Source organism: Acinetobacter sp. WCHAc010052 (genome assembly GCF_002165295.2).
Taxonomy (GTDB): domain Bacteria; phylum Pseudomonadota; class Gammaproteobacteria; order Pseudomonadales; family Moraxellaceae; genus Acinetobacter; species Acinetobacter chinensis.
Window position 1 is genome coordinate 807,398 of sequence record NZ_CP032143.1, and the last position, 115,343, is coordinate 922,740.

Below are 115,343 nucleotides of genomic sequence, written 5' to 3' on the forward strand. Positions count from 1 at the left end.
ATTCAGGAATTACGTATCGCCAAAGAACTGGACGTCAGTCGTGGTTCTGTCCGTGAAGCGCTGTTACTTCTTGAAAGAACGCATCTGATTGAAATTTTTCCGCGCCGTGGCGCGATTGTTTCTGAAATGTCAGCTCAGCAGGTTCGGGCACTGTTTGATACCTGTGCATTGCTGCTGGGGCAGATGGTACAGCGGATTGCTGAAACCTGGCGGACACATGAAGCAGAGGAGTTGCAGCAGTTGCTTGAACAGCTGGCGGAGCAGTGCCGTCAGGGCAATACTGAAAAGTTTTTTGATCTGATTTTTCAGGGGCTGTCACGTCAGCAGGATATGGTCGCAAATCCTTATCTGATGAAGTTTTACAGGGAGTTGCTTCCTTCGGTCAGACGCAGTTATTTTCTGACCTTAAACACTTCACGCCGTGAGCTTCAGGAGTCGTTTGATCTGTTTAAACTGGTGACCGATGCAATTTTAATCCGAAAATCACAACAAGCTACTTTATTTATGGAAGATTTTTGTCGACACTTGCGTAACCTTGTGTTGGAATCTCTGACACGGATGAAACAAATCGAACTTGCGTGGGCAAGACGTTCGCGTCGTTAATCAGGACATTATGCGTTTAAGCAGCTTAAAACTTTCCGGCTTCAAATCTTTTGCCGACAGTACAACATTAAATTTCAGAGCAAACAGAACCGCTGTTGTGGGTCCGAATGGGTGTGGAAAATCAAATGTCATAGATGCCATTCGCTGGGTGATGGGGGAGTCAAGTGCCCGTCAGCTGCGTGGTGGCAGTATGCAGGACGTTATTTTCACAGGGACGGCAAAGCGTAAGGCTGTGGGTGTTGCCAGTGTGGAACTTCGGTTTGACAACACATATGGCAAACTCGGTGGGGCGTACAATGCTTATAATGAGCTGGCTGTACGCCGACAGGTGAACCGTGATGGCAAGTCTGAATATTTTTTAAATGGGACAAAGTGCCGTCGTCGGGATATTACCGATATTTTTCTGGGAACAGGTCTGGGGCCGCGCTCATACGCGATTATTGAACAGGGCATGATTAACCGCCTGGTGGATGCCAAGCCCGAAGAAATGCGGGTCTTTATTGAAGAAGCCGCAGGTGTATCCCGTTATCAGGCACGCCGCCGTGAAACGATGCAGCATCTTGAACATACCACTCAGAATCTGTCCCGACTGGATGATATTGCCTCAGAGCTGAAATCTCAGCTGAAAACCCTAAAAAGACAGTCCGAAACTGCCATTCAGTACCGTGAACTTGAAAAGCAGATCAGAACCATCAAAGTGGAAGTTCTGTCTTTTCAGTGCGAACAGAGCATGATGCTGCAACAGGAATATACTGTGCAGATGAATGAACTGGGCGAAACCTTTAAATTGGTCCGTTCCGAACTGAATACCCTTGAGCATGACCTGACAGCAACCAGTGAGCTGTTTCAGCGTCTGATTCAGCAGTCCACGCCTCTACAGAATGAATGGCAGCAGGCAGAAAAAAAACTGGCTGAACTGAAAGTCATGCTGGAACAGAAGCAGTCGCTTTTTCAGCAGAACACGACGACGCTTTCTCAGCTTGAAACACAGAAAACTCAGACCAAAGAGAAACTTCAGCTGCTTGAGCTGCAACTGGAAACGCTGCATGCCCAGAATGAAGAACTGACTGAACAGCTACAGGATCAGGAAAGTCAGAGTCAGCAGAAAGTACAGGGTTATTCTGATCTGAAAGCGCAGCAGGCGCAGGTGCAGCAGGAATTTGAACAGATCCGTGTGCAGGTGGAAAAACAGCAGCAGCAAAAACTGCAGATGCAGGCTCAGAGTGAACAGCTGGCAAAAAATATTGCACGGATTGAACAGCAGAAAGAGACCTTAAAACAGCAGGCTGTGCAGATTAAAAATCAGTTCCAGCAGGAAGAAACAGAACAGCTGGAACAGGATCGCTTACAGGCAGTACAACAGCTGGAACAGCTGGAGCAACGGATATTATCTGCTAAAGCTGAACTGGAGCAGTTACTGGAGACGCAGACAGCACAGAAAGCCTTGTGTGCAGAGCTGAAATCTGAAATTCAGGTACTCGAGTCTGAACAGAAAAATTTAAATCAGCTGATGATCAGGCATAGCCCTGCCACAACAGATCATGTGGAACTGATGCAGAAACTGCAGTTAAGCACAGATGCAAAAGCGCATGCTGAGCTGATTGAACGTCTGCTGTCTAAATGGCTTAAAGCACATATCGTTGAAGAACAAGCTGAATTTAAACCTGAAACAGCCAGACAGCTGAAAGAAACCGGTAACAGTTCAGTATTTTCACTCAATGGAATGAAAAGCCTTGCTGAGTGGATTGAAGAACCGAAGCATTCTTTATGGCAGCAGGTTACAGTTGCAGCAAGTCTTAAAGATGCTCTGGAATGTCAGTCGAAGTTACAGCCAGGACAGTCCATTCTGAGTCTGGATGGTTATCATGTCGGTTCTGACTGGGTGATTGGGCTGTTGTATGATGAAGACTCACAGGCAGGACAGGGGGCGCTCAGTCACCGTATCCGTCTGGAAGAAATTCAGGAAGTTTTGGCGCAGAAAGTGCCATCAGCTGAACTTGAAAACCAGAAACTGCCTGAAATACAGCTGAATATTACGGCTGTGCAGAAAGCCCTGCAGAGCAGTCAGGAACAGCAGAAACAGTTACAGAAATCAGTTCAGCATCTGGATGTTCAGCTTGCAAAAGCTCAGACAGTTGTTCAGGCATTTACCCTTCAGCAGCAGCAGCTTCAGAATCAGCTTCAACAGCTGGATGAACAGCTTGAAGAAGATGCAATGCAGAAAGATGATCTGGAAATTGATCTGCATTCACTGTCCTTAAAACTGGAACAGTTGCTGCCAGGCTACAAAACCATGCAGTTCCAGTCGGATGAACTCAGTGAACAGCTGGAAAGCTCTCATCAGCAGTCACAGCAGTCCGTACAGGAACTTGAGCTGATCCGCAGGCAGTCAGTACAGATTCGTCAGCAGATTGAACTGCTTGAAAAAGATGCCTCATTTCTGAAAGAACAGCAGCGCCAGACACAGGCTCAGATGGAGCAGGCTAAAAAGTTTGTAGATCCTGTTCAGCTGGAATTGCCAGCACTCGAAACACAGTTCACTGAACAGCTGACCCAGACTGAAAAACTGCAGAAAACCTGGGGCGAATGGCAGAATGAATTAAACAGTGTTCAGGAAAAACAGAAAACCCTGACAGAACAGCGTCATCTACAGCAACAGCGTGATGAAAAACTGCGGACTCAGCTGGAAGAAAAAAGATTATCCTGGCAGTCCGCAAAGTCTGATTTACAGCATTATTCAGATCAGCTCAAAGAAATGAATGCAGAAATGCAGACAGGGTTGAGTATTGAACTGACTTCACATCAGCAGAAACTCGAAAAATCACAGCAACAGTTTGAAAAACTGGGGGCTGTCAATCTGGCAGCATCAGAAGAATATGAAGATGTGTCCCGCCGTTTTGAAGAACTCAGCCATCAGATGGAAGATTTGCAGAAAACGGTTGATCAGTTGCAGGCAGCCATGAAGAGTATTGATCAGGAAACCCGCAAACTGTTCATGTCTACCTTTGATCAGGTCAATACTGAGTTGCAGGAACTGTTTCCAAAGGTATTTAATGGCGGTGAAGCCAGTTTAAGTCTTGAAGATGACTGGCAATCAGGTGTAAAACTGATGGCCAGACCACCGGGTAAGAAAAACAGTTCACTTGCTTTGCTTTCAGGTGGTGAAAAAGCCCTGACAGCACTGGCACTGGTCTTTGCAATATTCAGACTGAACCCGGCACCATTCTGTGTACTGGACGAAGTTGATGCACCACTTGATGATGCAAATGTAGGAAGATTTTGTAATTTGGTAAAAGAGCTGTCTGAACAGGTTCAATTCATTTACATTACACATAATAAGGTTGCAATGACCATGGCTACTGATCTGCTGGGGGTGACCATGCCTGAACCGGGAACTTCAAAACTGGTGGCAGTCAATCTGGAAGAAGCAAGAGAGTACAGTCTGGTCGCGGAGGCATAAATGGAAATTACTACGATTATTGGCATTGTTGTTGCCATTCTGATTATGTTCCTGGGGTTGCGGATGATACTGAAGAAGCCATCCGATGCAGCGCCTTCGCTTGACTCGGAACTTCATATCAATGAGGACTGTCAGAAACCGGTCATTCCAAGACATGTCCGTGATCAGTTACAGACAGATACAGCTGAAGCTGAACGGGTGGAACCTGTATTCAACACTGCTGATGTTCAGCTCAGTGAGGAAGATCAGAAACCTGAACCCAAGCCTGTAACATCTGAAACAGTTGCTGCAGTTGAAGATGCTTCAGTGTTAAAAGCAGAACTGAAAAACTCAGATGAATCTGATCTAACCTCACTTCAGAAAACCGAAGATGCAACAGTGCTATCTGAACCGGCATTGTCTGAAAATACAGCACCAAAAGAAGATTCAGCGGAGTCTGAAACTGAAACACAGGCTGTTGCATCACAGACAGAAACTGAACAGAGCATTTCTGAAACAGACCCGACAGTAACTGATACAGCTGAGAAAGAGTCTTCAGAATTCAGTCTGAATGAACATGTTGAAAAAGCTGAAATTACAGAATTTAATGATGAAAGCAGCATTCTGGATGCGCATCTTTATGAGCAGCGGATTGTGGATGAGGAAAGTGCCTTATCTACAGCAGAGGACTTCATTGCGCTGAATATGTATCCTGAAAGACGTGTACTGGCAGGGGACAAAGCGCTGAAAGTTCTGCTGAAATATGGTCTGCGTTTTGGTGAAATGGCGTGTTTTCACCGTTATAATGAAGACGGTACAAAATTACTGTTTTCTGTTCTGCAGATTACTGATGAAGGCGCGGCAGGTTTTGACCTGGAAAACCTGTCGACAGAGCAGGTTAAAGGACTGGCATTTTTCCTGGCATTGCCACATTCGGATGTTCAGAATGCATTTGATACCATGATCAGCATTTCAGGTCTGATTGCCCGTGAAATTGACGGTACGGTCTACGATCAGAACCATCTTGAATTTACGCCCCAGTTACGTGAACACTGGCGCCATCAGGCAATTGACTACCGCCATGGACAAAAAGACCGTTCAGGACAGAAAACAATTGCCTGAACAGGTTTGAAAGTAGAAGCAGCACTTTTATAATAGTATTCAGTAAAGATTTCAGGGGCGGAACTAACCGCCCTTTTTTAATGGTGAAATATATATGGAACAGAATCCTGTCATTCAACAGATGCGTCAGCTTATTCAGCTGCTGGCAAAGCATAATCATGCTTATTATGTGATGGATCAGCCTGAGATTGAAGACAGTGAATATGACCAGCTTTTTCATCAGTTAAAGGCACTGGAACAGCAGTATCCTGAACTGGTTCAGACTGACTCACCTGTCAGTCAGGTTGGGGGTAAACCTTTATCAAAATTTGAAAACATTACCCATACCGTACCGATGCTGTCACTTGGTAATGTATTCAATCAGGAAGAACTTTTTGCATTTGCCCGCCGTATTGAGGAACGCTTGCCTAACCAGAAGATTCAGTACGATGTCGAGCTGAAATTTGATGGACTGGCGATTTCGCTGTGGTATGAAAATGGTGTGCTGATTCGTGGTGTGACCCGTGGTGATGGTGAAACGGGTGAGGTTATTACTCAGAATGTGAAGACCATTCGTAATCTGCCTAAAGTCTTAAGCTCAGATCAAGTGGATGTACCACGCTTACTCGAAGTCCGCGGTGAAGTGCTGATGCCTAAGGCAGGTTTTGAGAAGCTGAATGCAGAAAATGAAGCCAAAGGTGAAAAGACCTTTGCCAATCCGCGAAATGCCGCAGCCGGCAGTCTGCGTCAGCTTGATCCGGCAGTTGCTGCGTCCCGTCCATTGGCATTTTATGCTTATGGTATTGCTCAGTGTGAACCGAATCATGGTTTGACATCCATGTCTGCCAGCCTGGAGTGGCTGACTCAGTTTGGTTTTGCTGTCGGAGAGCGTCATTTTGTCTGTGACTCCATCCAGGAGGTACAGGAAAAATATGAGCAGATCAACCGTGAACGCCCTGAGCTGCTGGTGGAAATTGATGGCATGGTCATCAAAGTGGATGACTTAAAGCAACAGCAACAGCTGGGTTTTTTAAGCAGGGAACCGCGCTGGGCAACGGCTTATAAATTCCCTGCAGTTGCAGCACTGACCACAGTGGAAAATATTGACTGGCAGGTAGGACGGACCGGAACAGTTACTCCTGTGGCACGTCTGAATCCGGTTGCAGTGGGGGGCGTTACAGTTTCCAATGTGACTTTGCATAACATTGGAGAAATTCATCGCCTGGATGTGCGTATTGGCGATACCGTCAGTGTCTATCGCAGTGGTGATGTGATTCCTAAAGTTGAAAAAGTCTGGCCTGAATTCCGTCCTGCAGATGCCGTCGAGGTTGAACTTCCTGCTCAGTGTCCTGTCTGCGCTTCGCCAGTCGTGATGCCTGAGGGAGAGGCACTGGCGCGCTGTTCGGGTGGACTGTACTGTGCTGCTCAACGGATTGAAGCGATTCGGCACTTTGTTTCCCGTAAAGCCATGGATATTGAAGGTCTGGGAGACCGCTGGGCTGAATCATTGCTGCACCTGGATTTACTTAAGGATGTTGCCGATATTTATCATCTGCATGAACATCGTGAACAACTGCTCAGCATTGAAAAAATGGGCGAAAAGTCAGTTCAGAACCTGATTGACTCCATTGAAGCGAGCAAAAAGACCACATTTGCTGCTTTTATTTATGCGCTGGGAATACGCGGTGTTGGTGAAACAACAGCACGTATGCTTGCCAATACCTTCCAGACGCTGGATGCCTTGCGCCATGCTGATCTGGAAGCTCTGAAAAAAACGCCGGATGTTGGAGATATTACAGCGGAGTGGATTATTGACTTTTTTCAGGCTGAACATAACCTGGAAGTTGTGGATCGTCTGATTGCTGCGGGCATTCACTGGGATGCACCGGTTGCGCCGACCCGTCAGCCTTTAAACGGTGAAAGCTGGGTGATTACAGGAACACTGGCAACAATGGGACGTGATGATGCGACTCAGATGTTGCAGGCTTTGGGGGCTCGGGTCAGTGGCAGTGTTTCAGCAAAAACGAAATGTGTTGTGGCTGGTGAAAAAGCCGGTTCAAAACTGGAAAAAGCTGAAAAACTCGGTATTCCTGTATTGAATGAACAGGAGTTTCTGGCATTGATGCAGGAATATGGACAGAACTGATTTTTTTTCAAATTTAAGTTTTATGGAAGCTCAGCAGGAATGCTGAGTTTTTTATTGGTATATTATTGAGAATAATAATCATTTGTAAAACAGATTAAACCTTAAAATAACATTAAAAAACACAATTATTAACAAAGATGATTATGTATACAATAATCATTCTCATTATTACTCGTAAATTATTCTGGTATGAAAGTATTCTCTAAAAAAATATTGGTGAGTTCTGTTGGGCTGATCATGATGGGTGGCTGTTTCAGTCAGATGATCTGGGCAGATGAGGGGCATGTACTGCCTGTAATTAAAACAAAAGCAGAGGCAGATCCGCAGGGTTTTGCAGATGGCAAACTGGCTGAGAAAACAAAACTGGGTATTCTTGGTGAGCGTAAAGTTGTCGATACACCTTATACAGTGACTGAATATACGAAAGAGCTGATTGAACAGCAGCAGGCGGCAACGGTTGGGCAGATCCTTAAAAATGATGCCAGTATCCGGATTACTTCCAATCAGGGACATTTAAACGAAAACTTTAAAATCCGTGGTTTTGATGTCAACCATGAAGACATGAATTACAACGGTTTTTATGGCATGGCACCTTATGGTCGTGTTCCGACGGAGTTTCTTGAAACAGTCACTGTCCTTAAAGGACCCAATGCCCTTGTAGCGGGTGTACCACCAACCGGCAGTGTAGGCGCGGTTGTGATTGCAAACTCTAAACGTGCAGACAAAGACCGTACCCAGGTTTCTGCCATGTATGAAGATGGTGGTTACTATAAATCGGGCTTTGACTTTTCACGTCGTTTTGGTGAAAGCAAAGAGTTCGGTGTCCGTGTAAATGGTGTCTATGGAGATGGTGAGCATATCATTGAGGGTATGGAAGACCGCCATGCTTCCGGTGCTCTTGCAGCGGATTACACCACAGATAAACTGAAAATCAATTTTGATTCCTACGCAATTCGTGAAGACCGTAAAGGTGGTTCACCGGCAATGATTGCAATGGGACCTGATGTAAAAAATAAGTATGGCAGTGTGGACCACATCCTGGCTGCACCAAAGGGTGGGTTGAACTATTTTCCTCATCTGAGCGGTAACACAGACAGTAAATTTGCAGGATTGTCAGGAGAGTATGCTTTTACACCTGACCTGAAAGCTTATGCAGGGGTGGGTTATGCAGAAAAAGAATATGCAGGACACCTGTTCGGAACGAGGATGATTGTTGGTAAGGAAGATGGTACAGCCACTTCACAGTATTACCGTGTCGGCGCAAATGAAAAAAATACGGCTGCCAATGCAGGGATTGAGTCTAAATTTAATACGGGGGTAGTCAAACATACGGTTGGACTGAGAACTGATTATTTAAAGCGCAAAGTAAACCAGCATGAAGGGCGTGGGGCTGCACAGGTTGATTTTGAGACCAATATCTACAACCCTTCAAGTCAGGGTAATATGCCGCTGACTAAACCAAATATTGTGCCGCTGGCGGACAATGAATATACCAGTTATAGCCTGACTGATCAGCTGTCTGTACTTGACGATAAACTTCAGCTGATTTTAGGTCTGCGTTATCAGGACATTGATACCCGCAACCTGGTCAATAAAACAAACTATAACGAAGATAAAGTATCACCAAGCCTGGGTATTGTTGTTAAACCATTTGGAGAAGACCTGTCCCTTTATGCCAGTTATGTTGAAGGTCTGACCGAAGGTTCAACAGTCAACAATGTCAATGATGTTAATGACAAGGTGACCTTTGCACCGTTTAAGACCAAGCAGTATGAGTTCGGTACGAAATATCAGAAAGGCAGCTGGTTAAATACTCTGGCTTTATATCAGATTGAAAAACCGGGTGTGATGACAGTCAGTATTCCTAAAGATGCCAATGGTAAAACACAGCAGACAACAGATGGTGTGGAAACCCGTTCACGTGGTGTCGAGTGGGCATTTTCAGGTAAAGTGCTGGAAGACCTCAGTCTGATGGGTGGTGTGGCGTATACCGACGCAGAGTACACCAAGGGTAAAGCGAAAATTTCAGGCAAGGATGAAGACGTTTCAGGTAAGAAAATTTATGGCGTACCTGAATGGACTGCGACACTGGGTCTGGATTATGCAGTTCCATTTGTGGATGGGCTGAGTGTAAATACCCGTGCCAGTTACGTGGGTGAACAGTACACAAATAACCGCAATACCCTGGAGCTGCCTGATTTCACCATCTGGGACTTAGGTGCCCGTTATAAGACAAAAGTGGGTGGGGTGAATACAACCTTCCTTGCCAATGTTGATAATGTCACCAATAAAAAATACTGGGAAGGTATTTTCAATCCTGACTACCTGGTTGTAGGTGGTGCACGTACCTATAAAGTCGGTGTTACTTTCGATTTCTGATGTTGATCAGCCCATTACCGTGTAATGGGCTTTTTCTGTTTTCAGCTGTATGTCTTGATGGAAAATCAACATGAAAATACTTGCTTTCCTGCTGGGTTTCACAGGGAGTCTGCTGATCTATCTCAGTCATCCCAATCAGCAGATATTCAGGCAGTTTCTGCCACGATCATACCGCTATACAGGTCTGATTTTTATTTTACTGGCGTTGCCAGTCTTTTTATTTGTACTGCCGAAACTTGTGGCAGTCTGCATGTGGCTCATGACTTTACTGGTGGCATGGTCATTTCTTCCCTTTATTCCTCTGTTCAAAAGGTATGTTCCTCATGAAAGCGCTGACTCAGCAAAAGATTCAACCTGACTGGTGGAGTAAAACCTTTGCAGGCGCATTACTGGGGCTGAGTTTTGCTTTTGCCTGTTCTGCTCTGATCACCATGTGGGGGCTGAACCATATTGAAAAGGGCTTTGCGCCTCAGCTTGGTATGTGGTCGATTCCCTGGATCTGGTTGCCTTTGTTTTTTGTGGCTTACTATATTCCACGTGGCTGGCAGGCGATTTTGATTTTTCTGCTGTTGAATGTGATTGCGTACAGCCTTGTGTTCTGGTTGAGGGGTTAAGTCTGTATGAAAGTCCGTACTGATATTCTTCGACTGTCCAAAGAGCTGCATACCTGGGTCGGCATCAGCGCAGGGATTCTTTTGTTTATCTGTTTTTTTGCAGGTGGGCTGAGCATGTTTCAGCATGACTTAAGTAAGTGGGCGACTCCTCCTCGGCAAAGCCTGAGCGCTGTACAGCAGAATCAGTACAATGAGCTGATTGAGCAGGTTCAGCAGAAGTATCCCGAAGCGAAGAAAAGTTTTCAGATTAATGTAAATTCCAGAGAGTTTTATAACGCACCAATCCAGTGGATTTCGGACAAAAAAGCTGAGAGGGATGATCATGATTTTGATCTGCATCAGAACAGTATGCTCGCGACACTGAATCCTGATGGTTCTTTACAGGTCAGGCAGGAGAATCTGTCCAAAGCTGGCTGGCTCATTGAGCAGTTGCATGAAACGGGTGGCGTACCTGGCATGCTCGGACACCACACCCTGGGTGTGTATGTCATGGGTGTGGTTGCTGTTCTGTATTTTCTTGCGATCATGACAGGGCTGATCGTGCTGTTGCCGACACTGGTGAAAGATTATTTTGCCATCCGTAAGGGTAAAAACAAGAAACGTTTCTGGCTGGATGCGCATAATGTTGTGGGAATCACCAGTTTACCTTTTCATATTCTGATCAGTGTTACGGTTATTGTTTTTGCATTTCATGACCTGTTTTATGATGGTATTGGACAACTGGTCAGTAAAGGTAAGCCGCTGTTTGAACGACCACCTGCGGCACAGATTGCAGAACCTGTCCCACAGCTGGATGTGGAAAAAATACTGGCAAAAATCCAGCAGCAGGCACCGGATTATGAGATTTCCTCCATTAGTTTTAATCACCTGGATCATCCTGAAAAAGCATCTGCAAGAGCCAGTCTGTACAGCCCTGATCAGATGTTAAGGGGTGACCGTTTTGATGTCATGATGTTCAATCCTTATCAGGAAAAGCCTTTCAGTACCCGTAACCTGAACACAGACAGTTCTGCTATGGATAAAGTCATCCGCTCCATGTTCAGTCTGCATTTTGGTAACTATGGTGGTGACATTACCCGATGGATGTATGTCATCCTGGGAATTGGTGGTGCATTTCTGTTTTATTCAGGCAATATTCTATGGATAGAGTCACGCATCAGAAGACAGAAAAATCCAAATCTACCTGTACCACAACAGCGCAAGGATGTCTGTTTTGTGGCGAGTCTGACCATCGGTGCCTGTCTGGGCTGTGTACTTGCAGTTTCTGTCAGTCTGTTGCTTGGACGCTGGGCTTATGTTTTTACGGCAAATCCTGGCAGTCTGAACCACTGGTTTATATACAGCTACTATGCGGTGTTTTTACTGGCTTTGTTTTACAGCTTCAGCATAGGTGCGGCACGTGCATTACCGCATTTACATCTGATGATTGCAGTGATCCTGCTACTGATTCCTTTAACATCGGTTGTGGCATTGATCATGCCTGATCTTGGGCTGTGGGCAACATCTTCTTTTCTGTGGTGGATTGATATTTTTGCCATTATTTTCGCAATGGCATTTATACGTTTTTATCAGCAGGCAAATACACGGATGAAACATGCAGAACCTGGTTCACTGTGGGCAGCAAAGCGTGATTAAGGCATTTTTAATTGAGCAAGGTGCGGTGAATAAGAAGCATTGTTAATAGTTACAAAAAGAATCAATCACAATTTTTGAGCCAGAATGCCTTTGCAGATTCAATCAGACTCTGCAAAGGTTTATTTTTTATATGGAAAATTGTTTATTAAAACTGCAAATGCGTATGTTTCTCATTTTAATTTTATAAAAATCATAAACTTACACATATTAAATTTTGCAAAACAGTCGAAAGTTGTCCATAATAATGCAAAAGGGTATGGAGTTTTTGAAATGCGTGGCAATCCAGAAGTCATAGACTATCTAAACATGTTGATCGGTGGCGAACTGGCTGCTCGTGATCAATACCTGATTCATTCCCGTATGTATGAAGACTGGGGTTTAGGCAAAATTTTCGAACGTATTGACCATGAAAGTCAGGAAGAAGCTTCTCATGCTGATGCGCTGATCCGCCGTGTACTGTTCCTTGAAGGTACGCCAAATATGGATCGTGATGATATCGAAGTCGGTACCGATGTTGTGACATGTCTGAAAGCTGACCTTGCACTTGAATATCATGTCCGTGACAAACTGGCAAAAGGTGTAAAACTTGCTGAAGAACATGGCGACTATGTGACCCGTGATATGCTTCGTCAGCAAATGTCGGATACTGAAGAAGATCATACATACTGGCTGGAAAAGCAGATGCGCTTGATTGAGTTGATTGGTCTACAGAACTATATTCAGTCTCAGATGTAAGATTCTTTCATCTGCTTATTTTCCTTGAGGAAAAAGTTAAGACGAGGTGAAAAAAGCCTTTAGGTGATCAATCTAAAGGCTTTTTTATGGATTATTATTTCGAAAACTTTTGAATATCTGCCAGAACCTGCCCTGCATGTGTCTGTGTATTTACACTGCTGTAGTGGTAGACAATTGTTCCCTGGGGATCAATCAGAAAAGTTTCTCTTTTTGCAATTTTAGCGATTCCTAAATTACGGATAATGCCAAACTGCTGTGCGAGTCGATGATTGTTATCTGCAAGGATTGGAAAATTCAGCCCTAATTTTTCAGAGAATTTTTGATGTGACTGGATATCATCCAGACTTACGCCTAAAACCACTGCATTATTTTTGATAAATTGTGGGTATAGACTTTTGAATTGATTGGCTTCCTGGGTGCAACCTGGTGAGTTATCTTTTGGGTAGAAATAGAGTACGACCCATTTGCCTTTGTACTGACTCAGTTCATGCCATTTTGCATTTTGATCCTGGAGTTTAAAGCCTGGTGCAGGTTTGCCCACCCATTGTTTCTGATCTGAATCTACTTTGGAAAAGACCGAGTTTTCAGCCTGGGCGAAATTGAACATGCCTAATGTAGAAATGGAAAGTAGACTCATACTTACGACTTTAACGAATTTCATCACAGGTTTTTCCTACATTTAAGCTGTTTTGATCTTAGCAAATTTTCTAATCTATTCGTGATGAAAAGAAACAAAAATCAATACCGAATGTAAAGTCTGCTAGAAGTATTAAATTTTAGGATAGTAAACATAATAATTAATTTAGTAACTGATGTTACGTATTTGAAAGAAGATGTCTTTTTAAAATTATTTTAAAGCTTGCTCGATGGAGTCTTACCTCAAACATTTAGATTTAAGGATTAGCCTTCCGCTGGACTTACTTTTCTTTCGGGAAAAGTAAGCAAAACCATTGTCATCCGTAAAACTCGTTAACATCCGTCAAATATTTCAACGCATCGCAGAAACATTAACTTGTTTATTTAGTCCTGCCTCAAACAGTTGCGGATGACGTTTTCGCATATCCATATTCTTCAGGGTTTAGAGTGTTGTTTTATATCACTGCGTAATGTCAATTAGTTATTTAAAATGCGTTGTCAGGTTTTATACTGTTTCTAATTTTAGAATATTTTCGAGTCTGCATTGAATCAAAAAATTTTACTCATTACAGGTTGGGGCGGTGGTACTAAACTACTCAGCGCCTTACAACAGGCTTTACAGAATCAGGGACATGAAGTTGAACTGATCAATATTTTCAATGCCTTGGACGATGCAGAATTACAACGCCAAACTGAAAAAGCTATAGCGTTTGATGTGATTATCGGATGGTCTTTGGGTGGGCAACTTGCCACTTTATTGGTTTATCAAATTTCCAAGCAATATCAGCAACAAAAAGTGTTGATCACATTAGCATCCAATCCTTGTTTTGTTGCCAATGATCAATGGCAAACGGCAATGCCACAAATGACATTCCAAAGTTTTAAACAATCCTTTGAAACTGATGCAATTGAGACCTTAAAGAAATTTGGCTATATGGTCTGCCAGGGTGTGGAAAGTACTAAAGCAGATTTTGTAAAGTTGCAAAGTTTGATTCAGGCGCAGAAAATAGAACTGTTACAGGATGGACTAAACCTGTTAGAGGGTTTAAATCTTGTTGATATTTTAAAAAGCTACGCAGGTCATCAGTACCATCTCTTTGGAAAGCAGGATTACTTAGTTAGTTACAAAGTCTTGGATAATCTTCAGAAATTAGATGCAAAGTTTTTGCAGGCTGAGCTAATCAGTGGCTCACATGGCTTACCTGTTTTCCAGGTTGACTTAGCAACTGACAAAATCTGCCAATATTTACAAAAAATAAAGCAAACATCCTGATAAGTGGTGCATCTCGCAATTTATTTATCATTCATGCAGGTTTAAGATTTAAAACGTTCAATTAAAACTTTCCATCTTTGCCGAATCCCTCTTTATTTTCCATGAGGGGAGAAAGAGATGTGAATGATGAAAAGTTTTAATCCTGTTGTGAGAGATAAAGGAAGTTAAGGATGACCGATTCAAATACTGAATCAAACCAAATGTTAGATGATTCGTTAAATGATCAACTCAGTGATCAGGCATTTGATCAACAACATATCTGGCATCCTTATACTTCTATGACTCATCCTTTGCCGACTTTTAAAGTAAAAAGGGCGCAAGGTGCAATCATCGAACTTGAAGATGGTCGTCAGTTGATTGATGGCATGTCGTCCTGGTGGTGCGCGATTCATGGCTATAATCATCCTGAACTGAATCAGGCAGTGACTGATCAACTGCAAAATATGTCGCATATCATGTTTGGTGGCTTTACCCATGATCCTGCGATTCAATTGGGTAAATTGTTACTTAAAATTACCCCACCAAGTTTGGATAAAATTTTCTATGCCGACTCAGGTTCTGTTGCTGTGGAAGTGGCACTGAAAATGGCAGTACAGTATTGGTCATCACTTGGAAAATTAGAAAAAACTAATTTTGTTACACCACGCTCGGGCTATCATGGCGATACATGGAATGCGATGTCGGTGTGTGATCCTGTTACAGGGATGCATCAGATTTTTGGTTCAAGTTTGCCGAATCGGATTTTTGTTCCTGCTCCGCAAACAGCTTTTGATGAAGAATGGAATCCATTAGACATTGCTGAACTTGAAAAAACTTTAGCAGAACAACACGAAAATATTGCCGCTTTAATCCTTGAACCAATTGTACAAGGTGCAGGGGGGATGCGTTTTTATCATCCTGAATATTTACGCCAAGCCAAATTGCTCTGTGAAAAATACAATATTCTGCTGATTTTCGATGAAATCGCCACAGGTTTTGGACGCACGGGCAAGCTTTTTGCATGGGAATGGGCAGGTGTAGAGCCTGACATTATGTGCATAGGCAAAGGTTTGACGGGCGGTTATATGACCTTATCTGCGACGCTGACCACAAAAAAAGTAGCGAAAACCATCAGTCAGGGCGAAGCTGGTGTGTTTATGCATGGTCCTACTTTTATGGCAAATCCCTTGGCATGTGCAGTGGCGGTACGAAGTACTGAACTGCTTATTTCACAGGATTGGCAAAGCAATATCCTGCGCATTGAACAGCAATTATCGAGTCATTTACAACCTTTGGCACAGCTCGAATTTGTCAATGATGTGCGTGTTTTGGGTGCAATAGGCGTGGTGGAATTGACCTTTAATGTCGATATGAAAACCCTGCAACAAGAGTTTGTGCGCCGTGGGATCTGGATTCGTCCATTTGGGAAACTGGTCTATGTGATGCCGCCTTATGTTATTTCCGAAAATGAATTAAAAATACTGTTGGAACAATTGGTTGAAGTCGTTAAAAATATGAAAAGTGATATGGAGAATGCATCGTGAGTCATTTACTGGAGCATTTTTCAGCACAACTGGATCAACTGAAACAGCAAGGTAATTTCCGTCAATTCACCACCAATATTCAGCATGATCGTTATATTCAAATCAATGATCGACGCATGTTGAATCTCGCATCGAATGACTATTTAGGTTTAAATTCTGATCTGCAATTGCGTGAACAGTTCTTTGATGAAACACCGAATGAGCAGCGCTGGATGAGTTCGACGTCTTCACGCTTACTCACAGGAAATTTTCCTGAATATGAACAGCTTGAGGCGAGTTTAAGTCAGGCTTTTTATGGTCGTGCTGCACTGTTATTTAACAGTGGTTATCACATGAATATTGGAATTTTACCTGCACTTGCGGACAGTAAAACTTTGATTCTTGCTGACAAACTGATTCACGCAAGTATGATTGATGGGATTCGTTTATCGACTGCAAAATATGTGCGTTATCGTCATAATGATTTGGCTCATCTGACGCAACTTTTACAGAAATATCATGATGATGAAGCCTTTGATCGCATCATTGTGGTGACTGAATCCATTTTCAGTATGGATGGTGATGAAACGGATTTAACTGAACTGGTTCGCATCAAAAAACAATTTTCCAAAGTCATGCTCTATGTCGATGAAGCACATGCGATTGGTGTACGTGGCGAGCAAGGTTTAGGCTGTGTAGAACAATATGGCGTGATCGATGAGATTGATCTTTTGGTTGGGACATTTGGTAAAGCCATTGCCTCAGTCGGTGGATATTTGATTTGTCATGCAATTATTCGGGATTATTTGATCAATGCCATGCGTCCATTGATCTTCAGTACAGCGCAACCACCGATCTGTATGGCATGGACACATTTTATTTTTCAGAAAGTGCTGAACTTAAATTCACAACGTCAGCATTTACAACAGCTCAGCACATACTTACAACAAGTTGTAATTAATCAGGGTTTTGACTGTCCTTCGAGTTCGCATATCGTCCCTGTGATTATCGGTGAATCTACCAAAACTGTGGTGAAAGCCAAAGCGTTGCAGGATGCAGGTTTTTACATCATGCCTGTGCGTCCACCGACAGTGCCACAAAACAGTTCACGATTACGCATTTCGCTCACTGCACAAATCAAGCAATCTGAGCTTGAGCAACTTGTGACATTGTTGTGAACTGATGATGAATATTGCAATGAAAAATCCACAAAGTATTGATAAAACGCAAGTGGCGTTACGCTTTGCACAAGCAGGGCAAAGCTATCCTGAACATGCAATTGTGCAACGCAAAATTGCACTGCAATTATTTGATTTAATAGCACAATATAGTCCTAAGCAGTTAAATCAGGTTTTTGAAATGGGGTGTGGTTCGGGTAATTTAAGTCATCTACTCATTGAAAATTTACAGATCAAGCATCTGATTTTGAATGATCTCTATTCAGAAGTTCAGCAACATTTTCATTCAGATCAGATCCAAGCGGTTCAAACTCAACAAAAGATGGAGTTCCTGATAGGTGATATTGAACAGTTGAACTTTCCTCAAAATAACGACCTGATTGCATCAAGTTCTGTTCTGCAATGGATGGGGGATTTGGAGGCTGTATTTGCCAAAGCACAACATAGTTTAAATCCTCAAGCCTTGTTATGTTTTTCAACTTTTGGTCAACAGAATTTACAGGAAATTAAGGCATTATCAGGGCAGGGTTTAGATTATTTAAGCCTTGAAAATATTCAGGAAAAATTGCAACAGAATGGTTTTGAAATTCTGCATATTTCCGAACAGATTGAAGCTTTAAATTTCGAACATCCAAAGCAAATCTTACAACATTTAAAAGCCACAGGTGTCACGGCAACGGCTTCCAACTTCCGTTGGACAAAGCAAAGTTTGCAGGATTTTTATTTGAATTATCAGCAGTTTTTAACACAGGATGAGTTAGGTGAAGCGTTCTATTCTTTGTCTTATCATCCGATTTATTGTATCGCGCGGAGAATGCCATGACAGGTTCAGTTTACTTTATCAGTGGAATCGACACAGGCATTGGCAAGACCTACACCACAGGCTATCTGGCAAAGTTATGGAATCAGCAAGGCAAAAAAACTATTACTCAAAAACTGATTCAAACGGGTAATGTAGATATTTCAGAAGACATTGAACAGCACCGTGAAATTATGGGTATGGGCTGGTTTCCTGAAGATGAAACGAAGCTGACCATGCCGGAGATTTTTAGCTATCCTGCATCACCACATCTGGCAACCAAAATTGATGGTCGTGAGATTGATTTTCAAAAAATAGAAAATGCGACTGCTCAACTTGCTGAAAAATATGAGGTTGTTTTACTTGAAGGTGCAGGTGGTTTGATGGTGCCGTTGACCACTGAACTACTTACAATTGATTATGTGGCAGAGAAAAAATTGCCCGTGATTCTCGTGACTTCAGGGCGTTTAGGCAGTATTAACCATACAATTTTGAGTCTGGAAGCACTGAAAAATCGTGGCTTAGAACTTTATGCATTGGCTTATAACTTAAAAGATCAATCTCAGGATGAACTGATTTCCAAAGATACTGCAGATTATTTAAAGACTTATCTGGCAAAACATTTTCCACACAGTTTATGGATGGATATTCCTGATATTTCTGTGTAACTTGGCTGTTAAAAGAACAGAAGTTAGCTGAAATGCCTAGAATTTATTATAAATCTGAACAGCTTGCAGGGCAGGCATTGGATCAGAAGATTTTGAGTTCATCTGAGTTTGATGAAATTTTCACTCAGGCTGAACATCGACTTTATGAGTTTTCCTCACCTGAATCAGGTTTTTTTCAGCGACTGTTTTGGAAAGACAATGCCTGCTTTCGCTATGTGCAACTTTCTAAGGATGGTATTCCCTATACCACACAGGAGGGCAGTTTTTTTCTACCTGTTTCACTGATTTTTTATAATGTGGATGATGCCAGTTTTCCTACACTATTTTATTTTATCGCGAAACTGGGTGATCAGCTTGAACTTCGCCAGTGTCGTGCAGGTCAAGGTGTGCAATGGTTTCAGATTCCTGATTTACATGAAGAAGTGACTGATCAGAAAATCATTCATAAAGTTAAAAACAGCCTGAGTGCTTTAAAGGAAAAAACCGCCATTGAGTTTGCAAATCGTCCTTTGCCTGCGCAGTCAGAGCTTGAGGCAGATTCTGATGAATGTTCTGAAGAATATCCTGAACTGGATGAATATCTGAAACAGGCGTATGCGCAACTGGCTGAGATCTGTCTGAAACAGCATCCCCGTAAAAGTGTTGCACTTGATTATATTCATCAGATGAAAAATACAGATGATGATTTTTTCAGCAGTATCGGGCAGTTGATGGATGATTTATGGCAGGAAAATATCCGTTTATTTGTGTCTATAGACTGGAAGCAGGAAGTGACAGATCTGGAGTGGCATTTGCAAAGTATGCTCAAGGATAACTGGCAACAGGAATTAACATTGCCTGATCTTGCACTATTGGGTGATGATGCCGTGGTTTCTGAGGATGGTGTTTTTGAACAATATCATGAAGTCTTGTTGAAACAGGGTTTAAAGCTGGGTTTTGTGGATATGGATTCTGACAGTTATGTATTTATGCTGCATCCTGTAGACGAAACAGAAGCAGTGAAAAAGGCTGTGGAAACGATAGGTTATCGTTATCTGTAGCTGAGCATTGTTTCAGTCAGTCGAACAGCTAGAGTGTTTAGTTAATAGATGTTTAATTGCACGGTGTTCAATTGTCAGTATTTGAGTCATTCTGCTGAACAGTGATGCTCATTTCAGCGCGGCTTTGTGTTTTAATTCTGAGAATAGTCAAGGTTTTGAACATATGGGTTCGATAGGTATTTTATGAATGATCAGAAATTTTTACAGCAGGCAGTTGAACTGGCACTGAGCAATGTTGAACAGGGCGGTCGTCCTTTTGGTGCAGTGATTGTGAAAAATGCTGAAGTGATCAGTACAGGTGTCAATCAGATACTTACCACAGGTGATCCAACCTCACATGCGGAACTTAATGCATTGCGTCAGGCAGCGCAAAATTTAAAAAACACTTCGCTGAAAGATTGTGTGGTCTATGCAAGTGGGCAGCCTTGTCCGATGTGTCTGGCGGCACTGCGTATGGCGGGTGTGGAAAAAATTGTCTATGCCTATTCCAATGCAGATGCTGAACCTTTTGGATTATCTACAGCGAAAATTGCAGAAAGTTTAAGAGCAGAGCCACATGATCAGACAGGTTTAAGTTTTATTCAGCTCCAGCCTGAGCAGGAAACTGCGCTGTATCCGCTCTGGAAAGCAAAACAGTCTTAGTGAAGTGGAATCAGTTCCATTATGGATACAAAAAAGCCACTGTTTTCAGTGGCTTTTTTTATTCAGGTTTTAATTAAAACTTTTTAAAACCTTTATGAATTACAACCGGTTTACGTTTTTCAGGCTGTTCGCCACGTTCCTGGTTGTCATAACCGCGGTTGTTGCGATCTGCATTGAAACGGTTTGCAGGACGCTCAGAGCGTTCGCTGTTAAAACGGTTGCCATTGCTGCGATCATTGCGTTCAAAACGGTTTCCGCCACGGGTATCACTTTGTTCCTGACGGGGAGCACGGTTGTTGAAGCGGTTATCGTTATTGCGGTTGTCAAAACGGTTGTTGTCACCCATTGCACGATAGTTACGCTGTTGTTGCTCTTCCGAGTGCTGTTCACCTTCGTCACGACGCTGCTGGCGCAGATAACCGCCACGACGTGCAGCCATTGGTTTTTCCTGCATGCGGTCATTACGGCGTTTAGCCATACCGAACAGACCTGTACCCTGACGTGGTTTTAACTCTACAGCTTTTGCCAGGTTGTCGATGTCATTTTTGTCCAGTTCCATCCAGCGACCTGTACGCAGCTCACGTGGCAGAATGACTGTACCATAGCGTGTACGTAACAGACGGCTGACTTTCAGACCCTGTGATTCAAAGATACGGCGTACTTCACGGTTACGACCTTCTTTAACCACAACCTGATACCAGCGGTTGATACCTTCACCGCCAATTTCAGTAAATGATTCAAATTTTGCAGGACCGTCATCCAGTACAACGCCATTGGTCATGTTGTTGCGTAACTGAGGTGTCACTTCACCCATGACACGAACAGCATATTCACGTTCGATTTCATTGGATGGGTGCATCAGACGGTTCGCCAGTTCGCCATCATTTGTGAACAGCAACAGACCTGTAGAGTTGATATCCAGGCGACCCACCATAACCCAGCGGTCATTGGCAATCGTTGGTAAATTATCAAATACAGTCGGGCGTGATTCAGGATCATTGCGTGAGCAGATTTCACCTTCAGGTTTATAGTAAATCAGTACGCGACGGCGGATTTCATCTTCAATCTGAAACTGAACTTTACGACCATCAATGCGAAGCTCATCTGTTGGCTCAATACGTTCACCTACCTGAGCAACCTGCCCATTAACACTGACACGACCAGCAGCAATGACTTCCTCCATATAACGGCGGGAGCCTAAGCCAACTCGTGCGAGTACTTTTTGCAATTTTTCACTCATGACAGCATAACCTTAGAAATTATCATCGACAGTTCACCTGTTCACGACTTTGATGCTAAAGCATCAAGCGCCATGAAAGCTTCCTTGGCATCCTGCAGGGGAGGCAACTGGCCTAAATCAGATAGACCAAATGCATTTAAAAAGTGGGGCGTTGTAACCAGTAACGCGGGTCTTCCAGGGAGCTCCCTGAAGCCGGATTCCTTAATCCAGTTCCAGTCAAACAATGTGCGTAACATCTGGCTGTTGTTTGAAACTCCACGAATCTGTTCAATATCAGCTCTGGTCACGGGCTGATGATAAGCAACAACGGAAAGTATTTCGAGCAGTGACGGCGAAAGTCGTACAGGACGTTCAGGCCAGGTCTGTGCAATAATATTCCGGTATTTCGCACGGACCTGAAAACGGTATCCCTGAGCAGTTTCAACCAGCTCAATGGAACGACCATGCTGAAGTACAGAAAGCTGCTGTAGATAAGCACGCAGTTCTGTTTTGGAAAACTTATCCTGAAATGCTTCTTTCAGGCGGGCAATGGATACAGGCGCATCACTTGCAAAAATGATGGCTTCAAGCTGCATCAGGGTTTCATGGCGGATTTCACCATCAGTCACTGATGTGAACTGTGTTTCATTCATGCTTGAGCTCCCTGAATTGCAAGCGGAGCTTCCACGCCAGATGCAACAATACTGATTTTCTGCTGGCGGGTCAGTTCAAGTACGGCCATAAAGGTGACGACCATGCCCATACGACCCTGCGATGGTTTCAGTAACTGTTCAAAGTTCAGAATTTCACCAGACTGTACCATATTTTCAATATAGGCAATACGCTCTTCGAGCAGTACAGGTTCCTGCAGAATCTGGTGGATAACCGGTTCTGGACGGTTAAAGACACATAACAGTGCATCCCGCAATAAATCTGCGGAGTAGCCATCATTGGTCTGTGCAATATAGCCTAAGCCAACATTGGTTTCAAAGGTATCCCGATCAAGAACACTCATCTGTCCAAGCCGTTCAGCTGCCTGTTTAATCCGAAGATACGTTTCCAGACGGTCAATCAGCTCCTGTTTAGGATCTTTTTCAGTTGCACTGATACTTGGTGGTTTTGGCAGTAACAGGCGGGATTTCAGATCGGCAAGCAGGGCTGCCATCACCATATAATCTGCGGTCAGCTCTATATTCAGTGATTTCATAGCATCCATATAGGACAGATATTGCGACGCAATTGGGGCAATATCGACCTGGAGCAGATTAAAACCGTTTTTCTGAATCAGATAAATAAGAAAGTCGAGTGGTCCTTCAAAATGTTCAAGCAGAATTTCGAAAGCAGCAGGTGGAATATACAGATCTTCAGGAAGTGCTTCCTGCCATTCATCCATAACACGGATGTGCGGAACAGGTTCCATGGTGTTATGGATTGATTGATTCATTACAGTTATGAGCCACGCGAATTTTCAAAGGCATGAAGTACTGTCTGAGAGCTTTCAGAGAAAATGTCTGAAATTTACAGATCATGTACATAAAATGGATTAGGCTTAGTTTAAATGAAAAATGATTTTGAATAAATTACCAGAAGCACGAAATCACGAAAAAACCTGAAAATAAATAGGGAATATTTTCCTGTGTGATGACAGTTCAGCTGAAAACTTGATGATTTACCACCGCTTAATGCTGTTTTGATTAAATATTGTTCAATTGTAAAATATCATGAGAAATTATCTTAAAACTGAACTGAATGATCTGGGACAGACCGTGGGTCAGAAACTTCAGTTCACTCAGCCTGTTCAGTATGAAGCAACAGTACTTGTAGGTGATACGGTTCGTTTACTGCCTTTAAATCCGACTGTACTGAATGAGCAAAATATTCAGGCTCTGTGGGCAGCTGTATGCGCTGAACCTGATCCGTCCTGCTGGACCTATCTGCCTTATGACGCTTTTCTGAGTGAAGCCGAGTTGATGCAAACCCTGGCACAGCATTTTAATTTTCCGGGCTCCGTTCATTATCTGGTTGAAGTGAACGGGAGGTGCTGTGGGTGGATTGCACTGCTGAATATCCGCAAGGACAGTCAGGCACTGGAAATTGGTAATGTCTATTTTTCTCAGAAAATGAAACGTTCCAGGGCATCAACTGAAGTGCTGTATCTGTTGTTACAGTCCTGTTTTCAGCAGGGTTTCCGTCGGGTGGAGTGGAAATGTGACAACCTGAATGAACCCTCTAAACGGGCAGCACTCAGGTTTGGATTTCAGTATGAAGGGCTGTTCAGGCAGGACAGGATCAGCAAAGGTCGCAACAGAAATACCGCCTGGTTTTCCATGCTGGATGATGAGTGGCGTATTTTACAGACAGCTTATCAGAGCTGGTTAAAACCGGATAATTTTGATGAAAATGGTCTGCAGAAATCAACACTTGATGCTTTTGCAGCGCAGCTTATTTCTACCCTTTAAGCCTGTATAGCGTTGTATGCATAATAGCGAAATATGGTTTCTGGATATTTTTTTATATGATTTAAATGATCAGGTTAAGAGTTTTTTAAACGGTATTTTATTAATTAATTATTTGATAAATATTATTTAATTTTTTTTTAAGATTTTGAATATGATATCCGGAACTGTTCTGAATAAAACTGAAGGATACTGGGGTGAATATAAAATTTGTTGTGGTGGGGCTTCTGATTATTGCTGGATTATTCTGGGGAAATGAGCGCTACTGGGAGCATACATTTAAGGAACAGGCACGTTCGGGTCTGAAAAGCATCAAAATGACGGATGCAATGCGAGCGCAGATCAGCGCATCGGGATACCGTATTGAGGGTGATATTCTGAATCAGTATCCGATGATTGTGACATTTATGCATTTAAAGGACTATGAGAAAGAGAGCCTGCCTGCTGAAATGAAAGAGCAGATGTCTACAATTGGCTGTGAAATGGTTGAACGGCTGAAAGGTGAAGAGGCTGACTTTATTAAGGCGCATCTGAGCGTATTTAAAGAAGATCGTGTTACTGTGTCTTATATTGTTCAGAACTCAGCTAAAAAAGAAATTCACAAAGTCAGTCAGGTACTGGCAGACTGTGAAAATTATAAACATCTGGAAGGACTGTATCTTTAGTTTTCAGTCAAAGACCAGTCCCACAGATTCAGAGGCGGCACAGCGCATGTCAGTGCTTATTCAAAAGCACTGACATCGCCTACACCACGACGGACAACAACAGGATTGTCACCGGATAAATCCACAATACTGGTGGTGCTTAAAGTCCCGAGTCCACTGTCAATAAACACATCAATACGCTTTTCCAGCTGCTGTTCAATGTCATATGGGTCATCCAGTGGTGTGTCCTGCCCAGGCAGAATCAGTGTACTGGTCAACAGAGGTTCGCCCAGTTCTTTGAGCAGCAGCTGGCAGACGGTATTTCCAGGAACACGTAAACCAATGGTTTTCTTTTTGGGGTGCATCAGACGGCGGGGAACTTCACTTGTAGCCGGAAGAATATAAGTGGTTACAGCGGGTGTATTGGCTTTGAGTAAGCGGTACATGGCATTGTCCACTTTGGCATAGGTGGCAATATCCGATAAATCTGCACAAATAATTGCGTACTGATGTTTTGCACTTAAACCACGGATCTGAGCAATCCGTTCCATTGCATTTTTATTTCCAATCTGGCAGCCAATGGCATAAGCGGCATCTGTTGGATAAACAACAACATCACCAGCACGGATACGTTCCACAGCCTGGCTGATCAGGCGGGGTTGTGGGTTCTCAGGATGTATTCTTAAATGAAGCATAGTCTTTCTCCTGATACAGATTGTTCTGATTATCCTGTGAGTGTACAACCATACTTTTGGGTTATACAGGTCTTTTTGTGTAAATTAATCAAGTATTTCACGTTTAAATTCATTCAGCTGTAATGGTTTTCCCTGACGGATGCAGGCACAGATACAGTGAATAAAATGGGCAGCATCGCGGGGCAGTACTGCCTCACCAGAGAAATAACGCTGAACCTGTGCAAAAACATGGTCTTTAAACGCAGAACCATCACCCCCTTCACCCGTGAGATTATCCAGTGAAACGCGGAACTTCCGTCCAAAAGCAACGGCAAACAGCCATTCAATCGCCTGAGGTTTAATTTCCACCTGTTCAAAAAGCGCCTGCTGTTCCGCTGTACGTCCATCGGGTGCGTACCAGTAGCCGAGGTCTGGCAGTAACCGTCTTTGCTCACCTGCAATGGTCCAGTGGCTGATTTCATGCAGTGCGCTGTTAAAAAAACCATGAGCAAACTGAATGCGTGCCGGTTCAGCAGAGGTCGCAGGAAAGTACTCAGGTTCAAAGTCTCCGCGCACAAGGATCACATTTAAGTGGGAAAACCAGTGATTAAAGTGTAAGATGAGCCAGTCAACCTGCTGTGTTTCTGACCATGCAGTCATCCATTCCATGCGTTGCAGCTGAAATGGAGCAGCGTCAGAATCAGTGGTTGAAAGTGTGCGAATAAGTGATGAAACATTCACTTCTGTTTGCGGCTGCAACAGATGCATGACTGAGTTACCCAATAGGTCTGTCTGAATAAGTGCAAAATTGTATCTTAATCTTTGACAGAGTACTGATGAATTTGTAGAATTGCCGCCTTAATTATGTCAGCAAATACCTTTCCGGCACAGATTGAGCCGTTTAAATGGGCTGAACAGGGCTTTACATGGTCAGGTACCCTGCCATTATCGCGTTTTGTTCGTATTGCCCGTGAAGCTGTTGGATCAATTGATGATCAATTGATTAACATAGACTGTAAGCTGTCACTCGATACGTATCATCGTATTGTATGGCTTGATGGTCATGTTGAAACGAAAGTTCCAATGGAATGTCAGCGTTGTCTGGATTCTGTTGAAATAGCTCTCGTTTCAGATTTTCATCTTGCTCTTATAGATGATGAGTCACTGATAGAGCGCTTGGATGAGGATGCTGATTTCATCGTTCTGGGTGAAAGTGAAGCGACAACTAAAGGAGATTATGCAACTGCTACTCCTGCAACTGTCAATTTACTCGCACTTCTGGAAGATGAACTGTTACTGCTGGTGCCTTTGTCTCCTAAGCATGATGCCTGTGAGCATAAGCATCAGCCTGCCGTTCAGGAAGTTGAAGAAGAGAAGCGGGATAACCCGTTTGATATTCTGTCCAGCTTGAAGGGTAAACTTAACTGATTTTTGTGTTATACTGTGAAGTATAAGACAACCAAATTTGTTCTGATCCTTTTTTTCGATTTGTAAGGAGCCATCATGGCCGTTCAGCAAAACCGTAAAAGTCGCTCTCGCCGTGACATGCGCCGTTCACATGACGCTTTAACCGAGAATGCATTAACTGTAGACCAGGCAACTGGTGAAACTCATCGTCGTCACCACGTGACTAAAGATGGTTTCTACCGTGGTCGTCAATTATTCGCTAAAGCAGCTGATGCTGAATAATAAGTGAATAATTAAGCATCGCGCTTAAGAAAAAAAGGGAGCTTACGCTCCCTTTTTTTTATTGCGATTTTTGTTGTATTTGGCAATTATCAAAGCATAAATTAAGTGTTAAATTCTTGCCCCATAAAAGAGTAAAGACCAGGAGCAGAAAAGGGTTTGTCCGGAAACTGCTTTATTTACTGATATTTATTCAGTGAAAAACAGGGCAAAGTCTGAGAGTTTAGATCTGTCAGTTTTTGCAACGATGAACTTTATTCAGCCCTTACGAAAGGATTTTTTATGTCTGCTAAACGACTTGATCAGGCAGCTCTGGCAACCAGAACAGCTTTTGTGTTCCCGGGACAGGGTTCTCAGAAAGTGGGGATGCTTGCAGAGCTTGCAGAGCAATTTTCAGGTATACAGGCAACATTTGCAGAAGCATCTGAAGCGGTAGGATTTGACCTGTGGCATATTGCACAGAGTGGTGAAGGGCTTGATCAGACCGAATTTACCCAGCCTGTACTCCTGACAGCCAGTATTGCGCTGTGGCGGGTATGGCTTGAACTGGGTGGTGTGGCTCCAAAATATCTTGCAGGTCATTCACTTGGGGAATACAGTGCGCTGGTTGCAGCGGGTGCAATGAGCCTGGGCGATGCAGTAAAGCTGGTCAATCTACGTGGGAAACTGATGCAGTCTGCTGTTCCTCAGGGGATGGGCGGCATGGCGGCAATTCTTGGACTGGACGATGCCAAAGTGCTTGAACTGTGTGAACAGATCAATATGCAGGGGCGTGGTTCAGTCGAGGCTGCCAATTATAATGCTCAGGGACAGGTGGTCATCGCTGGTGACAAACTGTTGGTTGAAGCCGTTATGGCAGCAGTGAAAGAACAGGGTGGTAAAGCAATTGCATTACCTGTTTCAGTGCCGTCACACTGTTCTTTAATGAAACCTGCAGCAGAAAAGTTTGCTCAGGCTTTGGAAGAAACCGCCATTGAGATGCCACATCTACCTGTAATACAAAATGTCAACGCGAAAGTCGCGGCAGACGTGGGTGAATTGCGTCAGGCACTGACAGCACAGCTGTATCAGTCAGTCCAGTGGACGAAGACTATGCAGATGTTACAGGATGAAGGCATTCAGTATATTGCAGAATGTGGTCCTGGTAACGTGCTTGCCAATCTTGCTAAACGTTTGCCAAATATTGAAAAAGCATTTCCACTGGATTCGCGCAGTCGTATGGAAGATGCTCTGAATGCCATTCTGGTGGCAGAAGGAAAAATTGCATGACACAGGAACGCAAAGTTGCATTGGTAACAGGTGCGAGCAGAGGGATTGGTGCAGCCATCGCTCAGCAGTTAATACAGGATGGTTTTTTTGTTGTCGGTACTGCCACCTCAGAAGCTGGTGCTGAAAAACTTTCAGCAGCTTTTGCTGAGCAGGGTACAGGCAAAGTACTGGATGTCCGTGACGGTGCTGCAATAGATGCACTGGTTACAGAGATTGAACAGAACTATGGTTCTGTCCTGGTTCTGGTAAACAATGCAGGTATTACTAAAGATAATCTGTTACTTCGTATGTCAGAAGATGACTGGGATGATATTCTTAACATCCACCTGAAAGCAGTTTACCGTTTATCCAAACGTGTTTTAAAAGGCATGACCAAAGCAAGATTTGGGCGCATTATCAATATCAGTTCAGTGGTTGCACATTTTGCAAACCCAGGGCAGGCTAATTATTCTGCTGCTAAAGCCGGTATTGAAGCATTCAGCCGCAGTCTTGCAAAAGAGATGGGCAGCCGTCAGATTACTGTAAACTCTGTTGCACCAGGTTTTATTGCAACAGAAATGACAGAACAGTTGAGCGAAGAAATTCGTAAGAAAATGAGTGATCAGGTAGCACTTAACCGCTTAGGTGATCCTCAGGATATCGCAAATGCTGTAGGTTTCCTGGCTTCTGAAAAGGCCAGTTACATTACAGGTACTGTGTTACATGTAAATGGCGGTTTATACATGAACTAAGGTTCAGTATAAACTTTCAAAAAGATTTAGATTCAATTAAACTATCGGCATTAAAAACGCCACAAGCAATGAGGAGAATTCCTGTGAGCGATATCGAACTACGCGTTAAACAGGCAGTAGCTGAACAACTTGGTCTTAAAGTTGAAGAAATTAAAAACGAAGCATCTTTCATGGATGACTTAGGTGCAGACTCTCTTGACCTGGTTGAACTTGTAATGTCTTTCGAAAACGATTTCGATATTACGATTCCTGATGAAGATTCTAACGAAATCACAACTGTTCAATCTGCAATTGACTATGTTTCCAAGAAACTGGGTTAATTCATGATTTTCAGCTTTGCTGAAAAGAAAGCCACCATCCGGTGGCTTTTTTATTGCCTGAAATTTTGTTCTGTGTGTTGTTACATATGTTTACGTTTCTATCACCAATGCAAACTCTTTCTCTGCTATTTATTGGATATAAAATAAACTTTTGATTTTTACTACAACTGGCTAAACCATCATAACTGGAGAATAAAAATGGGTCTTTTTGATTTTGTAAAAGGCATTGGTAAGAAAAATACGGCTCCAGCAGAGCCACAGGCTGCACCGGCAACTCCTGCTGAACCATCTGCTCAGGAAATTGCAAATAAGCTGCTGGGACATATTAAGGCTTTAGGTTTACCTGTTACGGGTCTGTCCGTGAGTTATAACGGTGCATCAGATCTTGCAACGATTAAAGGTCAGGTACAGAGCCAGGCAGACCGTGAGAAGATTGTTCTTGCTGTGGGTAATATTGACCATGTTGCACAGGTTGATGATCAGATTACAGTTGCAACACCAGAGCCTGAAAGTAAGTTCTATACGGTAAAATCTGGTGATAACCTGTCTAAAATTTCAAAAGAATATTATGGTGATCCAAACCAGTACAATAAAATTTTTGAAGCGAACCGTCCTTTACTGAAAAATGCAGATGACATTTTCCCAGGTCAGGTACTGCGAATCCCTCAATAATTCACAGTTATATAAAAAAGGCGCATTTGCGCCTTTTTTATTGATTAAAATCACATAAAAAGCGGATACTTACAACAAGTTACAAAAATAAACGAACAAAAATCACTCAATTTAAGGGTAAAAATAAACTAAATTAAATCAATTAAATAAAATTTAATGTGATATATAGCACAAATAAAACCCATAATAATGATCTGATTTAAAAATTACTTATTAAAAAAAATATAACAATCAGTTTAAGTTATATGAACTTTCATTCAAGTCAGTTTTGGCTATTCGATTTCCTGCGAAGCAGTGGTAAAAATAACCACATAAGAACGAAAAACGCATGAAAAATATTGAAAAAAGGGAAATCGCTATGTCAAAAATAATTGTAATTTCTAAAAGCAGCGGAAAAGTCATCGATAAGACTGACGCAGATGGGGTGGTACTGACTGAGAACTCAGTGATCAGTATTAAAGCAAGTAAAGAGGATGTTGCTGCTATTACCCGCGAAGGCAATACTGCCATTATTCAGCTGAAAAATGGTGAAGTCCTTAAGATTGATAATTTTTTCACAACGCCTGATAACCATATTGTGTTTGATAATGGATCGGGAGATCTGTACTGGGCTGAATTTACCAATGCCAATGGCGAAATTGCAGAAACGATCAAGTACCATCTGATGGATTCAGTGGAACCGCTGCTCTACCATGATTCAGGTATGGGGATATGGCCGTGGGTGGGTGGTGCTGCCTTGATTGGTGGGATTGCAGCCGCCGCAGGGGGCGGTGGTGGCAGTGATGGTAAAGATGGGCAGAATGGACAGAATGGAAATTCGGGTACAGGGACAGCTCCCTTGCCTTTTGCTCCACAGGCTTATGACAATGTAGGCAGTGTGCAGAAAGTACTGAGTTATGGTGATATTACAGATGATAATAAACCGACATTCAGTGGTACGGGTGCTGTCGCAGGAGCACTGATCAAAATTTATGATGGAAATACACTGATTGCTTCCACAACGGCAGATACCAGCGGGAAGTGGGAAGTTGAGCTGCCATCTGGGGTGAAAGATGGAGTGCATAATTTCTCTGCAACACAGACTGTAAATGGTGTGGAAAGTCCACAGTCTTCCGGTTTGCAGATCAATGTAGATACTCTTGCTCCCGATCCCGCAAAAGTCACACCGACCAATCCGACCAATGATTCAACACCGACCATAACAGGAACAACAGAACCCGGAACCAAAGTAGATGTTGTCATTAAAGATGACAAAGGAAATGTAGTATCCGAAGGTACAGCAACGGTGGATAACAATGGCAACTGGACATATACACCTGACACAGCTTTACCTGATGGCAAGTATGACATCGAGGTGACAGCTACAGATCCAGCAGGCAATGTCAGTGCTCCATCTGCACCAGCAACCGTAACTGTTGATACAAAAGCTCCCGATCCTGCAGTGGTTAATCCGCTCCCACTGACCAATGATAAAACCCCGACCATCAGTGGTACAGCAGAGCCTGGTTCGACGGTTACAGTCACCATCAAAGACAGCAGCGGTAAAGAAGTTTCAGGTACGGTTACTGCAGACTCCAGCGGTAACTGGAGTTATACGCCGACTGTAGACCTGGCTGACGGAACCTATCAGGTAACGGCAACGGCTACAGACAATGCAGGCAATATCAGCGATCCATCTGTACCTGTAAATGTAACAGTGGATGCCACAGCACCTGCTGTTGTGGTAGTGAATGCTCCTGCTGTGACCAATGACAAAACACCGACCATCAGTGGAACGGCAGAGCCAGGCTCAACAGTTACAGTCACTATAAAAGACAGCAGTGGTAAAGAGGTTTCAGGTACGGCCACCGCAGACGCGAGTGGTACATGGAGTTATACACCATCTACAGACCTTGCTGATGGAACCTATCAGGTCACAGCGACAGCGACAGATAAAGCAGGCAATACCAGCACGCCTTCTGTACCTGTAAATGTAACAGTGGATGCAACAGCACCAGATCCTGCAGTGGTTAATCCACTCCCACTGACCAGTGATAAAACCCCGACCATCAGTGGAACGGCAGAGCCAGGCTCAACAGTTACAGTCACTATAAAAGACAGCAGTGGTAAAGAGGTTAAGGGTACGGCCACCGCAGACGCGAGTGGTACATGGAGTTATACGCCGACTGTAGACCTTGCTGATGGAACCTATCAGGTGACGGCAACGGCTACAGACAAGGCCGGCAATATCAGCGACCCATCTGTACCTGTAAATGTAACAGTGGATGCCACAGCACCTGGTGTGGTGGTGGTGAATGCTCCTGCTGTGACCAATGACAAAACACCGACCATCAGTGGAACGGCAGAGCCAGGCTCAACAGTTACAGTCACTGTAAAAGACAGCAGTGGTAAAGATGTTTCAGGTACGGTTACTGCTGACTCCAGTGGTAACTGGAGTTATACACCATCTACAGACCTTGCTGATGGAACCTATCAGGTCACAGCGACAGCGACAGATAAAGCTGGTAATACCAGCACTCCTTCTGTACCTGCAAATGTAACGGTGGATGCAACTGATCCTGTGGTCACCATAAAACCATTCAGTCCGTTTGTAACTGATCGTACACCTGTAGTCACTGGTACGACCACAGAAAAGGATGCGACGGTAACAGTCATCATTAAAAACAGTGCTGGTATAGAGGTGGAAAGAGGTACCGCTTCTGTTGATCAAAATGGTAACTGGACGTATAAACCCAGTACACTGCTTCCAGATGGAAGTTATACGGTATCTGTAATAGCCAAAGACAAAGCAGGGAATGACAGTACAGAAGTCAGTCAACCTATGCAGGTGGATGCTACACCGCCAAAACCGGTACAGATTGATCCTGCTGGACCTACAAATGACAATACGCCAGAACTTAAGGGCATATCAGATGCCGGTTCTGTGGTTACAGTCGCCATTAAAGACAGCACAGGTAAGGTCATCGAGAGTGGACCCGCAACAGTAGATGCGAGTGGAGCATGGACTTTTACACCATCAGTAACCCTACTGGATGGTACATATACAGTGACCGCGACTGCAAAAGATCAGGCAGGCAACACCAGTGACCCATCAAATTCTGTCAGTGTAACAGTGGATACAGTTCCACCAGATATTCAGATTACCAGTCCATCCACGACCAATACTGCTACGCCTGAGATTAAGGGTACGGTGGAGAAAGATGCGACAGTTACCGTTGAGGTGAAAGACTCGCAAGGTAATGCTGTTACTGGATCTGTAGTGGTGGATACCAATGGCAACTGGACATGGACACCTGACAGTCCGCTTACAGATGACACTTATACAGTCATTGCAAAAGCAAAAGACGCAGCAGGAAATGAGGGGAATGCCACACTTTCAGGCGGTCTGACTGTTTCAGCAACCCTGCTTGATGCCGTGGTGATCAATAATATTGATGTCACCAATGATGCTACACCTGAAATTACAGGATCAGCACCTAATGGTGCTGTCAAAGTCACTGTCACCATAAAAGATAAAGCAGGCAAGATAGTTGATACTGGTGATGCTGTGCTTGATCCAGTAAATGGTAGCTGGACTTATACACCAGGTACTGCACTTAGCCCGGATGGTGAATATACCGTAACGGCAGGTGCTGAAAATACACTGGGAACAAAGAGTGTACCGTCATTACCAATGGATTTTGTACTGGATACCGTTGCTGGTCCGGTCACCATTGATCAAATTGGTAATGCTGCCGGATTGACCAATGATTCAACACCAGCCATTTCAGGTACAGCTGAAGCAGGCAGTACGGTAACACTGACGATAACAGGACCATCAGGTGCTTTGACTCCTGTTACAGTACAGACAGGAGCTGATGGGAAGTGGACGTATACACCAGGCACGGCTTTCGCTGATGGTGCATATACGGTTGCAGCAACTTCAAAAGATCAGGCTGGGAATACAAACCCGACTCCAGTAACTGAAAGTTTTACACTGGATGCTACACCTCCGCTTGGACTTGCTGTGAAACTGGATGAGGATACAGGTGTTTCAGCTACAGATGGTATCACCAGTAATGGAAAAATTCTGGTCAGTGGTTTGGAGCCAGGTGCAACCTGGGAATACAGTCTGGATGGCGGTAAAACCTGGAATGCAGGAACCGGGAGTGACTTTAGTGCCACGGATGGAAAATACGATGTACAGGTCAGACAGACCGATGCAGCAGGTAACTCGGAAGTCAAAAATCTGGGACCGATTACTGTGGATTCAGCAGCACCTGCAGCACCAGTTGCGACAGTTGCGGCAAATGGAGCATCCATCAGTGGTACTGGTGAGGCGAATGCAGTTGTAACCATACAGGTGACAGGTGGTGCAACTTACAGCACGACGGTTGGTGCAGATGGTAAGTATACCTTGCAGGTTTCTCCGATACTGATTGCAGGTGAGACAATCACAGCCTGGCAGACAGATGCAGCTGGAAATAAATCTCAGAATGTCACAGCAACGGCACCCAATGACCCTAATCTGGCATTGAGTCTTGCAGACAATCATGTGGATTTTGCAGTAACAGTCACTCCAACAGTAAAAGAGTCTACAGCAGCTGAACTGGATGCTCTGAAAAAGACAAGTGGCGTGCTGGTTTCAGCAGGGCTTGGACCAGTGCTTGGTGCTGAAGTTCTGACTGACGTAATGAAACAGGCGATTCAGATCACAGTTGCTGAAGACACTCAGCGTCAGATGACATTTAAGAGTGAGTCTGGCGGTGTCCAGGTAATCTCTATGTATGATTTCCTGGTCTATAAAAAAGACCCTGCGACAGGCGCATGGAATCTGCATGAAAAGAGCGGTCAATGGTTAAAGGCTTATCTGCTGGGTGGCGTATCTGATGAACTGAGTATGACCTTCAACGAAGGTGAGTATCTCGTTTTTCTGGCACCATCAGCAGGCGTGACGGCACTGACAGGCTATACCCTGAAAGTTCTTGCAGATGTGGTGTTGGATTTCAGTAATCCTGTTGATGTTTCAGGCAGTGTTTCAGGAAATATGCTGACCGATCTGGATATAAACCATGGTGTGGATGCTGTTCCGGCAGGTTCTGTGATTGGAAAAGTCAATGGGACTGTAATAGATACAGCTACAGCCTCTACGGAAACTGAAATTAAAGGTCAGTATGGTTCACTGTTTGTCAAAGCTGACGGCAGTTACCGTTATGTGATTGATCCGACTTTTAAAGGCCCATTTGGAAGCCAGGAAAAATTTAGCTATGAGGTGACATCAGGTGGTCGGACAGATACAGCAGATCTTGTCATTACTCTGGAAAATATGCCTATAGAAATTGCACCGCCAGATATAGATGCAACCATCATTCTAGGTGTAACACCATCTGAATACGCAGGACCAGGAGTTCCGAAGAAAACCAACTTTGATGTCCTGAAACTGGGTCTGCTCAGTCCAATTTTAGATGCAAATGCAGTCAATGTTGATAAGCAGATGAAATTCAGTGTGGCTGATAATACGGTTCGTGAGCTGACATTTAAAGGGGATGCCGGAGGGGTGACCATCGGCGCAGTTTATGATCTGTATATCTATAAAAAAGATGAAATTACTGGAAAGTATGTACAGTATGAAGTGGTGAAAGACTGGTTCAGTGTTGTGTTGCTGGGTGGTGTTTCCAAACCAGTTACACTTGGTTTCCCTGAGGGTGAGTATGTTGCAATACTGGGCAGTGCTACAGGTGTCGGTCTGTTGCAGGGCGCATCCGTTGAAGTGACCGGTGACAAAATTTATGACTACAGTAAACCTGATGTCAGCAGTTTTACAGGTCAGGTCACGGGGGATGCTACTGAGACTGGGACTGATACAGTGATTAAGGTGGATAACCAGGCTGTCAGTTCAGGTGGTTCAGTTATAGTCAATGGTGTGTATGGTCAGCTGGTGATTCAGGCAGATGGAACATATACATATACAGTCACGCCACCAACAGGCACAGGTAGCTGGACACCACCTTATGGTCAGGTGGAAACATTTACATACCTTGTACGGGGTGCAGATGGCAAAGTCCGTGTTGAAACCCTGAATATCAAGATAGATACGCTGTCTGCCATAGATGATATAAATGCAAGTCCGGTTAATGTCAGCAATAAAGTCGTTACTGAAGATGTCTTTACATACGATACAGGCTGGTCAACTTCAAAGACAAAAACATTCAGTATCAGTGAGGGACAATCAGCTGATGTTACTTTCACTGTGAGGTCATCTGTTACCAATCTATTGGGTAATAATGTGACGATTACATTGAAGGATTCAACAGGAGCAATTATCCAGACAAATGCACAGATTAAAGCCCTGGACAGTGATGACTATGAGATTAAATTTACGGGGCTGCAAGCGGGCAATTATACCATTGAGGCAAAATCGACAGCTATTTTAGGAAATATCTATAATTTCAAAGGAACGGCTGAAAAAACCTTCTTCAATGAGTTTGAAAGTCAGGGAGTGCCAGCAGAAGTCAAAGGCAGTTTGATCAGTAACGACCTGGGAGCAGGCACTATTGCATCTTACAGTGTGGCAGGTCAGACAGTTTCAGCGCTAGGCGTTGCAAAAACCATTACAGTTCAGGGGCTCTATGGGACTTTAACTGTCAATGAAAAAGGAGAATACACCTATAAGCCATCTGGTAAGGCTTATGGTGTGGAAACCTTCGAATACACCATCAAATCTGAAGCAGGTTCAGGAGATACAGCAAAACTGACCATAGATGTCGGAATGAATCTGACTGCATCAGCAAATAATGACAGTGTCAGCAGCAGTGGCGCAGCAGATACATTTACCATGGGGTCTGGTTCAGACACCGTGATATTTAAACTGCTGGCTGATGCAGATGCAACTGGCGGAAATGGTATGGATACATGGACTGACTTTAAAAAAGGCAATGTACCCTCAGTTCCAGATGCGGACAAAATTGATCTGCATGCATTGTTGAATGATGGAAAGGTCAATGCAGGAAATCTGTCAGATTATGTCAAAGTGACTTTTGATCAGGCATCTGGTAATACAACCGTTGCAATAGACAGAGATGGTAAAGCAACGGCTTATGAATCCACTGATCTGCTGGTTCTGAAAAATACCAATGCTACTTTGCAGGAACTTTTAAACAATCAGCAACTGTTGTTCTGATCTGAGTGATTCAACAGACTTTAAAAAGGCGCTATATGCGCCTTTTTATTTGAGTTGATGCTTCAGTCTCAGGGCAAGCAGCATACATAAAGAAATGGCAACAATCAGCATAAATAGCTATTGTTATTTCCCCTGCATTATCACCAGAAAAAATACAGCCAGCAGACTGAAAATCAGGACAGCAGCTGTGACCAGTCTGAGCTGAGATCTGGATGCAGTACGCCGTGCAGATGAGTCATATACAGAAACATTTCCACATTGGCCAGAAACAGAATCTCTGCTGTAAATCTGTACATCACGTGCGCCTGCGTTAAAAATCATTTCGGCTAAAGCCCTGATTTCCACCTGCGTCAGTCCACCTTCAGTCTGTTCCATAATCTCGGTTATAACATATGGAGAAGTGCTGAAAACTGAATGGGTTCTGTGCTTCAGCAGCTGTTTACATGTCTGTTTAGCTGCATCGTAATTGCCAATAATACTTCTGCTGTGACAGTAAGCTGTGGATGGGATTTCAGTTGCAAGGATGGAACCGTCATGTGCAAGCAACTGCATTTTATTGCTGTAAATTTGAAGATATAAGGCGTTCGGATGTTTTTGAAGAGCTGTTTTGAGCATTTTCATGTTTTAAGTTGTTGTAATTTTGGTAGTTTATCCACTTAATATGGCGACTGGAAGTTTTTCTGGTATCTCAGGTTAAAAGCTGAAAAGATACAGCAAAATGAAAGAAGTAATACTGTATAGACAAGTCAGCGCGTTGTATTGTAGTCAGTCTGCCGGATATGAAAAAAACTGAAAAAAGAGTGAAGTATTCAAGTAAATATGCAGCTGAATATTTACTTTCACTATAAAAAAGTACAGCACAGATTTTGCAAAAATAAACCAGGGTTCCCTCTATGGCACATCGTATTTATGTCTATAACGTCAGTAAAAATGGCAAAGAAAAATATTCAGAACTGCTTGCTGAATGGAATTATGTGATTCCCTTGTTGCTGATGCCGCTGTTTTTTGCCAATCCGCGGGTGAAAGGAAGCTTACTGTATTTTGACCGTGAAGCAGGGATTGCAAATCTGCATCGTTTTTATGATTTACTGGGTGAAAGCTATGAGCTGACTTATAAAGCCTGTTTTTATGAACCACGCAGGCAAATGTTTGAAGTGCTGGAAAATCTGCCTTTTGCGTGTTTTGAAATGGATGCATCTGATGTTTTTAATATGAATGAGGAAAGCCATAAAGAGCAGGCACAGCAATGGGTTGAAGATATTCAGCAAATGCAGGGTATTTTTGAGCAGGCACTGGAAAGCCGTGACCTGTCTCTGCTGAATGAAGAAGTAGCCAAAACAGGTTATGAAAGTTTTCGTGACATGCTGGAAACTGACTGGATTCAGTATGGACTTGGCTATTGGGAAAAATCACTGTATCAGCATGCAGCAGAAAGTTTTGAGAGCAATGGTCTGTGGGGGCTGAAAAATCGCAAGGGTGAAGTGATACTGGAACCACAGTTCAGTCAGCTCTGGGCATTTAATGATGAAGGCATTGCTGTTTTTTTGAAAGATGAAAAATATGGCTATATCCGTGATACAGGGCAGATTGTGCTGGAGGCACAATTTTCTGAGGCTTTTGATACCTTCTCACATGAATCCATCAACTATGCTGTTGTTCAGCCTTTGCATGCACCTGAAAAGCAGGGGTTGATCTGTGCGGATACGGGTAAGTGGATGCTTCCACCTGTATATGATGCTGTAGACCAGCTGGCATATACAGACTGTTTCAATGTACTGCTGGATGATCAGTATCAGCTGCGAAATCTTCAGAATGAACAGGTTATTCAGCAGTCATCCGCCGTGCCATTTGAAATGCACTATCTGAGTTCTGATGCTCATCTGTATTTCTATAAACAGAAAGGCAGTGCCAAAAGACAGTATTTTCAGAGCAATGGTGAAATATTTGGTGAGTATATGGAAGATATACTTTCAGCACTGTCACCCAATTTTATACAGGTCAGCCCTCATAAATTTCAGCGAAAAATATCTGTTCTGAATGCCAATGGTTCAGTGTTGCTGGATGAGGTGGATGAACTGAAAATGTGGTCAGATAACTACCGCAGTTTTGTCTACCGGAAACAGAAAAAATGGCATGTGTATGATACCTTCAGCCAGTCATTTCTGCTGCCTGAAGGCTGCGATAAACTGCTGAATGATGCTTATATTCATTTTCTGAAAGATGTGTATCTGTTTGAAAATGCAGGACAGTATGGTCTGTATGATGCGCAGCAACATCAGTGGCTGATTCCACTGGAAAATGACTTCAGCAAAATTGAATATACAGATACGGAGTTTTTCCGTTGCACAGCTACAGATGGCATGCGCTATTACGATGCAGAACAGAAATACCTGAGTGATCTTTTTGATTATATTGCCCCTGCGCTGGATCGCTACTTTCCTGAATTCAGTCAGCTGACGCTGTATAAAGGTACACAGCTGTATACGATTAATTTACAAAGAGAAGTACAAAAACTGACTGCGGAGCAGGTTGGGCAGTATTATTTAAAGCGCTTCAGTTTTCGAGGGAAAGACCTGAAGTTTTTTGAACGGTTTTATCAGCAGTGGATTGAAGCACAGGGAACAGAGTATCTGAAATTTTTTGACGCAGACACCCTGTTTCAGATGGCAAAACAGTATCAGGAAAAAGACTGTATAGACGAAGCACTTCAGTATTTTCAGCTTGCAGCCAGTAAAGGGCACAGTGAAAGCATGGTGGAAGCAGGGTTGATTTATGATGATCATGAAGCTTTCTGCAATAAAGCGCAGGCTTTTTCATACTATGAACAGGCAGCACAGCTGGGCAACTCATGGGGCTGGAACAATATGGGCTGTTTGTATTTAAACGGGCAAGGTGTTGTAAAAGATAGTGCTCAGGCGGTGATGTGTTTTGAACAGAGTATGCAGTTAGGTAATGGGCAGGCTTATAAAAACCTGGCAGGGCTGTATTATGACGGTATAGATGTAGAAAAAAATGTTGAGCTTGCAATGCGGTATTATGAACAGGCAGAAAAGCGTTTTTATTTCTGTGGGGAACAGCTTGCTGACCTGTATTATGATGCACAGGATTATAAAAAAGTCCTGAAAATAATTAAACGTGATAACGATGAAGGTTATACGGCTATATATTTTGCTTTAATGCATGAAGGTGGAATAGAGCTGAAACAGAATACCAAAAAAGCCATTCAGTACTTTGAGCAGTCACTGGGTTATGCTGAGTATCACTACGCATTGAACAGGTTGCTTCATTATTATGGGGAGTCGGAACAGTTTGAAAATAAAGAAAAATATGAACGGTGGAAAAATTATATAGAGGAAAATGGAATTCAGTTGGGTGAATAGACTTCTTTAAAATTAGAAAAGATTAAAAAAAGTTGATGGGGTTAAGGTGTGATTTATTTAAATAGACTCGTCTCTGATATGTATTTAATTTTATAAGTATTTTAGCCTTTTCATTGCTTTTGCATCTATGTGTAATATAAATATTTAATTAAAAACTGGATTGCATCTTTAAAAAAAACCGCCATTAATGGCGGTTTTATCATGATAACTTATGTGTCACGCCGTCATGCGGCATATTCTCTGTCATTTCAGTAAACATAAATTCAAAGACATAGAAAATCTTGCGACACATAATGACATTAAAAGCGACGCAATAGATGACATTTTGTGGAATATGCGACACAACTGATGTCATTCTACAGCTATCGGATAATTATGTTCTCGATGAGAAATGACTGTCGCATATAGTTAAAAATGTGATTAAGGTAGATTTTATAAATAAAACTGAGAGTTTGTTTTTTTTAAATTAAAAATTTAAAAAACAATATTTTATCGGATTTTATCCTTGTTTTTATGTGATTAAAAAGTATACTTAAATAAAGTGTATTGGCTTTTTGGCAGTAAATTTCAAATGTATATTAATTTCCCAATAACAGATGATCAAAAGCATTCAGAGACAGGACCTATAGAGGTGGGGGGATTCTTCTCGGATCATGACCAGTGCGTGGAAATAAGTTGTGAGAACTGTTAACGCTCGTTAATGAAAATGAATGGCGAACGCCTAATGTACCAATTTTACAGTTAAAACTTCCATATTGTTTTATAGCAGATGAAGTGGTGTATATCACTCAGCTCGATGCATTTGGTCATTATAGAAAACATCTATTACCAGGAACAATTTTTGGTGGTCGTTTCCCGATTCATATTTGGCCACGACCGTTGATGTGGGCATTTGAATGGCATGATACGTCTAAAGATTTGATTTTAAAACGTGGTGAGCCTTTGTTTTATTGTCAGTTTGATGGTTTTGATCTATCACGAACAGTAAAGTTGATTCAAGGTGATAAAACACCAGAACTTTTACATTATATAGAACAGATTTCAGGCGTAGTGAATTATGTTAATCAAACTTTTTTCTGTTTAGTGAGGTAGAGAAAGTTAGAGCGAATTTTCTTTTAAAAGAGAAGTAAATATTAATTTGCAGTTTAGGTAAGTATTTATTATGTTGAGAAGTAAATTTTTTATTTTTAATTTGTTTTTTATTTATTTTTTTATTAATATTATTTTTATAATTAAATTTAATTTTTTAGAATAATTGTTTTATCAGTCTTTGACTTGTTTGTTATTTAGTTTTTTTTATGTTTTGTTGTTATTTAATTTTTATAAGAAAAAGAAATTAAATTGTGATCATGTTTTTAGCTTTAAAAGGGGGTTGTTAATATTAATTTTTATTATTTTTGGTTTTACGGGAGTTTTATCTAAATTAAATATTTTATTTTTATATGATATTGAAGATGGTTTTAATAAGTCTTCAGAGAAAAATATTATAATGAAAGGGTATTTTAAAACAGGGACTTCAAAGCAGGGTGGGGATATTTGGGCATATGCAGATAGTGCTGAAGACGAAAGATATGATTATGTGCTTGTTTGTGATTTTATTAAAATAACTAGATGTGATTATGGTGATTTTAAAGGTGAGAGTTTTATATTGAAAAGTTTTAGACCTAATTTAAAATTTTTGGATTTAAATGATGTTGTTTATGAGTTGCGTCGGATGGATGGTAGTACTCTTGTAAGTTCGAGTGAACAAATAAAAATTTACAAGGATAATAAGAGAAGTATTTTAATTTATTTTATATTAATAGTTACCCCGTTGTTGTGTTTTTATTTGTTTTTTTATTTAATGTTAAGAGGGTTTAAAAATGACTGATATTTATAATAAGTTGATAGATGATCAAATATTTAAGTTGGATTAACTCATGTGATTAAAATTCAATCTGGATTAAAGAAAAAACCGCCATTAATGGCGGTTTCTCAATGACAACTTATGCGTCGCATGATGGGACGGCCGTCACACGACACAAGGTTTGTCATAAGCAATAATGAAAAATCAATTACTTAACAAATCTTGCGACACATAATGACAGAGGATAGCGACACAACCTATGTCATTTTTTAGGTAAAACGACACAACCTATGTCAATTTTAAAATACGAGTATTCTGCTGTTGAGTATATTAGAGAGCTTTCTTGGCGGCATCAGACTTACTGGCCCTATTTCGTCTGCCTAAGTAAAGCCTATGAGCTTACGATTTAAAATTGGAAAAGTACCATCTTATTGTCTATGCATGTGCTTAGCAAAATCTGTTTGTAGTCGGTCTGTATTTTTAAATATTTGAAATAACTGGCTGACTATAAAGATATTTTGTTGTTAAGAAGTGTATGTGATAGGGTTGGTGCAGATGAGCGTAAGAGTAAATAAGTTATGCTGGAAGCTTCACACTATATAAACTCTATCTTTGAGTTATTAGAGCCCAATATCATTGGTTTTCACAATCAGTTCGAAATTATAACTATCTTTGCGATACCTAAAGGGGATGGAAGGCCTCAACCTTTTAATGTTTTGACGGTAGTGGTTGCTCAAGAAGAATCAACGAAAGAACTTCAGCAAGAAATTTTATTAACTCCAAAACCATTAAGAATACCAGGTTTAAAAGATATTTCTTTTGGAATGGTAAAATATTCAATAGATGTAGAAGAAACAAGAGCTCTTCTGATGAATTTAGCTCAAAATAATGTATGGGCTGCGAATAAAAAGGATTTATTATTATCAAACAGCCTTGATTTAATTCCTAGAATATTTGTCCCACCTGATGCTACAGAAGTAGTACCACTCAACAAAATACTGAAAAACAATTTTTGGAGTGGTTCACATGTTTTTGAGTGGTTTGATACAACAAAAGATAATTTTACAGTTTTCTTCGAACAGCCTGATTTATTGCAAAAGTTATCTGAACAAATTCAAAAATTTATACCAATTAAATTGGCAAGTTTATCAGACCGATTAGGAAATCTTATCATTCAATTACCAGTCTCCATTGTATTGACAGACTTGCATCATACGAAACAAGGTAATGCGTTAACTTTAAAAGTAGCTTGGCATCCTAAGGCCTCTTCTGAAGGTAAAAATCTAGTTTTTAATTGTATTCGTTTGGATGATAAAACATGTCAAGACTTCTATTCTTGTCGAATTAAGACTAATGACGTGACTATTCCTATGATGCATGAAAGAGGTGCACATCGATATTACTTATGGGATGATGATAGAAAAATTTTATTAGCGGCTTCTGGGAAAAGTTCCTTTATTCATGAAGTCACAATGAATAGCGCAATGATTGAGCATGAGCCTCGAGGTTTTTATATCAAAAATAACAGCACAGATAGAGAACTAATTCGAATAGGTATGATTACAAATCGATCGTTTAATATAAATACTGATAAAAATGAATCGAAGATATTAAATCATACATGGACATCACAGCGTTTATATGAACATGAAAAAACAGATTTGTTAAACCAAAAGAAACTGATTCAATACAAGCGTGATGAGTCTGTTAAAGCACATGATGATCTCAGGACACTTATTCAACATTATGGTCAAGAATCAGTTTACATTTGGGATCCTTACTTAGCGCCTCAAGATATTTTACGAACTTTATTCTATTGCCCTCATTCTAATTCAAATTTAAAAGCTATTACGGCTTTGGAGTATCCACCAGATACAGAGAGCCAAACAAAAAAAGATGCATTAAAGAATTATAGTGAGGAACTAGAGAATAGTTGTGAAAATAAGTTTGGTTTGAGGCTGGAATTTAGAGCCAAGATTGATCAATACGGTTGGTCATTCCATGATCGGTTCCTTATTTTTCCTAAAACTAGCATTGGTCCAAGAGCTTGGTCCTTAGGGACTTCTGTAAATAGCTTAGGTAAGGCACACCATATTTTTCAAGAGGTGTCTGATGGTCGCCTAATTGCTGATGCATTTGAAAGTTTATGGGCTGCTTTAGACCATCAGGAGTGTTTAGTATGGAAGAGTTAGAGCAGAATAAAATATTTTTAAGTGCTTTAATTACAGAGAGTATTGGAACGATTAGCCCTATTAAGCCATCTCGAACTTTAAATACAATAATGTCCATTCCAGAAGAGATTCCTTTTAAATTTTCTAGAGATGAGCGTAGTGAGATTTATCAAAATTTAATAAAAGATTATCCTGTTCTAGAAAATTTCTATAATAAAAAATCTTGTGGATTAGAAAACTCACTTAATCAGGATGAACGAAACTCTTTAAAGGAACTCTTACAGTGGATAATACAAGAGCTACGTGTTTGGGATGAAGCTGAGGATAATAATGCCAAATGCTTAGCACTGATTTTTATTATTTCTAATATTCTACTTGAAAACCTATGGGAACTATTACCATTTAGTGTAATAAATAATACTAAGATAAGTACTTTCTTAGAGGGGAGATTTCATAAGTTTCAAACTAATATTATTATTCCTCAACAACAGCAAGTGCCAATTTGGGAAAAAGAAGCAGTTCAACAATATATGGAAGCGATTAAGGAGAAAGATTGGCAACATTTAGCTAATAATTGGCATATTTGGCGGAATTCTCCAAAATTAGATCAGGCTAATACTTTTCAATATCAAATGTTCTTATTTTTATTGAATTACTCCCCAGAAAAATTAATAAGTTCTACTGAATTATATGAAGATTTTATTAGTTTTATGCTTATTTGTAAGGAGCATAGTTTTTCTTTACTTCAACGATTTCAAGTTGCTTTAGACACCACAAATGAACTTTTTAGATTTGTCTTACTTTTCTCATTAGAGCTCAATAACAATAAATATCATGATTTAACGGATGCAGAAGCTGATTGTTTTGCACGAATTTTTCAGAAAATTGGAATTAATACTGATCAGTTAAGGCATTGGTTGATGATATTTAATTGTTATCCAGTTAGGTTTCCAATTTTTGCAGAAGGATTTGGAGTATATCTGGCTAAGTATGCTTCTGAAGCAGATATAGATTTATATTTGGAGTCTATAAAGATCGAAGCTATTAACCCACAACATGGTTACCAAAATACTAGGCAAATCTTAGGCAAGACCTTTCATAAACTGGCAGAAGTTGCTGAATATAAAGTCAGAAAGCTCTTCTGGAGTAAGTGTTATTGTAAATGGTTAGCTTGGAATTTTGGAAAGGCAGAAGAGCATTATCATTTAAGTGCAGTTAATTTCAGTAATATAGATTACGCCTTGGTGGGCTATTTTGTTGAATGCAAAGAACAAGGTGATAGAGAAGAAATAATCCAAAGTATTCTAAATGACATCGATAGTATTTTTACAAAAGATTGGTATATCTCACAAAGTAGTATGACGACTGATCTATATAACTTATTGTCTAAATTACAGCCTGTTTGCTATGCAGGTGAAGTCGATAAAGATGTGCTGATATCTTGGTTAATGAAACCTGAAAAAATATACTATTCCAGTATATTTGATATTGATGAGAGATATAGGATTGCCTTCTCTCTTAGAAATATTAAATAATAATGGCTAAAGCTAAATAATATTGGCATAGATTTCTATTGATTAAAAATGATTTGAAAGGAAAAATACAAATGGGGAATAAGTGAATTTTACTCTTTTTTTGTTGCAGAAAATTAAATTAATTGTTGATAATAGTGGGTTTATTGCTAAATTTACTATAGGTGTTGGTATATGTCTTATCCTTTTATATTTTTGGCATATTGATTACTTTCCTACGGACTTGTCATTAGGCGATGGCCTTTTATTTTTCTTAATTACAATAAAATTTTTATTCGTATATGCATTTTTTTTGGGTTCACACTATGCACTTGGAAGTGTTTTATTATTTTGTCTAAGAGCGGTAAGGGATTTTTTCAAAGTTTTATTTTCATTAAAAGTAATGTTGTCTAAAGGATTAATAAATCTAATTTTTTTAAAATTAGATTTAAAAGTTTTCTTTAAAAGAATAAGTAATAATTTTATTAAATTTTTGTTTTACATTTTTGGTTTTGCTTTTGCATTAACATTTTATAGTGGGAAATCAATAAATATATTGATAATGCTCTTTTTAAGTATTCTTTTAAAAATTTTTATTGATAAATTTATAGAGAATTTGAAAGATAATAACGAGAAATTAGTTGAAAATGAAAGTAATGAAAAAAATATAAAGCTTTCAATGATGCTACTTTATATTCTCCTTGTTCCAAGTACTGTATATGCTTTTTATGCTGAAAAATCCAAAAACATTTTTATTAACATGGCATTAGGTTCTGTCCGAGAAGATGAAAAAAACAGCTTAATTTATATCAAAGATGGATTTGAAGATTTCTTTCCAGAGTCAAAAATTGGGAAGAAAAAGGGTGAATACGTTGAGATAAAAGGTGGTGAAATACTCTTAAAAGGGGTCGGTAAGAATGCTTTAATTCAATATACAACTAAAACCAAAGACCAAAATGGAAATATAGTTAAAATAAAAGTTAAAGTCGAAGTTCCTAATGAAGCCCTATTAATTGTAAGAAGATCCCAGCATCAGGATTAGATGGGATCTTCAACTCATTATCAAATCATTGTAATACTAACTTTAATACTTCTTTTTTATTGAAAAGCCTAATCTTTTTATCTTCCTTTCCCAAATAGTAAGGCTTAATAATTCCTAGATTCTGTAAGTTAGTGATATGAGAGTGACGCATACCTAAGAGGGTACTTGCTTCAGCACCAGTGACGTATTCCTCTTTTAACTTCAAAACTTCAGTTAGTTCATTCTTATTAATGAGCTTCCAGTAAATTAAATCTTCAATGTTTAAAAATCCTGTTTCGCACCAATATTTTTTCATCCAATTTATAGCACAGCTTAATTGCTTTGCTGCCTCTGAGTAAGGAACATAATCTTCGCTTTCGAGTTTTTTCTTAAGATTTAATAATGAATTAGCCTGGATTTGAACTGAGAGAAGATGGTCCTTATCCTTGCTAAGAATGCCTCTTTGGAGCAGTACCGCAACTTTATTTGGGCTAATTCCTAAAAGTGCAGCTGCTTCTTTTAAAGAGTAATAATCTATACTGGTAGTTATTGATTCCGACTTGTCTTTTTGTCTACCTGTACGTGTTGGATAGTGTTGAATGACCTCTAAATCAGCAGTACTTATATCTTGAACATCTGTCTTTAAAAAAATGTTAATGGGTGTAGAGTCAATATGTGGTCCATGAACAGGTGTAATACCTATTGAGGCTAATTTCTCCACGAGATTTGTAGGGTTTACTTTCAACCGTTTCGCTAAAAGAGCAATCAGCATATATTTTCTATCGAATTCATTAAGTTTGCTCTTTGAATATTGCTTAGGACCATCTACATCTAGTTCATTTTGTTCTAAATTGAACCATCCAATATTTGCTAGTTTACGAGCAGTTTCATAATTGATTTCCAAAAATTCAGAAATCTTATTTAGACAAATATGGTCATTAACGAAAGTCGTGTCACTCAGCGTGTCAGCTATAGATTCATCCTTGTCTATTAAATCTAAAAGAAAGCGTTCTATATCTATACTCGATATATTTCCACGATAAAGCTCTTTTTTCCCTAGCTTTAGATAGTCGCTTTCAATCAATTTCTCAAGCTCAAAACGTGAAACTTTCAAAATACGTTTTATCTGATGGTTTCTAAGTTTTATAGAAATACTTTTTTCACTTATTTTGTATTCATCAGCATTTTGTTCAACGACTTTAATGTGCTTCTTGAAAAAATTCTCATATTTTAAAAATGGTATTAACTGCACCCTAGGATGTGAGTATTTTATTCTAGAATTAATAAGAGCACTGAGCTTAAGTGCTGAAATTTCTGGATGATGAAAATACTCATATACAGAAAGGAAAACTTTCAAATTGGTGTTAGATCCATCCAACTTAAAGAAGTTATTAAACGCATTCCAGCAAGCTGCAAACTCTTTGAATAATTTGTTGGGGTTGAAGTTAACAACATCGATAAACCAATTAATAGTTTCGATCGATTTTGCTTCTCTAGTTGGTGCCTTATTTAATTCAAAACCACAACAAGCACAGTTCTGAACACCTGCTTTTAATGTAATTGGATTCTCACAATTTGGACAAGAATCAATTAAAAAGCATGAATGAATTGGGCACGCATAAATGGGTTTAAGCATCCATATTTTTTTTAAATACCCGTTTTCTCCAAGACAAATAGGGCAGTAGCGTATGTTGTCTAATTCAAACAATTCATGAGGCACTTCAATTGCACCTATTGTTCTAGGAGCTCTATTTGTCGGGCCTGATCTTTCAAAGGCTAGACATGAGTAATCACTATCAATATTTAAAGCATTTAAAACTAAACTAAAGCGGACATGATCCGCTAGATGGTAATTAAGAGATTTCTTAATGATGAATTGATAGTTTTCTTTGCCTACTAAGTTAAAGATCGAGCTGTGTGCATTCAGTTTTGCGGTTCTTAGCAGGAAACTGATTGGTGATTCATATTCATAAGGGATTGCTTGTATTAAAAGAGAATTTTGCATAATGATAGTTATTTCATGAGTGATACGATTTGAGAAATATTCATTTCGAATGGATTTTTACTTTGTTTGCTAATGTATAGTGTGATACCTAACTTCCAGGCAAAACTAAAATCACTAGAATTAATGACTTGTCTTCCATCGTTTAAAGCATGCGTAATACTTTCTCGAATCAGACTCATGATGTATGAGTGATACCCTTTTGTAGCTAATTGAATTTGCATACCAACAAGTTGGCTATCTAGTGCTGGCATAAAAGTGATATTTTGATTACTAAGAGTTCTTGAAACTTCGGCAAGAAATGCAAACATACTGCCACCCTGTGAGGGAGCAGCCGTTAATGGGTTTAGGTGGTAGATGAATGGAAATCTACGTGCAATTTGGCTATCAATCTGTAGTAATGGTACGAACTCAGGTAAACCAACCAAGCAAAAGCTGATCCCAGTTCTATTCACTAAGGTTTTAATCCAATTACCTGTAGTCCGATTCATTCTTGTAGATGTTGGTTTACGCTCAAATAAATGATGGAATTCATCTAGAAATATGAGCTTAGTTTCACATTGAGCAAGTAAATGAATAAGCCTACTTGTTAGGTATTCAGTCGTTCCATATCCATTTTCACAAGTAAGATCTCCCAGTTCTTTGAGCATCATTATCGCTAATGACTTCACTGTGGCTGGTGAGGGAACTTCGACATAACATACTGGAATAATAGATTTCTTATGATCTTTTTCTGTTTTTTCTGAACGTGGCATTAAGCTTAAGATTGTTTTGCACAACGTTGTTTTTCCTAATCCACCTTCTGCCAGCAGCATGCTTCCAACAGGTTCACTATAGGAAATACTTCTTTTGACACAATCTTGTATACCCGTAAAAGCTGCCATGAATTCATTTGAAGTAATGACAATATTATTAATAGATCGGATTCTTTCAAATCGATTGTCAAATTTTTCCATGTTTTAATACCTCCAAAGAACCAAACTGCTCAGTTGGAGTAGGTGCATCTATGGTGGAAATAGGTTGTTGAGAATTGTCCTTTTCTTTCGAAAAAAGCTGTTCTTCAACTTTCTTTAATTGCTTGGGAAGTTCTAAAGTAAGTGGTTTTAATCTTGGTTTATGTTTAATAAGATTACTTTGTATCTCGTGCATAAGTTTATACAGATGATATAAGTCCGACATTGGACCGATCCTCTGTTTGTCGGATCGAGATTGGGCTTTCTTTAGCTTTTGCACTTCAAGATGAGTTACTCGTGACAAGCCAAAAGTATAGTCTTGATTAGTCGAGTCGGCTTGAATAACGACATCTTTATTATTGGGATCTACGACATAAACCTCATTTAAATTTAAATCGTCAATCAGCACAGTAACGGTCTTTATGCCTTGTGCTTGTAACGTCGTAAGTGCATGTGAAAAATAACAAATACCATCTACTCGGACTTGACCATGATTAAGGCTTCTTTCAATAGGTCTACGACATAAAATTTTTGCATCAATATCACTGAGAAAACTAGGCCGAATATCTTCAATAGCATCTTGCCACATGACAATAGGAGAGCGACCAGTCGTATGATGGATAGATTTGTGGTAGACGTCATGGATCCATGTATCAATATATTGTTTCAACTGTTCTAAAGTTAATTGAGCAATTTTATTGGAGTTATAATTCCCTCTATCTATCGGATTTGAAAAAGTTGTTCCAGGTAGTTTTTGAAGGATCCCATGAGTGAGTGTGCTAAAAAAACGTTCAATATGCGGTTTGTTAAGAGGTGGTCCCACTTGTTTGAACAACTAAAAGCGTATTTATAAGTGATATTCCGCTCTAGTTAAGCCACCTTGTTTTGTTGGGGTAGCTGATCATAGTAAAACTCATTTGGTGTCATTTTGTCTAGACTCGAATGAGGTCGTTTCAAATTATAAAACTCAAAATATGCACTTAATTGCTTTTTCGCATCTGTGACACTGCTATAAGCTTTGAGATACACCTCTTCATATTTAACGCTCCGCCATAATCGTTCAACCATCACATTATCTACCCATCGACCTTTACCATCCATACTGATTTGAATGCCATTTGATTTCAATACATCAATAAATGCATCACTGGTAAACTGGCTGCCTTGGTCTGTATTAAATATTTCAGGTCGACCATATTTTTCAATCGCTTCATTTAAAGCCGAAATACAAAAATCCACCTCCATACTAATCGATACTCTATGCGCAAGTACCTTGCGGCTATGCCAATCAATCACAGCACATAAATAAACAAAGCCTTTTGCCATAGGGATATACGTTATATCCGTAGACCACACTTGATTACTGCGCTGAATAGCCAATCCTTTGAGCAGATATGGATATTTACGGTGAGCTTGATTAGCCTGGCTTAAATTTGGTTTGCAATATAACGCCTGAATACCCATTTTCTTCATTAAAGTACGTGTATGACGTCGTCCTATATGATGTCCTTGACGATTCAACAAATCACGCATCATACGACTGCCTGCAAAAGGATATTGCATATGTAATTCATCAATACATCGCATCAGCTTCAGATCTGATGCACTCACAGGTTTTGGGCGATAGTAATAACAACCACGGGAGACTTTCAGCAGCTTAGCTTGCTTAGATACTGAAATCTGAAGTGAGTCGTCGATTAACTTTTGTGGTTGAAGCGGCCCAGTTTCTTCAACACACCTTCTAAAAAATCAATTTCTAATGCCTGCTCACCGATTTTTGCATGTAGTTTTTTTAGATCGATGGGTGGTTCTGTTGGAGCTTTTGATTGATCGAAAGCTTGCGAGGAAGCTGAGATCAATTGATTTTTCCAGTCAATAATTTGGTTTTGATGAACATCAAACTCAGCACTCAATTCAGCAAGTGTTTTTTCTGCTTTAATCGCAGCAAGTGCTACCTTAGCTTTAAAATCATTTGAATGATTTCTTCTTGGTCTACGTGCCATAAAATACTCCATATATTGATGTTTATAACATCATTTGAGGAGCAGAATATCACTTATAGGAGTTGTTCAAATTTACGGATCCATCTCTTTATTCGGTGTGCCAACTTGAGATGGAGTTAAAGTAATTTTCAGCTGTTCGCATACTCGTGCAAGTGAATTATTTTTAAATTCAATTCCATTATCAGGAATGATAATACTCGGAATACCTCCTGGTAATTTATGATTTGGGCGAGTAACCATATCCTTAATGGTTTCTAAAGTGGTTGCAGCACTAGGGGGATACATATTGATATAAGTGCCTACAATTGCTCTTGAATAAACATCAATTGCACATGCAAGAAATGGTCGTCCTAAAGCAACCTTATTTTTTGGGTCGACAATAATAATATCGAGATAGTGTGTATCGATTTCGACCATATAAAGAGCAAAAGGGCTAATAACACTTTTGCCGGCAGCTTGAAAAGCTTTCTTTGCTATTCGGGATCCTTTTTTAATTTTCAATTCAATATAAGGGTCCAATTTCTTGATATGCCGCTGAATACTTCTCAGTGTTGGTAACTGTTCTAATGGGATGCCTTGTTCCATGAATCGGCCAAGCATATAGGCTTGTACGTCTTTGCCAGTTCTATATTCGGGCTTTAAATAAACCTCATTGATTGCTTGATTTAAAATCTGATAGACCTCTGGTGGAAATCTTAAGTATTGATTCCCTTTATATTTATCTTGTAAACACAGTTTGTTCTGCGAAAAACTTTTATATTTAGTAACCCATCTTGCGACAGTACGGCAGGAAGGAGGGTGAGGATCTTTAATTTCAGTGGAAATTTGCTCTATTAATTTTGATAGTTGTTGAGGGCCCGTAGGAGATTTTAGTGATTGAAGAGCGCTAATGACATAGCGTTCTTTACGGTGTATTTCTGAATTATGTTTAGGGTTGATCATCAGCTTATCGGGTGAAAATACGCATAGGATTTCCCCTTTTTTGTAGCGGTTTTCAAACTCATTCGGCGTTATTGAAAATGATTTTCCACCAGCAATTGCTGCATATCGTATAGTGCTGTAGGTGATTGAACCGATTTCGAAAATATAGTCAGGATGTTTTTGAAAATAGAAACGAAAACCTGGTTGTGGGGTTAAAAGAGCATTGTTCATGTTAATAGGCCTCATTTATTTCTTGTTTGACTGGGCTAATTTTTATTCTTTGATGAAAAAATAAATAATCAGCTAGTTCAGGTTTGAGGCCTATTAATTCAAGTGTTCTATAGACTTGATTTGAGTTATCGAACTCTTTGATCTTTAACTGGTCTATAGCATAATTTATTTCGAAAATATTCCAGTTGAATCGATGTCCTCTTTGATACCAATAGAGCAGCTGAGAAATCTGTGTTTCACTTGGTAAATCAGTGTGATCTATTAGCTTAAAAGTAATATCAATTGAGTGAAGTAGGTCAGAAAGTATTGCATAGCGGTTTAAGTCATCAGTTGATAATGATGCTATGGATGGCTTGACTTCATGAACCTCATAAGCTCCTTCTTTGGTTTGAACCAAGAAATCTGGAAAACAATACTGTTCATTAGCCAGCAAGATTTTTAATGCTTGTGAGCGATAATTTAAGATATTTGGATCTTGTTCTAATGAGATTGCATGAGCAAGTTCAAGTCGGCTTTCTAATGGAATTGCTCCACAACATTTTTCACTCGGGAAGAGAGAGGTTCGACGACCAAAAGAACCTTGGTAGATTTTACGTTGTCCATGAATTGTAGCTGCTACATTTACTGTTGATTCAAAGGCAATCCTGACTTGTTCTAGGATACTTGTTTGAATATCAGTTTTTGAAAAAACTGTTTTATAAGACATATCTGTTCATCCAGCAGTAGTTCTATTCTCAATAAACATTTGAGAATGAGTTAATCTGTACTATTACGATGGAATAGCACTTACTTGACTGGTGACGATATAGAGAAGATACTATGATTCTCAGGTCTTTATATTCTTCTATATAAAGTCACGAACGGATCCTTTTAGGGTCCGTTTTTTATTGAATTTTTATCTACTTTTTCATAATCACTCCAAGGTTGTTTCTGAGTATTGAGAATTTAGTGGTTGTCTTGAGAATCTAGAATTGAGTTTCTTTGATTTGCTAACCATGTAGCAACATCCTTTACTAAGGCATATTTGCCACGACGATTAGGGATACTAAAAACTGGAACAGGGACTGTTTTACGGGTTAAGGCTTGTCGAAAGGCAGAGGTGGTCCCACTTGTTTGAACAACTAAAAGCGTATTTATAAGTGATATTCCGCTCTAGTTAAGCCACCTTGTTTTGTTGGGGTAGCTGATCATAGTAAAACTCATTTGGTGTCATTTTGTCTAGACTCGAATGAGGTCGTTTCAAATTATAAAACTCAAAATATGCACTTAATTGCTTTTTCGCATCTGTGACACTGCTATAAGCTTTGAGATACACCTCTTCATATTTAACGCTCCGCCATAATCGTTCAACCATCACATTATCTACCCATCGACCTTTACCATCCATACTGATTTGAATGCCATTTGATTTCAATACATCAATAAATGCATCACTGGTAAACTGGCTGCCTTGGTCTGTATTAAATATTTCAGGTCGACCATATTTTTCAATCGCTTCATTTAAAGCCGAAATACAAAAATCCACCTCCATACTAATCGATACTCTATGCGCAAGTACCTTGCGGCTATGCCAATCAATCACAGCACATAAATAAACAAAGCCTTTTGCCATAGGGATATACGTTATATCCGTAGACCACACTTGATTACTGCGCTGAATAGCCAATCCTTTGAGCAGATATGGATATTTACGGTGAGCTTGATTAGCCTGGCTTAAATTTGGTTTGCAATATAACGCCTGAATACCCATTTTCTTCATTAAAGTACGTGTATGACGTCGTCCTATATGATGTCCTTGACGATTCAACAAATCACGCATCATACGACTGCCTGCAAAAGGATATTGCATATGTAATTCATCAATACATCGCATCAGCTTCAGATCTGATGCACTCACAGGTTTTGGGCGATAGTAATAACAACCACGGGAGACTTTCAGCAGCTTAGCTTGCTTAGATACTGAAATCTGAAGTGAGTCGTCGATTAACTTTTGTGGTTGAAGCGGCCCAGTTTCTTCAACACACCTTCTAAAAAATCAATTTCTAATGCCTGCTCACCGATTTTTGCATGTAGTTTTTTTAGATCGATGGGTGGTTCTGTTGGAGCTTTTGATTGATCGAAAGCTTGCGAGGAAGCTGAGATCAATTGATTTTTCCAGTCAATAATTTGGTTTTGATGAACATCAAACTCAGCACTCAATTCAGCAAGTGTTTTTTCTGCTTTAATCGCAGCAAGTGCTACCTTAGCTTTAAAATCATTTGAATGATTTCTTCTTGGTCTACGTGCCATAAAATACTCCATATATTGATGTTTATAACATCATTTGAGGAGCAGAATATCACTTATAGGAGTTGTTCAAATTTACGGATCCATCTCTGGCTTCTGTAGATTTGTAACCTAGAGCGATTCGAAGAGCGTCATCTGTCATTAGAGGGCCGTAACGGTCGAATAACTCTTTTTCAATTGTAGATGCATCGACTATGGGGTGGATTTCCATTGAGTTCCTGGTAGTAACCTGTCACAACAAAAGCTTATACTTGGGTCTATATGTGTACAAGTTGAATAAATTACTAAAATTTTTCCGGAAATATTTTTTTAAATAATTGATATTTAATAAGTTGATTTGAATTTTGTGGATTATGTTTTGAAAAACGAAAATATTAAAAAAGTTAGAATTAATAAAAGAGATGTCATAGATCAATTACGGGTTGCCTTGTGGTATTCGCACATACAGCATGGTTTAGATGCACAACTACCGTCTCAAATAGCTAGAATAATTGAGCCTGATAAAATTAGAGTGTTGGATGGGTGTGTAACTGATAATGATAGGAAATGGAGGAACTATAAGAATGGTTTAAATGTTCCTCATCCAAAACTTATAGATAAAGCTGAAGCAGTAGTACCAGGCAGCATATTCATAATTAATCATGTGCTTTGGCAAGCTATGAAAAATTCAATAAATTTAGATTTACTTTTAAAGGACGGTATTGGAAAACTGTCATGGGAAGTTCAACGGATACTGTATAAATCAAATAAATATAATTGTGATAGCAAGTTGATTGAGAATTTATCATCTAAAAAACTGATACAGTTGGAGCGATTAGCTAGCTTAGATGCTTTAGCCGCACTCGTTATTTTTCTACGTTTGAGTATCGTGGAAAGTAAGGGCATTATTGATATCAGTCGTGCAATTTATCGAACCTTACTTATTATTTGTATGAAAAAACCATATTCACATTTTAGTGAAGGTTTAATTGTATTGATGAATTCGCACGTGTTTTCTGTAGCGGATTCTAAGGAATCAATATTAGGCGATAGCTTTAAAGAAGACTTTCTAATGGATCTGCAAATATTAAGTACTCAATTTTCACAGACAGATAATGGAAAATTGACCGATAAAACTTGGAAAGAAGACGTTATGGCCTCATCAGATTTTTTGGAAAAAGTAAGGTTCCATAATCTCTTTGAAGAATCACATATCATGACAGTAGAAGCTATCTAAAATTCTTCGCATGTAAATTATCTGTGTATTACACATGTGAGATTTTATGAATATATTTTACATATCTAGGCGTTTAGACAGTCTTTCTTCAGCATACATTTGTTTGAGAGCTAAATTTTCTTGTTCCAATTTATCTAAACGAATAAGAATTTGCTCATTAATATCTATATAACTTGCCTTCCAACGATAGAAAGTTGCTACACTGATTTTGTACTCTTCGCAAATTTGTTCGACAGTTGCACCTGCTAAATTCTTTTTAACAATGCTGTTGATTTTAGCTACAGAAAATTTTTGCTTCACAGTGAATTCCTAAACTATCTTTTAATGATTACCCAAAAGGAAAAATTCAGTAAACAGATAGGATTAAATTAAAAATATCCTATTTTGGGATATTTTTAATTGTAACTGATATTGAGCCATGCGCTCAATACACGATCCTAGGTATCAAGACCTAATTAAGAAACTTATAGAACTCCGTGAGTCCAAAGATGTGACTCAGGTTGAGCTTGCCCAGCGTTTAGTTAAGCCTCAATCGTATGTATCTAAAGTAGAAACCTTAGAACGAAGACTTGATGTAATTGAACTGGTGGATTGGCTCAAAGCTTTAAATATAGAAATTGGGGAATTTGTGAATCAAATAAAATTATATAATTAAAATTAGAAAATCTTGCAAGTTTAAATGTCTTGAAATTTATATTAGTTATTGAAATAATATAAAAAAACTTATCGCTTAGTTATGAAGAATTTTCAATTAAAACGAAATAGAAAATTAGAAATCTTAAGGCTACTTGCAAAGCAAGAAATTAAGATTTTTAAAAAAATTGATCCTATAGTTTTTTTTGATGAAATTTTAGACTTAAAAAATTTACCTTCAACTGATCCACGTTATAAGGATGCAAGAGGGGATCTAATACAGCACTATATTAATAATAATGATTGGGAATTAGATTATATTTTGTTGGAAAGGTTTAATTTTATTGATTCTGATGAAGTTTTAATTGGATTACTCAATAAGGTAATTTCACCTGAGGTTAATGAGAATGATGATGATATAAAATTTTTTTATCATACATTAAATCCAATTTTAATAAATGATTTACTTGAATATCGTTTAAAAGGTATTGATGATAATGGTTTATCAATATTTGAAATTGATGAATTAGATGAAGATAACAAATTTAAAGATTTAGCTGACAATAAAATTCCTTTTGTCTTTAGTAATACTAAACATGAACATAATTCATATTTTTTACTGAGTCCGACCACATGGGATGATTATGGTAATAAGAATGAATTTTTTCTCTATTATTTTGCTAATAATATGAGGAAAGATATAGGTAAGTTGAAAATTATTTCAAAGCAATCTAACAGTACAACAAAAGAAATAGTGGATAAATTTTATACTTTAAGTAATGAATATTGTTCATTGGGACAGAATTTTGATTTTTATAGGAATTTGAAAAATATATTCCAGCAAAATTATTTATCCATTCTAAAAGGATTAAATGATATTGCATTTTTTCCTCAAATATGCGAAGAGTTTGAAAATTTTAGCGATTTTAAAAATAGTATTATTAGATTTGATGAGCAAGAACAGCTCTTAAGACAGGCAAGATACCGTATAGATAATTATGATTTAAGTAATTTATATTCTTTTGAATACAATTTTAAACCAATGTATTCAGATGATGATGGATTAAGAATTGCATTTAACTTTAATGATAGTTCAATTCTTCCTAATAGGATATATGCACTTATAGGAAATAATGGAGTTGGGAAAACGCAACTAGTTTCAAAATTACCATTTGATATAGCAAAAGGTAATTTTGAATTATTTGCACCTAAGCTACCTCTTTTTAGTAAAGTGATAGCTGTTTCGTATAGTGTATTTGATAAATTTGTAATACCTGAAAGTTCATCTAAAATTAATTATATTTATTGCGGATTAAGACATTCAAAAGGAAGTTCAGAGTCGATACTCTCAGAAAATGAACTAAATGCTAGATTCTTTTTATCAATAGTTAAAGTTCAGAAGAATAAAAGATTTAGTAGTTGGATTGAAATTATAAAAAATTTTTTTCCAAAAGAGTTAGTTGATGTTTGGATTGAATGGGATTCGACAGTATTTGAGCAAAAGTTAAATATAGTAGAAATTAATAAGTCATTAAAAACATTTAGTTCTGGGCAAGCTATATTTTTATATATCCTTACTGAGATTTTAGCTAATATAAGATATGACTCATTAATAATATTTGATGAACCAGAAACACATTTGCACCCTAATGCAATTTCACAATTAATAAATAGTATTCATCTTTTAGTAAAAAAATTTCAATCTTTTTGTATTATAGCTACACATTCACCTATTATTGTTCAAGGCATATTATCGAAAAATGTATATGTCATAAGAAATGAAAATGGTATCTTAAATGCTAAACATCCGGCAATTGAAACTTTTGGTGAAAACTTAACAAAAATAACGGAAGATATTTTTGGGTCAAGAGAAACTGATTCACAATTCAAAAAAGAATTGGAAATATTAATAAAAAAAGGATATTCATTTGAAGAAATTTTAGAACTTTTACGAGAAAATAATATACCGCTTAGCTTAAATCTTACTGTTCTTTTGAAAAGTATGGTATCGAACTGATATGATTAATTTGAATTCATACAATGGTGACAGCATTTCCTTTTTACAGGAAGTTGTTAATTCAAAAAAAAGGGGAAAAGGAGAGCAATTCCCTTTTTATAAAGATCGTATTACATTATTGTTTCCAGTCTTAAAAAGTGCATATCATGTATATGACGCTGCTTTTACTAGTAATGATTTACTTTATTTGGTACCGTTGCCTTCTATTAATACTAATCAGAAAGATGATTTATTAAAACTCTATAAATATGGTTCGAAACCTTTTATAAAGTTAAAAAATGCAATAATTTCTTTGCCAAATGATTATGAGCTAAACACTTGCCAATACTGTACAATTAATGATGTTAATACTTTAGATCATATTGTTCCGAAGGAAAGTTTTCCAGAGTTTGTTGTACATCCCAGGAACTTAATACCGGTTTGTTCTGAATGTAATAGCTATAAATCAAATAAGTGGATAAAGGATGGTAATTTTGAATTTATAAATTTATATCTTCATAAATTACCATATCAACAGTTTTTGCATGTTGATTTGAAATATGTTAATAATACTTTTTCAGTTAAGTATTTTCTTAAAAACACTCATAATATAGATGCTATTTTATTTAATATAATTAAAAATCACTATGATAATCTTAAGTTGTTAAATAGATTCCAAGGAAAGGCGAATCAAATTATTTCTGAATTTGAAAATACAATACGCGGTAGTTTAATGAAATTAAGTCTGAAAGATTCTTTGGAGTGTGCAAAAGCCACAATTACTTATGAGCAATCAAGATTAGGTATGAATCACTATGAGAATGTTCTTAAATTAACTTTATGTGATAGTTTAGCATTCATGGAGTATTGCAGAGATAAAGGGTATAAATGATTTAAATAAAATAAATATTACTCATGTTGCTTTAATATTATTAATAATCTAGAAATTATATTTAATAATTTCAATCAAAAAAATAGAGCCCTTAGGGCTCTATTTTTTTGACAAACCATGCGTCGTCTTATGACAAACCATGTGTCGTTTTTGACAAACCTTGTGTCGCATGACGACGGCGGGCTAACTTACCAGCTGAGCGCACCACCAGTCTGATAATCAGTCACACGCGTTTCAAAGAAATTCTTCTCTTTACGCAAGTCCATCATTTCAGACATCCACTGGAATGGGTTGTTTACACCTGCAAACTGCTCTGGTAAACCAAGTTGCGCCAGACGACGGTTGGCAATAAATTTCAGATATTCTTCCATCATTGCTGCATTCATACCCAATACACCACGTGGCATGGTGTCACGTGCATATTCGATTTCAAGCATTGTACCTTCCAGGATCATCTGAACGATTTCTTCCTGGAATTCAGCTGTCCATAAACCTGGGTTTTCAATCTTGATCTGGTTGATCATATCGATACCGAAGTTCAGGTGCATGGATTCATCACGTAAAATGTACTGGAACTGTTCAGCAACACCGTTCATTTTGTTACGGCGACCCATAGACAGGATCTGGCTGAAACCACAGTAGAAGAAGATCCCTTCAAGTACACAATAGAAAGCAATCAGGTTACGAAGTAATATCTGATCGTTTTCAGGTGTTCCAGTTTTGAAAGTAGGATCACTTAAAGACTGTGTATATTTCAGACCCCATGCAGCTTTACGTGCAACTGATGGAACTTCACGGTACATATTGAAGACTTCGCCTTCATCCATACCCAGGGATTCAATACAGTACTGGTACGCATGTGTATGAATTGCTTCTTCAAATGCCTGACGTAAAATGTACTGACGGCATTCTGGGTTGGTAATGTGACGGTAAATCGCCAGTACCAGGTTGTTTGCAACCAGTGAATCTGCTGTAGAGAAGAAGCCCAGTGAACGCATCACAATAGTACGTTCATCTTCAGTTAAGCCATTTTCAGATTTCCACAACGCGATGTCGTGGTTCATGTTGACTTCCTGAGGCATCCAGTGGTTTGCACATCCGTCCAGGTATTTCTGCCATGCCCATTCGTATTTGAACGGTACCAGCTGATTTAAGTCAGCACGGCAGTTAATCATGGCTTTATCATCAACCTGAACACGTTGTGCGCCCATTTCAAGCTCTTCTAAGCCAGGTGCAACATCCAGAGTTTCTAAGGCTGCAGATGCTCTTGCCATCGAATCGGTTGAATGTTTTGTGGCTCTTTGACTGGTTCCAGCGGGTTGTGCAGTTGCCAGATTCTGCGATGATTGCTGTGCATCAGATACCACTTGCGAATCAGTCGCTTTCTTCTGTTCGACGGGCGCAGACTGGTCAGGCTGTGCAGCCGGTTTCTGTTCATCATCTTCGAAATCGTCCCAACTTAGGATAGACATGTTTATTCTCTCTTCGTTGCTTTATATCTGTTATTGACATCTCACAATCGAAGATGTCACTACTATACGCTCATTATGTGTAAGCAAAATTAAGTTTTGCCGATAAAAGCTTTAACTTTGTTCAAAAGCTTTAAGCCACACTACTTATTTTGATTACGCTTGTGTTGCTTACGGATTGCAAAGAATGCATAGACCGCAGGTACGTAAAAAATTAAAAAGGCTAAGACCAGTGCGATTATGCCCAACTCATAGTTATGACTTAAATGGAACATTTCTTAACCTCTTTGAAGACCTCTCCCTAACCCTCTCCTTGGAGGAGAGGGGACTTATCACCTTAATAGATCTTTCGGTAAATCCCCCTCCTTTCAGGAGGGGCTAGGGGAGGTAAATTAAATTACTGACAAGCTTCGCAATCAGGATTGTCGATTGAACATGCCTGTGGCACTGGAGCCGCCTGACCAAAACCATCTTCTTCAGCAGGAACTTCTGGTTTTACTTCCTGAGCCACAGCTGCAACTGGAGCCGCAACGGTAGCAGGTTTAACTGCGTTCAATGCACCCGTGTTGATGGTGGATTTTTCAGCAGAAGTTGCGCCTAAAGCTCGGAGGTAATAAGTCGTTTTCAGACCACGTAACCATGCCATTTTGTAGGTCATGTCAAGTTTCTTACCGTTTGCACCAGAGATGTAAAGGTTAAGAGACTGTGCCTGATCAATCCATTTCTGACGACGTGATGCAGCATCCACAATCCAGCGTGGTTCAACTTCGAATGCAGTTGCAAAGATGGCTTTAAGCTCTTCAGGAATACGTGCAATTTTCTGTACAGAACCTTCAAAGTGTTTCAGGTCATTGACCATCACAGAGTCCCAGAGATCACGGTCTTTCAACGCACGGACCAGGTAAGGGTTGATGACTGTAAATTCACCAGATAGGTTGGATTTTACGTACAGGTTCTGGAATGTCGGCTCGATTGACTGAGACACACCACAGATGTTTGAAATGGTCGCAGTCGGAGCAATTGCCATCACGTTTGAGTTACGCATACCGTCTTTCTGAACTTTGGCACGTAAAGTGTTCCAGTCCAGACGCTGAGTGCGGTCTACTTCAAACATACGGTCTGGGCGTGATTTAGCCACGATATCTAAAGAGTCGATTGGCAGAATGCCCTGATCCCACAATGAACCTTTAAATGTTTCGTAAGCACCACGTTCAACAGCCAGATCGCTTGAAGTTGAAATAGCATAGTAGCTGATGACTTCCATGGATTCATCAGCAAACTCTACAGCTGCATCTGAACCATAGGCAAGATTCATTTCATATAAAGCATCCTGGAAGCCCATGATACCCATACCAACAGGACGGTGCTTCAGGTTTGATGTACGTGCCTGAGGAACAGCGTAGTAGTTGATGTCGATCACGTTGTCGAGCATACGAACTGCTGTTTTAACAGTACGAGCCAGTTTTTCACGGTCTAAAACACCACCCTGAACGTGTTGTACAAGGTTGATCGAACCTAAGTTACAGACTGCAATTTCATCTTTATTGGTATTTAAAGTGATTTCTGTACATAAGTTGGATGAGTGAACTACGCCAACGTGTTGCTGTGGTGAACGCAAGTTACATACGTCTTTGAATGTGATCCATGGGTGACCTGTTTCAAACAGCATGGAAAGCATTTTGCGCCATAAGTCTTTCGCACGGATTTTCTTATGAAGCATGTTGGTTTCTTTCGCAATGCCTTCGTAGTAAGCATAGCGTTCAGCAAATTCTGTACCTGTAAGATCATGCAGATCAGGTGTTTCTGAAGGCGTGAACAGTGTCCATTCACCATCTTCAAATACACGCTGCATAAACAGATCAGGAACCCAGTTTGCTGTGTTCATGTCATGCGTACGGCGACGGTCATCACCTGTGTTTTTACGCAGTTCCAGGAATTCTTCAATATCCAGGTGCCAGGTTTCAAGATATGCACAAACTGCACCTTTACGTTTACCACCCTGGTTGACCGCAACAGCAGTATCGTTGGCAACTTTAAGGAAAGGAACAACACCCTGAGATTTACCGTTTGTACCTTTGATATAAGAGTTCAGTGCACGAACAGGTGTCCAGTCATTCCCTAAACCGCCAGCCCATTTAGACAGCATAGCGTTATCACGCATTGCGCCATAAATATCGAACAGGTCATCATCAATGGTCGTCAGATAACAGCTTGATAACTGAGGACGAAGCGTACCTGAGTTAAACAGGGTAGGCGTAGATGCCATGTAGTCGAAGCTGGACAGCAGGTCATAAAACTCGATTGCACTTGCTTCTTTGTCTTTTTCATTGAGTGAAAGACCCATTGAAACACGCATGAAGAACAATTGAGGTAATTCGAAGCGTACGCCATCAGAGTGGATGAAGTAACGGTCAAATAATGTCTGTAGACCTAAATAGGTAAACTGATTAGAGCGTTCCGGTTTGATCGCAGCAGCCAGTTTTGCAAGGTCAAAGTTAAGCAGGTCTGGTGAAATCAGATCAAGCTCGATCCCTTTCTGCAGGAAAGTCTCAAGTGCATCACCTTCATTGGTGTCTGCAGCTAAACCTAAAAACTCTAAACCGGTCGCAACAAGGTCATTACGCAGTAAACGCGCAGTTACATACGTATAGTTCGGTTCCTGCTCAATACGGGTACGGGTCGCCATCATCATCGTTGTAGAGATGTCTGACTCTTTTACACCGTTATATAAATTTTTAACTGTTTCATCAATGATCGCCTGAACGTCAATACCTTCAAGACCTTCAGCTGCTTTTACAATACTTGCTTCCAGAGCACCTAGATCAAGTGGTTTAAGCTGACCGTCTGAAGCTGTGATCTGTAATGTAGGGTGATGGTTTGCACCTGTCTGCTGACGGGCAGTTGCACGCTGTTCACGGTAAATCACATAAGCACGGGCAACTTTCTGTTCGCCGGTACGCATCAGGGCAAGCTCAACCTGATCCTGAACTTCTTCAATATGAATGGTTCCGCCAGATGGCAGGCGACGGTTAAAGGTATTCAGAACCATTTCAGTAAGTTGTGAAATGCGGTCATGAATACGGCTGGAATCAGCACTTTGCTGACCTTCCACCGCCAGAAAAGCTTTACCAATTGCAACAGCAATTTTTTCTGCATCAAAAGCGGCAACATCACCGGTGCGTTTGATCACCTGAAGTTGTCCTGGGGTTGATGTGATTACGCTCATGTCAGCATAGCTCCATTGTCATCTATTGTTATGTTTATGGACCGTTTGAACTGGGCGGAAACCGGCCACAGTGTTTGAGGAATAAACACAAGACTTAGTGGTTTAAAATTGAATTGAACACAAGATACGGGAAAATTCAGGGTAGATCAATATTGACATTCTGCTAAAAATTTTTCTGATGTCAGGTGCTGTTCCCTTGCAAAAAGATCCCTGTTTTTATCTTTCTTGTATAAGCCTTATCAGGCAAGGGCATAGCATAACAAAGCCAGCTTTAAGTGCTTATAGATAACTTTGTGGATAAGTTTAAAAGTAATGAATTAATCAGTCATAATTTCGCCAAAGGGTTGTATTGGTTTATTTTTATCCATTTTGTAACAAATGGTGTTGTTTACTGGGTGGCTTTTTTGAATTATGGATAAAATATGAACAGGTTCAAAAGTTCATAAAAAAAGATAACAAAATGCTACTTTGATGTATCAGTTTGGTGAACAGCATCTTGTTTACAATGTAAACGTGTGTATATTGCTGATTATATTTAGACGTATCTTGTGGATTTTAAAAGGATACGTTCAATCAAATAAGGGGCAGTCTATGAGCCAGGAAGAAAAATTACCTAAAATTTTAATTGTTGAAGATGATGAGCGTCTTGCCCGTCTGACTCAGGAATATCTGATCCGCAACGGACTTGAAGTTGGGGTTGAACCGGATGGTAACCGTGCGATCCGCCGCATCATTGCAGAACAGCCGGATATGGTTGTGCTGGATGTGATGTTACCTGGTGCTGATGGTCTGACCATCTGTCGCGAAGTACGTCCACATTATCATCAGCCGATTCTGATGCTGACTGCACGTACTGAAGATATGGATCAGGTGCTGGGACTGGAAATGGGAGCGGATGACTATGTCGCTAAACCGGTTCAGCCTCGTGTACTGCTTGCCCGTATCCGCGCACTGTTACGCCGTACAGATAAAGCACCTGAAGATGAAGTGGCTCAGCGTATCGAGTTTGATGACCTAGTGATTGATAATGGCGGTCGTTCTGTGACGCTGAATGGCGAACTGGTGGATTTCACCAGCGCAGAATATGACCTGTTGTGGTTGCTGGCTTCAAATGCCGGACGTATTTTATCCCGTGAAGATATCTTCGAGCGTCTGCGTGGTATTGAATACGATGGTCAGGACCGTTCAATTGATGTACGTATTTCCCGTATCCGTCCAAAAATCGGTGATGATCCGGAAAATCCTAAACGTATTAAAACGGTACGCAGTAAAGGTTATCTGTTTGTAAAAGAAACAAACGGAATGTAATACGGGTTAAATTACAGGGAACACATCCGTGTTTAAACACAGTATATTTCTGCGCATCTATGCAGGGTTGGTGGTTCTGGTTGTACTTGTTGCAGCCTTTGGATATTTACTTGTCCAGATCATCAACTATCAGCGTGCGCAGGAATATCGTGAATCACTGACTGATGGAATTGCGTTCATTATCAGTGAAGGCATTGCCAGACAGCCAAATCAGCAGCAGAAGATGGACTGGATTTCGGATGCTGCAGATTTACTTGAGCTGCCTATATATTATGTCACAGCGGATAAGGTTGATTTGTCGCGGACTGAGCTGAAAAGGATCAGTGAGCGAAAGGCAGCAGTCCGTTATGATGCGCAGAACAGCAATGCTTATATCATTGTCGGGCTGAAAAATGATCCGACGCATTATCTGTATGTCAAAGCAGATAAAATGACTGAACGTCAGATGAAGGCATTGCCTATTTTTATTCTGGATTATCTTGCTTATTACCCTGGGCAGGAAAAAGAATATCTCGAAAAAATCAGCACTCACTTTTCCTATCCTGTTGAAATTCAGAAAGTACAGGACTTGCCACTGGATTCTGAACAGATTGGTCGTCTAAGACTCGATCACAGCATTATTCTGTACAGAGACAGTGCGACAGTCCGCGGTACAACCATTTCCATTGTTTCACCGATTCCAGGTGCAGCTTCCGATGTCCTGGTGATGGGACCTGTTCCATTATTTAACTGGATGCCTTTTCAGCTGGCAGCAGGTATTACACTGCTGAGTATGTTTGTTCTGAGCTTAGGGGTCTATGGTCTGATTTTACCGATGCAGCGTAAGATCAGAGAGGTGAATTTTGCCTTGAACCGTATGAAGTCCGGTGATCTTGGTTTGCGCTTACCTGTCGATGGTACAGATGAAATGGGCAGCCTGGCCTCCAGCTATAACAGTATGTCCGACCATATTCAGCGGCTTATTGAAGCACAGCGTGAGCTGATGCGTGCGGTTTCGCATGAACTGCGGACACCCGTTGCCCGTATCCGTTTTGGTATGGAAATGCTGGCTGAAGAAGATGATTATGAATATCGGATTCAGCAGGTCGAGATGATTGATAAAGATATTGAAGCGCTGAACAATCTGATTGATGAGATTATGACCTATGCCAAGCTCGAGCAGGGTACACCATCACTGGATTTTGAAAAAATCGTACTGGTGGATCTGCTTGAACAGGTGGCAACTGAAACCGAAGCACTGAAAACACAGAAAAAGATCGAGCTGAAACCTTTGTCTGGCAGTGTTGAAGTCGATGCTGAATACCGTTATCTGCACCGAGTGGTTCAGAACCTGGTGGGAAATGCAGTCCGTTACTGTGATGAAAAAATTCGGATCAGTGGGGGTATCAATGCTGAAGGCATGGCTTTTGTCTGCGTGGAAGATGATGGTGCAGGTATTGCTGAAGAAGACAGACAGAAGGTTTTTGAAGCATTTGCCCGGCTGGATGACAGCCGGACACGCGCTTCAGGTGGTTATGGACTGGGACTTTCTATTGTCAGTCGAATTGCTTACTGGTTTGGTGGAACGATTGAAGTTGACCGCAGTGAAGAACTGGGGGGCGCACGTTTTATTATGAGCTGGCCTGCAAAAAGATTTGTAAAAAAGAAAAAAGTTTAAACAGATGGCTGAAATGAATCATCCACAAAAAAAGCACCTTAAGGTGCTTTTTTTGTGTCAGTCAGATGAACTTTTTTTACTCAATTGAGCATCCAGTCACCACTGTACGGATAGACTTTATTTTGCTTTATATAAGCGATCTGCTTCTTCAAAACGTTCAGTCACATCTTTGCCTGGTGCTTTGCCTGAAAGACTGACTACAATAATTGCAATTAAAGAACCAATGAATCCTGGAATAATTTCATAAATACCGGTGTATCCAAACAGGTTTTTCCATGCAATCACAATCACAGCACCACTGATCATACCTGCCAGCGCACCATTTAAAGTCATACGTTTCCAGAACAGAGATAGAATGATGAGTGGACCAAATGCTGCACCGAAACCTGCCCATGCGTAAGCCACCAGTCCGAGGACTTTGGACTCTGGGTTGCCTGCCATCCAGATGGCGAGTAATGCAATCAGCAGAACCATTAGACGTCCAATCCACACCAGTTCTTTCTGTGAGGCATTTTTCCGTAAAAATGATTTATAGAAATCTTCGGTCAATGTACTGGAGCAGACCAGTAACTGACAGCTTAACGTACTCATTACGGCTGCCAGGATCGCCGCCAGCACAATACCTGCAATCCATGGATTGAACAGAACTTTGGTCAGTTCCATAAAGACGGTTTCAGGGTTTGCAGTGACCGCTCCTGCAAGCTCAGGATGCTGCTGAAAATAGGCGATACCAAAGAAACCTGCGGCTACTGCACCACCCAGACAGAAAGTCATCCATGCCATGCCGATACGACGTGCATTGGGAATGGATTTGACAGAATCTGCTGCCATGAAGCGGACAAGAATATGAGGCTGACCGAAGTATCCCAGTCCCCATGCAAGCAGGGAAATAATGGCAATAAAACTGAGATTGCCAAAAATATCCATCGCTTCAGGACGTGCTGCTTCCAGTGCAAGATTCAGCTGCTGCAGGTCAGAAAAACTCAGGACAGTCACCACAGGAGTCAGAATCAGGGCAAAAATCATCAGACTGGCCTGAATGGTATCAGTCCAGCTGACCGCCAGGAATCCACCAATAAAGACATAGCTGATGGTTGCTATGGCACTGATCCATAAAGCGGTACTGTATGGATAACCAAACATGCTTTCAAACAGACGCGCTCCGGCAACCATGCCAGAGGCACAGTAAATTGCAAAGAAAATCAGAATAATAAAAGCGGAAACAATACGTAAAATTTTCTTCTGATCATTGAAACGGTTAGAGAAATAATCGGGTAGGGTCAGGGCATTGTGCTGTACTTCGGTATGAACACGCAGACGACCGGCAACCAGCAGCCAGTTCAGCCATGCACCAATGATCAGACCAATGGCAATCCACATTTCAGAAAGACCGGACAGATAAATTGCACCAGGCAATCCCATCAACAACCATCCACTCATATCAGAAGCACCCGCTGATAAGGCAGTCACAAAGCTTCCGAGGCGTCGCCCACCCAGAATATAGTCAGAAAAGTTGCTGGTTGCGCGATAGGCAATCAGCCCTATGACAATCATGGCGACAATATAAAACAGAAAAGTAATTAATGTGGGATTGAGGGAGCTCATACGGTATCCATTTATGCGTTGGACAAGCGGATCTGAATGCCTGTGCTGAATTCAGCAGGACATATTTTAAAAATAACGTGAAATTTAATCATAATTTAATAATTATTGCTGACTTTTATTGAGACAGCAAAAAACAGGCAGCCTGTTGGCTGCCTGTTTCTGTTCAGTTTTAAAGCGTATTTTAGCCGTTGCGACCCATAATGCCACGGATGGTGCTCAATACATCGGCAGGGAGTACCACGGTTTTAGCATTGCTGGATTTAGCCATATCCTGCATGGCTTTTACATACTGTTCACCCAGCAGATAAGCCACAGGAATTTCTTTGTCGCCTACAGCTGAAGTCACCATGGAAATGGCTTTCTGAGAAGATTCGGCCAGTACCACCTGAGCTTCTGCATCACGGCGTGAGGCTTCCAGACGACCATCAGCTTCCAGGATCGCTGCCTGTTTTTCACCGTCAGCTTTGGTAACCGTTGCACGACGCTGACGCTCAGCCGCAGCCTGAGCTTCCATGGCTGCCTGCATGGTGTGTGATGGCTGAATATCCTGAATTTCAACGGTTTTCAGGGTAATTCCCCAGTCGGCAATATCATCAGAAATTGCGGCTTTGAGTTTAGCTTTGATATGATCACGTGAAGACAGTGCATCATCCAGATCCATCTCACCGACAATGGAACGCAGTGAAGTCTGAACCAGGTTCTGAATAGCCCAGGTATAATTTTCAATACCATAGACGGCTTTTTCAGGCGTGGTCAGGTTAATGTAGGCAACCGCATTCATTACCATAACCGCATTATCCCTGGAAATCACTTCCTGAGATGGAATATCCAGGACGATATCTTTGGTTGTGACTTTATAAGCAACTTCATCCACATAAGGAATGACAAAGTTTAATCCCGGATTCAGTGTGGAGTGATATTTACCCAGACGCTGAACAATCCATTTATAACCCTGAGGTACAATCCGCACCCCTTTAAAAATGGTTACACCGGCAAACAGCAGGATTGCTAAAACAATAATTGAAGCACCAGACATAATTTTTTCTCACTTTTCATTTTTCGTTAAAGGGCTGATGTACTGGACTGATGGGGTAATACAACGAGGTCATTACCCAGAATATCGACCACACGGACACGGTCACCGACCTGCACTGTTGCCTGAGTACGGCAGTTCCACTCATCTGAACCCAGAACAGGTACAGGAAAGCGAACCTTGATCAGGTCATGCTCAAGACTGGTCTGAATGACCATACCGACCTGACCGATTGTGGCTTCACGGGACAGCCCAGCTTTTGTTTTATCAATGGAAAGTGGTTTAATAAATTTAAACCATAAAAAAGTACACAGTACAGAAAGGATGATCCAGATCACGAGTTGAGCAGTCAGCCCAATAAATGGAAATATCCATGAAATAATGCCGACACAGATTGCGGCAATACCAAACCACAGGGCTGCAAAAGCGGGCAGCACCAGTTCTGAAAGAATCAGAAGGACACCTAATACAAACCAGTGCCAGGGTTCTAAAACTAATTCCATACATCTACCCGGTTTTATTGAATTGATATGAATAACGATGCATCCATATCAATGTAGCAGATGATTTGTGCTGTGGATATCAAAAAATTCTATCAATCAGAATTTCGGTTTCGGTGCAGGTTTAAAGGCAGCAGGAGATTTTTTAAAGTCACTGATGACCTTTTCAATTGAACGGATTTTCAGCTGAGCCGCTTTTTCTCCTTCAAGAATGGATTCATTACTAGCTTTGAGATCCAGTGTGCCCAGGTGACCTACTTTAGGCTGAATCACCACGGTTGCCTGACGCAGTTCTTCATTGATGCTCTGCTGTCCCATAATGTTAATGGTCTGATCGAGCAGACCCCACATATTTACTGCTTTACTGCCTTCTGGACGTGCGGAGATATCCACTGCAATCACAATATCTGCACCCATATCTCTGGCTGTTTTCACAGGAATCGGGCTGACCAGACCGCCATCTACATATTTGACACCACCAATCACAGCCGGAACAAACACATTTGGAATACTGCATGATGCACGGACAGCCTGACCTGCATTGCCTTTAATGAATTCGGCTTTCGAGCCATTGTCCAGTCGTGTTGCAACGGCTGCAAAGCGGATAGGGAACTGCTGAATCGGTTTATTGCCAATCTGTCTGTTGACGTAATTCTGCAGTTTCTGACCCTGAACAATGCCCTGACTGTTTAAGGTCAGGTCACGTAAATCGGACTCTTTCAGCTGTTGAGCAATCTGCTGCATCTGAAAAGGCGTTTTGCCGCTGGCATAGATGCTGCCGACAAAACTGCCTGCACTGGTTCCAGTGACGATACGTGGTTTGATGCCGTGAGATTCTAAAACTTTCAGAACGCCAATATGGGCAAAACCTTTTGCGCCACCGCCACCCAGGGCGATTGCAATGACAGGTTCACGAGCCTGTAAAGGAGTGGTGTTGACGGGTGTTTTTGTTGTTTTGTCGCAGCCGGCAAGGCTGAAAGCCATTAAGGCAATGATGGAACAGTGAGCAACTTTCATAATTAAAGATGAATGATATTTAAACAGAATAAAAGTGCCCACATCTCAACAGATAATGACCGCTTTGCCTAGTCTTTTTTCCACAGCTTTTGTAAGGGTTTTGCTAACCAGCCTGGGTTTTTAGGGGAAAATTTTCCAATGTAGTTGCTGTATATACTTTCCAGATCCTGTTCATAATTGCCCGTGGTCTGAAACACGCCCAGACAGCGGATCAGTTTATGCTCATAGTCAAAGCAGAACATCACAATGGGAATCTGGGCGCCGTGAGCGATATGGTAAAAACCACTTTTGATGGTTTCAGCCTGCTTACGTGTACCTTCTGGCGCCATACCGATCCAGATTTTATCCTGACTGTGGATGAACTCAATAATCTGCTGGGTCAGCCCCTGTGGTGCATCACGGTTGACAGGAATCACACCGATCCATTCAAGAACAGACTTCAGGGGTGTTTCAAAAAGCGTATGTTTTCCAAAAATGGTGATTTTCAGCCCCAGTCCCAGCAGTGCTGTGAATCCGAACCATCCATCAATATTGGAGGTATGGGGGGAAATAATGGCGACGGCTTTGGGAAGATTAGGAAATTCACCATCAAATTTCCATCCCTGAACGAGAAAAATATTTTTAAAAAGTTCGTGACTGAACGCTGTGCCACGGGAGGGTACCTGATCGGGCAATACTGGAAAATTTTCGGACATTGTTTTAATTCGTCTTCCTGACATTTAATGTTATGACTATGATTGAGGGAATTTTATGACTTTGTCAAACCACATTCATTGGCAGAATTTCCGATAACGCGTATAAAAATGTCTGTAAAGAGACTTCTCAAGCCACCCGTTGCAACTCAAAAGGATGCCCAATGCGGAATATTTATGTGATTTTATTTTCGCTGTACTGGGCACAGGGTTTACCCGTTGGATTCATGACGCATGCTTTACCGGTGATTTTGAGGTCGCAGGGTGTGTCACTGGCTCATATTGGTGGTTTTGGTCTGCTTATGCTGCCCTGGTCACTGAAAGTGTTCTGGGCACCGTGGGTGGATCGGCTGGGTTCAGTGACGCGGGGACATTATCGAAGCTGGATTATTCCGACGCAGTTGTTAAGCGTTGCAGTACTGGTTTTTCTGTCGTTTATACCTGTCGCTTCGCTGGATCAGCCGGTATTTCTGCTGGCGTTTTTTATTGCATTGTTTTTTATGAATACCACTGGAGCGACACAGGATGTGGCAACCGATGGGCTGGCAGTCAGTATTCTGAAAGCTGACCAGCAGCATTGGGGAAATACTTTTCAGGTGATTGGGTCACGGCTGGGTTTTATTGTGGGTGGTGGAGCAGTGCTGTGGGCACTGGACTGGTTGCAGTGGCAGAACACATTTCTGCTGCTGGCAGCACTGGTTTTGCTCAATACTTTGCCGGTACTGCTGTTTCGCGAACCTGCCCGCGCTGTGAAACAACAGGTTCAGAAACCTGTTTTCAGTATTGCTGCTATCCGAAAATATCTGGATTATTTTGGGCAGACTCAGACGCTGAAAAAATGGCTGGTGGTTCTGCTGACATTTAAAATTGCCGATGGACTGGCAGGTCCATTACTGAAACCTTTAATGGTTGATCTGGGTTTGTCTTTTTCAGATATCGGGCTGTACGTCACCATGCTGGGAGCACTGGCAGCACTGCTTGGGGCGGGGCTTGCAGGAGCTGTGCTCAGGTTCTGGTCCAGAGCGAAGTGTCTGATTGTGTTTTCCATACTGAAAATATTCAGCCTGCTGGCGTTTGCCTGGCTGGCATATCAGTACGAAACAGGACAGCATCCTGTACATCTCATGATTTATCTGATCAATGCTTTTGAAGATATGACTTCATCCATGTTGCTGGTGGTGATGCTGACCCTGATTATGCAGTACAGTCGCAAGCAGATGGCAGGCACAGATTTCACCTTTCAGGTTGCCCTGATGGCAACAGTCAGTGGGGGGCTGTACATGCTTGGCGGCATACTGGGCGACCTGCTCGGGTATACCGTTTTCCTGGGGCTGATCTGCCTCATTGGCTGTCTGTGTCTGATTCCTGTACTGAGATGGTCTCAGCATCAGACGAGGGCTGAGAACTGCGAATAAATGCATGAAAGTTCAATTATCCTATGAAGCAAAAGTGATAAGTTAATAATAATTAAATTATTTTTTTAAATATTACGAAACCGTAACATCCATTACAAAATGGTTTATGGAATATTTAAAGATGAAAACACAAATCGCAACTGCTATTGCAATCAGCCTGCTTGCGGGTTCAGCCGTCGCTGCCCCAACTTTTTATGGTGAGTTTGATGTCAGCCTGGATTATCTGCCTGAAAATAATGCATCCAAAGCAGACCGTGACGTGGTGGAGCTGAACTCAAACAACTCGTTTATTGGGCTGAAAGGTGATGAGAAAATTTCTGATCGTCTGACTGCTGTGTATCAGGCTGAATTTACTGTTTATGTAGATGATGGTGAAAACGGCACAGATACTTTTGTACCCCGTAACCTTTCACTGGGTTTAAAGGATACTCAGTTCGGTACATTGAAAGTCGGTAAAATAGATACCCCGGTCAAACAGCTGTCATCTGTGGTGGACACATTCAATAACTACATTGATAACAAAGCAGATATCACAGGTATTTTCAGTGGTGAAAATCGTATTGATAACTCACTTGTTTATGAAAGCCCAAGTATTACACTTGGTGCAGGTCAGTTGAAAGCTTCGGCATTACTGGCAACGGGTGAAGCTGAAGGAATTAAAAAAAGTAAAGGCGGTGCTAAAGTGGCTGGACGTGGGCTGGGCGATGCGTGGTCTGCATCACTGCTGTATGACGCAAAGAATGTGATTGTGGGACTGGGCTATGACAAAGCCATTCCAGGAAATTTCCTGGGACGTGGTTTCAACAATGCTGCTGAACCTGAAATTCCAGGTGGTTCTATCTTTGCTGCAAGCAATACAATCCGCGCCATTGGACGGATTAATCTGGACAACGGACTGGCACTGAAAGCACTGTATCAGAACTCAGAAGTGGAAAGTGCGGAAGGAAATCCAGATCGTGCCGCAGATATAGATGATGCAAATGGCTGGCTGGTGGGAGCGGAATATAACCTGCCAGCTGCAAAGGCCTGGACACTCAAAGCACAGTACAGTAACAACAGTACCGCTTTTAAAACGGGTGAAGCTGATTTTGATGCCCAGCAGATTCTGCTGGGGGTGGACTATGCTTTAAGCAAGCAGGTTAAAGCATACGGGCACGCAGGTTATCTGACCCTGGAGCAGGGTAATAAAGAAGATAAACAGCCTGTACTTGGAACAGGGCTTGAATTTAAATTCTAAATTAAGCAACTGATTTATTATGATAAAAAGACGATGTAAGTGCATCGTCTTTTTTATTTAAGTGATTTTTAAGAATAACTTTCCAGACTAAGCACATGTCCCGCTAACTGTAGTGATGAATAACATGCTGTATCTGATTAGGAAAGTGCAGGATAAAATCAGTCCAATCCCGCTGAGTATCTTTAATTTACTGCTTGCTGTGTGGTGTGGTCTGGTGCTGAATATTGCATTTTATGAGCAGATTCAGCAGCTGACACCTTATCAGGGGTTCAAAGCCCTGTTGTTTCTCACTGCCAGTGTTTTTGTGGTGGTTGCAGCTTATAACCTGATTTTTCAGCTGTTTCAGTGGAAATGGAATGCAAAACTGTTTGCAGCTGTTTTTATTATTGTCGGCGGTTTCAGCGCATATTTTGTCAACAGTCTGGGAGTGATCATTTCTCCAGATCAGATACAGAACATGGTACAGACTGATGTCAAAGAAATGAATGATCTGCTGTCTTTCAGACTGCTCGTGTGGACCCTGTTTTTTGTACTGATACCTCTGCTGGTTCTGTTTAGCATACGGATCAAATCTGAAAAGCTGACAGTATCTGTGATGAAAAAACTGCTGAACAGTCTGGCATCTCTGTTTGTCGTAGCGGGTTTACTGTTTGTGTTTTATGTGGATTTTGCAGCAATTTTCAGAGAACACCGTGACTTAAAAGGGATGATTTCACCGCAGAATGTTTTTTCATCGGCTGCTTCTTATTATCATAAAACAGCACCTAAGAAAAACCTGCCTTTAGTGACTTATGGCGAGGATGCACATCAGATTCAGCTGGTCAGTCATACTCCACCTAAACTGATGGTTCTGGTGGTCGGTGAAACTGCACGTGCCGAAAGTTTTTCACTGAATGGCTATGCTAAAAACACTAATCCAGAACTTCAGAAACAGGACATCATCAATTTCAGTCAGGTCAGTTCCTGTGGGACTGCAACAGCGGTTTCGGTTCCCTGTATGTTTTCGGGTATGCCACGGAAACAATATGATGAACAGCTTGCCTCGCATCGTGAAGGGCTGCTCGATATTGCTCAGCGTGCAGGTTATAAAGTCACCTGGATTGATAACAACTCAGGATGTAAAGGAACCTGTGACCGTGTAGAGCAGTATCAGATTCCGGCAGAAATCCGTCAGAAATGGTGTGATGCAGATGGTGAATGCCATGATGAAATACTGGTGGACAGCCTGAAACAGTATCTGGCTGGAGTACCGAAAGATGACCGGACACCCCGGCTGATTGTTCTGCATCAGATGGGCAGTCATGGGCCAGCTTACTTTAAACGCTCCATTGCACCATATCAGCCATTTCAGCCGACCTGTAACACCAATGCCATTCAGGGCTGTCAGCCTGATGAACTGATCAACAGTTATGACAACTCTATTGTCTACACAGATCATGTGCTCAGCAGCGTGATTGATGTTCTGAAAAATGTACAGAATTATCAGACCGGTTTCTGGTATCTGTCCGATCATGGCGAATCCACCGGTGAGCACGGACTGTATCTGCATGGTTCACCTTATGCGATTGCACCGAGTCAGCAGACGCATGTGCCGATGCTGATGTGGTTTTCACCCGCATGGAAACAGCATGCTGCAAAGCAGATCACTTGCTTAAACAGTCAAAAAAGCAAACAATTAAGTCAGGACAATCTGTTCCCAGGTCTGTTAACTTTACTGGGGGTGGATACCCAGGTGATTGATCCTGACAATAATCTGTTGGCTCAATGTTCAACATTAGAAGGTACCTGAGCATTTAAACATGAATAAACTACTGATCATTGAAGATGATTTCATGATTGCTGAATCCACCATGACGCTGCTGAAACAGCATCAGTATGAAGTGGAATGGGTCAATAACGGACTGGATGGTCTTAAAAAGCTGAATCAGCAAAAATTTGATCTGGTTCTGCTGGATCTGGGACTGCCACAGATGGACGGGATGCAGGTGTTAAAGCTGATCCGTCAGCAGATGGCTGCTTTGCCTGTTCTGATTATTTCTGCCCGTGACCAGCTTCAGAACAGGGTTGATGGGCTGAATCAGGGAGCAGATGACTATCTGATCAAACCTTATGAGTTTGATGAGCTGATTGCCCGCATTCAGGCATTACTGCGCCGAAGTGGCGCTGCACAGTTCAGTCAGAGCACTCAGCTGCTCAAATACGGTGAACTGGTGCTGGATGTAGAGCAGCATATTGCCCGCTTTAAAGGTGAACCACTGGATCTGTCCAACCGTGAGTGGGCGATTCTGATTCCTTTGGTCAGTCATCCGAACAAAATTTTTTCCAAAGCCAATCTTGAAGACAAGCTGTACGATTTCGACAGTGAAATCAACAGCAACACCATTGAAGTGTATGTGCATCATCTGCGCAATAAACTCGGTAAGGACTTTATCCGCACCATACGTGGTTTAGGTTACCGACTTGGGCAGAACTGAGATGAAAGCGAATATGCAGCAGGGGCAATATTCGCTGAAAAAACGCCTGATTTATTATGTATCGGCATTCAGCGTAGTACTTGGTTGTCTGCTGATATTTTCTGCATACCGTATTTCACTCGAAGAAATTGATGAAATCCTGAATGCGCAGATGCGGAATCTGGCAGAGCGTGTTGCTGAACATGATCCGAAACCGGTACAGAGTACTTTTGATAATCATCGGCGTTATCATGAAGAAGATCTGTTCGTGGATGTATGGTCATATGCATCGCAGGATCACAAAAAACATAAACAGAACATGCTCGTTCATCCAGTCACGAAAGCAGGCTTCTACACTCATAAAACAGCGACAGATGTCTGGCATACCTATGTTTTGCCGCTGGAAGATTATCAGATTCAGGTCAGTCAGCAGAATTCGGTGCGTCAGAGTCTGGCACTGGAACTTGCTGCCAACATGTTTATTCCTTATCTGCTGTTTATGCCTTTTGCGCTGTGGGGACTGGGCTGGGTCATCAGCAGGAATCTTCAGCCTCTTGAAGATTTCAGGGAGGAACTGGCAAACCGGGGTGCAAATGAGCTTCGGGCAATAGAATCCAGAGATTATCCCGAAGAGATTGTGCCGACCATTCAGGAAATGAATCATTTATTTGAGCGTATTTCCCATGCCCAGCAGGAACAGCGGCAGTTTGTCGCTGATGCAGCCCACGAGCTGAGAACACCGATTACCGCACTGAATTTACAGACCCGTATTTTATTGCAGAATTTTCCGCAGGATGATTCCTTACAGAATCTGAGCAAAGGACTGATCAGGATTCAACATCTGGTCAGTCAGTTACTGAGTATGGCAAAACAGGATGCTTCCATTCTGGAAACTGAAACTGCAAAAAGTATAGATATCCGGCAGATTGCGGTGAACTGTGTTGAACAGCTGATTCATCTTGCCATGCAGAAAAATATAGACCTGGGCATGGTGCGTGCTGAAGAGGTGCAGATGATGGGACAGGAGTCTGCCGTGCAGTCCATTATCTCCAATCTGATAGACAACGCCATTAAGTACACGCCTGAAAATGGGGTGATCAATGTGTCTGTATTTCAGGAAAACAGTCGGATCATCATTCAGGTGGAAGACAGTGGTCCTGGCATAGATGAGTCTCAGTATGGACAGATCAAAAAACGTTTTTACCGTATTTTAAATCATGCAGAGATTGGCAGCGGACTGGGATTGTCCATTGTGGATAAAGCCACTGAACGGCTGGGGGGAACACTTGATTTTCAGCGCAGTGAAACGCTGGGGGGGTTACAGGTGAATGTCAGTCTGCCACAGGACAGCAGCAGAACAGACGGTTAAATCAGCAGTATTTAAATCAACAGCAGATTAAATCATTGGAAGCGGTTGATGTAATGCCAGTTTCTGAAGAAACAGCATGCATTTTTTGACACGCTGACCATCATTGCCAAGTTTTTCGACTTTAAAGAACATCGACCAGTGAAGTTTATGTCCGACACGGCATATTTCATGATAAATTTTTGGTTTATCGCTGAGCTGTTCATAAAGAAACTGACTGGCTTCCTGCAGTTCATTTTCTTCAAGGCGATAGGCTGTTGAAAAGATAAAACATAACCAGTCACGGATCTGACAGTTGCGTAAAGACAGTACTTCGCCTGGGTCAGTTTCAAAGTCAATAAAACTGAACTGGAGCTTCTGATCGACCAGAATGTTTCTGGAAAAAGCTTCACTTAAGTAAGCATTTTTACTGTGTACATCCTGAATTGCTGCTACGGCCTGATTGAATATTTCAAGGCGGCATTCTTTATCTTTTGCAGCCATCAGAGCCTGATCCAGCTGTCTGGACTGACCATTATTGGCGGCATCTTCCAGTAAAATGGCAGACTTACTCTCCGCCAGGATTTGTGGAACCCGTATGCCAAGTTTCTGCAGTTCTTTGATTCGGCTGATTTCACATAAAATAGCTTCCATACCTCCTCTGTTCGGTACAGGAGCAAGCATGTGCAGACGAAACAAAGCAGCGACCCATCTTAGAGGGATATAAACCCAGCCGGAGTGGCGTTCGGATGCTTTTTTCAACCAGACTTTCTGGTTTTTGATGATGTAGGACTGAACTGTCCGGTTTTGACTGGAGGAGAACTGATTCAGCAGATCAGTGAAATTACTGTGCATAGTTTCACCGTTAAAAGATACAATAAACGTGAATTGTATACTATTTGTACCTCTTTGTCAGATGCAGCAAGCCATAGTGATTCTAGTGATTATTACGGTGTTTGATTCCTATAGGATTTTTTTCATAAACGTGGCGGGTGCTGCACCTGTATATCCCGTTTTAAACATAACGGCATAAACCACACAGTTAATCAGCCAGGTGACCCAGCCTGTCCATAAGTTATGACTCAGGAAGTGAGCTCCACGCATCATCTGTGCCCATCCCATCAAAAAGCCAAGTATCAGACCTGAGATCAGAAAAAAGACGGCACGTACAGGCTGTTTCTGCCTGTAGACAAAATATCCTGTCATTAATGCAAAACCGGCAGAAGCATGTCCTCCAGGAAAACAGTGTCCCTGTGCAGAATGAAAGTCCCAGTAAAATCCTTCAGCTGAGGGGAGTGTCATGCTCCACGGGCAGGCATGTGCAGAATGTGATTTGAGTACACCAATACTGATGGTACACAGCATGGAAACCCAGAAAAAATATCCGAACTCTGTACGCCGTGGTTTTAACTGTTCCATTTTGAAAGACGCCAGCCAGCAAAGAAAAAACAGGCTGTAAACCCCTATAATCATGGTTTTGACATAGCTGTGATTCAGTTTTGCAAGGAACCAGTCATTTTTAAGTGGAAACTGACCTGTTTCATTGATCCACGGATGAATCAGAGCAAGGTCAATACTGCCGCCCACAGGAAAAAATGCCCAAAGTACACAAAAGCTGATCAGTAATAAGCAGACCTGAATCAGAAAAAAACGCTGTTGTTCATACATGGTGTTATTCGGAATGAAAATTCATGTTATTTGAGCAATATCAGCTTAAAAAAGACTTAAACAATGAAGCTGAACGTCAGTTTACTGAGTACAGAATGGGTGAAAGCTACAGCGGACATAAAAAAGCGGCTCAGTTTGAGCCGCGTATTTTGAAATTTCCTGCTTGAGGGCGGTTAAAACATATTTTCTTCAGAGTTGGCAGAAATTTTATGAATGGAAAGGTCTGCACCACGGAATTCATCTTCCTGTGAAAGTCGGATTCCCAGGGTACATTTCAACAGACCATAGACAATGAAACCACCTGAAACTGCAATCAAAATGGCAAGCAATGTCCCGACTAACTGTGAAATCATGGAAATACCGCCTAAACCACCCAGCCAGGACTGCCCAAAAATACCGACAGCAATACCTCCAAAAGCACCACAGACACCATGTAATGGCCACACACCCAGTACATCATCAATTTTCAGTTTATTCTGGGTATAAGTGAACAGTCTGACAAAGATCATACCGGCTGTTGCACCGATCACCAGGGCCCCTACAGGATGAACAACATCAGAGCCGGCGCAGATTGCCACCAGTCCTGCCAGTGGACCATTGTGCAGGAAGCCAGGGTCATCTTTACCGACAAAGTTGGCTGCCAGTGTTCCACCCACCAGTGCCATCAGTGAGTTGATTGCAACCAGACCCGATATGGCATCCAGCCGCTGCGCACTCATGACATTAAAACCGAACCAGCCCACAATCAGTACCCACGAGCCTAAAGCCAGAAATGGAATGGAAGAGGGCGGGTGCGCGCTGACACGGCCATCTTTTTTATAGCGACCATTACGCGCACCCAGCAGTAACACAGCAGCAAGGGCAATCCATCCGCCCATAGCATGGACAACGACAGAGCCTGCAAAATCATGGAACGGTGCACCAAAAGTATTTTCCAGCCATTTCTGTAAACCGAGGTTGCCGTTCCAGACGATGCCTTCAAAGAAAGGATAGATCAGAGCGACCAATAGTAACGTTGCGATGGCTTGCGAACGCATTTTTGCCCGTTCAGCAATTCCCCCTGAAATAATGGCGGGAATGGCTGCTGCAAAAGTCAGCAGGAAAAAACAGCGCATCAGATTGTAGCCATGATCCTGTGCAAGCTCTGCACCTGTCTGGAAGAAATGATGACCATAGGAAATATAATAACCCACAAAAAAGTAGGCAATCGCAGACAGCGAGAAGTCGGTCAGAATTTTACTTAAGGCATTGACCTGGTTTTTATGTCGGACTGTTCCCAGTTCAAGAAATGCAAAACCTGCATGCATGGAAAGCACCAGGATTGCACCAATAAGAAGAAATAATAAATCAATATTCTGCATGTGTTGGCTCCATTTAGGTGCACTGTGTCACAAAATGAAATTCAGTATAGCGATGTCACTGATTTCTAAAAGAGGGTGCAAAGAGGGAAATATTGATCAACTCAGGACAAAATATAACAAGACCCGATATAAAGCACAGCACTGCACCATTATGGAATTTATGCACAGGAGTAGCGCACATAAAGAATGCTTTAAATAAGGTAAATATATGAAAAATAATAATTATAATTTATTTAAAATACGTGTGTATTTTAATGTTAAATGAATATCCATTTTATCAGTTCATCGAAAATATTCAGATACTGATGATTTTTCAGTGCATACAGTCCTTTGACTGAAAATGGAAATGATCTGAGGTCTGAAAGACTTCTTCTATTTCTGAATCTGCCTGAAGAACATGCACTTTTTTCAGTCTGCTGAAATGACCAAGGGGAAAAGAGAAAGGGCAGATACTGCGATCTGCCCTTTGCTGTATTTCTATTCTGCACTGTCTCAATGCAGAATTTTATCCAGGAACTGTTGGGCACGTTCACCGCGAGGTGTTCCAAAAAACTCATCTTTGGAACAGTCTTCTACAATTTTGCCCTGATCCATAAAGATAATACGGTTGGCAACCTGGCGGGCAAAGCCCATTTCATGAGTCACACACATCATGGTCATCCCTTCTTTTGCCAGTCCGACCATCACATCCAGTACTTCATTGATCATTTCAGGGTCAAGTGCTGAAGTCGGTTCATCAAACAGCATGGCAATAGGGTCCATACTCAGCGCACGGGCAATCGCAACACGCTGCTGCTGACCACCGGACAGCTGCGCTGGAAACTTGTCTGCATGTGCGCTCAGACCGACCCGATCCAGGTAAGCCAGTCCTTTTTTTCGTGCCTCTGCTTCAGTACGTCCCAGTACCTTGATCTGTGCAATGGTCAGATTTTCCGTAATGCTGAGATGTGGAAACAGCTCGAAGTGCTGAAACACCATCCCTACGCGACTGCGCAGTTTGGTCATATCCGTTTTAGGGTCATGAATTGCAATGCCATCCACAAAAATTTTGCCCTGCTGAAAAGGTTCCAGTCCATTGACCGTTTTAATCAGGGTCGATTTACCGGAACCGGACGGTCCACAGACCACCACGACTTCACCCTGGCAGATCTGGGTGGTGCAGTCGGTCAGAACCTGAAACTTTTCATACCACTTACTGACATTCTGGAGGTCTATCATTACTTTATTGTCGCTCATACACGAAACCTCCGTTGTAACCGTTTAACTGAAAATGTAGCGATGGCACTGATGGTGAAATAGACCAGTCCTGCAAAAAGAATATACTGAGTCAGTAAAGACATCAGGTCTCCACGGACGTAATTTGTTCGGAAGAAATCCAGCAGTCCAATGGCATAAACCATCGTGGAGTCCTGGAACAGAATAATGGTCTGTTGCAGTAACAGGGGAGTCATTTTTCTGAATGCCTGAGGCAGAATAATCAGTCGCATGGACTGGCTGTAACTCATACCCAGTGCATAGGCAGCTGCACTCTGTCCTTTGGGAATGGACTGAATACCCGCACGGACAATCTCAGAGAAATAGGCAGCTTCAAACAGCATGAAAGCCACAATGCTCGAAACCAGTGCAGTATCAATGGTCAGATATTTTCCTGTGATGCCCGTATAAATAAACGGAACAGCAAAATAGAACCACATCAGCACCAGCAGCAGGGGAATGGAGCGGAACAGATTGACATAGGCCTGTGCTAGCGTATTCAAAATACGGCTTGAAGACAGACGCATCAGTGCAAGCAGTGTGCCGATAAAAATACCACCTACAGTCGCAATGACCACGACCTTTAAGGTAATACTGAAACCATGCCACAGTGCAGGACCAGACTGTTGTAAGTCCTGAAGAAAAGAGGTAATCCATTCCATATTATTTACCTCCACTCATTAATCCAGGAACCCGCAGCCTTTTTTCCAGCAGATTCATGGCACTGATCAGACAGATATTGATCACAATAAAAATGACAGTGACATAGGTATAAATTTCGATGGTGTTCTGCGTATATTCGCTGATGGTTTTCATCTGGGAAATAATTTCTGCAACACCCACCAGCGAGGCAATGGAGGTGTTTTTAACGCAGTTGGTCAGCTCAGAACTCAAAGGCGGTAAAATCGTGCGGAATGACTGAGGTAAAATAACGTAGCGGTACAGCTGCGCAGTCGAAAAACCCATTGCATAGCCTGCATTGATCTGACCTTTGGGCAGAGCTTCAATACCGGTACGCACCTGTTCACAGACGCGGGCAGCGGTAAACAGCCCAAGACCGACACTTGCAGAAATCAGTGCAGTGGTGTTTGCACCCAGATCATTCATCCACCAGTTTTTGATGGGGCCAGGCAGAAAATTCGGGACAACATAAAACCAGATAAACAGCTGAACCAATAGAGGAATATTCCTGAAAACGGTCACATAGGCTGTGCCGATGGCTCTGGCAGTCTGGTTGGGGAGTGTGCGCATAATACCGAGGATGCTGCCGAGAACCATGGCAATTGACCATGCCACAACAGCAATGACAACAAGCCATCCGATGCCTGTTAAAATCCAGTTCAGGTAAATGGTATCTCCCACACCTGTGGACTGCCACAAAACTCCCCAGTTCCAACTATATGTCATAGCAACTCCTGGGCAGAGTCAGGGAAACATCCATCGTTTCCCTTGTCTGCGGTTATATTATTGTTATTAAGACTAAAAAATTACTGATCCCGGTCATGTGGAGTACTGATCAGTGCTTTCAGCTGGTCAGACATGGCAAAATTCAGGTTAATATTTTTAGGTGGAATTGGCTGCTGGAACCATTTTTCATACATTTTATTGATTTCACCAGAACCGTAAGTTGCTTTAATTGCATCATCCACAACCTGTTTAAAGCCAGTATCGCCTTTACGCATCATACAGCCATAAATTTCATGGATTGGAGCAGTACCTACAATCTCCCATTTGTTCGGATCTTTGGCTTTGGATTTTTCACCCGCAAGTAAAATATCATCCATCATAAATGCAGCAGCACGTCCGTTTTGCAGCATCAGGAAAGATTCAGCATGGTCTTTGGCAGAAATGATTTCTCCAATTCCCAGTTCCTGCTGGTGCTGACGGATATAACGCTCAGATGTTGTACCTGCAGTCGTGACCAGTTTTTTGCCTTTTAAATCAGCAAAATCCTTAACACCAGAGTCTTTTGCAGTCAGCAGTCTTGAACCGACTTCAAAGAAACCTAAAGAGAAATCAACCTGTTGCTGGCGCTCTTTGTTATTTGTGGTTGAACCACACTCTAAGTCTACCGTACCGTTTGAAACCAGAGGAATACGGTTCTGACTGGTTACAAGGTTATAGCGGACTTTCAGGTCTGGCAGTTCCAGCTTTTTCTTCACAGCTTCGACGACTTTTAACTGTAAGTCATGTGCATAGCCCACAGGCTGGTTTGGGTTGTCTGCAATATAGGAAAATGGAATGGAGGAGTCGCGGTAGCCCAGTACAATCGTACCTGAGCTCTTGATCTTATCTAATGTACCCGAAGCCGCTGCACCGCTTTGGGCTTTTTCGCCAGCAGCAGGTGCTTTGTTGTCACTACAGGCACTTAATCCTAACATCAGGGCACTTGCGCAAAGCAGGGAAGTCATGGTGCGTTTATGTGTCATGTACAAAACTCCTTTTGTATCGTTATGTCTGCAAATATTATTGCTTTTTGAACCGTCAGTTTTTATGAAAATAATGACATCTTTTATAGGTGTAAAAACACGTCATATTTCATCTTAATAGAGATTCACTCATTTCCTCAAGCAATATTTTTTAGGGTTTTGTTAATGCTAAATGGTTATGAATTAAACAGTTTTTATTTCAAAAAATACATGTTAATGCACATGAATAATTAAGCATAATGTATGCCATACAACCTGAAAATGATGCATGACTGGACAAAAGCTTAAGCTGTCTGAAATATCATATTAAGAATTAGAAGTTTAAGCAGAACGTATCTGGCAATAAAAAATGAACTGCTGTTTTTTCTGTTCCAGATGGATGCAAAACGTGGTCATTTTTAACCTGAAGTTCAGTTATGGAGCATGGATTGCAATACTTCGGAGTCTGTTACATCAACCATTTTTCTGCTGAACAGGTTAAGATTGGGATGATTGCCTTTTTCAGTTTTGATGAGCTATGTCTTTCGAGTTAAAAACCATTCTTCAGCCAGATACAGTGTCCAGTCCACAGCAGAAAAAACTGTATCGCCTGATTGAAAAAATTGAACAGCAGAAGCTTGAACTGGCAAAGTGGCAACAGGCAAAAGATGAAGTTTTACAATATACCCGTAAGCATTTAATTCCAGTTTATAAGGAATTACACAAGATTTTATTTGATCAGTTGCAACAGCTTTGGGAACACCTCAGTCATGGCGACTTTTCCAAAGCAGATGCTCTGTTACTGGATCATAAAATCCAGTCACTCGCACAGTATTTAAAAAGTTCACAATCACTTTCCAGTGAGCAGTTAAATAAAGTAGATGAGTTACACCAGTATTACCAGCAATCACTAGAACATCATAAATCTAAGAAAAAGAAAGCCTCAGCAGATCGAACGAATATTGTTGATTTGAATACTCAAAATGATCATGAAGCATTTGTTGAAAATGAGGACTGGGATCAGGAGCAATATCAGCAACTTCGTGAGCAAGCCAGACTCCAAAGACAGCATGATAAAAAACAGCAGGCTGAGAAAATGGCAGAGCAGTCTTTAAAAACGGTGTATTTAAAAATAGCCTCAACTATTCACCCTGACCGTGAACCTGATGAAGCTAAAAAACTGGAAAAGACAGAAATTTTCCAGCATGTAAATGCAGCTTATGAGCAGCAGGATTTGTTTTATTTACTGAAACTGCAAATCCAGATTGAGCAGGACAATGGCTCAAATAAAAAGGGTTTAGGTGACGAACAGCTTAAGTTTTATAAAATGGCACTGGACAGTCAAAGTCAAAAACTGGCAGATCAACTGGCTGAGCTGATTGATGCTTTGGTCTGGTCTGAAAAAGCTAAAATTAAGGTACAAAAAGCACAGGGAAAACTACAGATTTCTGATCTGTATGCGCAGATTGATGAAGATACTTCTGCGCTGAAACAGCAGCTCAAGTGGGAAAAAGAACGGCTGAAATACATGGGGAAAGTTAAAGGGATGGAGATGTTGTTGGGGAATGGGGTGCTATAAGGTTTGCTTTTCTCCCTTAAAATCACCTTTCCCTCACCCCAACCCTCTCCCAAAGGAAGAGGGAGTTGCATCTAATTAAATACCGTCAATCAGCTTAATAATGAATATTCCCTCTCCTTGTAGGAGAGGGCTAGGGAGAGGTTATAAAATTTGATAATCTAAAGAAAATAATAAAAGCAAAACGTAATGAATAATAAACTCGACCCCCAACTTTTAATTTTCGCCAAATCCATGCGCCACACTGCCACCGATGCTGAAAATCTGATGTGGCAACTTTTTCGTAATAAGCGTTTTATGAATCTGAAATTCCGTCGTCAGCATGTGATTGCACCGTATATTGTAGATTTTTTCTGTCATGAGCTTGGTTTAGTCATTGAATTGGATGGTGGACAGCATGGAACAAATGATGCAATTGAATATGATGCTGAGCGTACAAAGTTTTTAGAGGCTTTGGGTTTGAAAGTGGTTCGGTATTGGAATCATGATGTTTTGGGGAATGCTGAGGTGGTTTTAGAACACTTATAGGAAGTATGTTGTGAGTTGAAAGTGAATTAGTAATGAAAGCTCCTTCTCCCCATGGGAGAAGGCGGGGGATGAGGGTGAGAAGTAGTAATGAACGAAACTCAAAAGCACCTCTCCCTAGCCCTCTCCTGATAGGAGAGGGAACATCCATTGTGAAAATCAATGCAGACACTAAATCAAATGACGCTCCCTCTCCCTATGGGATGAGAAGCATGGCTTCGCAAGGTGGTGAGGGGGAAAGAACATTTTAATTCCGCCGTCAGCATGTCATTTCGCAATATATCGTGGATCTTTACTACCATGAAATTGGTTTGGTTATTTAATTAAATAGTAGTTATAGAGTGATTTTAATAGGATTAATGTAGAATTTTGATTTAAATGCGAATTTTGTATTATGCGTATGGTATTAAAATCAATTTTTAAATAAGGGTGAAAAGTGAGCTTTAGTAGATGGAGTAACAAGCGTGGAAATACATGGGCATTCACGGTTTTTAAGAAGCATTATACGGAAGTTATAAAAATGCATAATGCTTACAAAATAGTGCCTAGTTATATTTACCATGATTTAGGTAGTATGAAAAAAGCAAAATGGGCTGACAAGGTATCAGATTACTTCGGAGATACTGCAAAGAGTCCATATGATGAAGAGCTATTTGATGATTTAAAAGAGTGGAGTGAATATTTTAATGTATTTACTAAGTGGTCGAAATATTCATCTATTTTAGCTCTTAGTGGTAATTTTGAAGTTTATATTGATAAAGTGATAACGATTGCATTGGAGTCAGACATCGGTTTGCTAATTAATGCAAGTCAGTCGGTAGATGGAATTAAACTAAAAAAACTTAATAATACTTTGAATAAAGAGCTGATTGATCAATATGTACTAGGCTGTGTAAAGGGTTCTTGGTATCAAAGGGTAGATCAAATTGAGAAAATTTTTAATTGGAAACCTACATTATTGTGTTGTGAAGAAAATTTAAAAATTTTAGATAATATCAGGAAGAGAAGAAATGATGCAGCTCATGCATATGGCAGAAATATAAAAAAAAGTAAGACTTCATATGGTTTAGAAGTTACAGAGCTTACAGACATTTCTGAAGAAGTAATTATGAGTTACTTTAATTTAGTTTATAGATTGGCGAAAGAGGTTGATAGCTATTTACTTAATAACCATATTGGTGAATTTCAGTGTTTGAATTTCTATCATGATCTCAAAGTAAATAATGAAATAACTTTGAGAGATAAATCCAAACAGCAGATAGGATGTGCAAGTGAAATATTGAGAAAAAAATATGGGGGATATTCTAGTACAGCTATGGGTAAAGTATACTATAAAGGGTTAGTAGAATATTACGAATTTCTATAGTTTTAAAAAAAATAAAGGGCTGAATAATCAGCCCTTTATACACAAATTAGATCAAACTAACAACACCCTCAAAGCGCCGCAATCTGCTCCATATTCGCTTTAATCTTCGCTAACTGATCAGCAAACTCAGCAAGTTTTACTTTCTCACCTTCAACCACAGCAGCAGGCGCTTTCGCTACAAAACCTTCATTGCCCAATTTAGTGGCAATCTGGTCATGTTGCTTTTGAACTTTGTCGAAGTCTTTTTGTAGACGACCCAATTCAGCTTTAGGATCAATCAAACCTTTCATTGGAACAAATACAGATACGTGACCCACTACAGAAGACGATGACAATGGCGGTTGTTCAGCATTTGCAAGGAAAGTGATGCTTTCAACTTTTGCCAATGCTTTGAACAATGGTTCAATACGAGCAATCTGCGCTTTTTCAGCATCAGTGGTATTTTGAAGCAACACAGGTAACAAACGTGCATTACCTAAGCCCATCTCACCACGGATGTTACGTACCGCACCGATCAAACCTTGAAGCCATTGCATATCTGCTTCGGCTTGATCATTGATCTTCGCTTCGTCAGCAACAGGGTACTTCGCCAGCATGATGGTTTCGCCTTGAATACCGATCATTGGTGCAAGTGTCTGCCAGATTTCTTCGGTCAGATACGGCATCAACGGATGCGCAAGACGTAACGCAGCTTCCATCACAGATAAAAGCACACGACGAACTTCAGCTTTACGTTCTTCAGCCACATTTTCATCATTCAGAACAGGCTTAGTTAATTCAACATACCAGTCACAGTATTCATTCCAGATGAACTCATAAATTGCTTGTGCAGCTAAGTCTAAGCGATAAGTTGCAAATGCAGTTTGAACCGCAGCTTCCGCTTTCTGTAAACGGCTCACGATCCATTGTTCAGGCAATTCCCAAAGATCAGGATGTGCAGTCTGACCAACAGTCTGACCTTCAACATTCATCAGAACGAAACGTGTACCATTCCAGATTTTGTTGGCAAAGTTACGGTAACCTTCAACACGTTTCATGTCGAATTTGATGTCACGACCCGTATTTGCAAGCGCACAGAATGTGAAACGAACCGCATCTGTACCATAAGCCTGAATCCCTTCTGGGAATTCTTTACGGGTCGATTTTTCAATCTTCGATGCTTGTTTAGGGTTCATCAAACCAGTAGTACGTTTTTGTACCAAAGTTTCAAGATCAACACCGTCAATCAAATCTAATGGGTCAAGGACATTACCCTTAGACTTAGACATTTTCTGACCTTCGCCATCACGGACTAAACCATGTACATACACAGTTTTGAACGGAACTTGTGAAGTACCATCTTCATTTTTCATGAAATGAAGCGTCATCATGATCATACGGGCAACCCAGAAGAAAATGATGTCAAAACCAGTCACAAGTACATCAGTCGGATGGAAAGTATTTAAGAAATAATTTTCTTTATCTTTTGCTTCGTCGCCAGTCCAGCCTAAAGTTGAGAATGTCCAAAGTGCAGAAGAGAACCATGTGTCTAAAACATCTTCGTCTTGTTTCAGTTCAACGTCAGCAGCAATGTTGTTTTTCGCACGAACTTCCTCTTCGTTACGACCGACATAGATATTGCCTTCAGCATCGTACCAGGCTGGAATACGGTGACCCCACCATAATTGACGAGAAATACACCAGTCCTGAATGTTATTCATCCAAGCCATGTACATGTTGCTGTATTGCTCAGGTACAAATTTAATCTCGCCATCTTTCACCGCTTTGATTGCAGGCTCAGCAAGTGGTGCAATTTTCACATACCATTGATCTGTCAATAATGGCTCAACGATCACACCTGAACGGTCACCGCGAGGTGGTTTCAATGTATAAGGTTGGATTTGATCTAACCAGCCTTCAGCTTCAGCTTGTTCAACCAGTTTTTTACGTGCAGCAAAACGTTCTAAACCCACATATTCAGCAGGTGCAGGAATCGTTTTAGAAATCTGTTCGCCAGCTTTCGCGATGTATTCAAACTCAGCCAGAATTTCAGCATTTTTGTTGAAAATGTTGATAATTGGCAATTCACAGCGTTTACCCACTTCATAGTCATTGAAGTCATGCGCAGGGGTGATTTTTACACAGCCTGTACCGAATTCTTTGTCTACGTATTCATCTTTTACAATCGCAACCGCACGACCTGTAATCGGCAGGATAATGTTTTTACCCACTAATGGCGCATAGCGTTCATCATCAGGCGCAACAGCAACGGCAGTATCACCGAGTAATGTTTCAGGACGAGTGGTTGCCACCACGATGTAATCTTTACCATCGTGTGTGCGCAATGATTTATCTTCAAAGAAATATTTGAAATGCCACAGTGAACCAGCTTCTTCTTTATCTGACTCAACTTCTAAGTCAGAAAGAGCAGTTTGTAATTTTGGATCCCAGTTTACAAGGCGTTTACCACGGTAGATTAAGCCATCTTCGTGTAATTTAACGAAGACTTCTTTAACGGCATTGGATAAACCTTCATCCATGGTGAAGCGTTCACGTGACCAGTCTACAGAAGAACCTAAGCGACGGATCTGACGCGTAATCGTTCCGCCTGACTGTTCTTTCCATTCCCAGATTTTTTCGATGAACTTTTCACGACCCAGGTCATGACGGCTGACACCTTGCGCACCAAGTTGACGTTCAACCACCATTTGCGTTGCGATACCCGCATGGTCAGTCCCCGGTTGCCATAAGGTGTTTTTACCAGACATACGGTTATAACGGGTCAGCGCATCCATAATGGCATTGTTAAAACCATGACCCATGTGCAGGCTGCCAGTGACGTTCGGCGGCGGAATCATGATACAGAATGAATCACCTTCACGGGATGGCTTGAAATAGCCTTTCTCTTCCCAGGTCTGGTACCATTTTTTCTCGATCTCAGTCGGATCGTAGGTCGTAGCAATATTTTGCGCTGAATCAGTCATAGTAAAAACAGTTCAAAAGTGAGTAAAAAATTGCATCTATTGTAGCAAAATATTTGCAGACGATGTTGTTCCGGACAGCTCCAGTACTGATTTTTAATCATGTCTCAGTCTGTGCCGGTATTCTGTCTGTTCCAGGCTTTGTGAATTACACCAGTGCATCATCATGAGGGCAGAATTACAACAGGAATGGGCATGCAGTTGATTCAGAGTGTTTTTATAAAAAATATTAATTTATGTAATAGGTTGAAAAAGACAATGAAGCCATAAGAGTGCTTTGCTAAGATGCTGAGCATGGAACAATTATTCAAATAAAATCAGTCAAAGGGTTGTACATATAAATGACATATAAAATTGATCTGCTGATAAATCAGAATACGTATCGTGAGCTGGTGGAAATTACCCAGCATCTTAATCATGGTGAGAAGCAGGACGTAGCAAAACGTCTGGGCAAGGCATTTACAGATATGTCCTGTCAGGTGCTGGATCAGGTGTTTGGTAAGCTGTTGAATGAACAGCGCAGTAACAAGGATCTGACGCCTGAAAGCCTGAAAAAACTTAAAGAAGCAGAACAGATTTTTGACCAGATTGAGGGCGCACTCAAAAAATACATGCCGTGGTCGATTTCATTTTTCAGCAATGACCGTTTAAAACCGGTTGCCAATCATATTCTGAAAAAGTTTGAACCCTCTGATGCCGAGCAGGTGGTGATGTATTATCAGCTGGACAATCAGCTGGGTGAGCAGGCGTACACTAATATTCAGAAGCTGATTGAGGGAAATGCACAGGTGTTTCCGGCTACAATTAAAAATCTGATTCAGATTGTGGACTTAGGGGTTTCTGAATTTATCCGTGATCCCAAAACATTACTGAAGTTTAATTTTGTGGTCGATAAAACGCTGAACGGTGTCATCAATATGGTGACCAGTACAGGTTATAAACGGCTTGAAAAAGTTGCCGATGAATTTGACGCGAAAAATATAGAAAAAACGAAGCATTATGCTGAACACTTTGTTAAATTCATTCATCAGGTTTAACGGTAAAATATAAGGAAATTAAGATGATGGAAGGACAGGTTGTCTGGATTACGGGTGCATCTTCGGGACTGGGTAAAGCACTGGCAAAGGAATGTGCCTTACAGGGCGCACAGGTTGTACTGACAGCCCGTCGTCTGGATGAGCTGGAAAATGTCCGTGTGACATTAATGCATCCTGAACGTCATATATCTGTAGCGGCAGATATCACCAGTGAAAGTCAGGTCAGACATGCTTATGAACAGGTGCTGGCTCAGAAGGGTCGTATTGATCTGCTGATCAATAATGCGGGATTAAGCCAGCGGGCACTGATTGCTGACACGACCATGCAGACTGAACGTGCCATTATAGAAGTGGATTATTTTTCACAGGTTTTTTTAACAAAACTGGTTCTGCCGACATTCCTGACTCAGAAATCAGGTCGTATTGCATTTGTCTCAAGTGTGGCAGGGTTGCTTGGAACGCAGTATCGGGCATCTTATTCAGCAGCGAAAGCCGCGATTCACATGTGGGCAAACAGTCTGCGTGCTGAAGTGGCGCAGAATGGTGTCAATGTCTCGGTTATATTTCCAGGTTTTGTCCGCACCAATGTGTCATTCAATGCACTGGATGGTGAGGGTAAACCACAAGGGCATCAGGATGAAGCCATTGAAAATGGTCTGGATGCTGAGGACTTCGCTCAACAGACGGTTGCAGCCCTGATGAAAGGTGAAGAATATATCGTGATTGGTGGTCGCAAAGAAAAACTGGGTGTACTGGTTTCCCGTTTATCACCAACGACTTTATATAAAATGATCCGAAAAATGAAAGTTAAATAAGTCTTTGTAAGTTATTTTATTTCAGTCTTTATTTTTAGCGCATTGCGCAGGGTGGACAGGCAGTGTTGATTCAGCATCAGTTCAGACTTTCTCAGCATCTGGTTCTTTGCCTGTGCGTCCTGGTATTTTCAGTCAGTTCCCATGCCAGACAGGCACAGCAACAGGCTGCGCAGGCATGGGCTTATGCAGAACCATCTGACGAAGAGAAGCAGGGCTGGCGCCCCCGTGAGCATTTTTTTGATGCGGAAAAATGGCTGAAAACTGAATTTTACAATGCTAAAAAATCAGCCAGGACTTCTGCTAAAAGCACTGATCAGCGTTTACCGGCTGCACAGCTGGATACCCGTCAGACTCCTTATCGCTTTGAAATACTGAACCATCAACAGTACTTAAAAACACCTTCGGCAGACGTAGCTAAGTGTCCAGTGCGCTGTATTCTGCTCAATGGTCATATTTTTTCTGATCAGCTGACCATCTTAAACAGCAGCTGGTTAAAAGAAGTAGGGCGTTTTATTTACGCTGACCACAGTGTACATATCATCGACATGCGTAATCATCAGTCACAGTATTATGGTGGGATCGGTTTTCTGAGCATTCACAACAATCAGATCAACTTTAATTATTTTGATGGTTTCAGAAAAGCGGTTGGCAATACCATGTACCGTATTCACGATCAGGGGCTGGAGGTAAAAATGGATGATGGAACTTACCAGTCGGTGATCCGTTTTGACCAGAAAGGTTTTCACCAGACAGAACTGACGCCTTATCCTTTGACCATGCAAAGCTGTACTGAGAAAAAAGGAAAATGGGTATGTGAAATGGCTCGTTAATCAGCAACCATTTCATTTTAACCCTGCATACTTCTTAGTATCAGTAGCTTATATTTCATACATGAACGAACGTGATTGATTCATTTCAGTGCGGATATCTGCATACTCCAGGGCTGTGTATGTTCAGGATAACGGTTTCTGGATGGCTGTGCCATAAGCAAAGACTTCCACCATTCCACCCTGCATGCCCAGTTCAGTGGTGCTTAAACGTAAGCCCATAATCTGTGTTGCGCCTGCATCCATTGCTTTCTGTTTTAAACGTACAACAGCTTCTCGCCGTGCCCGATCAACTACACTTTCATAAGTCGTCAAACGACCACCAAAAAAATTCTGTATTTGAGCAATGATATATTTGAAATAATCATGTGAAATGACCACATTGCTTTCGATCAGCAGACCTGGGTGCTCTGAGGTCTGAAATTTATTGGTATCAATGCGGATGTGCGCCAGCGCCTGTTCTTTGTGTTCAAGCTCATTCAGATGTTTGCGTTCGATATGACGACCAAAAGCCCACCCGATGATGAACAGAACAAGCGTCAGGACGATTTTAAAAATTAACCCATCCATGTTGTATTATCCTGCTGGAAATGGATCGGGTAAATGTGGTCTGCTGGGTTCTACAATCACGGCTGTACCGTAAACAAACAGTTCTGATGCACCCTGAGCAATATTGGAGGTCGAAAAACGGATACCGACAATTGCATTTGCACCCATGCTTTGTGCCTTTTGAATCATACGGTCCATTGCTTCCTGACGGGATTCCTCCAGCAGTTCGGTATAACCTTTCAGTTCACCGCCCACGATATTTTTAAGCCCTGCCATAAAATCACGACCAACGTGTTTACTGCGGACCGTGCTGCCATAGACGACATCCAGCTGTCTGGTGATGTGATGCCCCGGAACGCTTTCTAAATTACTGAGTTGCATAGTCTGTATTCATAAGGAAACTGTCTCTGAAGATAGGCAAAGACTGTTTAAAAAGCAATAAAAAAGCCCACCGAAGTGAGCTTTTAAATTTGTAATGTTTATTTGCTGTCAGCCTGACGCTGAGCTGTAGAAGGTTGCTGCAGTGTCGCATCGCCTGTATTGACTTTTACGCCACCACCCAGGGATTTATAAACTTCAACCTGGTTGTTTAAGTTTGCCTGCTCTAGCAACAGTAAACCCTGTTCAGCTGCATAAGACGCACGCTGTGCATCCAGTACAGTCAAATAACTGTCAATACCGGCACGGAAGCGGGCATTGGACAGTTTGTAGGTTGTATTTGTTGCTTCGACTAAGCGCTTTTGTGCAGAGAGACGGTCGCCGATATTCTGACGGACAGCCAGTGCATCATTGACTTCACGGAAAGCAGACTGAATGGATTTTTCATAATCAGCCAGAGCAATTTTCTGGTCAATTTCTGAAACCTTAACATTTGCTTTACGCACGCCCCAGTCAAACAAAGGCACATCCAGACTTGGTCCAACTGACCAGAGGAATGAACCTGATTTGAACAGATCGCTGAGATCAGTGGAAGCATAACCTAAGTTACCGGTCAGGCTGATGGTTGGGAACATTTTAGCTTTCGCAGCACCAATATTCGCCCCGGCAGCAGACAGTTTGTATTCTGCAGCTTTAACATCAGGACGGTTATTCAGCAGATCACTTGGAAGACCTGACTGGAGTACAGTGGTATTGGTAATTTTTGTGACACGCTGTGCAGGCAATAAATTTGCAGGCACCTGCTGACCAACCAGCAGATTTAACAGGTTCTGAGCCTGTGCAACCTGTGTTTTATAGTTGGCAACATCATTACGTGCTGTTTCAACAGAAATCTGTGCCTGACGGACAGGAACTTCACTGTCGATACCAACATCAAAACGCTTTTTGTTCAGATTGTAGGATTCAAGCTGAGCTTTCAGCGTCTGGTCTGCAAGTTTCAACTGAGAGCTGGCAAAAGAATAGTTCAGCCATGCCTGTGTCACTTGTCCAATCAGTGCAATCTGAGTGGAATCTTTGGCACTGGCAGTTGCTAAGTATGTGTCCAGGATGTTGTCACGTAAGCTACGGATACGTCCCCAGAAGTCCAGCTCATAAGCCGTGACCCCTAATCCAACCTGATAGGTTGAATATGGGTTGTTTGGATCACGGGTAGGGGATACCTGACGCAATACACTGCCGCTTGCACCGATAGAGGGTAACAGCGCAGTTTTCGTAATCTGGTATTGCTCCTGCGCTTTTTCAATATTCAGTGCTGCCACACGCAGATCACGGTTATTCTGAAGTGCCAGATCAAGCGTCTGAATGAGACGAGGGTCAGAGAAGAAATCTTTATAACCCTGTTCTGCAACAGATGTACCCGATGCATTACTGATATAACTTGTTGGCAGATTTGTCTGCGCTACGGGTTCTGGGCCACGCATGCTTTGACATGCAGTCAAAGCAAGCGCAAGTGCAGATACCGCAATGCTACGACCTGAAACAGACCATATATTCTGCATCACGATGATTGCTCCTGAGTGTTAATTTTTTTAGGTTTATATTTAAAGATACTGCGGATCCATACGAAGAACACAGGGATAAAGAAAATACCCAGCAGTGTTGAACTGATTACGCCACCCAGTACACCATAACCTACAGAGTGCTGGCTTCCTGCACCTGCACCGCTTGCAAGCGCAAGAGGCAGTACACCAAAACCGAAAGCAAGTGTAGTCATGATAATAGGACGTAAACGCATTCTTGCAGCATGAAGCGTTGCATCAAACAGATCTTCGCCTTTTTCCTGAAGTTCTTTGGCAAATTCAACGATCAGAATCGCGTTTTTCGCAGACAGACCAATTACGGCAATCATGGCGACCTGGAAGTAGATGTTGTTGGACAGATTAGGGTCACCTTTAATGATCATACCCAGATAAGTCAGCAACACAGCACCTAGAATACCCAAAGGAACAACCAGCAGGACTGAGAAAGGAATAGACCAGCTTTCATACAGTGCTGCAAGACACAGGAATACAATCAGCAGAGACAGTGCATACAGGAATGGAGCCTGAGCACCCGATTCACGTTCTTCAAGTGACAGACCTGTCCACTCATAATCGAAGCCCTGTAAGCCCATGGATGGCAGTTTGGCAACAATTTCTTCCATTGCTTTCATTGCATCACCAGAGCTGATACCCGGTGCTGGAGTACCCTGAATGTTGACAGATGAAACGCCGTTATAACGCTCAAGACGAGGTGAACCATACGTCCATTTACCTGTTGCAAATGCAGAGAATGGAACCATTACGCCTTTGTTGTTACGAACATACCATTTGTTCAGATCTTCCGGCATCATGCGTGAATCAGCTTCACCCTGAACATAAACTTTTTTCACACGACCACGGTCTACGAAGTCATTGATGTATGAACCACCCCATGCCATGCTCATGGTTGAATTGATATCAGCAATGCTGACACCCATTGCACCTGCCTGAGCCTGATCAATTTCAATCTGATACTGAGGTGTATCTTCCTGACCGTTTGGACGTACACCGACCAGACGTTTGTCCTGAGATGCCATTCCGAGAATTGCATTTCGTGCAGCGACAAGTTTGTCGTGCCCCTGACCACCTGGATCTTTCAGCTGAAGGTTAAAACCAGCGGTTACACCCAGTTCAGGCATTGCAGGTAACTGTAGCGGCATCACATAAGAGGCATCTTTTGCAATCATATTCAGCGCCATACCACGCTGAATCACAGCACCAATCTGCTGTTCAGGCGTTGTACGTTCGCTCCAGTCTTTCAGTTTAATGAAGGCAAGACCAGCATTCTGACCAATACCTGTAAATGAGAAGCCGGCAACACTGAACACAGACTGTACAGCATTGGCTTTATCATGCAGGAAGAAGTCAGTCATGGTATCAACGACTTTACCTGTACGGTCAAGTGTTGCGTTTGGCGGTAACTGTACCAGCGTCATTACCACACCCTGATCTTCATCAGGAAGGAATGATTTCGGCATTTTAATGAATACGCCAACCAGCAGGGCAATGACCACCGCATAAACCACACCTGAGAACAGTTTGTGATGTGTCATGCGGTTTACGCCGTTCTGATATTTATCAGCAGTGCGGTCAAAGGCATTGTTGAACCAGCGGAAGAAGCGGGCAAAAACACCGTTGCTTTCTTCTTTGCCTGGTTCATGCTGTTTCAGAATCGTTGCACACAGGGCAGGGGTGAAGGTCAGAGCCACAATCAGTGACAAAATCATGGCTGTCACAAGCGTGATGGAGAACTGACGGTAAATTACACCTGTTGTACCACCAAAGAAAGCCATTGGTACGAATACCGCAGTCAGTACAGAGGTAATACCAATCAAGGCACCAGAAATCTGTTTCATGGAGATTTCAGTGGCTTCAACTGGATCAAGATGGTCTTCAACCATCACACGTTCAACGTTTTCCACAACAACAATCGCGTCATCCACAAGAAGACCAATCGCAAGTACCATGGCGAACATGGTGAGTGTGTTGATTGAGAAACCGAACATGTTGATGACAGCAAATGTTCCCAGTACAACAACCGGTACTGCCATGGTTGGAATAATGGTTGCGCGCCAGTTCTGAAGGAACAGGAACATCACAAAGAATACAAGGATGACAGCTTCAATCAGCGTATGTACTACACTTTCAATCGAAAGTTTAATAAATGGCGTTGTATCGAATGCAAGGTCATCTTCCATTCCTGTTGGATAGTTCTTACGAAGTTCAACCAGACGGGCTTCAACTGCTTCAGCTGTATCCAATGCATTTGCACCTGTTGCCAGTTTAATTGCAACACCACCGGCAGGTTTGCCGTTGTATTTTGAATCAAACTGATAGGTATCTGCACCCAGTTCAACACGGGCTACATCACCCAGACGTACCTGAGCACCATCTGAAGTATTGCGAAGGAAAATATTTTTAAACTGTTCAGGTGTGGTCAGCATGCTCTGTGCATTGACAGTCGCATTCAGAACCTGACCTTCGACCGCAGGTGCACCACCTAACTGACCAACTGCAACCTGAGAGTTCTGCGAGCGGATCGCCGCGGCAACATCACTTGGTGTAACACCAAGGCTGGTCATTTTTGCAGGATCAAGCCAGATGCGCATTGCATAAGAACCACCGAACACCTGTACTTCACCCACACCCGCCACACGGCTGAGGGGTTCAGAAATATTGGAGTTCACATAGTCTTTAATGTCATCTGCTGAAAGTTTGCCGTCAGGTGAATAAAATGCAATAACCTGCAGGAAGCTTGCGCCTGACTTGGTGACTTTCACACCCTGACGCTGAACATCTTCTGGTAACAGCGCTGTTGCTGACTGAAGTTTGTTCTGCACCTGAACCTGAGCAATGTCAGGATCAACACCCTGTTCAAAGTTCAGGGTAATGGAAGCCTGACCGTTACCGGCACTGTTGGATGAAATATAACGTAAACCATCCAGGCCGTTCATTTGCTGCTCAATAATCTGAGTCACTGTATTTTCTACAGTTTCAGCAGATGCACCTGGATAAGTTGCCGAAATGGAAACCGTTGGTGGAGCAATGGTCGGATACTGTGCAATTGGCATCTTTGTCAGCGTGAGTACACCCGCCAGCATGATGACCAATGCAATCACCCATGCAAAAATCGGGCGATGAATAAAAAATTGAGCCATGAAGTCTACCCCTTATGCGTGTGAAGTAGCTTTTTCTTCACTCGTTTTGCTCGCAGGAGCAGGTTGAGCTGACTGAGCCTGTTTCGAAGCAGGCTGACCTGGTTGTGCTTCAGGCTGAGCTTGATAAGGCTTTGCAGTCACTGGCTGTTCTGGTTTTACTTTAGCAATACCATCTACAATGACTTTGTCACCTGACTGAAGACCTTCAGTCACAATCCAGTCTTTACCTTGAACACCGACAGTTGTCACAGGGCGTGTTTCAACCTGACCTTTTGCATTGACCAGCATCGCCATAGCCTGACCTGTTGGTGTACGGGTGATTGCTGCCTGAGGAATCAGGAATGCATTTGGAATCACACCCTGAACGATCTGAGCATTGGCAAACATACCAGGCAATAACAGATGATTCGGGTTAGGGAAGACCGCACGTAAAGTCACAGTACCTGTTTCAGGATTTACACTGGCATCAGAAAAGGCAAGACGTCCTTCAACGGGATAGTAGCTGCCATCTTCAAGTTTCAGTTTGACTTTAGTATTGTTGCTGCTGTCCAGGCTGCCTTTACTCAGTTGCTGACGCAGACGGAGCAGTTCAGCACTGGATTGATTTATGTCTACATAAATCGGATCAAGACGTTGAATCGTCACCAGTGGATCAGCCTGATTTGCAGTAACTAAAGCACCTGCTGTGACACTGGAACGGTTAGTCTGACCAGAAATTGGAGCACGGACAGTTGAATAACCTAAGTTGATTTCAGCATTTTTCAGTTCTGCCTGAGTCGCTGCAAGATCAGCTTCAGCCAGTTTTACCTGAGCCACGATGTCATCATATTCCTGTTTTGAAATTGCATTACTGCCAACCAGCTGGCGGTAACGACCTTCTTTCACACGTAATACATTCAGATTTGCTTGTTGACGAGCCAAAGCAGCACGAGCACTGTCGGCACTTGCACGGTTGGTACGGGCATCAACTTCATAGAGTGCCTGACCTTCGCGAACATAACTGCCTTCAGTAAACAGACGCTTCAGAATCACACCACTGGTCTGTGGACGAACTTCTGAAACTTCAAATGCGGTGGTACGGCCTGACAGTTCGACAGACTGTTCCACACTCTGTGGCTGCGCAACAATAATACCTACTTCTGTGGGAGGCATCTGTTGAGCAGCAGCAGCTTGCTGTGCATCTTTTGGATCTTTGCTACAACCAACAAGTGCGATACTTGTTGCTAATGCGCAAGCAGTAAGGGTCGGAGCCCAAAGCTTTGCAGACATCATTATTCCACCTCAGTTAGATTTATATCTAAAATTTTAATCATTTGTTTGCACTTTACTGTTTTTGGTAAACAGCAGATAAAGCAGCGAAATCCAAATGAAGCTAATGCTCCAGCCCGACAGGACATCCGTAGGGTAATGAACGCCAAGATAAACTCTTGAAACACCCATCATCAGTATCCATATCAATGCACACAGGAAAATCAGTTTATGTGCTGTATGTTTCATGCTGAGGTAAATTGCAAGACATCCGAGCGTTGCTGCATAGAAACTATGAGCACTTGGAAATGACGCACCGTAACTTTCAACCAGGTGGTACATTTCAGGAGGACGGGGTCTTGAAAATACGAATTTAAGCAGCCATGCAGTTGCAAAACTTCCTGACAGTCCTGTAACGATAAAAACAATGTTCGTATACTTTTTATACCAGGTCAGGCATAAACACCATAGAGTGGCTAAAAATAATACACCTGGCATGCCGCCGATTGTCGACAATACAGTTGCAAAATTGTTCATCGAATCAGTGCGATGCTGACTCATCCATATCACTGCATTCAGATCATGGACATGAAAAGCAGGAATAAATAAAAGCAACATACTGATAATAAACAAAAAACAACCGACTGATAACAGCAGATAAGGCATGTCGGAATCCTTGTCATTTTAACCGATCAGAGCACGGTTATTTAATGGACTAAAGTGTACTCATCAGTACACTTTATTTCAAGTGCGTGTAAATTATGCTGATTTGTTTTTGTGTATCTGTAACATAAAACAATATAAATATAACAAAAAAATCAGTGGGTATTCTTGTGGTTTTGTGAAGAATCGTTCACAACCAAAGGGTCTTTAGGCGGCCAGAAAAAATCACTTGGACGGGTCAGGAAGTGAGTTAGAACCAGTTTTGCAAGCGGTTTCCATTGTTCGAAACGGACACGGCGGGCACGTAAAGCCACAATAATGGTCAGGCTGAAACTCACGAACAGGTTGGTCATTCCAATCAACAGTACCCCTAAAAAGGACACAATAATCAAGCCAATTTCAGGTGAACCATTGATACTCATCAAGCCCTGTATGAAGTTTGCCGAAGCAAAAGCAATATGGCGGATATCAAGTGGTAACCCCAGAATAAAACCAATGGTTCCCATACTTCCGAGCATGATACCGAACAGGAAATTACCTGCCAGTGCGCCCAGATTGGTTTCTATATAGCCAGCAAATTTATCCAGACGTTTCTGTCCCATCAGATTTTTCAGTCGGACATGGGCTTTTAAGCGCGGTCCCACTTTTCTGTAAACCGCCATATTGTCAAAATATCCAGCAATTAAGCCAGACAGAAACAGGCATACGCCTGCTATGGCTGCATGTGGAACTGCCAGTGATGTAAATGGATTCAGACTGTGCAGGAGGGCAGCGGCTTTGGTGTGTGCAAGCAAAGGTTCGTGCATGGTCGCTTGCCAAAGCCATGTAACAACTGCTGCTGTAGGAATGGCAATGGATATATTGCCAAGAATCGCCACAAACTGAGTACGGATAATATTGATAATCAAGGCAGCCAGTTCTGCAATCTGAGCAGTTTTGGAGCCTCTGCGCTGTTGAACGGTTGAAGCAAGTGCAGCAGCGGTCATGGCTGGCTGTTTGGTTGCAACCGTAAAATGCAGAACATGGATCAGCATAAAGCCCAGTGAGTAGTTCATGCTGTAAATAAAAGCATGCATCATCGGGGCAAGGGTCAGTCTGGCAGCCAGAATTTTAAAGGTAGCCATCAGCGCAATGATAACACCTGCACCTGCTGCTGCTTTGTACATGCCCAGGAAACCCTGCTTATCTGTACTTACATAATGTTCACCGGTTTTACTGGCATTTTCTGTGACTTGTAAAGCAATCAGTTCACTGTTGGTGGTCAGCAGTGAGCGGACACTCTGTTCGCTGTAAATGGCTTCGGTTACATCTTCCAGCAGCGTGCCCAGAGACTCATATCGGACTTCATCTTCTTCTGTGATGAGATTCAGCAGTATTTCAATCCGATCCAGACACTGTTCCAGCAGGGACAGCAGATAAGTCAGGCTGATACTGACACCAATGCGTCGGGTTGCACGGCGGATTTTTAAAACCACATCACGGCACTGTTCAATCATCACCAATGCCTGTGAGGCATCGGGCTGAGGCTGGACATTGATTTCGTCTACATTGCGGTGCAGCTTTTTATAGGCTTCGATAAACTCAATAATTTCCCGGTTCTGAACCAGGAATGGAGATTCATATTCGGTCAGCTCAGGATAGGCACTGATAAACTCAGGATACAGACCAATACCACTGATCCGATAGGACAGGACAGTAATGGCTTTGATCAGTTCACGTTTGATTTCAAGTTTTTCATGCTGATATCCATGACCTGTGTTCAGCAGGCTGAACAGCTGTTGCCATTCAGAACTGTGAATACAGATCAGCCAGTCTTTATCACTGCGCTGATGGAAGACTCGACGCACCAGATCCTGCAGCTGGGTTTCATCGTTGATCATGGGCAGGAAATGCGCCCCTAAACGCTGAAACAGCTGATTCCAGAAACCATCCAGAGACAGAATGCCTGTATCGGCATATAAAGAAGACTGTTTGTATCGGCTGATCAGCTGAAGTAAAAAACGTTGCAGAGTTGAAACCGCATTGGGTGTCAGCAGGAGTGCCTGAATCAGTGCCTGAAATTTCTGATGTATTTCTTCATTGTTTTTAATGTCATCAGGGCGGATTCGATCCACCAGCTCAATCAGTAACTCATCAGAAAGAACAGCCTGAGAAGTCTCAAGCTGTTGCTGCATTTTCAGGAAAAGATCGTTAAATTGTAACTGCATAGGCAAAATATAATTTTATTGAATTCGGTGTAATGCAAGCTGTGCCAGATTATACAGTGCCTGCGTATATTCACTCTCAGGCAGTTTCTGCAAAGCTGAAACAGCTGACTCGGTTTCTTCGTGTGCCCGTTTACGGCAGTAATCCAGTGCGCCAGAAGACTGAACGATGCTGATGACCTGATCCAGATCTGATGTTCCACCGGTTGCAATACTGCGACGGATGATTTCATGTTCATGACCTGTGGTGTTCGCTAAAGCAGAGATCAAAGGTAAAGTCGGTTTACCTTCCATCAGATCATCACCAATATTTTTACCTAATGTTTCTGCATCTGAGGTGTAATCCAGAATATCGTCAATAATCTGAAAAGCATTACCAAAGTGTCCTGCAAAGAGTCTCAGCGGTTCACGGTACTCCGGTTTACCTGCAAGAATGGCAGCACCTTCGGTAGCCAGTTCAAACAGTCGGGATGTTTTACCATGAATAATATCCAGATATGTTTGTTCATTTGTATCAGGCTGATGCTGAGCCTGAAGCTGGAGCACTTCACCTTCAGCAATTTCACAGGTTCCAGTGGAAAAGTCTTTCAGCAGAGTCATGTTGTCCAGATCAACCAGCAGATCAAATGCACGGGAAATCAAAAAGTCACCGACTAAAACAGCCGTCTGATTGTTCCAGGTTGCATTGGCAGTTGGGCGTCCACGTCTGAGACCGGATTCATCGACAACGTCATCATGCACCAGGGTTGCGGTATGCAGCATTTCAATAATGGCAGCAAGTTTACGATAGGGTTCCATTTCATCCGCACCACAGGCTCTTGCAGCAAGCAGGCACATGATTGGGCGCATACGTTTACCGCCTGCTTCGACTACATGCTTGCTGACCGCCATAACCAGTGCAACTTTGGAAGTAATCCCTTCATTGATAAATTTGTCCATCGCGGCGAAGTCTGTAGCAACCGGAGCGAGAATGTCTTGCTTAAAATCGATGGTCATGTGAAGAGAAACCCCTTTATCTGTATATTGCTGATCGTTTCAGATACAGCAATGCTGGCTGTTTATACTTTCGGGAGGACCTGCTGTACAGGGCGGTTATGTTTACAGCTCTCTGCATCTGCATGGTTTTCCATGGAACGCATGCCTAAGTCCTGTAAAAGATGTAGGTATGGTTCGGTTTTACGTAGTCTATAGTAGCGAATTGTATTTGAAAATCTATCCCGAAGGATTAAATCTAAGGTATATGGTTGCATTATTGTTCATATTTTTCAGTGCTGAAAAAATAATCGGGACTGTCCTGTATAAATTTTAGGGGATACGCTTGTTGTTTTTATGATTTTCACCTAAAATATGTCCCCTTATGTGTGACCCCAGTGGCGATCGTTTTAAGATCGGTATATCCCTTTACCGGCACGACAACACGGGCATGATGGAGTACGTTATGTACGCAGTAATCCAGAGCGGTGGTAAACAGCACCGTGTAGTTGAGGGTGAAACCCTTAAAGTAGAATTGTTGAAAGCTGAAACTGGTGCAACTATTACATTTGATGATGTATTAATGGTTGTTAACGGTGAAAGCATTCAGATCGGTGCTCCAGTTGTAGCTGGCGCTAAAGTAACTGCAGAAGTGGTTAGTCACGGTCGTCACGACAAAATCCGCATCATCAAAATGCGTCGTCGTAAACATTACCGTAAACAACAAGGTCACCGTCAATGGTTCACTGAGTTGAAAATTACTGCGATTGCAGGCTAATCCACTAGGAGTAAATAGACATGGCAACTAAAAAAGCCGGTGGTTCGACTAAAAACGGTCGTGACTCGAATCCTAAAATGTTAGGTGTTAAAATGTACGGTGGTCAAGCTGTGACTGCTGGTAACATTATCGTTCGTCAACGTGGTACAGAATTCCACGCTGGTGCAAACGTAGGTATGGGTCGTGACCATACTTTGTTCGCTACTGCTGATGGCGTAATCAAATTTGAAGTGAAGGGTCAGTTTGGCCGTCGCTATGTATCTGTTGAAGTGTAAGTTTTAACAGTTCGAAAAAGCCCGCTTAATTGCGGGCTTTTTTATACCCAAAGACTGGCTGAAAAATAAACAGAGTTCTCCATCATGATGGACACTTTGGATAAATAAGCATAAATAACAATACAAAACTTCTTATTTTCTCAGTTTTTGAGTCTTTAAACTGGTTTAAGATGAGAAATCTGAAAAATTGCACTTAAGCAAATATAAAAGGTGAATACATGAATATGCTTCGTAAAACGATGGGTGTCGTAGCAATCAGTGCAGCTGTGCTCGCACCTGCAATGAGCACAACGGTTTTTGCAGCTGCAGCTGCATCGGAGCAACAGGCGACGTCAAACCTGGTTAAACAGCTCAGCGGTATCCGCAGTCTGTCAGCATCGTTTGAACAGACGACTAAGGCAACCGGTGGTAAAGCTGCGCCAAAGAAAGGTTTAACCGCTCAGCATATGAATCAGACTTTCAAAGGTACAATGAAGGTTGAAAGACCTGGTAAGTTTTTCTGGGAAACCACCAGTCCTGCAAAACAGACCATTGTGACCACAGGTAAAACTGTCTGGATTTATGATCCGGATCTGCAACAGGCAGTGCGTCAGAGTCTGGATGATCAGGTGGCAAACACACCTGCACTGTTACTGTCAGGAAATACCAGTCAGATCATGAAGTCTTATCGTGTAACACAGCCAAACAGTGCGAAAACGTATTACACGCTGTTCCCTAAAGACAGTGAAGGGGCATTTCAGAGCCTGACCATCAGCTTTGGTACAAATAAAGCACCTAATCTGATGATTCTTGAAGACTCACTGGGTCAGACAACCTATGTGCGTTTTGCCAATGTAAAAGTGAACCCTGCTATCCCGGCAGCAACATTTAATTTTGCGCCACCTAAGGGCACCGATATTATTGATCAGTAAAAGATCTGTTACAGCTATATGAGGTCGGAAAAGAGCAACGGAAGTTGCTCTTTTTTTTGTATGGAAAACTGCTGTGTGGAAATCTGTATTTCAGTGAGCATAAAGGCTTATAAGGCATTCTGCATAGTTCGTAACCGTGATTTTTCCGAATAAATAATGAAGCAGTATATCTATGGGAGGAAACAGGCACAGGGTTTCGTATCTGGCTCTGTTTTCATGGTAACTGGGTCGATCTGTCGGCGGAATAAGAAAATCAGCTCAGTCAATGCTGTTTTATTGCTCTTTTTCTTGCGAGTGGGTGAAAAACAAACGTCAGATACATTTTAAAATTTTATTATAAAGTCCTACTTTGTATAGTGAAAGACATTAAAAGTTTAACACTCGGGGGTATCAGGCATGACACAGAAAAAGTATAAAAAGTGGATGGTGGCAGTCCCAGTTGTTGCATCTGTTATGATTTTTTCAGGGTGCCAGGAAAAACCTGCGGTTGAACAGAAGGCAGCAGTAGAAGCCACAGGTGTGCCATTGATTCAGTCAAAAATCATTCCTGTAAAACTTGCGAAATCAGAAATCTGCGACAATCAGGGCTGTACCCGTTATGACCTGCAGACTGTTGAAACCAATGTCAGCTGGATCAACGACTATTTTATGGATCGGCTGAAAAAAGCAGACCCTGTTGTATTCAATCAGGATGCTGCTGTACAGAACCAAGCTGAAGAAAAAGATAAAACAGATGAGCAGGGGCTGAGCAGCAGTTCAGCCGATATCCGTTATATCGGGCAGCACTATAATATTGCAACGTTTGCTCTCAGTACTTATAACTACAGCGCAGGCGCAGCACATGGTATGTACCATGTGGAATATGTGAATTTTGACCTGATCAGCCAGCAGCGACTTGCATTGCAGGATATTCTGGTTAAAGGCGCAGAGCAGAAAATACGCGATGCAATCTATGAGTCCAATACGATGTGGCTGAGTGAACACAATATCGAAAAATCAAAATTACAGCTCAGTGATAATTATTACTATGGTGTAAACGGTCTTGTATTTGTGTATCCATTATATGAGCTGGCCAGCTATGCAGAAGGAATGTCTGAGCTGACTTTGCCTTATCATATGGTTAAGAAACTGATCAAGCCAGAATATCTGCCTGAATTACCTCAGTACGCAGCATCTTAATTTAAATTTATATCAATATTGCTTTATTAAGATTCAGCTGCAAAGTCTGTCACTGTATTTTTTACAGTGAAGAGCTTACACTATAGCCAGTTTTTCCCTTTAAAAGACTGGCTATGATCGACCCTAAATTAATCAGAAATAATATTGAGGCTGTAAATTTAGCCTTAGCAAAACGTGGTGTGCAACTCAACGTAGAAGAATGGGCATCACTGGAAGCACGTCGTAAGGAAATTCAGTCCCGCACTGAAAATCTTCAGGCAGAGCGTAACAGTGGCGCTAAACAGGTAGGTCAGATTAAAAAATCTGGCGGAGATGCCTCTGAGATCATGGCGCGTATGTCTGCCATTGGTGATGAAATTAAAGCTGCTGAAACTGAACTGAATGAACTTCAGGCAGAGCTTGATGCAAAACTGATGTCTATTCCAAACATGCCACATGAGTCGGTACCTGAAGGTAAAGACGAAAGTGACAACGTTGAAGTTTTAAAATGGGGTACACCTCGCCAGTTTGATTTTGAAATCAAAGATCATACTGACCTGGGCGAAATGATGGGTGGTCTGGAGTTTGAAACTGCGACCAAACTGACAGGTACACGTTTCAGTGTGCTGAAAGGTCCATTGGCGCGTTTACAACGTGCATTGACGCAATTCATGTTGGATACACATACCCTTAAAAATGGCTATACTGAAGCCTATGTACCGTATCTGGTCAATGCAGATTCACTGCGTGGGACAGGTCAGCTGCCTAAATTTGAAGAAGATTTATTCAAATTACAGGGTGAAAAAGAATATTACCTGATTCCTACAGCTGAAGTTCCAGTCACCAATTTCGTGCGTGATGAAATTGTTGATCCTGAACGTCTGCCACTGAAATATGCAGCACATACGCCGTGTTTCCGTAGTGAAGCAGGTTCTTATGGTCGCGATACCCGTGGTCTGATCCGTCAGCACCAGTTCGACAAAGTTGAAATGGTTCAGATTGTAAAACCTGAAGACTCAATGCAGGCTTTGGAAGATTTAACAGGTCATGCAGAAGGTATCCTGCAGGCACTGGGTCTGCCATACCGTAAAATCGTGTTATGTGGTGGCGACATGGGCTTTGGCGCATGCAAAACTTACGATCTTGAAGTCTGGGTGCCAAGCCAGGAAACTTATCGTGAAATTTCTTCATGTTCAAACATGTGGGATTTCCAGGCACGCCGTATGAAAGCACGTTACCGTGCAGACCAGAAGAAAACTGAGTTCGTTCATACTTTGAATGGTTCAGGTCTGGCAGTTGGTCGTACCTTGCTTGCTGTGATGGAAAACTATCAGCGTGCAGATGGTTCGATTGAAATTCCTGAAGTGTTGCGTCCATACATGGCGGGTGCAACGTACATCGACTAAGTTAAAAAGCCTGCTCTGTAGTCATATAGCGCAGGCTTTTTGAATCAGACAGTATCAATGTCCTCATCTGATTACAGATGAAAGACGTTTATTGATCTCATTTGAGCATGAAAATTGCTTTAGACAATCAGAAATAAACAATTGAGGTTCCCGTGGATATTTTTCCAGTCTCTTTAAAGTTGCAACAGCAACCGTGTCTGATTGTCGGTGGTGGAAGCATTGCCTTGCGCAAGGCAACTTTACTTGCCAAAGCGGGTGCAGTCATTCATGTGGTTGCACCTGAAATTGAAGAAAGTCTGCTGGATATTGTTCATTCTACACATGGGCAGTTTCATGCTGAAAAATTCAATACCGACATCGGTCTGAGCGGCTATCGACTGGTGATTGCAGCGACTAATGATAAAGCAGTCAATCAGTCAGTTTTTGAAGCCTGTGAAGATTTGAATGTCCTGGTCAACAGTGTGGATGATCCTCCGCATTGTCGCTTTATGGTGCCTGCAATTATTGACCGTTCACCATTGGTGATCTCGGTTGCAACCAATGGTGCTTCGCCTGTATTGGCGCGTCAGATCCGTACTCAGCTTGAAGCTGCTGTTCCACATGGGATGGGTAAGCTGGCTGATTTTTCCGGTAAATGGCGTAAAGTCGTCAAAGAACAGATCAGTAATCCTGATGAGCGTCGTATCTTCTGGGAAGATCTGTACGCAAGTCCGCTGAAAGAACAGGTGTTCAATGATCGTCTGGTTGAAGCTGACCGTTTGATTGAACAGGCTTTGACAGAATGGCAGAAGCCGAAAGGTGAAGTCTATCTGGTGGGTGCAGGACCTGGTGATCCTGAACTACTGACCCTAAAAGCCCTGCGCTTAATGCAGCAAGCTGATGTGGTGATTTATGATCGACTGGTCTCACCTGCGATTATGGAGCTCTGTCGCCGTGATGCTGAAAAAGTCTATGTGGGCAAAGCGCGTTCCAACCATTCCGTCCCACAGGATGGTATCAATGCCTTACTTGTACAGTATGCTTCACAGGGTAAACGTGTCTGCCGTCTGAAAGGCGGTGATCCTTTTATTTTTGGGCGCGGTGGTGAAGAAATTCAGGAACTGTTTGCAGCTGGTGTCGCTTTTCAGGTTGTGCCTGGGATTACCGCAGCATCAGGCTGTTCTGCCTACGCAGGTATTCCGCTGACCCATCGTGATTATGCACAAAGTGTCCGTTTCCTCACAGGGCACTTAAAAGAAGGTTCTCCTGAGTTGCCGTGGCATGAACTGGTCTATGAAAATCAGACACTGGTTCTGTATATGGGACTGGTCGGACTGGAAAAAATCTGTGAAAAACTGATCGCGCATGGTCAGCGTCCTGATATGCCGGTTGCATTGATTTCCAAAGGGACAACGCCTGACCAAAAAGTCGTGGTGGGTACTTTGGCAGATATCGCTTCAAAAGTTGAAGAAAATCATATTCAGGCACCGACTTTAACCATTATTGGTGAAGTGGTCAGTTTACGTGAACAGTTAAGATGGCGATAAAATCTCTCCCAATCCTTCTTTAAGAAGAGGGGAGTTCCTTCCTTTGAAAAGGGAGGGTAGGAGAGATTAAGGGCAGTAGAGAAAATACGTGATACATGTTGTTTTATTTGAACCTGAAATTCCTGCAAATACAGGAAATATCATCCGTTTATGTGCCAATACGGGGGCACAGCTGCATCTGGTTAAACCTTTAGGTTTTGAACTGGATGATAAAAAACTGCGCCGTGCCGGACTGGATTATCATGAATGGGCACACATGAAAGTGTGGGAAAACTTTGCAGAATGTCTTGTGCATTTAAAAGTGCAAGGGATTGATCTGGATGCAATCTATCCTTTAACCACCAAAGGTTCAGAAACACCACATACCTCGGATTTAAATCGTCCTGTGGCTTTGCTCATGGGACCTGAAACCCGTGGTCTGCCTGAAGATGTGCGCATGATGTTCCCTCAGGAACACTGGATCCGTCTGCCAATGGCACCGAATTCCCGTAGTCTGAATTTATCCAATGCGACGGCAGTTATTCTGTATGAAGCCTGGCGTCAGCAGGGTTTTCAGGAACTGAAATAAAAATCTGAACAGCCATCCGTCAGGATGGTTTTTTTATGCAGATCAGTTCTGTGGCAACAGCATTATGTAAGCGTATTTTAATGCAGCTTTATGATCTAAAACTTAGCCTGTATAAAGTAAGTTAAGTAAATCAATTTATTATTAGCCTATGTCTGTTCAACTGAATCTGAAAACCTGTTTAACGGGACTCATGCTGCTGTTGTCATGCAGTATGGTCATGCCTGTTTTTGCTGTACAGGTGGCAAAACCTGTAGATGCTGTAGAGAAAGTCAGTCCTGAAGAAATCAGAGTGGCTTTGAAAAATATGAATAATGATTTCAGCCAGAGGATAGACCAGTGGGGCAGCAATTTAAAACGCGATGATTTTAATGTTGTTCGGGGGAAGGCTTCTTTAAAACCTGCCAAACAGCAGGAGGTCTGCAATATTTTTCAGTCTGTGGTGGATGAGACTTACCAGCTGGCATTGAATAACAGGCACAGGCTGAATGAGGAAGAAAGCAAAATTGTTGCAGACAGAGCACTGTTTATTCAGAAGCTTGGATTCGAGGGTGGCATTATAAAAACTGAAATGGGTTTTGATTGCCGAATCTTTTAAATGAAACTTTAAAGTTATATGTTTCAGAATTTCTTTTAAAAGTAAAAAAGACGCCGAAGCGTCTTTTTTACTGGTGATGAAAGTAGTCTGTATACTGAAGTATCAGAGTCTGTCATCAAACTCATTATGCTGTGGCGCAGGGTGTTTAAAGCCCTTGGTTTTGTATCCCAGATAAAGGATACCGAACATTGCCCACCATAAACCGAATTTCAGTGCAGTTTCTTCAATTTCAAGCCACATGGCAAAGATACTGATAAAACCAAGCAGTGGAATAATGACAAAGCTGAGAATCTCTTTGAAGCTCTTGGTACGTCCATCACGTAAAGCATAGCGTGAAATAACCGACAGATTCACAAAAGTAAATGCAGTCAGCGCACCAAAGCTGATCATTGAAATCACAATGTCCAGATCCATGAAACCGGCAGTCAGGGCAACAACACCAACAATCAGAATGTTATAAGAAGGTGTAAAGTTCTTTGGACTGATATGACCGAAAATCTTTTTGTTGATTACGCCATCACGACCCATGACATACATCAGGCGTGATACACCTGCATGCGCTGAAATACCCGAAGCCATCACTGTGATAATTGCAAAATACAGCACCACAGTTTTGAATGCGACACCACCTACAGCCTGTAAAATATCGGGCTGAGTTGCAGCAACATCTTCAAAATAAGTTTTCGGATCGTTCGGGAAGTAAATCTGCATGAAGTAAGTACTGATAATAAAAATTATCCCTGCAAATAACGCAGTCATGAAAATTGCACGCGGCAAGGTTTTTTCAGTGTCTTTGGTTTCTTCTGCAAGTGAACTTAAAGAGTCAAATCCTGTGAAAGAGAAGCACAGTAAGGTTGCACCAGTAATGAGTGCACCCAGGCTTGTCATTTCATTCCAGAACGGCTCCAGACTCCATAACTGGTATTTTGCGTTGACCAGTGTGCCGTCAGCATTTACACCACCTGCAAGCAGCTGGTAAACCATCCAGGTAAAGTATGCAATCACTGCAAGCTGAACCAGAACAATCAGACTGTTAAAGTTGGCAACAAATTTGGCACCACGGAGGTTAACCCCGGTCATGACCGCAGTTAAGCCGACAACCCATACCCAGTGATTCACGTCAGGGAACAGTGCTTCCAGATAAATCACAGCAAGAATAATATTGACCATTGGGGACAATAAATAATCAAGCCAGGATGACCATCCCACCATAAACCCGACATTTGGGTGAATGGATTTCTGAGCATAGGTGTACGCAGAACCCGAAGACGGATAACGGCGGATCATGTGCCCATAACTGATGGAAGTGAATAAAATTGCGATCAGCGCAATAATATAAGATGTTGGAACGTGAAAATGACTTTCTTCAGATACTAAACCAAAAGTATCAAACAGGGTCATAGGTTGAATATAAGCTAAACCAATAATGATAATGTGCCAGAAGCCCAGCGTTTTTTGCAGTTTAGCTGCCGATTGAGTCCCAGAGATATTTGTCAACGGCGTTATCCTCTTAATCGTTGATCAAGGATCAGTCATATATACCAAGGATCGTTTGAGACGAACGATCCCCCCTACGAATAAAACAAAAGTGCGCCAATCTATACCAGATTGGTACCTTTTGTCAGTAACTTTGTGATTTTTTTTAGCAGAACTTAAGCCAGTCTGCTGAAAAAATGTCTTACAGGGTTATTGATATGATAAAAGCCTGGTGTATATAAAATCACCAGGCTCTATGTGGATCTATATTGGCTTATTTAAAGTGTATTACCAAGCCTTTTTCAGAATGTTTTTCAGGTCTTCCAGGTTCGCTTCCTTAGGGTTATAAATAATCGAACCATCATTCAGCGCTTTTTCAGCGACATCATCCAGCTGAGCTTCAGTTACTTTTCCTGTCTCGCTTAAAGTGCGGGGCAGTTTAGTCAGAGTAAACAGGCGGTCACGCATGGCCAGGATGGTGGATACGGCTTTGTCTGCACGTAAATGAGCAGGGGTCTGAGCATAAATGTCAGGTCCTGCCAGTGGCAGCAGTAAGTCACCGATTTTATCGCCATTTACTTCTTTGTTGTATTCAAGTACATACGGAAGGAACAGGTTCATACATAAGCCATGGGGCAGATGAGCAACAGCACCTAATGCATGACCCAGTGAGTGGACAAGTCCGACCATGGAGTTTGAAAATGCAATGCCTGCCATGGTGGAAGCCTGAGCCAGTTCCAGACGACCGTGTTCATCAGCTGGATTATCCAGCACATCGAACAGGCTGCCACATACTTTTTTGATTGCAGCTGTTGCATAGGCATCAGAAATTGGGTTGGCAGCCATACAGGTATAGGCTTCA

General features: G+C 41.7%; 95 protein-coding genes and 3 pseudogenes (2 of these 98 running past the window's edge). 57 read left to right on the forward strand and 41 right to left on the reverse strand.

What is annotated here, in order from left to right; genetic code table 11:
* The 9 genes from CDG61_RS04385 to ftn all read left to right on the forward strand — a co-directional run.
* Window positions 1-603, forward strand: the 3' portion of a protein-coding gene (locus CDG61_RS04385; RefSeq protein ID WP_087513413.1) for a GntR family transcriptional regulator. Its footprint begins 93 nt before the window's first position; only the last 603 of its 696 coding nucleotides appear in the window; its start codon lies beyond the left edge, outside the window; the stop codon is at window positions 601-603.
* A gap of 10 nt (window positions 604-613) precedes the next feature.
* A complete protein-coding gene (gene smc / locus CDG61_RS04390) occupies window positions 614-4,063 on the forward strand; it encodes a chromosome segregation protein SMC (RefSeq protein WP_087551266.1) in 3,450 nt (1,149 codons plus the stop codon).
* A complete protein-coding gene (locus CDG61_RS04395; RefSeq protein ID WP_087551265.1) occupies window positions 4,064-5,164 on the forward strand; it encodes a cell division protein ZipA C-terminal FtsZ-binding domain-containing protein in 1,101 nt (366 codons plus the stop codon). It begins immediately after the preceding gene.
* Window positions 5,165-5,258: 94 nt separating this feature from the next.
* On the forward strand, window positions 5,259-7,289 hold the full coding sequence (gene ligA / locus CDG61_RS04400) for an NAD-dependent DNA ligase LigA (protein ID WP_087551264.1): 2,031 nt from the start codon (window positions 5,259-5,261) through the stop codon (window positions 7,287-7,289).
* Between the two features lie 189 nt (window positions 7,290-7,478).
* On the forward strand, window positions 7,479-9,668 hold the full coding sequence (locus CDG61_RS04405) for a TonB-dependent receptor (protein WP_087551263.1): 2,190 nt from the start codon (window positions 7,479-7,481) through the stop codon (window positions 9,666-9,668).
* Between the two features lie 70 nt (window positions 9,669-9,738).
* Window positions 9,739-10,026: a hypothetical protein gene (locus CDG61_RS04410; protein WP_087513418.1), complete on the forward strand. Its 288-nt coding sequence runs from the start codon at window positions 9,739-9,741 to the stop codon at window positions 10,024-10,026.
* Window positions 9,992-10,282, forward strand: coding sequence for a hypothetical protein (locus CDG61_RS04415; RefSeq protein ID WP_087551262.1), 291 nt, complete (start codon window positions 9,992-9,994; stop codon window positions 10,280-10,282). Before CDG61_RS04410 ends, CDG61_RS04415 begins: the two co-directional genes overlap by 35 nt.
* A gap of 6 nt (window positions 10,283-10,288) precedes the next feature.
* Window positions 10,289-11,917: a PepSY-associated TM helix domain-containing protein gene (locus tag CDG61_RS04420; RefSeq protein ID WP_087551261.1), complete on the forward strand. Its 1,629-nt coding sequence runs from the start codon at window positions 10,289-10,291 to the stop codon at window positions 11,915-11,917.
* A 270-nt stretch (window positions 11,918-12,187) separates the two neighbouring features.
* Window positions 12,188-12,652, forward strand: a complete 465-nt coding sequence (ftn, locus tag CDG61_RS04425) for a heteropolymeric bacterioferritin subunit Ftn (protein ID WP_087551300.1) — start codon at window positions 12,188-12,190, stop codon at window positions 12,650-12,652.
* 94 nt (window positions 12,653-12,746) lie between these two features.
* Here the strand turns inward: ftn and CDG61_RS04430 are convergent, their stop codons facing one another.
* A complete protein-coding gene (locus tag CDG61_RS04430) occupies window positions 12,747-13,313 on the reverse strand; it encodes a peroxiredoxin (protein ID WP_087551260.1) in 567 nt (188 codons plus the stop codon).
* A 519-nt stretch (window positions 13,314-13,832) separates the two neighbouring features.
* Here CDG61_RS04430 and CDG61_RS04435 point away from each other — a divergent pair.
* The 7 genes from CDG61_RS04435 to CDG61_RS04465 all read left to right on the forward strand — a co-directional run bounded on the left by CDG61_RS04435 (window position 13,833) and on the right by CDG61_RS04465 (window position 20,390).
* On the forward strand, window positions 13,833-14,561 hold the full coding sequence (locus CDG61_RS04435; RefSeq protein WP_087551259.1) for a hydrolase: 729 nt from the start codon (window positions 13,833-13,835) through the stop codon (window positions 14,559-14,561).
* Window positions 14,562-14,761: 200 nt separating this feature from the next.
* The gene (gene bioA, locus CDG61_RS04440; protein WP_171405571.1) at window positions 14,762-16,084 is read left to right on the forward strand and encodes an adenosylmethionine--8-amino-7-oxononanoate transaminase; all 1,323 of its coding nucleotides are present in this window, start codon (window positions 14,762-14,764) and stop codon (window positions 16,082-16,084) included.
* Window positions 16,081-17,241: an 8-amino-7-oxononanoate synthase gene (locus tag CDG61_RS04445; protein ID WP_171405572.1), complete on the forward strand. Its 1,161-nt coding sequence runs from the start codon at window positions 16,081-16,083 to the stop codon at window positions 17,239-17,241. The genes bioA and CDG61_RS04445 overlap by 4 nt, the downstream gene beginning before the upstream one ends.
* Window positions 17,242-17,260: 19 nt before the next feature.
* Entirely contained in the window at window positions 17,261-18,064 is an 804-nt protein-coding gene (gene bioC / locus CDG61_RS04450) for a malonyl-ACP O-methyltransferase BioC (protein WP_087551299.1), read from the forward strand.
* Complete coding sequence (gene bioD / locus CDG61_RS04455) at window positions 18,061-18,708, forward strand: dethiobiotin synthase (RefSeq protein WP_087551256.1); 648 nt, start codon at window positions 18,061-18,063, stop codon at window positions 18,706-18,708. Before bioC ends, bioD begins: the two co-directional genes overlap by 4 nt.
* Before the next feature lie 32 nt (window positions 18,709-18,740).
* The gene (locus CDG61_RS04460) at window positions 18,741-19,748 is read left to right on the forward strand and encodes a hypothetical protein (RefSeq protein ID WP_087551255.1); all 1,008 of its coding nucleotides are present in this window, start codon (window positions 18,741-18,743) and stop codon (window positions 19,746-19,748) included.
* Between the two features lie 183 nt (window positions 19,749-19,931).
* Window positions 19,932-20,390 (forward strand): nucleoside deaminase, encoded by a 459-nt coding sequence (locus CDG61_RS04465; protein WP_087551254.1) that lies wholly within the window; start codon window positions 19,932-19,934, stop codon window positions 20,388-20,390.
* 382 nt (window positions 20,391-20,772) lie between these two features.
* Here CDG61_RS04465 and rluB read toward each other — a convergent pair.
* The 3 genes and pseudogenes from rluB to CDG61_RS04480 form a co-directional block, all read right to left on the reverse strand.
* Window positions 20,773-21,630, reverse strand: a pseudogene (rluB, locus tag CDG61_RS04470) (23S rRNA pseudouridine(2605) synthase RluB); the annotation flags it as partial.
* Window positions 21,631-21,671: 41 nt separating this feature from the next.
* Window positions 21,672-22,262: an SMC-Scp complex subunit ScpB gene (scpB, locus tag CDG61_RS04475; protein ID WP_087551252.1), complete on the reverse strand. Its 591-nt coding sequence runs from the start codon at window positions 22,260-22,262 to the stop codon at window positions 21,672-21,674.
* Window positions 22,259-23,053 carry a segregation and condensation protein A gene (locus CDG61_RS04480; RefSeq protein ID WP_087513429.1) on the reverse strand — a complete coding sequence of 265 codons (795 nt, stop codon included), beginning with the start codon at window positions 23,051-23,053 and terminating at the stop codon, window positions 22,259-22,261. The genes scpB and CDG61_RS04480 overlap by 4 nt, the downstream gene beginning before the upstream one ends.
* Window positions 23,054-23,330: 277 nt before the next feature.
* On the opposite strand from CDG61_RS04480, the gene CDG61_RS04485 reads away from it, so the two are divergent.
* On the forward strand, window positions 23,331-24,068 hold the full coding sequence (locus CDG61_RS04485; protein ID WP_087551251.1) for a GNAT family N-acetyltransferase: 738 nt from the start codon (window positions 23,331-23,333) through the stop codon (window positions 24,066-24,068).
* Window positions 24,069-24,262: 194 nt separating this feature from the next.
* Window positions 24,263-24,730 carry a hypothetical protein gene (locus CDG61_RS17570; protein ID WP_205671797.1) on the forward strand — a complete coding sequence of 156 codons (468 nt, stop codon included), beginning with the start codon at window positions 24,263-24,265 and terminating at the stop codon, window positions 24,728-24,730.
* Window positions 24,731-24,786: 56 nt separating this feature from the next.
* On the opposite strand, the gene CDG61_RS04495 is transcribed toward CDG61_RS17570, so the two are convergent.
* On the reverse strand, window positions 24,787-25,404 hold the full coding sequence (locus CDG61_RS04495; protein ID WP_087513431.1) for an L-threonylcarbamoyladenylate synthase: 618 nt from the start codon (window positions 25,402-25,404) through the stop codon (window positions 24,787-24,789).
* An 84-nt stretch (window positions 25,405-25,488) separates the two neighbouring features.
* Window positions 25,489-26,151 carry an elongation factor P hydroxylase gene (locus CDG61_RS04500; RefSeq protein ID WP_087551250.1) on the reverse strand — a complete coding sequence of 221 codons (663 nt, stop codon included), beginning with the start codon at window positions 26,149-26,151 and terminating at the stop codon, window positions 25,489-25,491.
* Window positions 26,152-26,247: 96 nt separating this feature from the next.
* Between CDG61_RS04500 and CDG61_RS04505 the strand changes: the two genes are divergently transcribed.
* The 7 genes from CDG61_RS04505 (at window position 26,248) to CDG61_RS04535 (ending at window position 37,220) form a co-directional block, all read left to right on the forward strand.
* Window positions 26,248-26,811: a YceD family protein gene (locus tag CDG61_RS04505; RefSeq protein WP_087513433.1), complete on the forward strand. Its 564-nt coding sequence runs from the start codon at window positions 26,248-26,250 to the stop codon at window positions 26,809-26,811.
* Between the two features lie 75 nt (window positions 26,812-26,886).
* The gene (gene rpmF / locus CDG61_RS04510) at window positions 26,887-27,072 is read left to right on the forward strand and encodes a 50S ribosomal protein L32 (RefSeq protein WP_000290730.1); all 186 of its coding nucleotides are present in this window, start codon (window positions 26,887-26,889) and stop codon (window positions 27,070-27,072) included.
* Window positions 27,073-27,351: 279 nt separating this feature from the next.
* Window positions 27,352-28,338, forward strand: a complete 987-nt coding sequence (gene fabD / locus CDG61_RS04515; RefSeq protein ID WP_087551249.1) for an ACP S-malonyltransferase — start codon at window positions 27,352-27,354, stop codon at window positions 28,336-28,338.
* Window positions 28,335-29,069, forward strand: a complete 735-nt coding sequence (gene fabG, locus CDG61_RS04520; protein WP_087513435.1) for a 3-oxoacyl-ACP reductase FabG — start codon at window positions 28,335-28,337, stop codon at window positions 29,067-29,069. The genes fabD and fabG overlap by 4 nt, the downstream gene beginning before the upstream one ends.
* An 83-nt stretch (window positions 29,070-29,152) precedes the next feature.
* The gene (gene acpP, locus CDG61_RS04525; protein ID WP_067669528.1) at window positions 29,153-29,389 is read left to right on the forward strand and encodes an acyl carrier protein; all 237 of its coding nucleotides are present in this window, start codon (window positions 29,153-29,155) and stop codon (window positions 29,387-29,389) included.
* 198 nt (window positions 29,390-29,587) lie between these two features.
* On the forward strand, window positions 29,588-30,061 hold the full coding sequence (gene lysM / locus CDG61_RS04530) for a peptidoglycan-binding protein LysM (RefSeq protein WP_087513436.1): 474 nt from the start codon (window positions 29,588-29,590) through the stop codon (window positions 30,059-30,061).
* 358 nt (window positions 30,062-30,419) lie between these two features.
* Entirely contained in the window at window positions 30,420-37,220 is a 6,801-nt protein-coding gene (locus tag CDG61_RS04535; RefSeq protein WP_171405573.1) for a BapA/Bap/LapF family large adhesin, read from the forward strand.
* 123 nt (window positions 37,221-37,343) lie between these two features.
* On the opposite strand, the gene CDG61_RS04540 is transcribed toward CDG61_RS04535, so the two are convergent.
* Window positions 37,344-37,772 carry a hypothetical protein gene (locus CDG61_RS04540; RefSeq protein WP_147387768.1) on the reverse strand — a complete coding sequence of 143 codons (429 nt, stop codon included), beginning with the start codon at window positions 37,770-37,772 and terminating at the stop codon, window positions 37,344-37,346.
* A 341-nt stretch (window positions 37,773-38,113) separates the two neighbouring features.
* Here CDG61_RS04540 and CDG61_RS04545 point away from each other — a divergent pair, with 341 nt between their 5' ends.
* The 6 genes and pseudogenes from CDG61_RS04545 to CDG61_RS04570 all read left to right on the forward strand — a co-directional run bounded on the left by CDG61_RS04545 (window position 38,114) and on the right by CDG61_RS04570 (window position 47,170).
* The gene (locus CDG61_RS04545; RefSeq protein WP_087551247.1) at window positions 38,114-40,600 is read left to right on the forward strand and encodes an SEL1-like repeat protein; all 2,487 of its coding nucleotides are present in this window, start codon (window positions 38,114-38,116) and stop codon (window positions 40,598-40,600) included.
* A gap of 657 nt (window positions 40,601-41,257) precedes the next feature.
* Window positions 41,258-41,730: pseudogene (locus CDG61_RS17615) on the forward strand (hypothetical protein); the annotation flags it as partial.
* A gap of 242 nt (window positions 41,731-41,972) precedes the next feature.
* Window positions 41,973-42,470: a hypothetical protein gene (locus tag CDG61_RS04555; protein ID WP_147387769.1), complete on the forward strand. Its 498-nt coding sequence runs from the start codon at window positions 41,973-41,975 to the stop codon at window positions 42,468-42,470.
* 554 nt (window positions 42,471-43,024) lie between these two features.
* Window positions 43,025-44,638: a VPA1262 family N-terminal domain-containing protein gene (locus CDG61_RS04560; protein WP_087551245.1), complete on the forward strand. Its 1,614-nt coding sequence runs from the start codon at window positions 43,025-43,027 to the stop codon at window positions 44,636-44,638.
* Window positions 44,626-46,152 carry a hypothetical protein gene (locus CDG61_RS04565; RefSeq protein WP_087551244.1) on the forward strand — a complete coding sequence of 509 codons (1,527 nt, stop codon included), beginning with the start codon at window positions 44,626-44,628 and terminating at the stop codon, window positions 46,150-46,152. The genes CDG61_RS04560 and CDG61_RS04565 overlap by 13 nt, the downstream gene beginning before the upstream one ends.
* Window positions 46,153-46,234: 82 nt before the next feature.
* Window positions 46,235-47,170 carry a hypothetical protein gene (locus tag CDG61_RS04570; RefSeq protein WP_087551243.1) on the forward strand — a complete coding sequence of 312 codons (936 nt, stop codon included), beginning with the start codon at window positions 46,235-46,237 and terminating at the stop codon, window positions 47,168-47,170.
* A 25-nt stretch (window positions 47,171-47,195) separates the two neighbouring features.
* Here the strand turns inward: CDG61_RS04570 and CDG61_RS04575 are convergent, their stop codons facing one another.
* The 7 genes and pseudogenes from CDG61_RS04575 to CDG61_RS04605 form a co-directional block, all read right to left on the reverse strand.
* Complete coding sequence (locus CDG61_RS04575; RefSeq protein ID WP_087551242.1) at window positions 47,196-49,154, reverse strand: TniQ family protein; 1,959 nt, start codon at window positions 49,152-49,154, stop codon at window positions 47,196-47,198.
* 8 nt (window positions 49,155-49,162) lie between these two features.
* Window positions 49,163-50,107, reverse strand: coding sequence for a TniB family NTP-binding protein (locus CDG61_RS04580; protein WP_087551241.1), 945 nt, complete (start codon window positions 50,105-50,107; stop codon window positions 49,163-49,165).
* The gene (locus CDG61_RS04585) at window positions 50,094-50,927 is read right to left on the reverse strand and encodes a Mu transposase C-terminal domain-containing protein (protein WP_416240698.1); all 834 of its coding nucleotides are present in this window, start codon (window positions 50,925-50,927) and stop codon (window positions 50,094-50,096) included. The genes CDG61_RS04580 and CDG61_RS04585 overlap by 14 nt, the downstream gene beginning before the upstream one ends.
* A 47-nt stretch (window positions 50,928-50,974) precedes the next feature.
* A protein-coding gene (locus tag CDG61_RS04590) for an IS3-like element ISAba14 family transposase (protein WP_223155595.1) occupies window positions 50,975-52,107 on the reverse strand; the annotation gives its coding sequence in 2 pieces (ribosomal slippage) (window positions 50,975-51,855 and window positions 51,855-52,107; 1,134 coding nt in all).
* An 84-nt stretch (window positions 52,108-52,191) separates the two neighbouring features.
* Window positions 52,192-53,259: pseudogene (locus CDG61_RS04595) on the reverse strand (integrase catalytic domain-containing protein); the annotation flags it as partial.
* 1 nt (window position 53,260) lies between these two features.
* Entirely contained in the window at window positions 53,261-53,965 is a 705-nt protein-coding gene (locus CDG61_RS04600; RefSeq protein WP_087551694.1) for a hypothetical protein, read from the reverse strand.
* A 450-nt stretch (window positions 53,966-54,415) separates the two neighbouring features.
* Window positions 54,416-55,548, reverse strand: a protein-coding gene (locus tag CDG61_RS04605) for an IS3-like element ISAba14 family transposase (RefSeq protein ID WP_223155595.1) whose coding sequence is annotated in 2 segments (ribosomal slippage) — window positions 54,416-55,296 and window positions 55,296-55,548 — 1,134 coding nt in all. Because the reading frame shifts where the segments join, the coding sequence is not laid out codon by codon here.
* A gap of 355 nt (window positions 55,549-55,903) precedes the next feature.
* Between CDG61_RS04605 and CDG61_RS04610 the strand changes: the two genes are divergently transcribed.
* The gene (locus CDG61_RS04610; RefSeq protein ID WP_228199613.1) at window positions 55,904-56,761 is read left to right on the forward strand and encodes a hypothetical protein; all 858 of its coding nucleotides are present in this window, start codon (window positions 55,904-55,906) and stop codon (window positions 56,759-56,761) included.
* A gap of 57 nt (window positions 56,762-56,818) precedes the next feature.
* Here CDG61_RS04610 and CDG61_RS04615 read toward each other — a convergent pair whose 3' ends face one another.
* On the reverse strand, window positions 56,819-57,061 hold the full coding sequence (locus CDG61_RS04615; RefSeq protein WP_087551231.1) for a transposase: 243 nt from the start codon (window positions 57,059-57,061) through the stop codon (window positions 56,819-56,821).
* Between the two features lie 118 nt (window positions 57,062-57,179).
* On the opposite strand from CDG61_RS04615, the gene CDG61_RS04620 reads away from it, so the two are divergent.
* The 3 genes from CDG61_RS04620 to CDG61_RS04630 all read left to right on the forward strand — a co-directional run bounded on the left by CDG61_RS04620 (window position 57,180) and on the right by CDG61_RS04630 (window position 60,282).
* A complete protein-coding gene (locus tag CDG61_RS04620) occupies window positions 57,180-57,416 on the forward strand; it encodes a helix-turn-helix domain-containing protein (RefSeq protein WP_087551230.1) in 237 nt (78 codons plus the stop codon).
* Window positions 57,417-57,497: 81 nt separating this feature from the next.
* The gene (locus CDG61_RS04625; protein WP_087551229.1) at window positions 57,498-59,411 is read left to right on the forward strand and encodes an AAA family ATPase; all 1,914 of its coding nucleotides are present in this window, start codon (window positions 57,498-57,500) and stop codon (window positions 59,409-59,411) included.
* 1 nt (window position 59,412) lies between these two features.
* Window positions 59,413-60,282 carry an HNH endonuclease gene (locus tag CDG61_RS04630; RefSeq protein WP_087551228.1) on the forward strand — a complete coding sequence of 290 codons (870 nt, stop codon included), beginning with the start codon at window positions 59,413-59,415 and terminating at the stop codon, window positions 60,280-60,282.
* Window positions 60,283-60,470: 188 nt separating this feature from the next.
* Here the strand turns inward: CDG61_RS04630 and CDG61_RS04635 are convergent, their stop codons facing one another.
* The 3 genes from CDG61_RS04635 to CDG61_RS04645 form a co-directional block, all read right to left on the reverse strand.
* Window positions 60,471-61,754 carry a ribonucleotide-diphosphate reductase subunit beta gene (locus CDG61_RS04635; RefSeq protein ID WP_087551227.1) on the reverse strand — a complete coding sequence of 428 codons (1,284 nt, stop codon included), beginning with the start codon at window positions 61,752-61,754 and terminating at the stop codon, window positions 60,471-60,473.
* A 140-nt stretch (window positions 61,755-61,894) separates the two neighbouring features.
* The gene (locus CDG61_RS17620; protein ID WP_087551226.1) at window positions 61,895-62,026 is read right to left on the reverse strand and encodes a preprotein translocase subunit YajC; all 132 of its coding nucleotides are present in this window, start codon (window positions 62,024-62,026) and stop codon (window positions 61,895-61,897) included.
* Window positions 62,027-62,148: 122 nt separating this feature from the next.
* The gene (locus CDG61_RS04645; protein WP_087551225.1) at window positions 62,149-64,977 is read right to left on the reverse strand and encodes a ribonucleoside-diphosphate reductase subunit alpha; all 2,829 of its coding nucleotides are present in this window, start codon (window positions 64,975-64,977) and stop codon (window positions 62,149-62,151) included.
* Window positions 64,978-65,568: 591 nt separating this feature from the next.
* Between CDG61_RS04645 and bfmR the strand changes: the two genes are divergently transcribed.
* Entirely contained in the window at window positions 65,569-66,285 is a 717-nt protein-coding gene (bfmR, locus tag CDG61_RS04650) for a response regulator transcription factor BfmR (protein ID WP_087514267.1), read from the forward strand.
* Window positions 66,286-66,313: 28 nt separating this feature from the next.
* On the forward strand, window positions 66,314-67,942 hold the full coding sequence (gene bfmS / locus CDG61_RS04655; protein WP_087551224.1) for a sensor histidine kinase BfmS: 1,629 nt from the start codon (window positions 66,314-66,316) through the stop codon (window positions 67,940-67,942).
* A gap of 117 nt (window positions 67,943-68,059) precedes the next feature.
* On the opposite strand, the gene putP is transcribed toward bfmS, so the two are convergent.
* The 5 genes from putP to CDG61_RS04680 form a co-directional block, all read right to left on the reverse strand.
* Window positions 68,060-69,547, reverse strand: a complete 1,488-nt coding sequence (gene putP, locus CDG61_RS04660) for a sodium/proline symporter PutP (RefSeq protein WP_087551223.1) — start codon at window positions 69,545-69,547, stop codon at window positions 68,060-68,062.
* 181 nt (window positions 69,548-69,728) lie between these two features.
* Window positions 69,729-70,583 carry an SPFH domain-containing protein gene (locus CDG61_RS04665; protein ID WP_087551222.1) on the reverse strand — a complete coding sequence of 285 codons (855 nt, stop codon included), beginning with the start codon at window positions 70,581-70,583 and terminating at the stop codon, window positions 69,729-69,731.
* 26 nt (window positions 70,584-70,609) lie between these two features.
* Complete coding sequence (locus tag CDG61_RS04670; protein WP_087551221.1) at window positions 70,610-71,083, reverse strand: NfeD family protein; 474 nt, start codon at window positions 71,081-71,083, stop codon at window positions 70,610-70,612.
* 96 nt (window positions 71,084-71,179) lie between these two features.
* Window positions 71,180-72,097, reverse strand: coding sequence for a patatin-like phospholipase family protein (locus CDG61_RS04675; RefSeq protein WP_087551220.1), 918 nt, complete (start codon window positions 72,095-72,097; stop codon window positions 71,180-71,182).
* 68 nt (window positions 72,098-72,165) lie between these two features.
* The gene (locus CDG61_RS04680) at window positions 72,166-72,792 is read right to left on the reverse strand and encodes a 1-acyl-sn-glycerol-3-phosphate acyltransferase (RefSeq protein ID WP_087551219.1); all 627 of its coding nucleotides are present in this window, start codon (window positions 72,790-72,792) and stop codon (window positions 72,166-72,168) included.
* A 161-nt stretch (window positions 72,793-72,953) separates the two neighbouring features.
* On the opposite strand from CDG61_RS04680, the gene CDG61_RS04685 reads away from it, so the two are divergent.
* From CDG61_RS04685 to CDG61_RS04705, 5 genes are all read left to right on the forward strand, one after another.
* Window positions 72,954-74,204 (forward strand): MFS transporter, encoded by a 1,251-nt coding sequence (locus CDG61_RS04685; RefSeq protein WP_087551218.1) that lies wholly within the window; start codon window positions 72,954-72,956, stop codon window positions 74,202-74,204.
* Window positions 74,205-74,325: 121 nt separating this feature from the next.
* Window positions 74,326-75,441 (forward strand): porin, encoded by a 1,116-nt coding sequence (locus CDG61_RS04690; protein WP_087551217.1) that lies wholly within the window; start codon window positions 74,326-74,328, stop codon window positions 75,439-75,441.
* A 124-nt stretch (window positions 75,442-75,565) separates the two neighbouring features.
* On the forward strand, window positions 75,566-77,230 hold the full coding sequence (locus CDG61_RS04695; RefSeq protein WP_087551240.1) for a phosphoethanolamine transferase: 1,665 nt from the start codon (window positions 75,566-75,568) through the stop codon (window positions 77,228-77,230).
* A 10-nt stretch (window positions 77,231-77,240) separates the two neighbouring features.
* Window positions 77,241-77,915 (forward strand): response regulator transcription factor, encoded by a 675-nt coding sequence (locus tag CDG61_RS04700; protein WP_087551216.1) that lies wholly within the window; start codon window positions 77,241-77,243, stop codon window positions 77,913-77,915.
* Window position 77,916: 1 nt separating this feature from the next.
* Entirely contained in the window at window positions 77,917-79,263 is a 1,347-nt protein-coding gene (locus CDG61_RS04705) for a sensor histidine kinase (RefSeq protein WP_228199614.1), read from the forward strand.
* A gap of 27 nt (window positions 79,264-79,290) precedes the next feature.
* Here CDG61_RS04705 and CDG61_RS04710 read toward each other — a convergent pair whose 3' ends face one another.
* Together CDG61_RS04710 and CDG61_RS04715 are read right to left on the reverse strand one after the other, a co-directional pair.
* Window positions 79,291-80,094 carry a lipopolysaccharide kinase InaA family protein gene (locus CDG61_RS04710; protein WP_087551215.1) on the reverse strand — a complete coding sequence of 268 codons (804 nt, stop codon included), beginning with the start codon at window positions 80,092-80,094 and terminating at the stop codon, window positions 79,291-79,293.
* Window positions 80,095-80,202: 108 nt separating this feature from the next.
* Window positions 80,203-80,907: a phosphatase PAP2 family protein gene (locus CDG61_RS04715; protein WP_087551214.1), complete on the reverse strand. Its 705-nt coding sequence runs from the start codon at window positions 80,905-80,907 to the stop codon at window positions 80,203-80,205.
* A gap of 23 nt (window positions 80,908-80,930) precedes the next feature.
* Here CDG61_RS04715 and CDG61_RS17435 point away from each other — a divergent pair, with 23 nt between their 5' ends.
* Window positions 80,931-81,074, forward strand: coding sequence for a hypothetical protein (locus CDG61_RS17435; RefSeq protein ID WP_171405574.1), 144 nt, complete (start codon window positions 80,931-80,933; stop codon window positions 81,072-81,074).
* A 6-nt stretch (window positions 81,075-81,080) separates the two neighbouring features.
* Here the strand turns inward: CDG61_RS17435 and CDG61_RS04720 are convergent, their stop codons facing one another.
* From CDG61_RS04720 to CDG61_RS04745, 5 genes are all read right to left on the reverse strand, one after another.
* Complete coding sequence (locus tag CDG61_RS04720) at window positions 81,081-82,268, reverse strand: ammonium transporter (protein ID WP_087551213.1); 1,188 nt, start codon at window positions 82,266-82,268, stop codon at window positions 81,081-81,083.
* Between the two features lie 492 nt (window positions 82,269-82,760).
* The gene (locus tag CDG61_RS04730; RefSeq protein ID WP_171405625.1) at window positions 82,761-83,486 is read right to left on the reverse strand and encodes an amino acid ABC transporter ATP-binding protein; all 726 of its coding nucleotides are present in this window, start codon (window positions 83,484-83,486) and stop codon (window positions 82,761-82,763) included.
* A 14-nt stretch (window positions 83,487-83,500) separates the two neighbouring features.
* A complete protein-coding gene (locus CDG61_RS04735; RefSeq protein ID WP_087514252.1) occupies window positions 83,501-84,184 on the reverse strand; it encodes an ABC transporter permease subunit in 684 nt (227 codons plus the stop codon).
* A gap of 1 nt (window position 84,185) precedes the next feature.
* Window positions 84,186-84,929, reverse strand: a complete 744-nt coding sequence (locus CDG61_RS04740) for an amino acid ABC transporter permease (RefSeq protein ID WP_087514251.1) — start codon at window positions 84,927-84,929, stop codon at window positions 84,186-84,188.
* A gap of 80 nt (window positions 84,930-85,009) precedes the next feature.
* Entirely contained in the window at window positions 85,010-85,951 is a 942-nt protein-coding gene (locus CDG61_RS04745) for a transporter substrate-binding domain-containing protein (RefSeq protein WP_087514250.1), read from the reverse strand.
* A 517-nt stretch (window positions 85,952-86,468) separates the two neighbouring features.
* Here CDG61_RS04745 and CDG61_RS04750 point away from each other — a divergent pair.
* The 3 genes from CDG61_RS04750 to CDG61_RS04760 all read left to right on the forward strand — a co-directional run bounded on the left by CDG61_RS04750 (window position 86,469) and on the right by CDG61_RS04760 (window position 89,397).
* Window positions 86,469-87,509: a molecular chaperone DnaJ gene (locus tag CDG61_RS04750; protein ID WP_087551210.1), complete on the forward strand. Its 1,041-nt coding sequence runs from the start codon at window positions 86,469-86,471 to the stop codon at window positions 87,507-87,509.
* 186 nt (window positions 87,510-87,695) lie between these two features.
* On the forward strand, window positions 87,696-88,034 hold the full coding sequence (locus CDG61_RS04755; RefSeq protein ID WP_087551209.1) for an endonuclease domain-containing protein: 339 nt from the start codon (window positions 87,696-87,698) through the stop codon (window positions 88,032-88,034).
* 571 nt (window positions 88,035-88,605) lie between these two features.
* Entirely contained in the window at window positions 88,606-89,397 is a 792-nt protein-coding gene (locus tag CDG61_RS04760; RefSeq protein WP_205671798.1) for a HEPN domain-containing protein, read from the forward strand.
* Between the two features lie 68 nt (window positions 89,398-89,465).
* On the opposite strand, the gene CDG61_RS04765 is transcribed toward CDG61_RS04760, so the two are convergent.
* Window positions 89,466-92,360: a valine--tRNA ligase gene (locus CDG61_RS04765; RefSeq protein ID WP_087551207.1), complete on the reverse strand. Its 2,895-nt coding sequence runs from the start codon at window positions 92,358-92,360 to the stop codon at window positions 89,466-89,468.
* Between the two features lie 338 nt (window positions 92,361-92,698).
* Between CDG61_RS04765 and CDG61_RS04770 the strand changes: the two genes are divergently transcribed.
* The 3 genes from CDG61_RS04770 (at window position 92,699) to CDG61_RS04780 (ending at window position 95,039) form a co-directional block, all read left to right on the forward strand.
* Window positions 92,699-93,394, forward strand: a complete 696-nt coding sequence (locus tag CDG61_RS04770; protein WP_087513524.1) for a hypothetical protein — start codon at window positions 92,699-92,701, stop codon at window positions 93,392-93,394.
* 23 nt (window positions 93,395-93,417) lie between these two features.
* Window positions 93,418-94,209, forward strand: a complete 792-nt coding sequence (locus CDG61_RS04775) for an SDR family NAD(P)-dependent oxidoreductase (RefSeq protein ID WP_087551206.1) — start codon at window positions 93,418-93,420, stop codon at window positions 94,207-94,209.
* A gap of 62 nt (window positions 94,210-94,271) precedes the next feature.
* Window positions 94,272-95,039, forward strand: a complete 768-nt coding sequence (locus CDG61_RS04780) for a hypothetical protein (protein WP_087551205.1) — start codon at window positions 94,272-94,274, stop codon at window positions 95,037-95,039.
* 123 nt (window positions 95,040-95,162) lie between these two features.
* Here CDG61_RS04780 and CDG61_RS04785 read toward each other — a convergent pair whose 3' ends face one another.
* The 8 genes from CDG61_RS04785 to sdsA all read right to left on the reverse strand — a co-directional run bounded on the left by CDG61_RS04785 (window position 95,163) and on the right by sdsA (window position 105,812).
* Window positions 95,163-95,606 carry a YbjQ family protein gene (locus CDG61_RS04785; protein WP_087551204.1) on the reverse strand — a complete coding sequence of 148 codons (444 nt, stop codon included), beginning with the start codon at window positions 95,604-95,606 and terminating at the stop codon, window positions 95,163-95,165.
* Window positions 95,607-95,612: 6 nt separating this feature from the next.
* Window positions 95,613-95,966, reverse strand: a complete 354-nt coding sequence (locus tag CDG61_RS04790) for a YbjQ family protein (protein ID WP_087513520.1) — start codon at window positions 95,964-95,966, stop codon at window positions 95,613-95,615.
* A 98-nt stretch (window positions 95,967-96,064) separates the two neighbouring features.
* On the reverse strand, window positions 96,065-97,522 hold the full coding sequence (gene adeK, locus CDG61_RS04795) for a multidrug efflux RND transporter AdeIJK outer membrane channel subunit AdeK (protein ID WP_087551203.1): 1,458 nt from the start codon (window positions 97,520-97,522) through the stop codon (window positions 96,065-96,067).
* Window positions 97,522-100,701: a multidrug efflux RND transporter permease subunit AdeJ gene (gene adeJ / locus CDG61_RS04800; RefSeq protein ID WP_087551202.1), complete on the reverse strand. Its 3,180-nt coding sequence runs from the start codon at window positions 100,699-100,701 to the stop codon at window positions 97,522-97,524. Before adeJ ends, adeK begins: the two co-directional genes overlap by 1 nt.
* 12 nt (window positions 100,702-100,713) lie before the next feature.
* Window positions 100,714-101,973, reverse strand: a complete 1,260-nt coding sequence (locus tag CDG61_RS04805) for an efflux RND transporter periplasmic adaptor subunit (RefSeq protein ID WP_087551201.1) — start codon at window positions 101,971-101,973, stop codon at window positions 100,714-100,716.
* 33 nt (window positions 101,974-102,006) lie between these two features.
* Window positions 102,007-102,615 carry a phosphatase PAP2 family protein gene (locus CDG61_RS04810; RefSeq protein WP_087551200.1) on the reverse strand — a complete coding sequence of 203 codons (609 nt, stop codon included), beginning with the start codon at window positions 102,613-102,615 and terminating at the stop codon, window positions 102,007-102,009.
* Window positions 102,616-102,767: 152 nt separating this feature from the next.
* Window positions 102,768-104,819 (reverse strand): site-specific recombinase, encoded by a 2,052-nt coding sequence (locus tag CDG61_RS04815; protein WP_087551199.1) that lies wholly within the window; start codon window positions 104,817-104,819, stop codon window positions 102,768-102,770.
* A gap of 15 nt (window positions 104,820-104,834) precedes the next feature.
* The gene (gene sdsA, locus CDG61_RS04820) at window positions 104,835-105,812 is read right to left on the reverse strand and encodes an All-trans-nonaprenyl-diphosphate synthase (protein ID WP_087551198.1); all 978 of its coding nucleotides are present in this window, start codon (window positions 105,810-105,812) and stop codon (window positions 104,835-104,837) included.
* 442 nt (window positions 105,813-106,254) lie between these two features.
* Here sdsA and rplU point away from each other — a divergent pair, with 442 nt between their 5' ends.
* The 8 genes from rplU to CDG61_RS04860 all read left to right on the forward strand — a co-directional run bounded on the left by rplU (window position 106,255) and on the right by CDG61_RS04860 (window position 113,005).
* Entirely contained in the window at window positions 106,255-106,566 is a 312-nt protein-coding gene (rplU, locus tag CDG61_RS04825; RefSeq protein WP_087513513.1) for a 50S ribosomal protein L21, read from the forward strand.
* A 20-nt stretch (window positions 106,567-106,586) separates the two neighbouring features.
* Entirely contained in the window at window positions 106,587-106,841 is a 255-nt protein-coding gene (gene rpmA, locus CDG61_RS04830; protein WP_004828213.1) for a 50S ribosomal protein L27, read from the forward strand.
* 218 nt (window positions 106,842-107,059) lie between these two features.
* Window positions 107,060-107,752, forward strand: a complete 693-nt coding sequence (gene lolA, locus CDG61_RS04835) for an outer membrane lipoprotein chaperone LolA (protein ID WP_087513512.1) — start codon at window positions 107,060-107,062, stop codon at window positions 107,750-107,752.
* A gap of 396 nt (window positions 107,753-108,148) precedes the next feature.
* Window positions 108,149-108,931, forward strand: coding sequence for an RsiV family protein (locus CDG61_RS04840; RefSeq protein ID WP_087551197.1), 783 nt, complete (start codon window positions 108,149-108,151; stop codon window positions 108,929-108,931).
* Window positions 108,932-109,044: 113 nt separating this feature from the next.
* Entirely contained in the window at window positions 109,045-110,316 is a 1,272-nt protein-coding gene (gene serS / locus CDG61_RS04845) for a serine--tRNA ligase (RefSeq protein ID WP_087551196.1), read from the forward strand.
* A 152-nt stretch (window positions 110,317-110,468) separates the two neighbouring features.
* Window positions 110,469-111,842 carry a siroheme synthase CysG gene (gene cysG, locus CDG61_RS04850; RefSeq protein ID WP_087551195.1) on the forward strand — a complete coding sequence of 458 codons (1,374 nt, stop codon included), beginning with the start codon at window positions 110,469-110,471 and terminating at the stop codon, window positions 111,840-111,842.
* A gap of 88 nt (window positions 111,843-111,930) precedes the next feature.
* Window positions 111,931-112,410 carry a tRNA (cytidine(34)-2'-O)-methyltransferase gene (locus tag CDG61_RS04855; RefSeq protein ID WP_087551194.1) on the forward strand — a complete coding sequence of 160 codons (480 nt, stop codon included), beginning with the start codon at window positions 111,931-111,933 and terminating at the stop codon, window positions 112,408-112,410.
* 148 nt (window positions 112,411-112,558) lie between these two features.
* Window positions 112,559-113,005 (forward strand): hypothetical protein, encoded by a 447-nt coding sequence (locus CDG61_RS04860; protein WP_087551193.1) that lies wholly within the window; start codon window positions 112,559-112,561, stop codon window positions 113,003-113,005.
* Window positions 113,006-113,107: 102 nt separating this feature from the next.
* Here CDG61_RS04860 and CDG61_RS04865 read toward each other — a convergent pair whose 3' ends face one another.
* Both CDG61_RS04865 and CDG61_RS04875 read right to left on the reverse strand, forming a co-directional pair.
* Complete coding sequence (locus tag CDG61_RS04865) at window positions 113,108-114,502, reverse strand: APC family permease (RefSeq protein WP_087513505.1); 1,395 nt, start codon at window positions 114,500-114,502, stop codon at window positions 113,108-113,110.
* A gap of 267 nt (window positions 114,503-114,769) precedes the next feature.
* Window positions 114,770-115,343, reverse strand: partial view of an iron-containing alcohol dehydrogenase gene (locus CDG61_RS04875; RefSeq protein ID WP_087513504.1) — the 3' portion only. It continues 611 nt past the right edge of the window; 574 of the gene's 1,185 nt are visible here — the last part of the coding sequence; its start codon lies beyond the right edge, outside the window — the gene reads right to left on this strand; the stop codon is at window positions 114,770-114,772.

Coding starts and splice junctions, on each gene's coding strand:
- smc (WP_087551266.1), top strand. CDS start 614: ATGCGTTTAAGCAGCTTAAAACTTTCCGGCTTCAAATCTTTTGCCGAC.
- CDG61_RS04395 (WP_087551265.1), top strand. CDS start 4,064: ATGGAAATTACTACGATTATTGGCATTGTTGTTGCCATTCTGATTATG.
- ligA (WP_087551264.1), top strand. CDS start 5,259: ATGGAACAGAATCCTGTCATTCAACAGATGCGTCAGCTTATTCAGCTG.
- CDG61_RS04405 (WP_087551263.1), top strand. CDS start 7,479: ATGAAAGTATTCTCTAAAAAAATATTGGTGAGTTCTGTTGGGCTGATC.
- CDG61_RS04410 (WP_087513418.1), top strand. CDS start 9,739: ATGAAAATACTTGCTTTCCTGCTGGGTTTCACAGGGAGTCTGCTGATC.
- CDG61_RS04415 (WP_087551262.1), top strand. CDS start 9,992: ATGAAAGCGCTGACTCAGCAAAAGATTCAACCTGACTGGTGGAGTAAA.
- CDG61_RS04420 (WP_087551261.1), top strand. CDS start 10,289: ATGAAAGTCCGTACTGATATTCTTCGACTGTCCAAAGAGCTGCATACC.
- ftn (WP_087551300.1), top strand. CDS start 12,188: ATGCGTGGCAATCCAGAAGTCATAGACTATCTAAACATGTTGATCGGT.
- CDG61_RS04430 (WP_087551260.1), bottom strand. CDS start 13,313: ATGAAATTCGTTAAAGTCGTAAGTATGAGTCTACTTTCCATTTCTACA.
- bioA (WP_171405571.1), top strand. CDS start 14,762: ATGTTAGATGATTCGTTAAATGATCAACTCAGTGATCAGGCATTTGAT.
- bioC (WP_087551299.1), top strand. CDS start 17,261: ATGAAAAATCCACAAAGTATTGATAAAACGCAAGTGGCGTTACGCTTT.
- bioD (WP_087551256.1), top strand. CDS start 18,061: ATGACAGGTTCAGTTTACTTTATCAGTGGAATCGACACAGGCATTGGC.
- CDG61_RS04460 (WP_087551255.1), top strand. CDS start 18,741: ATGCCTAGAATTTATTATAAATCTGAACAGCTTGCAGGGCAGGCATTG.
- CDG61_RS04465 (WP_087551254.1), top strand. CDS start 19,932: ATGAATGATCAGAAATTTTTACAGCAGGCAGTTGAACTGGCACTGAGC.
- scpB (WP_087551252.1), bottom strand. CDS start 22,262: ATGAATGAAACACAGTTCACATCAGTGACTGATGGTGAAATCCGCCAT.
- CDG61_RS04480 (WP_087513429.1), bottom strand. CDS start 23,053: ATGAATCAATCAATCCATAACACCATGGAACCTGTTCCGCACATCCGT.
- CDG61_RS04485 (WP_087551251.1), top strand. CDS start 23,331: ATGAGAAATTATCTTAAAACTGAACTGAATGATCTGGGACAGACCGTG.
- CDG61_RS04495 (WP_087513431.1), bottom strand. CDS start 25,404: ATGCTTCATTTAAGAATACATCCTGAGAACCCACAACCCCGCCTGATC.
- CDG61_RS04500 (WP_087551250.1), bottom strand. CDS start 26,151: ATGCATCTGTTGCAGCCGCAAACAGAAGTGAATGTTTCATCACTTATT.
- CDG61_RS04505 (WP_087513433.1), top strand. CDS start 26,248: ATGTCAGCAAATACCTTTCCGGCACAGATTGAGCCGTTTAAATGGGCT.
- rpmF (WP_000290730.1), top strand. CDS start 26,887: ATGGCCGTTCAGCAAAACCGTAAAAGTCGCTCTCGCCGTGACATGCGC.
- fabD (WP_087551249.1), top strand. CDS start 27,352: ATGTCTGCTAAACGACTTGATCAGGCAGCTCTGGCAACCAGAACAGCT.
- fabG (WP_087513435.1), top strand. CDS start 28,335: ATGACACAGGAACGCAAAGTTGCATTGGTAACAGGTGCGAGCAGAGGG.
- lysM (WP_087513436.1), top strand. CDS start 29,588: ATGGGTCTTTTTGATTTTGTAAAAGGCATTGGTAAGAAAAATACGGCT.
- CDG61_RS04535 (WP_171405573.1), top strand. CDS start 30,420: ATGTCAAAAATAATTGTAATTTCTAAAAGCAGCGGAAAAGTCATCGAT.
- CDG61_RS04540 (WP_147387768.1), bottom strand. CDS start 37,772: ATGCAGTTGCTTGCACATGACGGTTCCATCCTTGCAACTGAAATCCCA.
- CDG61_RS04545 (WP_087551247.1), top strand. CDS start 38,114: ATGGCACATCGTATTTATGTCTATAACGTCAGTAAAAATGGCAAAGAA.
- CDG61_RS04560 (WP_087551245.1), top strand. CDS start 43,025: ATGCTGGAAGCTTCACACTATATAAACTCTATCTTTGAGTTATTAGAG.
- CDG61_RS04565 (WP_087551244.1), top strand. CDS start 44,626: ATGGAAGAGTTAGAGCAGAATAAAATATTTTTAAGTGCTTTAATTACA.
- CDG61_RS04575 (WP_087551242.1), bottom strand. CDS start 49,154: ATGCAAAATTCTCTTTTAATACAAGCAATCCCTTATGAATATGAATCA.
- CDG61_RS04580 (WP_087551241.1), bottom strand. CDS start 50,107: ATGGAAAAATTTGACAATCGATTTGAAAGAATCCGATCTATTAATAAT.
- CDG61_RS04600 (WP_087551694.1), bottom strand. CDS start 53,965: ATGTCTTATAAAACAGTTTTTTCAAAAACTGATATTCAAACAAGTATC.
- CDG61_RS04620 (WP_087551230.1), top strand. CDS start 57,180: ATGCGCTCAATACACGATCCTAGGTATCAAGACCTAATTAAGAAACTT.
- CDG61_RS04625 (WP_087551229.1), top strand. CDS start 57,498: ATGAAGAATTTTCAATTAAAACGAAATAGAAAATTAGAAATCTTAAGG.
- CDG61_RS04630 (WP_087551228.1), top strand. CDS start 59,413: ATGATTAATTTGAATTCATACAATGGTGACAGCATTTCCTTTTTACAG.
- CDG61_RS04635 (WP_087551227.1), bottom strand. CDS start 61,754: ATGTCTATCCTAAGTTGGGACGATTTCGAAGATGATGAACAGAAACCG.
- CDG61_RS17620 (WP_087551226.1), bottom strand. CDS start 62,026: ATGTTCCATTTAAGTCATAACTATGAGTTGGGCATAATCGCACTGGTC.
- CDG61_RS04645 (WP_087551225.1), bottom strand. CDS start 64,977: ATGAGCGTAATCACATCAACCCCAGGACAACTTCAGGTGATCAAACGC.
- bfmR (WP_087514267.1), top strand. CDS start 65,569: ATGAGCCAGGAAGAAAAATTACCTAAAATTTTAATTGTTGAAGATGAT.
- putP (WP_087551223.1), bottom strand. CDS start 69,547: ATGAGCTCCCTCAATCCCACATTAATTACTTTTCTGTTTTATATTGTC.
- CDG61_RS04665 (WP_087551222.1), bottom strand. CDS start 70,583: ATGTCTGGTGCTTCAATTATTGTTTTAGCAATCCTGCTGTTTGCCGGT.
- CDG61_RS04670 (WP_087551221.1), bottom strand. CDS start 71,083: ATGGAATTAGTTTTAGAACCCTGGCACTGGTTTGTATTAGGTGTCCTT.
- CDG61_RS04675 (WP_087551220.1), bottom strand. CDS start 72,097: ATGAAAGTTGCTCACTGTTCCATCATTGCCTTAATGGCTTTCAGCCTT.
- CDG61_RS04680 (WP_087551219.1), bottom strand. CDS start 72,792: ATGTCCGAAAATTTTCCAGTATTGCCCGATCAGGTACCCTCCCGTGGC.
- CDG61_RS04685 (WP_087551218.1), top strand. CDS start 72,954: ATGCGGAATATTTATGTGATTTTATTTTCGCTGTACTGGGCACAGGGT.
- CDG61_RS04690 (WP_087551217.1), top strand. CDS start 74,326: ATGAAAACACAAATCGCAACTGCTATTGCAATCAGCCTGCTTGCGGGT.
- CDG61_RS04695 (WP_087551240.1), top strand. CDS start 75,566: ATGCTGTATCTGATTAGGAAAGTGCAGGATAAAATCAGTCCAATCCCG.
- CDG61_RS04700 (WP_087551216.1), top strand. CDS start 77,241: ATGAATAAACTACTGATCATTGAAGATGATTTCATGATTGCTGAATCC.
- CDG61_RS04705 (WP_228199614.1), top strand. CDS start 77,917: ATGAAAGCGAATATGCAGCAGGGGCAATATTCGCTGAAAAAACGCCTG.
- CDG61_RS04710 (WP_087551215.1), bottom strand. CDS start 80,094: ATGCACAGTAATTTCACTGATCTGCTGAATCAGTTCTCCTCCAGTCAA.
- CDG61_RS04715 (WP_087551214.1), bottom strand. CDS start 80,907: ATGTATGAACAACAGCGTTTTTTTCTGATTCAGGTCTGCTTATTACTG.
- CDG61_RS17435 (WP_171405574.1), top strand. CDS start 80,931: ATGTTATTTGAGCAATATCAGCTTAAAAAAGACTTAAACAATGAAGCT.
- CDG61_RS04720 (WP_087551213.1), bottom strand. CDS start 82,268: ATGCAGAATATTGATTTATTATTTCTTCTTATTGGTGCAATCCTGGTG.
- CDG61_RS04730 (WP_171405625.1), bottom strand. CDS start 83,486: ATGATAGACCTCCAGAATGTCAGTAAGTGGTATGAAAAGTTTCAGGTT.
- CDG61_RS04735 (WP_087514252.1), bottom strand. CDS start 84,184: ATGGAATGGATTACCTCTTTTCTTCAGGACTTACAACAGTCTGGTCCT.
- CDG61_RS04740 (WP_087514251.1), bottom strand. CDS start 84,929: ATGACATATAGTTGGAACTGGGGAGTTTTGTGGCAGTCCACAGGTGTG.
- CDG61_RS04745 (WP_087514250.1), bottom strand. CDS start 85,951: ATGACACATAAACGCACCATGACTTCCCTGCTTTGCGCAAGTGCCCTG.
- CDG61_RS04750 (WP_087551210.1), top strand. CDS start 86,469: ATGTCTTTCGAGTTAAAAACCATTCTTCAGCCAGATACAGTGTCCAGT.
- CDG61_RS04755 (WP_087551209.1), top strand. CDS start 87,696: ATGAATAATAAACTCGACCCCCAACTTTTAATTTTCGCCAAATCCATG.
- CDG61_RS04760 (WP_205671798.1), top strand. CDS start 88,606: ATGAAAAAAGCAAAATGGGCTGACAAGGTATCAGATTACTTCGGAGAT.
- CDG61_RS04765 (WP_087551207.1), bottom strand. CDS start 92,360: ATGACTGATTCAGCGCAAAATATTGCTACGACCTACGATCCGACTGAG.
- CDG61_RS04770 (WP_087513524.1), top strand. CDS start 92,699: ATGACATATAAAATTGATCTGCTGATAAATCAGAATACGTATCGTGAG.
- CDG61_RS04775 (WP_087551206.1), top strand. CDS start 93,418: ATGATGGAAGGACAGGTTGTCTGGATTACGGGTGCATCTTCGGGACTG.
- CDG61_RS04785 (WP_087551204.1), bottom strand. CDS start 95,606: ATGGATGGGTTAATTTTTAAAATCGTCCTGACGCTTGTTCTGTTCATC.
- CDG61_RS04790 (WP_087513520.1), bottom strand. CDS start 95,966: ATGCAACTCAGTAATTTAGAAAGCGTTCCGGGGCATCACATCACCAGA.
- adeK (WP_087551203.1), bottom strand. CDS start 97,522: ATGCAGAATATATGGTCTGTTTCAGGTCGTAGCATTGCGGTATCTGCA.
- adeJ (WP_087551202.1), bottom strand. CDS start 100,701: ATGGCTCAATTTTTTATTCATCGCCCGATTTTTGCATGGGTGATTGCA.
- CDG61_RS04805 (WP_087551201.1), bottom strand. CDS start 101,973: ATGATGTCTGCAAAGCTTTGGGCTCCGACCCTTACTGCTTGCGCATTA.
- CDG61_RS04810 (WP_087551200.1), bottom strand. CDS start 102,615: ATGCCTTATCTGCTGTTATCAGTCGGTTGTTTTTTGTTTATTATCAGT.
- CDG61_RS04815 (WP_087551199.1), bottom strand. CDS start 104,819: ATGCAGTTACAATTTAACGATCTTTTCCTGAAAATGCAGCAACAGCTT.
- sdsA (WP_087551198.1), bottom strand. CDS start 105,812: ATGACCATCGATTTTAAGCAAGACATTCTCGCTCCGGTTGCTACAGAC.
- rplU (WP_087513513.1), top strand. CDS start 106,255: ATGTACGCAGTAATCCAGAGCGGTGGTAAACAGCACCGTGTAGTTGAG.
- rpmA (WP_004828213.1), top strand. CDS start 106,587: ATGGCAACTAAAAAAGCCGGTGGTTCGACTAAAAACGGTCGTGACTCG.
- lolA (WP_087513512.1), top strand. CDS start 107,060: ATGAATATGCTTCGTAAAACGATGGGTGTCGTAGCAATCAGTGCAGCT.
- CDG61_RS04840 (WP_087551197.1), top strand. CDS start 108,149: ATGACACAGAAAAAGTATAAAAAGTGGATGGTGGCAGTCCCAGTTGTT.
- serS (WP_087551196.1), top strand. CDS start 109,045: ATGATCGACCCTAAATTAATCAGAAATAATATTGAGGCTGTAAATTTA.
- CDG61_RS04860 (WP_087551193.1), top strand. CDS start 112,559: ATGTCTGTTCAACTGAATCTGAAAACCTGTTTAACGGGACTCATGCTG.